This window comes from Nodularia spumigena CCY9414 (genome assembly GCF_000340565.2).
GTDB classification, from domain to species: domain Bacteria; phylum Cyanobacteriota; class Cyanobacteriia; order Cyanobacteriales; family Nostocaceae; genus Nodularia; species Nodularia spumigena.
The window spans coordinates 4,733,956-4,849,298 of the sequence record NZ_CP007203.1 but is presented as its reverse complement, the minus strand read 5'-3'; the positions used below and the strand labels follow the sequence as shown (position 1 = coordinate 4,849,298).

The window sequence follows — 115,343 nt, the reverse complement described above, 5'->3', positions numbered from 1 at the left end:
GAAAGCACTGCGACTATTACAGGCTGCCCCTGTGGTAGCTTATCAGTCAGCAGTGGATAAAGAAAGTATAGCGCGAGCGATCGTTTCCCAATATCTCACCGGGAATCAAATCGAAGTGCTGTTTCACCTCCCCCGCGCCTTGGAACCAGAAACGGCCAATTTGATTTATGACAAAGAAGTTGCACCAATAGCCGAACATTTAGCCGCAGGACGGGATGTAGTGGTGTTGTGTGAGGGTGATCCGTTTTTTTACGGTTCTTTCATGTATGTTTTCACCCGTTTATCTGAACACTACCAAACGGAGGTTGTACCGGGAATTTCTTCACTCATGGCTTGTCCTGTGGCCTTGGGTGTACCCTTCACTTATTACAACGATATTATGACCGTTTTACCTGCCCCCATGCCAGCAGAAGAATTAATCACGCACTTACTAGCAACCGATGCGGCGGCGATAATGAAACTAGGTCGCCACTTTACCAAAGTGCGAGATGTTTTACATCAATTAGGGTTGGCATCACGGGCATTGTATATTGAAAGAGCCACAATGACACAGCAGAGAATTGTACCCCTGGATGAAGTTGATCCCGCTCAAGTACCCTATTTCTCAATGATTATCATCCCAACCAAAAATCGACTATAGGTTTAATAAAATTTTTGTCTCCGATACCCTACCTCTATAGTAATTCTGTACTATTAGACCTCTATAATGACTATATAGGCAAATTAAAAATTTGCTATGATATTAGGCTTGGTTTTATTTGCGGGTCTGAACTATGATCAATTGTCTAGACGCAGCTCGCTACTTTATTGCGAGGGCTTACGAAGACGGTATAGAAGCAGAAATGACCAACATGAAGGTTCAAAAGCTTCTGTACTATTCACAAAGCTTGTATTTAGCAGTATACGATCAGCCATTGTTTGACGAGGAAATTCAAGCATGGCGATACGGTCCTGTTTGTCCTCCGGCTTACAGGTTTTACAGTGAATTTGAAGCGCAGCAGTTACCCATACCTAGTCAGGAATTATTATTACAGATTCCTCAAAATGAGAAAAGGCTGTTAGAGGAAATTTGGGGATATTTTGGTGGTTATCATGCTTATCGACTCAGTGATATGACTCACTTGGAGTTTCCTTGGAAAAAAGCACGCCAGGGTTTACCTCCAAATGCAAGTTCAACGGAACCCATTTTGTTGGAGGATATGAAGGCTTTGGGTTATCAGAAACTTGATTTAATAGAACGGGAGCATCCTGCTTATCAATCTGTAATGTCTCAGGTTTTAGAAGACGCTTGTAATTCAGAATCTGCCAATCGCATTCATAAACGAGAGGTGCGTGACTGGCTTAACTCCCTTCTCGATTGAAAAATCTGATAATTTCCAGCGTTCTTTTAAAAAATTGGCGAAGTTTCATGGTTCTAGTTTTGTTGAACTGATGCAGGACTTACGCAACAATTGCCAAAAATCTTGATTTATCAAACCGCCAAGCCGCCTTGGCGCTAGCCTCTCCCTTTGGGAGAAGAACGCCAAGAAAACGTAGATTATGCGTAAGTCCTATGATGGTAGAAATTATAGAAAATTTGACTGAAGAGCAATATCCTTATAACTCCCGTCAAGAACCTTTACCTTCAAAGATGCAACTAACAGAAGGATGGACATTTCACAAATTAGAACTACGATTTGCTAAAGGAGCTTCCGGACAAATCAGATTAATGTATTTAGTGAACGTAACTACTTGTACAATCAGATTAGTTTGGATTTATAGTCATGAGCAATTTGCTAAACGCCCTGGGGAGAAAGATTTAAAGAGTGTTATCGAAGAAATATTAGAGAGCATAAATAAACGGAGTAATCTGTAGTTTATGTGAACCAAACCACTCAAAACATGAGTAAACGTTATCTAGGTCATAACACCTTGGGATTCGCTAGTCCCCTGCCATGTTGCTACTTATTAAACAATCCGCAAGGATAGTGTATTTAGCATAACAAGCTCAGATAACAAGGTTGAAGCAAACATTACCCTGAAAAGGTGAAATTTAAATGTCTAATTTTGTTCTAGTTCTTGATACCAACAAAAAACCACTTACTCCAATTCATCCAGGAGATGCACGTTTTTTATTAAATCAACAAAAAGCTGCTGTATTTAGAAGATTTCCATTTACCATAATTTTGAAAGAACCTAAATCTGAAGTTCCAACTCAACCGATTGAATTAAAAATAGATCCAGGGAGTAAAACTACAGGTTTTGCGTTAGTTCAAAATAATAAAGTCATCTGGGGTATGGAATTACAACACAGAGGTTTAGCTATTAAAGAAAGCCTAGAAACTCGAAAAGGAGTAAGGCGAGGAAGACGTTCTAGACATACTCGTTATCGTCAAGCTAGATTTCTTAACCGCACTAAACCTCAAGGTTGGTTAGCACCTTCTTTAAGCCATAGAGTTTTAACTATTAACACTTGGGTTAAAAGATTATGTAATTTTGCCCCAATAACTGACATAGTTCAAGAGCTTGCTAGGTTTGACCTACAGCAGCTAGAAAACCCGGAGATATCAGGCTTTGAGTATCAACAGGGAGAGTTACAAGGGTATGAAGTCCGTGAATATCTTTTGAATAAATGGAATAGAAAATGTGCATACTGTACTGCGGAAAATGTCCCTTTACAAGTTGAGCATATTAAACCAAAAGCCAAAGGAGGAACTAATAGAATTTCTAATTTGTGTCTAGCTTGTGAGAAATGCAATATCAAAAAAGGTACTCAAGATATTGAGAAGTTTTTAGCAAAAAAGCCTGAGTTGTTGAAGCAAATTTTATCCCAAGCCAAGCGTCCACTAAAAGATGCGTCTGCTGTAAATTCAACGAGATGGGCTTTATTTAATAAGTTAAAAGAAACTGGATTACCTATAACAACAGGTTCAGGAGGTTTAACTAAGTTTAATAGAACTCGTTTAGGATTGCCTAAAACTCATTGGATTGATGCTGCTTGTGTAGGAAAAGTTGAAACTCTCAAAATACTGACAACAAAAATTTTAACAGTAAAAAGCACGGGGCATAGTTGCAGAAGATTCTGTAGGATCAATAAATTTGGTTTTCCTTGCACTGAGCCTAAAAAAATATTCACTCATGTTTCTACAGGAGATTTTGTTAAGGCTACTTTGCACAAAGATCGTAAAAACATAACTTCTGGAAAGTATGTAAGTCGTGTTAAAACTCCCACAAAAAACGGATGTGAGATTGTTATCAATGGTTTTAGAGTTGAATTTTCAACAATGAAAGATATTACTAAGGTTCATTGTAGTGACGGGTATAGCTACGTTTGACTACGCAAAACTACAATTTTATGAGATTAAATGCAAAGACTGTTAGCGAAATATTATTTTTGTTTATCTGTCTCTATATGTGGTTTCATTTGAAAGGACATCAACTTTTGCAAGATATCTAACAAATGATCACAAAGATTGTACCTGCCGTTGTGGTTCTGGGTCAAAACAGTGTACCAGTAGCCCGAAAAATCATCAATGTCCTGCCAGGGGCGAGATTATACGGTTTGGCAGGACGTACATCTGGTGTTGATGTCACTTTCACTAACTTCGGTGACACAGTGCGCGAGTTGTTCGCAGAGGGAACACCGTTAATTGGTATTTGTGCTGCTGGCATTCTGATTAGAAGCATAGCACCAATGCTTTCTGATAAAAAACAGGAACCACCAGTATTAGCTGTAGCTGAAGATGGAAGTGCTGTGGTTCCGCTTTTGGGTGGACTGAATGGCGTGAATGATTTGGCGCGACGCATTGCTGAGGAACTTGATGTTAAACCTGCAATCACTACAACAGGTGATATCCGTTTCCGCACAGCGTTATTATCTCCTCCTCCTGGATATCATTTAGCCAACCCAGATGATGCGAAGAAATTTATCTCAGATTTATTAGCTGGGGCGCAAGTCAAGCTTGAAGGTTCAGCGCCTTGGTTGAGTAATAGTCAACTACCTATAGACCCCAACGGTCATTTAACCATCCAGGTTACAGAAAGATTAGTAACTCCTGCACCCAACCGTCTGGTTTATCACCCAGCAACTATAGCGATCGCCATCAGTGATACTGTTGATGTAACTTTAGTACAACGGATGTTAGCAGATGCCGAACTTGCCCCCGCATCAGTAGCCGGAATATTTGCACCTATCACCCTAGCCAATAATCCCAACTTTAAAGCCATTGCTAACGCCTTTAAAGTACCTACACGCTTCTTTACTTTAGATAAACTAGAAAACTTGATAACACAAGGTTATAGCCCTGCCCAAGCCATAGCCATCAACGCCACTGGGTCGTCTCCCTTATCCTCCTCATCTTCCCAGCTAGCGATCTCTATTGCCCCCAAACCCATCGACCCCAGCACCATCGGTCAAGCACAGGGACGGTTAGCAATTATTGGCACTGGGCCAGGTGGTTCACAGTGGATGTCTCCAGAAGTAAAAGAAATACTCAAATCTGCAACTGATTTAGTGGGTTACAAAACATACATAAATTTAATTGGTTCTCTAGCTGATGGTAAACAACTGCACGAATCAGACAACCGTGAAGAAATTGCACGGGCAACAATGGCGCTGGATTTGGCAGCACAAGGGCGATATGTAGCCGTAGTATCTTCTGGTGATCCTGGGATATATGCAATGGCTGCGGCTGTATTTGAGGTATGCGATAGCGAAGCGCTCCGTAGGAATCGCAACCCCAAACCGGAATGGGATAGTATAGATATTCATGTTGCACCGGGGATATCAGCTATGCAAGCGGCGGCTGCAAGTATTGGCGCGCCTTTGGGACATGACTTTTGCGCCATTTCCCTGTCTGATATTTTAAAACCTTGGTCAATTATCGAACAACGAATTGCTGCATCTGCTGAAGCTGATTTTGCGATCGCCTTTTATAATCCTGTGTCCAAAGAGCGCACTTGGCAACTAGCAGCAGCGAAAAATATTTTACTGCAACATAGAACACCAGATACCCCAGTAGTATTAGCCAGAAATCTTGGCAGACCAGGGCAGATGGTGAAGGTAATCAAACTGAAGGAATTAACACCAGATTCAGCCGATATGCGGACAGTGATTCTAGTTGGTTCCAGCCAAACCCGAACAATTCAGCGCAGTGATGGAACTGTTGCGGTTTATACGCCACGACGGTACTAGGAATATAGCTTTTGCCAATAGTTTTAGCACACAGCAGATTTGACAAAAGAATTACCAGATGACGAATTGGGTGGCCGCCGAGATACGTGCAAAATGGGACACGTTGTAAAGTTTTGTTAAGAAGTAAACAAAAAACCTGAGATTTACAAGGATTCTAGCCGCTTAAGCAAGCACTAAACTTTCGACCTCATCCAATGACGGTGGCACAGCCTCCATATCAATTAGGTAATCACCAAACCGCTTGACATGAGCCGTAATATAAGGACTCACAACCGCCACATCCTCACGGCTAATCAAATAGCCTTGCTTCTGTAAATCACGCAATATATCAGTTAAATCAACAACATTTTGGAACAAAACAGCATTTGCTACCAAATCTTTATACTTAATTACCTTTTCCTGTTCAATTGGGTCATTCTTCATCACAACTCCAAAGCCACCAAAGAAAAACCACTTCGAGAATTTATGATAAGCTTCCACAATATTTGTCACAGCAGTAATTTGTTTTCTTAGCTGCATATCCGATATGTATTGCAGCAAGAAAACAGTTCTTACTACTTGCCCTAATTCCTGAAAAGCATGATATAACCTGTTTTTACGGCTATAATTTCCTAATTTACGCAATAAAATGGCACTCGATACCTTACCTGTTTGAATTGATAAGACTACCTGTAAAATATCTTGCCAATGAGTTTCTATCCGTTTCCAATCAACAGTTTCAGAGAACAAAGAATCAATATGTTGATAAACAGTCTCTTTATCAGGACGATAAAAATTTAAATCTTTCCAATTACGAATCCGAGGCATTAACTTAATTCCCAGCATATGTGCCAATGCAAACACAGGTGTTGATTGACCGTGGGTATCAGCATGAATTGTATCGGGTTGAATATCGGAAGAGTTTTTTAACAATCCCTCAATGATATGAACAGCTTCCCAAGTACCACAAGAAATAAACTGGCTAAATAAAGCCACATAGGTATCAGAGACATGGTGGTAAGCTATTCCTCCGTAACCCCCATAGCGAATATGATACTCAGAAGGAGGTTTGATACTCAAGCGGATGACGCTCTAACAAATCCAGCAAGCGTTCTTGGTAATCTGACGAGATGCGACTCAGTACCAGGGAAAATAATCTTTGATTTACGACATTTCTTACTCGACGGACTAGTCTATTTAATGTGTTAAATCCTGCAATACCTTAGCCAAATTACGAGGGTGAGATAATAATGCTTCAACCATGAACTCCCGTTTCTTGCTAGGCTTGGCAAAAACAATCAGTCCTAAAAATTCCTTGAAGGTTTCCCACAAGGGTTTTTTAATGTATTGACGGTAGGATAAGGGTTTTAGATTCTAAACAACCTTTTTCTCGAAACGCTTATGTATGCTTGTTTTTGCCGTTTTTGCCAAAAATTATCAAGGCTCTTATTTTGGCTAAGGTATTGGTTTTAATGAACTATTTTCTCAAATTTCTCTGTTTACAACCTAAATCTGATACCAAGCAGTCAAAGCCACAGCTAAAGCATCAGCAGCATCATCTGGCTTGGGAATATAGTCTAAATCCAACTCTCGCGCCACAGCATCTTGCACTTCCGATTTATCGGCATTACCATAACCTGTTAAGGCTTGTTTAATTTGAGCCGGAGTAAATTCCACATACGGAAGCTTATGCTGTGCCAAAGCCAACATCAATACACCCCTAGCCTGTGCCACAAGGATAGTACTTGACATACGATAGAAAAACAATTTTTCCACCGCCACCAAATCAGGCTGCAACTCCGAAATCACGGTGTGTAAATCGTCAAACAAGGTACACAGGCGCTGTCCCATTTCCATTTTGGATGATGTCTGGATGACTCCGAAATCTACCATACTCACCGATGTATCCAAAATTTTAGCCTGATTTTGGCTGCAAGCAATTAACCCAAATCCTAAAATTGCTAGTCCCGGATCTAATCCTAAAATGCGTTTTTCCATTAAATTCAATTTAACTGGCAACTTTGACAACTTGCTGCTAGTCTAAAGTCCTTGATAAATTTAAGGGTTTCACGTTTGGTGTTCATACCAAGTAGTGTAAATTTTCTATTAATCATTTATTTTGTAGCACTGCTCCGAATCAGGTATGTCAATTGGTTTTCTCAGACAAGCCCTCAAAGCCCTGCAACAGCAGTCGCGCGGCCGCACTTCCCATCGTGTTAACCAGTGGTTCAAGTGGTTATCTCCTGGGCTAGCCATCAAACGCTGGTTGCTAATCAGCCTTGGTGGTGTACTGCTGGCAATTTTGGGGTTGGCTATATCGGTGAGGCTAACCCCAATTTTTTGGGCGCTGGAGTTGGTGAGGGGTTTTCTGGGAGTAATTGCTGGCATTTTACCTCACTATATCAGCGGCCCTTTAGTCTTGCTGGGCGGTATACTTTTGCTGCTTTGGGGACAAACTCGCACCGTCGGTTCCATTACTCAGGTGCTAAGACCAGGGGGCGATGAGGATTTAATTGATGTGTTGATGGCACATCGTCGATTGTACCGGGGACCGAAAATAGTCGTAATTGGTGGTGGGACTGGACTTTCTACCTTATTGCGGGGATTAAAAACCTATAGCGCCAATATTACTGCCATTGTGACTGTAGCTGATGATGGTGGGTCTTCTGGACGGCTGCGGCAAGAATTTGGCGTTTTACCACCAGGGGATATTCGTAATTGTGTGGCGGCGCTGGCAGATGAAGAAAAGCTATTAACAGAATTATTTCAATATCGTTTTAAGGCTGGGGACGGTTTGACGGGTCATAGTTTTGGTAATTTGTTTTTAACTGCTATGACCGATATTACTGGGGATTTAGAACAGGCGGTTGCAGCTAGTTCTAAGGTGCTAGCAGTGCGGGGACAGGTTTTACCAGCTACCCTGAGTGATGTTCGCCTCTGGGCAGAATTAGAGGATGGCCGTCGCATTGAGGGTGAGTCTAGTATTCCTAAAGCAGGGGGAAAAATTGTCAAGATTGGCTGTATCCCTGCTAGTCCTCCGGCTTTGCCAGCAGCTATTAAAGCAATTAAGGAAGCTGATTATATTATTGTGGGGCCAGGTAGTTTATATACCAGTCTCATTCCTAATTTACTTGTACCAGAAATTGCCGATGCGATCGCCCAATCTACAGCCCCTCGCATTTACATCTGCAATATCATGACTCAACCAGGCGAAACTCAAGGATATACTGTTGCTGACCACATTAAGGCTATTGATGCAGCTTGCGGAGACAGACAGCTGTTTGATGCAGTGTTAGTACACAAAAAATCTCCTTCTGAGCAATCACTCATGCGCTATGCTCAACAAAATTCCCATCCAGTATTTTTGGATAGGGAAGATGTCACCCTATTAGGGCGGCGAATTGTTCTAGCTAATGTTTTGTATGAAGATGAAACCGGTTGCGTGCGTCATAATCCTCAGAAACTAGCACGAGTTTTGTTGCGATGGTACAGTGGAAATCATCATGGAGGCAAAAAAAATATCCCCTCTTGATTTGTCCATGAATATTTTACTTGCAGATGCACAAGCAACTCTACGCTTGGGCATCACACTTGGTGAAAATCTGACGGCTGGCAGTGTGATTTTATTACAAGGTGATTTAGGTACTGGCAAAACTACCCTGGTACAGGGAATTGGTCAAGGTTTAGGCATCACTGAATCAATTGTGAGTCCTACTTTCACTCTCATTAATGAGTACACCCAAGGACGTTTACCCCTTTACCATTTAGATTTATATCGCCTCGAACCGTCTGAAGTTGTAGCCTTGAACCTAGAGACTTATTGGGAAGGTGTTGAGGTAATGCCGGGAATTGTGGCCATTGAATGGGCAGAACGAATGCCCTACAAGCCAGATAGTTATCTCAGCATGGTGTTAAGTCATGGCGATGACGGCACTCGTCAAGGCAAAATTACACCCTTTAATTGCACTATTCACAAATTCATTCCTAGCATCTAAGGTTTTGTTGACTATGGGTGTGATAGTCATAAAGATAGCTGCGCTGACTGCGTAGCGTCTCGAAGAGAAAAGACGAGAAGAGAAGAGAAGAGACGAGAAGAGAAAAGACGAGAAGAGAAAAGACGAGAGGGATAATTCCACACTCGTTCTATCTACCACTACCACGCTCATCTAGGAAATTCACTAACATTGTTGTCTTCATTATCCAAAAATCAATGAAATAGTCTTCAACCTATTAATTGGTTATGATTGACATCTACGAGCTTTTTGCACTTCGACTAGCTGAGTTACCACTGCGGTTAGCTAGGTTTGGTGTATTCTCGCAGATGATATTGCAGTAGATGAATGCAAATTGGACTCCAAGGGTCCGATAACATTGCTCTTGCAGGTAATATCTAGCAAGCTGCCAGAATGTTTTAATACTTACCTTCAAGGGAAATTATATTCACATGAGAACTAACATAAATCTTTCCACTAGCGGATCATCTTTGTGAATAGGGATGTTAGATGAATTTGAATGACTCAGTAAATACTGGTATTTTTTTCATCTGCTTACACTACGGTTATTCCTATTGCTTCATTGCTTTGATTATCTCGATAAATAGTGATTAAGTTTGTTTGATAAGATGCTGATTTGTCTTGACTTGCTCCGCTTTGCTGGCTAATGTTAAGCTTTTTGGCAAAGTTACGGACGGAAATCCCCAACAATCAGAAATTTCAGAATTAAGTTTTAATACCGTACAAATTAAGTGCATACAAAATTTTTATATGTATCAAACATAGTTTTCACAGAAATTTGCCCGTTTACTTAACCCTACTAATTCTCTACAGTTATTTAGAGAAAAAATCCGGATAGTTAAATACAAAAAAAATTGTAGTTAAAAGTTAGATCTTCAACATTTGCAGATTCATTCGTTTAACTTATGTTCGCGGTTAGTATTTCCAGGGCAGATTCGCGATCTATGCACAAAATGTGATTGATGTAAACTGATGAGTTTAATTTATTTAAATTATTTTGATTAGAAGTTATACTTATGTTTAGATGTATCTATATAGATAGTGATGCGGGAAAGTTCAGCTTAGTATTGATCATATTTTTGTGGTATAGATACAATTTTATGCATGAGAAAATATCACATCATATTTCTATGAAGCGACTACCTTGAGCAAATATAGCCTCTAGAGCCTCTTCTTGATCCATTAGTAACTGACCATGCATCGACCCCATAAAAATCTTAATGCCCGGTGTCGGCTTGTCCAAAAGTAAATCTGGCAAATTCTCTGTCGTTGCCCCAATAAAAAAGCCATAATTAACTAAGCATTTATTGGAGGCGCGTTGCAACTTGTCGTCTAAAGCTTGCTGGGTAGTAGTCAGGGGGCGCGTGTTGGGCATTTCCAAAAAGGAAGTCACACCACCTTTGGCACAGGCACAACTGGCTGTAAACAAGTCTTCCTTGTGTTCTAGCCTGGTTCGCGCAAATGTACCTGCGGATAGATGACACCCGGCAACAAAGTTAACCCTTGTGCGTCAATTTCTCTAGTTGGTGTTGCGGGGGAAATTTCTGCTACTACTTCAACTATTTGGCAATCGCGCGTCAGCACATCCCCCACCATTAATTCACCATCAGGGAGAATAATACTGGCGCGGCGAATCAGTAAACTTTCTGGAAATGACATGAGGTTAACAGGATTTAGAGAGATACTTATACTTTTAGGTTAAACCTGCTTGCCCTCATCGTCATGAATTTTTGCATATCGTTAAGAAAAAGTTGATTTTTAACTGATAAATCCCTCGCGATCGCGGAGCGTGGCGTGAGCCATAGATGCTAACTTCATCCAGCAAATCAGAATTTCCTCGTTAAGATTAAAGAATGTAGTCTCCCCGAACGAGTTAATTACTGCACTTCTGCCTTATTTCAGTAATTTCATGCGAAATCAAGTGTCTGATAACAAATCTAGTCAACAACCCGATAATTCCTGGCTCGCCGAACTAGCCAGAACAGTTGTATTAAGTATTGTGCTAGCCCTAGGCATTCGTACTTTTGTTGCTGAAGCTCGCTGGATTCCTTCTGGCTCTATGGAACCCACACTCAACGGTACTCCAAACCAGTGGGAGGCAGACAAAATCATTGTGGATAAATTGAAGTATAGGTTTTCTGAACCGCAGAGGGGAGATATTGTAGTTTTTTCGCCGACAAAAGCACTACAAGACGAACAATACAACGACGCATTTATTAAACGTATAGTCGCCTTACCTGGAGAAAAAGTAGAACTCAAGGATGGGCGAGTGTATATTAACAATAAACGCCTTGAGGAAGTCAACTATCTCAAATCACAACAGCGCACAGAAATTGATGTTTGCACATCAGGCGCGCAGCAAGCTTACTTGGCCAAACCCGAAACTATACCTCCCAACTCATACTTAGTTTTAGGTGATAACCGCAACAGTAGCTACGATAGCCGATGCTGGGGTGTTGTTCCCCGACAAAATATTATTGGTCGTGCCGTACTTCGCTTTTGGCCTCTAAACAATGTTGGTGGACTTGATCAGCCACCATTGTATCCCTAGATTAATGCCATACCTAGCCAAAATTCTACTCTACCCGATTAAATCACTGGATAGCGTTGAAGTTGAACAAGCACAGGTTCTGTCCAGTGGCGCGCTAGAATATGACCGTGAGTTTGCCATTTTTGACCCACAGGGTAGGTTTGTTAATGGCAAGCGCCATAGTAAAATCCATTTAATTAGATCACAGTTTGACATTTTTAATCGAACTATTTCGCTGCAAACCCCCAAACTAGACTCACCACGAGTCTTTCATCTGGATGAAGAACAGCCAGAAATTGCGGCAAGCCTCAGTGATTTTTTGGGGTTTGCCGTAACATTAAGGCAAAATCCTTTCATGGGCTTTCCCGACGATACCAACTCACCAGGGCCAACAGTAATTAGTACAGCGACTTTAACAGAGGTAGCTTCCTGGTTTCCTGGTTTGAATGTTGATGATATGCGTCGCCGCATCCGTGCGAACATTGAAGTTGGTGGTGTACCAGCATTTTGGGAAGATCAGTTATTTAGTCAACAAGGCGATATAGTCTCCTTGCGAGTGGGAGATGTCAGCTTATTTGGGGTCAACCCTTGTCAGCGTTGTATAGTTCCAACACAAAATCCTGACTCTGGAGAAGCTTACCCAAACTTTCAAAAAATATTTGTGCAGCAGCGACAAGCAACTTTACCAGATTGGGTAGACTCATCGTACTTTAATCATTTCTATCGCTTGAGTGTAAATACACGATTAACACCATCAGAGACTGGAAAAATTTGGCAAATTGGTGACAAAATTGACATCATCACTCCGCCCAAGCCGATTAAATTACCTGAAAACTAACTCATATATTTATCAATAAGTATTAATTTCTACTTAAAATAAAATAGTAACAGCAGAATCTCTGACTATAGGAGGTTGACCGAAAAACGAGACGCAAGCCCCTGACTTTAGGCATGGGGAGAAGGCGGTAAGAACTTTTAAGTTCCGTCAAACGATTGCGTGGCTTTAGCCACAGTGTTAAAATAGATTAGCGAGAAAACAAGTAGGAATAACCTTCAGCGCATTGAAGTATCCTAGTACGGAGCAATCCCGGCAACGGACATATCCGACTCGATTCGGAATAGTTAAAGGGCGAATAATGGCAGGATATGGAGCGTTCATCTTTAAAATATGAAGGACTCAGAAAGTATCCGCGAATGAGAGCAAAAGCTCTTTGAGTGAGTAGAGGGATACTTGAATGTCCCGTTGTCGCCTTTTTCAGGTAGGCAAGAATCCCCTGGCTTTAGACGTGGGGAGGTTCAAAGACTATTCCCAAAGTGAGAGTCTAACCATATAAGAACTCAGGATAAGAAAATCAAGACTTTTTCTATATTAGAGACTACTATTTTTAGTCCAGTAAAAGCATAATAGAAATGTGACTGATTTGTTCGCCCCTTTACAATCCTTGAAAGAAGGACACTGGTTCAAACTGATCTGCGGAGCCAGCTTCCAACATCTGCCGGCCGTCAGAAGTCTAACACTAGCCTATGCATTGGCTGGCGCTGACTGTATAGATGTGGCAGCTGATCCAGCTGTAATCGCAGCAGCTCAGGAAGCCTTAGAAGTAGCCAGGCATTTGGTTAAGGATGCCAAGGCGCGAGGTTATGGCTATCAAGGCAAATTACCTTTTTTGATGGTCAGCCTGAACGATGGCGAAGACCCCCATTTTCGCAAAGCAGAGTTTAACTCTACTGAATGTCCCACAGATTGCCCTAGACCCTGTGAAAGTATTTGTCCAGCCCAAGCGATCGCATTTAACCGGATAGATGACACTTCGGGAGTGGAAACCGAAAAGTGTTATGGCTGTGGACGTTGCATACCAGTTTGCCCATATGGTAAAATTTATACAAAATCATATATGTCCACTGCGACAGCGATCGCACCATTGGTAATGTCAAAGGTTGTAGATGCCATAGAAATTCACACAAAAGTCGGACATTTGGCAAAATTTCAGCAATTATGGCAAACAATTTCACCGTGGGCTGACCAACTCAAGGTATTGGCCATTAGCTGTCCCGATGGTGATGGCATGATTGACTACCTACAAGCAATTACTCAACTAATTACCCCATTGCGTAGCGCCTTAATTTGGCAGACAGACGGCCGTCCTATGAGTGGTGATATTGGAGATGGCACTACTTTAGCAACGGTGAAACTAGGGCAGAAAGTTTTGACAGCAAAGTTACCCGGATATGTGCAGTTAGCAGGTGGCACTAATAGCTACACCATTGTTAAATTAAAGGCAATGGGACTGTTGAAAAGTGTAGAGTACTATCCTCAGCCCCATGTCTCCGGAATCGCTTACGGTAGCTACGCCCGTGTGCTGCTGTCACCAATTCTCGATCAGTTAGAGAATCAGGAGGTGAGTCCAACCAGCGTGAAGGCGAAAGTTCGCCTCGAAGCAGAACCCGAATTACTCTGGCCAGCAGTCAAGCTTGCCCATTCCCTGGTTTCCCAGATCAAGTCACAGCAGGAGCGCTAATCGCGCGTTCGTTATCTCTAAAAACGTCACCATAGAAAGCATGACGATTAAAGAAGACCTTCAAAAGTTATTAGACATTTTACCCCAAGACCTGCGGCAAGTCCTAGAGAGTCATCCCCAACGAGATAGTTTAGTTGAAGTAGTCTTGGATCTGGGTCGTTGCCCAGAGGCCCGCTTTCCTAATCAAGCTGAGTATCTGAGCGAAACACCCGTCACTCAAGCCCAAATTGATGATTGCATTCAGCGAGTCGGAACCTTTAGCGGAGATAATCGAGCCGGAATTGAGCTAACTTTGCATCGTATCAGTGCTATTCGTAACCGTAGCGGTAGGATTATTGGCTTGACTTGTCGCGTAGGTCGGGCAGTCTTCGGCACTATTGGCATGATCCGCGATTTAGTGGAAACTGGTAAATCAATTCTCATGCTGGGACGACCAGGAGTGGGTAAAACTACCGCTTTAAGAGAAATTGCCCGTGTTTTGGCAGATGATTTCCATAAACGTGTGGTAATTATTGACACCTCCAACGAAATCGCCGGGGATGGTGATGTGCCTCACCCGGCTATTGGTCGTGCGAGGCGGATGCAAGTAGCACAACCGGAACTTCAGCATCAGGTGATGATTGAGGCTGTGGAAAACCATATGCCAGAAGTTATCGTGATTGATGAAATTGGGACAGAATTAGAAGCTTTAGCGGCGCGTACGATTGCGGAACGGGGCGTGCAATTGGTAGGTACTGCCCACGGGAACCAAATTGAAAACCTGATTAAAAACCCCACCCTTTCTGATTTAGTTGGGGGTATTCAGGCTGTAACGTTAGGGGATGACGAAGCTAGAAGGCGGGGTAGTCAAAAGACGGTTTTGGAACGCAAAGCTCCTCCGACTTTCGAGATTGCTGTGGAAATGTTAGAACGGCAACGCTGGGTAATACACGAAAGTGTGGCGGATACGGTAGATACTTTGCTCAGAGGTCGTCAGCCTAGCCCACAAACGAGAACTGTTGATGATCAAGGTAAGGTGGCTGTTACACGGCAGTTATCGGTGGTTAACGGTCGCGGTGGGCAAGTTTCCCCAAGAGAGGAATCTTTTCCACCAGCCCGACCGACTAATGGCTGGCGTTCATCAGGACAAATGGTAGCATTGCCACCTTTGTCTTTAGAACGGGAGCGAATGACTGGACGTACTGAGTTTGACCGCTTGCTGGATGAATCCTTTAACTACTCTGAGAGTTTTGATGTCAAAACGAGTAGACACGCAGGGCCAAATGGCGAAGATTTGCCGCTACACATTTATCCCTATGGTGTGAGTCGCCACCAGTTAGAACAGGTGATTGGTGTATTAACTTTGCCTGTGGTCTTGACAAAAGACATTGATACTGCTGATGCAATTTTAGCACTGCGATCGCACGTCAAAAACCAAGCTAAATTACGGCAAATGGCTAAAGCACGTCATGTGCCAATTCACATGATTAAGTCCAGTACAATTCCCCAGATTACCCGTGGTTTGCGGCGGTTGCTGAACATTGAAGATCCGGATATGACTGATGACCCAGAGCTGCAATTGTTTTTACACAGTGGCACTGATGACGAGATGGATGCTCTAGAAGAAGCCAGACTTGCTGTAGAGCAGATTGTAATTCCTAAAGGACAACCAGTGGAATTACTACCCCGTTCTTCGCCAGTACGCAAAATGCAGCATGAGTTGGTAGAACACTATCGACTCAAGTCTGATAGTTTTGGCGAGGAACCAAATCGGCGTTTGCGGATTTATCCTGCTTAATTAGTCATTAGTCATTAGTCATTGGTCATTGGTCATTGGGAAAAAACTTCCCCCCTGCTTCTGACCCTACCGCCAATGACCTTTCAAACTGGACTGACTTTGGCTCGATACAGTAGTTTGTCGCCTTGTAGATAGCCTGTGTAACGTACTCTCACTGTTTCACCTGGTTGTGCGGTTCCTTCTATTAATTGGTGCATTTGGGGATTATATAATACTTCTGCTCCTACTGGTGCGATCGCTTGTATTCCCCATTCCTGTAATAGTCTTTCTAAGGGTTTCTGCACCAAAGGCACAATTTTAATAGCAGCTAACTGGGGATTTTCTTGCGCTTTCTGGGCTGCTGTCGGCCATTGTAATAATAAAGATTCCAGCAATTGTAAACTCGACTGCTGGAATTCTTGTTTTAATATTTCTCGCTGTTGTGCTAATTGCAGTTGCGATCGCTGGTACTCTGTTTTTAACTCTGCAATCTCTTTTTCGCTAGGGAGTGGGGAGTGGGGAGTTACTTCGACTGCGCTCAGTAACCGGGGGAGTGGGGAGTGGGAAGTAGGGAGTGCTGAAAAAGTATCGAGTAATTCATTCAACGAAATCTTGAAAACTTGCGATAACTTCAGCAGCACATCCACCCGCATCTGTTCTAGCTTTCCTTGTCGCAGTCGCAAAATTTGACGTTCTGAGACACCAGCATCACGACTCAACGCTTTAAAACTAGAAATATTTACACGTTGCATCAAATTTTGCAACTTCTGGGTGTCATTAGTCATTAGTCAATCAATTTTAGATTTTAGATTTTAGATTTTGGATTAGACTGCAATCTAAAATCGCTTTCTCCAAAATCCAAAATTCTTTACGGACCACTCCCTCTTTTATTCTTCCAATAAACTTCTCAACATCCAAGCGGTTTTTTCGTGGACTTGCATCCGTTGAGTTAATAAATCGGCGGTGGGTTCGTCGTTGACTGCTTCCAATAGAGGAAAAATAGAACGTGCAGTTCTGACTACTGATTCTTGTCCTTCCACCAGCAAGCCAATCATTTCTTTAGCTTTGGGAACTCCTGGAGTTTCTGGAATTGAACTCAGTTTGACATATTCGCTGTAGGTTCCTGGCGCAGGGTGTCCCAATGCTCTGATTCTTTCGGCTATCAAATCAACGGCTAAGGCGAGTTCTGTATACTGAGTCTCAAACATTAAATGTAAGGTTTGGAACATTGGCCCTGTAACGTTCCAATGAAAGTTATGAGTTTTTAGATACAGTGTATAGGTGTCAGCCAATAGGCGAGATAGCCCCTCGGCAATTTTAGCCCTACTTGCATCGTCAATACCGATATTTACATTTTTGGCTGTTGCTTGAGGTGACATATTTTTCTCCTAATTGGTTATGTGTTTGAGAAATTTAACATCTAACATCTATTATCACGCTAAATGCATCTTGAGGACGCTAAGTGGCGCTTTACGAACTCTGGCGATAATTGTTTCTTTGCCTAAGCGCTGACAAGCTTCATAACGGTGACAACCAGAAAAGCCATAATATTGTCCCTCTACTTCTAAGACATCAATGGGTTCTTGCTGTCCAATAGCTGCAATTGATTCCATTAAGGCTTGTACTTTATTTGGGTCGTTTACACGGGGTAAAGGCCGCTTAATTTGATTTAAGGGAATTTCTTGAACTCTCATAATCAAAAGTTTACTTAACTCGTTTGTTTTGTATCCTTTCTTAAATCATACTCGTTATGAGTTTGTTCTGCAACTAAATTTAAGTAAAAATTGATGAATAGGGAATTGAGATGCGATCGCCTTCACAAAGATTAACTTGACAATTACGCACAAGCATAAATTGAAGCTTAACTGAGAGAGATGTTCTGCGCTTATGTATGATTGAGATAAAACAAACTCAAATATCTGCTCATGACATTACAAGAATTGCAAAAACAAGTCTTGAAATTACCAATGAGTCAACGCTGGCTATTGGTACAAACTTTATTAGAATCAATCCAACAAGAAACTCAACCAGTCTCAAAGAAGGGTAACTTGTCCTGACTGCGTGGTATTGCTAAAGGTACAGACATATCAAGTAATGAAAATATTGTTGCAGATTATGTCAGTTATCTAACTGAGAAATACCAGTGATGCGAGTTTTTATTGAATAGTAATATATTAGCTGGTGGACGCAAAATGACAACAATGAAAGTTGAACTACAATTGTCTTCAGATGATTTACTCAAAGCTGTTGAGCAACTGAGTCAAGCAGATTTAAAGCAGTTTATTTCTCAAGTTATCGCTTTACAAGCACAACGTACTGCTCCCAGTTTGATGCAACAGGAGTCAGAATTGTTATTAAAAATTAATCAGGTAATTTCTGTAGAGATTCAGAACTATTACAACGATTTAATAGCTAAAAGAGATACAGAAACGCTCACTGATGAGGAACATAGAGAGTTATTGAGCTTAACTGAACAGATTGAAAAACAACAAGCACAACGTATTGAATATTTGGTAGAGTTGGCGAATTTACGAGGAATTTCGCTGAATGCATTGATGGAAAGTTTAGGTATTCAGATGCAAGTTTATGTCTGAAAAAAGAGTTACATCCTAGAAGCCAACGTGGAATAACAAGTTTGGATACTTTGGCTTTGTCTTGTCACGGTTGCAATAATATCTATGTCTTTTTATACCCACCACCTGATTCCTTACAAATATACTACTTCACAATAATTCCGTAGCTAAAAGCCTACCTTGAACTGGTTCATACTCATCTTCTAGTAACCATAACTTAGCAGTTTCATAATTATTACTAGAAAATATAACCTTATCACCTTGTTTTGGATCACAAATTTGACAATCTCCCTCACTGTCGCAAAGTAATAAAAGAATATATGGAGGTGATAACATGGGATCAATCCATACTTCTGTAAATTCCCAGTTATTCTTTACTAGGTCTTGTGCGTGGGATGACGTGGTATTGGTTGTCTGCATTGATTTTGTAAAAAAATATTCCTTATTATTATCCATCACACTAAGTAGGTCGGCGGAAATAAAGTTAACTAGCTAGGGTCGTCATTGGTCATTTGTCATTGGTCATTAGTAAGGGTTTGGTCCCTGTTTACGAGTCTTAACATAGTTTGGTTTATTCATGCTTACCTACTTATCATATAATTAATTATTGTTAAGATTTACAAACTACTTGAAACCTCTTCATTATGAACCAATCCAATAATGGTGGAATACTGGAACAGTTTGTCAATACAGTGATGGGCGTAAAAACTGGTAATCAACAACAGTCTCCAAATACATCACTAGCTACTAAACCAGAACTAGATATCAATGCAGTTTTAGTTTATAAACTAGGGACTATCCTGCAAATAGGAGTGATGATTCTTGTGTTGCTGGGAATGGAAAAATTAATCATGTTCATTGATAACAATTCTGATTTTACTAGTTGGTTCAGCACTATGTTGACTGCCTTATTTTTTGCGGTGTTAAGTATCCGTTCCCGAATTTTTTCCCTTTTAGATAATACCCGTTCTCGGACAACTTATGACCAGGTAATCAGACCAAGATGGTCTCCTCCGCCTTTAGCATTTCCCATAGTTTGGATGATAATTGCAGTGTTGCGGGTAATTTCTTCTGTATTAGTTTGGCAAGAAATGAATCACCAATTTTTGGTATTACCTTTAATTCTGTTTGTGGTACATCTGGCTTTAGGGGATACTTGGAATACGATTTTTACCGTAGAACGGAGATTAGGCGCTGCTGTTCCTGTAGTTATTTTAGGCCCTTGGTTATCTGCTCTAGTAGTGACAGCAATTTATTGGCAAACAGTTCCTTTAGCGGGAATGATTTTATCTTTTTCTTGCGTCTGGTTAACTGTAGCTACTGCATTGGTATTTAGAATTTGGCAATTAAATGGATCTGAGCCATTGTATCCTTTAAAACTCGCACCTGTACAGAAATAAATACTCACAATTTACCTGCACAGGAAAGCTAGGAAATATATCTCTAGTCTGTTGAGTTACGGATTAAACATACACGAAAAACGGTAGGGAAGAATTAATTCTCTACCATTTATAGCAACGGACATATTGGTTAGGACATCATAATTATTACTAGAAAATATAACCTTATCACCCTGTTTTGGATCAGAAATTTGACAGTCTCCCTCACTGTCGCAAAGTAATAAAAGAATATATGGAGGTGATAACATCGGATCAATCCATACTTCTGTAAATTCCCAGTTATTCTTTACTAGGTCTGGTGCGTGGGATTACGTGGTATTGGTTGTCTGCATTGATTTTTATCTCGCCTAAAAATCTGTAATTATTTACGCCGTCCTAGTTATGAAGAGTGATTTCCTTACTTAACCATTGATAGAAAGTTTGTATATAGGAGAAATTGCCTTTTATTGTTTCTTTAATAGGAATTTGTTTGGAATGCTCACTTAAGTATTTTTTAGCATTTGCATTCCATTTCTCCCATTCCAATAATTCTTTTGTATCTAGAAAGAGTGAATGATTAATATTAAATTTTGGTTGTCCAAATTTTAATTTTATTGAATTTTCAGTCTTAATGAGAGGCAAACTTCTATGCTGTATATAATTCCGCAATTCCTGGATAAAACTATTTTCAGGATTATTTGTAAACATTTCTCCTTTCTTGCTTTTGATTGCAGAAATTATAGAAGGATTAGACAAAGAATTATTCTTTTCCAATGAATTCTCTGCCGCATAGGTTTGCTCTCTCAAAGAGAACCAAGAAGCTAAATAATTATGTAATAACCGAGCAGTCTGCTTCTTTAATTCCTCAAATCTCTGAGATTGAATCTCACGATATCTTAAATCAAATGCGTTAACATCTTGACTATAAAGTTCTTCAGTGTAGCTGTTAATAGCTTTCTCAAATTCAAGAAAGTTCTGCTCGAAGATATAAAAACTGTAGTTAATCACTTCATCAAAAGTGGTCATATTATACTTATTCTATCTAGAAATGCAAATACTTAGTATATAATATCATAATATTACAATTTTTATAACAGTTCGCTTTAACTCATTTCATTCAAACGAACTCCCAAAATATAGTTATCATCAACAGAAAAACGGTAGCAGAACTAAAACTTACGACTATCATCACTCTTCTATCAATTGTTTCAGTTCATCAATATTTGCAGAAAACTGAAGTTCAGCATTTTCTTCTTCTTGCTTCGCCGCTTGCAAATTTTGATAAATTTCCTCCCGGCGTTCCTCCCTTAAATATTGCTGCAATAACAATTGAATATGTAACTTCTCTTCAGTTGAAAAACATTTTATCGCTTCTACCACATCACTAAACATCATAACTGTCAATACCTGTGATTACTATATTTAACATTTTATCCTTAACCAAAACCCCTCTTCCTCCTCTGGTGCGCCTCTGCGCCTCTGCGTGACACAAAAAAAACGGTAGAGAACCGAAATTCCCCACCGCATCTTAAACTTTTACAAGTTATTAACTACGACTCAACGCCTTGGGGTAATAACTCCCGTGTTTGTTGAGAACTAACTTGGACAATGCCATTTTCATCAACATCAACTAAGGCTGTATCGCCATCCTTGATGCGACCAGACAGAATCTCTTCTGCTAGACTGTCCTCTAACAAGCGCATAATCGCGCGACGTAACGGCCTTGCACCGTAGCTGGGACTGTAACCTTCCTCAATCAGGCGATCTTTGAAGCGATCGGTAACTTCTAAGACGATACCCTTCTCAGTTAGACGACCAAATACTTCCTTGAGCATGATTTCGGCAATTTCTGTCACCTCTGGCTTACTCAACTGACGGAAGACGATAATCTCATCTAGACGGTTGAGGAACTCTGGACGGAAGTATTGCTTCAGTTCTTCGTTCACCAAAGAGCGAATGCGGTTGTATTGAGTTTCGGTAGCATCATCGGCGAATTCAAAGCCGATACCGCCGCCGCCTTTCTCAATGACCTTAGAACCAATGTTAGATGTCAAAATCAACAAGGTGTTCTTGAAGTCTACTGTGCGACCTTTGGCATCGGTTAACCGACCATCTTCCAAAATTTGCAGCAGCATATTGAAGACATCGGGGTGGGCTTTTTCGATTTCGTCGAATAGCACCACTGTATAAGGTCGCCGTCTGACAGCTTCAGTTAATTGACCGCCTTCGTTATATCCAACATAACCAGGAGGCGAACCAATCAGTTTACTAACTGTATGGCGTTCCATATATTCCGACATATCCAGGCGGATCATTGCTTCTTCGGAACCAAAGAAGTAAGATGCCAAGGACTTCGCTAACTCGGTTTTACCTACGCCAGTTGGACCGGAGAAGACAAAACTCGCAATGGGTCGATTGGGATTCTTCAAACCGACACGAGCGCGACGAATTGCTCGTGAAACTGCTTTCACCGCATCTTCTTGACCGATTAAGCGCTGATGCAAGGTGTCTTCCATGTGCAGCAACTTCTCGGATTCCGATTCGGTGAGCTTGTTCACCGGTACGCCTGTCCAGGAAGCGACGATGTGAGCAATGTCCTCTTCACCAACTACAGGTTCTTCACCTTCAGTCCCGGTGGCGCTGGTTTTGCTTTGAGCGATCGCCCGGATTTCACCTTTGATTTCCATTTCGCGATCGCGCAGTTCGCCAGCTTTGTCAAAGTCTTGTCCGCGTACAGCGTCGTCTTTTTCTTTTAAGATCTGACGTAGTTCTTTGTCTAACTCTTTGGCTGCGGGTGGCAATTGGGAGTTCATCAAACGTACCCTAGAACCAGCTTCATCGATTAAATCGATGGCTTTGTCTGGAAGGTAGCGATCGCTGATGTAACGGTCAGATAATTTCGCCGCCGCTACAAGAGCTTCATCGGAGATTTTTAGCTTGTGGTGTTGCTCATAGCGTTCGCGCAACCCGTGCAAGATTTCAATAGTTTCATCAACTGACGGTTCACCTACCATTACTGGCTGGAAGCGTCGCTCAAGGGCTGCATCTCGCTCGATGTGCTTGCGGTACTCATCTAGAGTTGTGGCTCCAATACACTGCAATTCGCCTCTAGCCAAAGCTGGTTTGAGGATATTTGCTGCATCAATGGCTCCTTCCGCCGCACCTGCACCAATTAGGGTGTGTACCTCGTCAATCACTAGAATGACATTACCCGCAGAGCGGATTTCATCCATGATTTTCTTGAGGCGTTCTTCAAATTCACCCCGGTACTTGGTTCCTGCTACTAGCAAGCCAATATCTAGAGTGACTACGCGCTTATCTTCCAGGATATCGGGGATATCTTTGTTGGCAATTCGCGATGCTAAACCTTCAGCGATCGCTGTTTTACCAACCCCTGGTTCACCAATCAATACTGGATTATTTTTAGTCCGGCGACCCAGAATTTGGATCACCCGCTCAATTTCTTTGGCGCGTCCGACAACTGGGTCTAGCTTGTTGTCTACAGCCATTTGGGTCAGGTTCGAGCCAAATTCATCCAAGGTTGGAGTTTTGGTGCGTCCCGATGGCCCAGTGGCTGAAACCTCTGCTGTTTCTCCCAGCATTCGGATGACTTGGGTTCGTACTTTCGATAAATCTACCCCTAGATTTTCTAGCACCCTGGCTGCCACACCTTCCCCTTCCCGGATCAGGCCCAACAGCAGATGCTCGGTGCCAATGTAGTTATGCCCTAATTGGCGCGCTTCTTCCAAGGATAGTTCTAAAACTCGCTTTGCCCGTGGCGTAAACGGAATTTCCACGGCTACAAAGCCCGAACCTCGGCCTATGATTTTTTCTACCTCAATGCGGGCATCTTTAAGATTGACACCCATTGATTTCAACACTTTGGCCGCAACTCCTGTACCTTCCCCAATCAGACCCAAGAGGATCTGTTCGGTTCCGACGAAGTTGTGACCTAAGCGGCGGGCCTCTTCTTGGGCCAGCATGATTACCTTAATGGCTTTTTCTGTGAAGCGTTCAAACATGGCATTTTTCCCATCACCTGCGTCGTGCCGGTATGCTGATTTTAGCACAGGCTCTGCTTTTGGATGCCTGTATAAAGATTATAGGCGACCAGAAAATTTCGCCGCACATGATGGCGTAATTGTTAACTATTTATTACTTTTCCTGTGGCTGCTATACTGAGGCGCTTGAGTCTACCAGTGTTTCTGGGGTTGACTACAATCCAACAGACCACTGTGGTTAAGGATTTATTTAACCAGTTACAAACATTAACTCATAACATAGTTCTTATGCTCTAGTCAAGAATATGGCTAATTGATAATTTTTTTTAAAGTTAAACTTTTTATTAATTAAATATTTTAATCTAGGAATTTTTGCTCATTAATATCAACTTGATGGGGGTTGAGCGATTTTTAGCCCCTACCAAAGACAGTTACAAATCTTAATGAAGACTTACATCAATAGGACTTACGCAAAAAATCTCGCAAAACCTCTTAACTTCCCCTTGTTTTTGTCCTTAAATCGTTTATTATTAGGTGATTTTTCACAAGGCTACACTGTATATAGCAATATTGGTGGCTACTTTTTCAAGATTGACTAGAAGGATATCAAGTTTTAGATGCTTAACCTACAACTTTGACAACATCCTTCTAGTGATTTCTATTGGTTTACCGGACTATAGCCGGACAATATCTTAATTAGTTGAAGAAATCTTTATAGAATTTCCCTTCTTTGATAATACCAAGTGCCTTGATGGTATCATTGACGGCATCCATCATACCGTAATCTTGAATGCGACGCTCTTCATTTTTGAGGATTCTACGTAATGCCATGTAAAAATTTAACTCACCCAAGGCTGAGTCATCACCCTTATCACTTGAGTTAATGATCTGCTGTGCGTAGCTATTAATTTTTTCCTCAACAAATGTAAGTAGCTCTTCCTTTTTCATTGAATTACTCCTGGTTGTTTTTTAAAGCTGATGTTTTTGGGTATGAATATACACCCTTACCACTGTTGAATTACTTAAAATTTTCCTAACAAACCACACAGGGACTGAGGAAAGAGATAAACAACACAAGTAATCTTTTAGGGGGAAGGGAGTAAATACCAGCTATTGAATGTATCATATTTTGAGGTTTAAAACCACAATTAAATTAGACATATCCGCGAATGAACCTCAAACCCTTATAAATCAAGGGTCAAAATCTAATTTTCCAATAAGTCTATTGGGTTTAATTTTTATTGGCAATTCATCTCACCCTGAAAGCTTCCTTGGTAGCGAGAATCATCTTGCAAATCTGAAAGCCACAGCACCAAAGCATCCTCGCCATTATCTTGGTAATAACCCTTGCGCCGTCCCGCTATTTTGAAGCCAAATTTTTGATATAACGATATGGCTGCTAAATTAGAAGCGCGAACTTCGAGGGTAGATCGCTCTAAACCGCGATCGCAAGCAGCCTTAAGTAGAAAATATAGTAAAACCTGTCCCAAGCCTTGACGGTGATATTGGGGATGAATCGCCAAAATTGTAATGTGTGCTTCGTCTAAAATTGCCCAAAAACAACCCATCCCTAGGAGTTTTGCCGGAAAAAGCGGGCAAAACAAACCCAATAATTCACTGTTAGGACTGTCTAACTCTCTTTGGTAGCCCTCCAGAGTCCACAAACCGCCAAAACAGGCTTGATCTAATTCCAGAATTGCACTCAGATCCTCTGAGGTCAGTGATTTAAGTTTTAAGTCTAATGAGGTCACGGTTGGGGGGAGTGGGGAATGGGGAGAAGAGGAACGGTTGTTAAGTAACCGGAAGTTTTAAAGTAATTTCTCACTCCCCCTTGCTCCGGTGCGCCCCTGCTTCTTCTGGGCAATGGGGAGTGGGGAGTGGGGAATGGGAAAAGAGCGCATCGAGACAATGGCGAAATCAAGTTAGACATATAGCCACTGACAAGGCGCTTAGGACATGACAAAATTTCCAAACCAATTCATAGTAGGGGCAAGTTTACTAATATCCTCATTGATATTGAATGATATCTATGAACCCACCCCTACTTTTGACTTTTGACTTTTGACTTTTGCTATATCTCCTGTTCGGTGCGATATTTTCGGTAAACTGAGAATCGGGACACTTTCTTACGCCACGCCCAAAACATTTTAAACTTTGAGCAAGGATAATTTATAAAACTATGGTATCGACTCACCCCACAGAGGTTCAACATACTGGTAGTCAGTATTTACCTCAAAAGCGCAGCCAAAACGCAAATGTTTCGCCCAATCAGGAACTTTTGCCTTTGACCGCCAAAGTTAATAGTCAAGACATCCTGGAAATTGGTGGGTGTGATGTCACAACCCTAGTGGAGCAGTTTGGTTCACCTTTGTATATTTTAGATGAAGAAACGCTGCGTTTAGCTTGTCAGCAATACCGGGACACATTTAAGCAATATTACCAGGGAGAATCTCAGGTATTATACGCCTCAAAAGCCTGGAATTGTTTAGCTATTTGCGCGATCGCCGCATCTGAAGGTTTAGGAATAGATGTAGTTTCAGGTGGCGAACTCTACACAGCCCTGAATGCTGGTGTTACTCCTGACAAACTCTACCTCCACGGTAATAATAAATCTCGTGAAGAACTGGTTTTAGCCATCGAATCTGGTTCTACCATTGTGGCGGATAACTGGCAAGAACTGCGTATTTTAGTGGAGATGGCAGAAGCAGCACCGGGTACATCTGCCATCCGCATCATGTTGCGGTTAACACCAGGGATTGAATGCCATACTCACGAATACATTCGCACCGGACATTTAGATAGTAAATTTGGTTTTGACCCCAATGATTTAGATGAAGTATTTACCTTTGTCAGTAAACAACCTTCCTTAAACTGCGTAGGGTTACACGCTCACATTGGTTCCCAAATTTTTGAACGCCAACCCCATCGCGATTTAGCAGCTGTCATGGTGCAGTGGTTACAGAAAGCGGCAAATTACGGGTTAAATGTCACAGAATTGAATGTTGGTGGTGGTTTAGGAATTAGATACACCGAATCTGATGATCCCCCCAGTATTGAAGAATGGGTTAAGGCCATTTGTGAAGTCGTTCAATCAGCTTGTACAGCCGCAAATCTACCTTTGCCGAAATTACTCTGTGAACCAGGGCGATCGCTCATTGCCACAGCCTGCATCACGGCCTATACTATGGGATCATCGAAAGTTGTACCCGACATTCGTACCTACGTGACAGTTGATGGCGGTATGTCTGATAATCCCCGACCAATTACTTACCAGTCAGTTTATCGCGCAGTAGTTGCCAACAAGGTGTCTGCTCCGCTCACCCAAACAGTGACAATTGCTGGTAAGCATTGTGAATCAGGGGATATTCTGATTAAAAATGCCCAACTGCCAAAAACTGAACCAGGGGACATTCTCGTAATTATGGGAACTGGTGCGTACAATTACAGTATGGCATCTAACTATAATCGCTTACCCCGTCCAGCAGCTGTTGTAGTAGCCAATGGCGAAGCAAATTTAATTTTGCGCCGCGAAAGTTATCAGGACTTGATTCGACAAGACTGTTTACCAGACAGACTAAACGTGCAACAAGTAATCAGTTAGCAGTTAACAGTTAACAGTTAACAGTCAAAAGTCAACAGGCGTATGTGAGCAATTTAAACCCGCCACCAAAGCTCCCACTAATTGGTGTGGTCTTTCACTAGTTATAAAACTGATAACTGTTAACTGTTAACTGATAACTGTTAATGTCTCAAGCGTCAACCTTTGGGGCATGAAATTGACAGCGAAATGACAGAATATTGAGGCAGAACAAAGAGTAATCCAGATGTCATGAGAGATTCACCGAAGCAATGGCTGACAAACCTGGGATGGTCGCAGTCCTTGCTGCTTGGGACTCTGGATATCGTGTTCGTGTTAGCGCTCACCTATATGATCCTAGTTATTATTAGTGAGCGCCGAACACTTTGGATGGTGCGGGGTTTTATTATCTTGATGCTAGCCTCAGCACTCAGTGGCAGAATGGGTCTACCACTGCTAAATTTTGTTCTCGAAAAGTTGGTGATTGGCTGCGCTGTGGCGATGGCAGTTGCTCTCCAGTCAGAGTTTCGCCTATTTTTGGAACAAGTGGGACGTGGTGAATTCCAGCAGTTATTTAAACCATCCAGTTTAACAATCCCTAAGTCTGATAGTGTGATTGATGAAATTGTGGATGCAGTTAAAGAACTTTCCAAAAACAGAATCGGAGCTTTGCTGATTTTGGAAACAACTGGTCCGATTCACGAGCGGGATTTTTCTGTGCCGGGAGTTAAGCTGAATGCTGATGTTTCTAAGGAACTTATACAGACAATTTTTCAGCCAAAAACTTTACTGCACGATGGGGCAACCTTGATCCGTGGCTCGCGCATCGTGTCATCAGGTATAATTTTACCACTGTCGGGACGCACAGCCTCGCGCCAGCTGGGAACACGCCATCGGGCTGCAATGGGAATTACTGAGCGGGTCGAAAATTGTATCTGTGTCGTTGTATCAGAAGAAACGGGTTCTATTTCCTTAGCGGAACGAGGAACTCTCAATAGACCACTGACCATTAGGACACTCAAAGAGTCCTTAGAGGCTCGATTATCGACTACTGTAGATCGGGAAGCTGTTGCTCCTAGTCTGTTAGGTTTGGGTCGTCAGATGGGTCGTAAGGCAATAGGATTAGTTTCACGTTTACTCGGATTACCATCGACCGCTTCTCGCAATAAAAAATGACAGCACAACAAACTGAATTGCAAAATTTACCCTCTGACTTAAAACGAGAACTACTACCAAAGCACGTTGCTGTGATTATGGATGGTAATGGTCGATGGGCTAAACGTCAAGGGCTACCCAGAATTATGGGACATAAGCGAGGAGTGGATGCTCTCAAGGATTTGCTGCGCTGTTGCAAAGATTGGGGTATTCAGGCACTCACGGCTTATGCTTTTTCCACTGAGAACTGGAAAAGACCCCAGGAAGAGGTGGATTTTTTGATGACTTTGTTTCAAAGGGTTCTCCGCCAAGAACTGCGGGAGATGGTCGAGGAGAATGTGCAAATCCAGTTTGTGGGCAATTTGGATGCTCTACCGCGATCGCTACAAGCCGAAATTTCTCGTTCAATGGCAGAAACAAGCCATAATCGTGCCATTCGGTTTACGGTTGCTACTAATTATGGCGGACGGCAGGAAATTTTACAAGCTTGCCGGGCGATCGCTCAAAAAGTCCAGCAAGGTGTCATTCAACCGGATGAAATTGATGAACAGTTATTTGAGCGTCACCTGTACACAGCCGGAATTACTGACCCCGATTTATTAATCCGTACCAGTGGCGAAATGCGGCTTTCCAATTTCCTACTTTGGCAAATGGCTTATGGGGAAATTTATATTACTGATGCTCTTTGGCCAGATTTTGACCGTAACGAATTTCACCGCGCCTTGTGTGCCTACCAGCAACGAGAGCGCAGATTTGGTAAAGTCTAGCACCGCAAGGCGGAAGTCAAAAGTCAAAAGTCAAAAGTCAAAAATTTAAGAATATTAAGCAATTTTTAATTTACTTAATTAAATCACCATAATCTCAGTCAAGTATATGGTGAATCTCTTGCTATTTTACTTAGTTATCTGTAATATCTATGACTAATTGCTAAGATACTAAATCTTGATAGATTAACTGTAGATTAAAATTCGGGAGCATCAGGTCGGTATGTGGCTGGATAATTGTAATCGATGGCAACGCACATCTTTAAAAAGCTTTATTTCGTTGTTTTTGGTAGTAGTGAGCTTGACTAGTGCGTTAGCTTTGCTCGCCGTAGGCATCGCTGGCTGCTCTCCTGGTAATAGTGGTAGCGCTTCCGGAAGAAAAGAACTCACCCTAGTGAGCTACGCCGTCACCCGCGCCGCATATAAAAATATTATTCCTCTATTTGCCAAACACTGGCGAGAAAAAACCGGACAGACCGTCACCTTTGGTCAAAGCTACGGCAGTTCAGGCTCCCAAACCCGTGCGGTGATTAACGGTTTAGAAGCCGACATAGTAGCCCTAGCCCTATCAGCAGACACCTTGCAAATTCAGGATGCTGGACTGATTAAACCAGGCTGGGAGAAAAAGACACCCAACGGCGACGGTATTGTTCACCGTTCAGTGGGCGTAATTGTTACCCGTGAAGGCAACCCCAAAAATATTCAAAGCTGGGATGATTTAGCCCGCGATGATGTCAAGGTAATCACCGCTAACCCCAAAACCTCTGGTGGCGCTCGTTGGAACTACATGGCATTGTGGGGGAAAGTTACCGAAACAGGCGGCACTGAAGAACAAGCCAAAGACTTTGTGACTAAAGTCTACGGCAACGTGCCAGTTTTACCAAGAGATGCCCGTGAAGCCACTGATGCATTCTTCGTCCAAAAACAGGGAGATGCCCTGATTAACTATGAAAACGAAGTCATCTTAGCTAAACAGCAAGGACAGGATTTACCTTACGTAGTCCCCGATATTAATATTTCTATTGATAGCCCCATTGCCATAGTAGATAGCTATGTTGATAAGCAAGGTCATCGCGAAGTAGCAGAAGCCTTTGTGCAGTTTCTCTTTACCCCCGAAGCCCAGCGAGAATTCGCCAAAGTGGGCTTTCGCTCTGTGATTCCGGAAGTAGTCGCGGAATTTTCCGATACTTATCCCCAAATCTCTACCCTGTTCACCATCGAAGACTTTGGCGGCTGGAATCAAGTCAGCCCCAAATTCTTTGCCGATGGCGCAATTTTTGACGATATCCAAACCAATATAGCCAGACGCTAGGATTAAAACAGTGCTAAGTGCTGAGTGGGGAAAGTGGTAAGTTTCTTTACCCCTGCCCCCTGCCCCCCTGCCCCCTGCCCCCTGCCCCCTTTCCTCAACTATGACAGTTTCCCACCCACAGTCTACTTTCCCCCCCGCGCCCAAAAGTTGGTTCAAGGGCTTTTCTTTGCCGTGGGGAGTTACTATTACTTATCTTTCTATTGTCCTACTGCTGCCTGTATCCGCCTTGATGCTGCGGGCTGCAACCCTTTCACCTGCTGAGTTTTGGCGGCTGGCTACCGACCCTGTTGCTCTGTCAACCTACAACATCACCTTTGGTACTGCCTTCTTTGCGGCCGCTATTAATTGCGTGGCTGGCACTGCTACAGCCTGGGTGTTGGTGCGTTACGACTTCCCTTTAAAGCGGGTTTTAGATGCGGTGATTGACTTACCCTTTGCCCTACCCACAGCAGTTGCAGGTATCACCCTCACCACAGTTTACAGCGAGCAAGGCTGGATTGGCTCATTTCTCGCCCCCTTTGGCATTAGGGTTTCTTTCACTCGTTTGGGGATAGCTGTGGCGATGGTATTTATTTCTGTCCCTTTTGTGGTTCGTAGTGTGCAGCCTGTACTGCAAGAGCTAGATTATACCATCGAAGAAGCTGCCTGGTCTTTGGGGGCTTCCCAATGGGAAACTTGTTGGCGGGTGGTGCTACCGCCGCTTATACCTGCTATCCTGACTGGTACAACCCAAGCTTTTGCCCGTGCGGTGGGAGAATATGGCTCAGTGGTTTTGATTGCGGCTAATATTCCCTATAAAGATTTAATTGCCCCCATCCTAGTATTCCAGCGCCTCGAACAAAATGACATGGCTGGAGCTACGGCTATTGGCACGGTATTATTACTGATTTCCCTGGTACTGTTGCTCATGGTCAACTTATTGCAAGCTTGGAGGCAAAGTTATGACGGTTGAATCTAAATCTACCCAGTCTCTCGGCGGTGGAGCAAAGTCCGAAAAGGGTAGAGAATGGGGCAAAATTGCTTTGATTGCGGCGGTAGTCAGCTATTTAGGGCTGGTCTTGGTTCTTCCCACCCTTTATGTATTTATTGGAGCCTTTAGCCGGGGTATAGTCCCGTTTTTCGCTACTCTCATCGACCCCGATTTTACTCAGGCTTTGCGCCTCACGGCTCTGGCTGTAGGAGTAGCTGTGCCGCTAAACGTAATTTTTGGACTATGTGCAGCTTGGGTAATTGCCCGCCGTCGGTTTCGGGGGCGCACTCTGTTACTCAGTATTATTGACTTGCCTTTTTCAATTTCGCCCATTGTGGCGGGTTTAATGCTGGTTTCCCTCTATGGACGCAATGGGCTACTTGACCCTGTACTACAGTCCCTGGACATCAAAGTTATCTTTTCGTTCCCTGCTATTGCTCTGGCGACGATGATGGGGGGAATGCCTTTTGTGGCTCGTGAAGTTATCCCAATATTGGAAGAAGTGGGTACTCAAGAAGAAGAAGCTGCTAAAACTTTGGGGGCTGGAGAATGGCAGATTTTTTGGCGCGTCACATTACCTTCTATTCGCTGGGGACTTTTCTATGGCATTATTCTCACTACTGCTCGTGCTATGGGAGAGTATGGTGCTATTGCTGTGGTTTCGAGTAATTTAATTGGCCGTACTCAGACTCTGACTCTATATGTGGAAGGGGCTTATCGTAATTATGATTCCCAAAGTGCCTTTGCCGCTTCGGTGGTGTTAGCTGGGTTGGCTGGGGCGACTCTGGTGATTAAGGAGCTGTTTGAGCGTCGCATTCGGATGAAAGATGAGCAAGTCCTAAGTTGACAATTTCATAGACAAAACTATACTTATATTGACAAAAATCAATATATATTTTAGGAAAAAATCAACTACTTGATATATAATACGGTGATATCAAGTATTGAATTGAGACTATTGCCGACGCGAAAACCAAGCAATGATGGTGGTAGTCTTTTTCAGAAACTTAATTGGAACACAATCGCGTCTGGCTAAGGCGTGAAAGTCTACTGAGGGATAACTGCTCCCATGCTCCCGTTGAAGTAGAAAGTAAAGTCTAGTTTTGTCTAGGTTTTATATAGCAGGAAGATAGCTAGTAATTAACCACAGATGAACACAGATGATCCCCCCAGGTTCAACACTGCATTCTCATATCGCTTACCGAGTTACCGCAAACCCTCTCCTTGCTAAGGAGAGGGACAGGTTTTGCATAGCAAAACCAGGGTGAGGTTCCGGCTGCTTGAGTTCACTGAGTTGACACTCTCCGACCTAAAGGTGCGGAGATTCTACATTCATAGACTCGCCTTTAGACAGCAGGTTTGCACCAACCGCCCAAGAGGGCAAATCTCCTGTAGCGTAAGTTCCGGTATGCCCTACCGTACTGAGTCCTATCCTCAAAATATTGATTGCGGCGTTGATGTCTCTGTCTTCCACGTATCCACAGTGCGGACAAATATGAGTCCTGGTAGACAGAGATTTCTTTACTTTCTGACCACAGTGAGAACAATTTTGGCTTGTATTGTGGGGTGGTACAGCAACTGTTACTTTCCCATACTTATGACCAAAATATTCTAACCATTGGCGCAAAGTATACCAACCAGCATCACTAATTGATTTAGCTAGATGTCGATTTCTGACTAGCCCTTTCACATTTAAATCTTCATAGGCTACCAAATCATTAGATTGGATGACGGAGTATGCCAATCTCTTGCAATACTCTTTTCGTTGCCTACTTACCCTTAAATGTTTACGGGCATATCTATTTCTAGCTTTGTGGTAATTGTTTGATTGCCATTGCTTGGCTTTTTTCTTAGCTGCACTAAACTTCTTAGATTTCTTGCGGTTAGCACGGTTTAACTGTTTTTCTGACTTACGGTAGAACTGGGGTGAAGGTTCTACATTCCCTTTGTTATCAGCAATGAAGTATTTCAATCCCAAATCAATACCAACAACTTGGTTTGTGGGTTGTTTCTCTACTCTCACATCAACATCAACCGCAAATTGAGCATAGTATCCATCAGCACGGCGTACCAAACGGACACGCTTAATTTGCTTGATATCATAGTGATTAAGGTCATAGGTTCCCTTTAATTTTAGGGTTCCAATACCTTTTTTGTCAGAGAAGGTGATGACTTTGCGAGTATCAGAAAGCTTCCATCCAGTTGATTTATATTCAACTGAACGACAATTTTTCTTAAACTTCGGGAAACCCTTTTTACCCAAAACCTTTTTCTTGCAGTTATCGTAAAACCGAGCTATTGCACTCCAGGAACGTTCAGCCGCAGACTGTCTAGCCATTGAGTTAAGTTCATCAGCAAAGGAAAATTCAGCGGCGAGTACCGCACAATATTTATTTAATGCGTACTTGTCAACTTTTTTGTCTTTGTTGTCTATCCAGTGGCGTAAACACTTGTTCTGGATGAATTGGCTAGTACGAATTGCTTCGTCTATCGCCTGATACTGCTTGTCCTTTCCCTTGACTTTGAACTCGTAAACAATCATGGAATCGACCAATTCACCACACTATTATACTACCACAAAAAGCATAAAGCTGTCCTAGAAGGACGGGGTTTTAAACCCAGTTTTCCGATAAGATTTTTGCTCAATGTTCCCAGTCTCATCAGGTTGAGACAACAAAATCTACAATTAAATTTTTTGGCTGCTTTTGACGGCGGTAATGGTTTGCAATAAGTGATTAGCTGTGTAAGGTTTGGCTAAAAAGGCTTTAATGCCAACATCCTGAGCCGCTTTTACTTTATCAGTTGTGGCTAGTCCACTGACGGCTATTATTTTCACATTTGGGTTAATTTTTCGCAAGGTCTTAATAGTTTTCAACCCATCCATATAAGGCATGACCATATCGGTTAAAACAAGAGATATTTGAGCTTGATGTTCTACATACAAAGCTATGGCTTTAATACCATCACTGGCTGTAATTGCTTGGTAATTATGGTTTTCTAGAGTTGTTTTCGTAATATCCAAAATAGCGGCTTCATCATCTATAACTAAAATCAATTCTCCATTACCTTGGGGCAAACTTTGTTCTACTTCTTCTATGGTTGCTGTAATATCTTGTGCCGGCAAATAAACCTGAAATTGACTGCCTTTTCCTGGTTGGCTCTGTACCTTGACAAAACCACCGTGGCTGTTAATAATTCCCATAACTGTAGAAAGACCCAGCCCAGTGCCTTTACCAGTTTCTTTGGTTGTAAAAAATGGCTCAAATATTCGATCTAATATTTCTGGGGAAATACCCATTCCCGTATCCATAACAGTAATGACGACATAAGAACCAATTTGAGTATCAATGTTCATTCTGGCGTAATTCTCATCTACTAAAAGATTTTCCGCCAAGATTTTTAAATTCCCGCCTTTGGGCATGGCATCACGCGCATTAACACACAAATTCATTAGCACTTGATGTAGTTGTGTAGCATCACCAGATACAGTCCAAAGATGGGGGGGAATTTGGCTAGTAACTTCTATTGACTTGGGAAAAGTTTCTTTAATAATTTGCTGAATTTCTATAATTAAATGCTTTAATTGCAAAAGGGTACGCTCTCCCTCAAGACCACGGGTAAATGACAATACTTGGTTAACTAAACTGGCTCCACGTTTAGCATTGGAAATCAAAATGGGCAACAACCGCCGAGAGCGCTCATCATGCATTTGTGACTCTAACAGTTGTGCTGTCATCATAATTGGAGCTAGAACATTGTTAAGATCATGGGCGATACCGCTTGCTAATGTGCCAATGCTTTCTAATCTTTGCGCTCTGAGAAATTGAGATTCTAGTTGTTTTTTTTGGGTGATATCAGTATTGACAACTAGGATAGATTGTGGTCTATTACCGAAGTTCTGCACTAATGTCCAACGGCTTTCAACAATAATTTCTTTGCCTGATTTGGTTCTTTGATGTAACTCTCCCTCCCAGGAACCATGTTGCATCAGATGCTGAAATGCTTCTTGTAATAGCGGTTGATTGTTTTCATGCCAAAGCTCGTGTGTTTTTTTACCAATTACTTCTGCTTTTTTCCAACCGTATAAATCCTCGGCAGCTTTGTTCCAAAATAAAACAGGGTCGTCTATATCATGGACAAAAATGGCATCGGTGGCAATGTCGAGTAAAGCGGCTTGTTGGCGAATTTTCTGTTCTGTTTGTTTGCGTTCCATTGCGTAACGGATAGAACGCTCTAGCAAGGGTGCAGTTAACTGGCTTTTTTCCAAATAATCTGCTGCACCGGCTTTCATGGCTTCTAGGTCTATTTCTCTGTCTCCCTGACCAGTGAGTAAAATTATGGGAGACGAGCAACCATTGGCTACTGCTTCACGTAATAGTTCTAGTCCGCTATGAATTCCTAAACGATAGTCTACCAGATAAATATCATGATTTTGAGCAGCGATCGCATCCTTTGCTGCTTGATAATTATCTATCCATGACAACTCGCAGCCAGCTACTTGAAATTCGCCAAACCAATCACGAGTCAAGATATAATCATCTTCATCATCATCAACTAACAGAACTCTTATGGGGTCGTTGTTCATTGATTTCTGCCACGCTTTCTAGTGGTAGTTGGACTATTCCAAACCAGTATTTTCCTATACTTTTCATGATTTCAACTAAGGCGGCAAATGTTACGGGCTTAGTGATGAAGGAATTTGCACCTAAATTATAGGCACGGTATATGTCTTTTTTATCCTCTGAGGTTGACAGCACAATCACGGGAATATTCCGCAGTGTAGGATCTGTTTTAATATCTTGCAGCACTTCCAGCCCATTTTTTTTAGGCATATTTAAATCTAATAAAATTAACCCTGGACGTGGAGCTTTACTTTTGTCAGTATATAGACCACGATTATACAGATAATCCAGCAACTCTTCACCATTGCTGACAATATACAAATTGATTGGCAATTGACTTTCTAGCAATGCTTCACGAACTAATATCTGGTCATCATCATCATCATCCGCCATTAATATTGTGACGTTTGTTGGACTACGCTTCACCCTGAATAATCTCCTATAAAATAGTCACGCTCGTCAGACGCATAAATGATTAAATTAGAGAATGCCATTTTACAGTATTGAAGTAATCCCTCTCCAGGGAGAATATAACTAGAAATTGCCATTAATCGGCAACTTGACCATAAATTTTGCTCCTTGTCCTGGTGTACTTTGTACAGTGATGTTCCCATGATGTCGTTCGGCAATTTTCCGACAAATAGCTAAACCCATACCAGTACCCTGATATTCCTGACGACCATGCAAACGTTGAAAAATCTGGAAAATCCGGTCTACATACTGTTGAGCAAAACCAATCCCATTATCTTCAACAGTGATTTGGCAAATTTCGCTTTCGATAGCAACTCCATCTGATTGACTGTGCAAAATTTGACTGTAGAGTTTGACAACAGGCGGTATTTGGGGGCGGTGAAATTTCAGGGCGTTACCCCTTTCCGACTCAGGAGAGGGGTTGGGGGTGAACTTGGTGTATTTAATTAAAACCGTATTCCTAGTTATTGGCTGCTAGATAAATACTAGACAAAGCTAGACATTTACTTCTTACGTCAAAGGGAGCATGGGAGCGGTTATCCCTCGGTAAGCGTTCAAGGTTTAGCCAACCTCGATAAAACTATTGCTGCGTTTAAATCTCTGTCCATTGAATGCCCACAATTTTGGCAATTGTAAACTCTTTCTGAAAGTGGCATATCTTGAATATGTCCACAATTGGAACAGGTTTTGGTCGATGGAAACCAACGGTCAGCAATGATTATTTCACAACCAAACTTCTTAGCTTTGTATTCTAGCTGACGCTTGAATTCATAAAATCCGCAATCAGCAATTACTTGAGCTAATTTATGATTAGATAGCATCCCTGAAACATTCAAATTCTCTACGACTATCTTTGCGTGGTTTTTGCATAAGTAAGTAGTGATTTGGTGAAGGGTATTCTTTCTCAAGTTAGCTATCTTGGCATGGTGTCTAGCTAATGTAATTTTAGCTTTATACCTATTGTTGGAACCCTTGATCTTTCTGGCGAGTTTCCTAGAAAGTCTTTTAAGTTTTCTCAGGTTAGTTTTGTAGTGTTTGGGGTTAGGAAATACTACACCTGTAGAAAGAGTAGCTAATTCTTTTACCCCAATATCCACACCTACAACTTCATACTTTTTAAGGGTTGGTTCATGCTCTTGTTCATAAGCAAAGGCGATAAACCAACTGTCAGCAGTACGAGATATAGTGATTGATTTACAAGTGGTATGCGGTAAACCTTCGTAGGTCTTTATCCATCCAATTGTAGGCAATTTTATCGACTTGCCACCTACAGGTATAGGCTTTCCACCTGCATCAATAGTGAAAGAATCATTGCGTCCTTTCTTCTTAAAGTTAGGGTAATCACTCTTAGCACTGAAGAATCTAGAGAAAGCATCCCCTAAATCATCAAAAGCATATTGAGTTATTTTCTGACAAATACCTTTTTCTTTAATCCAATCAAATTCTGTTTTTACATGGTTATTAAAGAACTTTTTTAGTATATATTTATTGGGCTTAAATCCATCTTTGTAAAGTTGTCTCCAAGTAGCAAGACCCCAGTTATAAGTAAACCTCGCTATTCCTGCGTGTTTACTCATGATTATCTCTTGAGCCTTGGTTAATTTCAACTTTGTTTTGATGGACAAAAGCATTGTTCGACCTTCAACACTGTATTTCTTGTTTGTCCAACTCTGCCATGTCATGTACTGGTTTGTCAATGGCATTCTTGAGATTGGTTTTAATCTCTTTAGAGTAATTTCTTAGCCCGTACAATCTACAAGAAAAGTAATGAATGATAGCCATTAAATCCTCTACTAATTCCTGTTGAGGAGATAATGATTCTTGATTAGCTACAATTATTTCGCAATTAACAGAGTTGGATAACTCCTGTATAAATTCAAAAGCAAAACGACACATTCTATCCTTATGAGCTATGACAATAATTGCGATTTCGCCTTGAAGCATAGACATCATAATTGATAAGAACTTCTTTCTTTTAAAGTTCAAGCCTCCGCCAATTTCCGATACCCATTCGTCAACAGCTAAACCCCTATTTAAACAAAATGTTTCCATAGCGGTGATTTGATTCCTCAATTCCGGTTTCTGTCCATTAGAAGAAACGCGACAATAAACGATATTTTTACGATGTTGCTCTGTGGGTTTTAATCCCTGAATAATCAATAAGTCGTTCTCTGTATAAAACCGATGCCCCGATGGTGTTCTTTTTGCTGGTAATTTTCCAGAATTGTCCCATCTTTGTAGTGTTTTAACAGAAACTCCAATTTTCTCGGCAAATTCATGTGGTTTAAACATAAATACACTTAGATATTTGTCTATAAGTGTATAAGTATGTTTATTTAATTGTCAACTTAGGATAGCTCCCATCAATTCCACTGCATCTTTACCATCCCAATCTTGTAAGTAAACTTTGACTATTTCTTCTTGAGCGGTAGGTAGTTGCTTACCAATGAAATCTGGGTGAATGGGGACTTCGCGATGTCCCCTGTCTACTAAAACGGCTAAACGAATGACTTCTGGTCTACCATACTCAGTAACGGCATTCAAAGCCGCGCGAACTGTCCGACCTTTGAATATTACGTCATCTACGAGGACAACTGTTTTCCCTGTGAGGTCAAAAGGGATTTTGGTTTTGGCTGGAGTTCTTAAGCCAATTTTGTCAAGATCATCGCGATAAAATGTAATATCTAATGCTCCCACTGCGACGTTGACACCTTCGAGTGTCTCAATTTGACGTGCCAATAATTCTGCTAATAGCGCCCCTCTCGTATAAATACCGATGAGTACCAATTGGGATAAATCACGGGACTTTTCCACAATTTGAGAGGCTAGGCGGGTTAAGGTTCGACGCAGGTCTTCTGAGGAAAGAATTTCAACTACTTTGGCAGACATAGTTTAGATGGGGGAATGGTTAGAGAGTCCATGAATCGGGTCTGTACAAGGGAATGGAAAAGTAAAGTAAATATGTCCCAATGTCCCATGCTCTATATTGATCGGTTTAGTATGAATAATAAAGCGATCGCGATCGCTAACCACAATAAAAAAGCATATCTAGTTAGTAATAAAGCAGTTTGAATCGCAGTTGGCGTAATGGGATGAATGGCATCTCCTAGTAGTGGTTTTGGTTTAGGTACTCCGCCATACCAATTTGTTCCTCCCATTTGTACACCCAGAATAGCCGCATAAGCACACTCACTCCAGCCTGAGTTAGGACTGGGATCTTTAACTGCATCTCGGCAACACATTCGCCAAACATATCGGGGTTTACCTGATAACAATGCTAAGGTAATCACCGTTAAGCGACAAGGTAACCAAGTTAAATAGTCTTCAAACCTAGCACTAAACCACCCTAAATAAGTATAGGGCGCTTGTTTATAACCGACCATTGAATCCAGGGTACTACTAGCTTTGTATGCTAAAGCCAGAGGAATTAAACCCACACCCGGTAGACAAGCACCCACAATTGCATAAAAAAGTGGAGCCATAACGCCATCAGTAGCATTTTCTGTCACAGTTTCTAACACAGCTCGCAAAATTTCTGGTTCTGAGAGTTTTTGTGTATCTCGACCGACATAATTACTTAAAATATGACGCGCTGATGCTAAATCTCCGGCTGTTAATGGTTTTAACACAGCTTCCGCAGCTGTGCGGAGACTTTGCAAAGCAAAACAACTAGCTAAAAGAATGCTTTCTAAGACAATTCCCCACAATGGATGCAGTCCTTTAGCAATTTGAATAATTAACCAACCTACACAGCCGCTACCAAATATTAAGGTTATGCCTAAGATAATTCCCGCTATGCGTTGTGTGATAGAACTCTGACAAACTTGAATAGAAAATTTATTCAAGCGAGAAATTACCCAGCCCATAACTTGCACTGGATGAGGCCAACCCCAAGGATCACCAATAAAGTAATCTAATAGTGCAGCAAAAATCAAAACCACAGATGATGTCATTTGTCTTTTATGTGAAAGCGAAAATTTAAAATTCTTAAGTCCCTAGATTGATCTGTGGGTCAATCGGAATCCAAAATCCAAAATCCAAAATCCAAAATTGTATGACTAATGACTAAACAACAAAACTAGCTTCTTCTCCCAGAGAAGCTTGCCAACTACGAGCATCATAATAGAGGTCAGCCAGAGTAATACTGTATAAAGCTTCTTTGAGTTTTTGGTTGAGTCTTTGCCAAAGAGTGAATGTTACCCAATCTTCAGTTTGGGCTGGTGTTGGGGTGTGATGGGGTAAACGAGTAATAGTTTCGCCGACGGCTTCTAAAATTTGACCTATAGAAATTTGTGCCGGCTTTAATGCTAGTTGGTATCCGCCAATGCTACCCCGAATTGATGTTACTAATCCAGCCCGACGCATTTCTATTAGTAACTTTTCCAGGTAAGGGGCGGGGATATCTTGGCGAAGTGCGATCGATCTGACTGATGCGGGGCCATAACCTGGCTGTAAACTTAAATCTAGCAATGCCTTTACACTGTAATGTCCTCTGGTAGTTAGTTTCATGCTGGCAAGTTTTGTTTATTTATCAGTTGTCAGTCGTTTTGTTGTTACCTGTTACCAGTGAATAATTACTAATGGTAATGATTAAAGGATCAGTTTTGCTGATCATCTTGTCTTCTCATTATCAAGCTTACCAAGTATACAAGTTTTGTGCAGGGCTTGAGGAAAGTTCAACAAATATAGTCTAGCAGTGATCACAAATTAGATATAGTTATGAACATTATAGAGAATAGATTGCCTTGACAATATTGATAATTGTGTAACAATTTCACATGAGAGTGTAATATACTTGGCAAAGCTGAGATAAAAACTAAAGGATTCCGTTCCTACTAGCTCAAAGTCAGCTAAACTCAAATCGATTCAACTACTTCAACCATTCATTTTCGACCTAAGTTGATGCCTAAACTGAAAAAAATAGACCCACTACAGGGTGAAGAACTGCTGAAAAAAGTTAAAGAGCTAGAGAGCCTTAGCAAAGAAGATAAAGCCAAGCAGTGCGGCTATTATACCGTTACCAAAAATGGTATAGAGCGTGTGAATATGATGAAATTTTTGAATGCCCTCATTGATGCTGAAGGCATTCAGTTAGACAGTTCACCCAGTGCTAATGGACGTGGCGGGCGCAGTGCTAGCTATAGAATTAGCGTGCAATCAAACGGTAATTTACTCATAGGTTCAGCTTATACAAAACAGATGAATCTCAAACCAGGAGATGAATTTTTCATCACTCTAGGGAAAAAACATATTCGTCTGAAACAGGTAGACGAAGCTGAGAAGGAAGGTATGGAAGCCATAGAGGCTTCAGCGTAAAAAGTTGTCAGTTGTCAGTTGTCAGTTGTCAGTTCTTAATTTTTCCACTGGCCACTGACCATTGGCTAATTACCAATGACCAATTATTTACCCTGAGCGTAGCCGAAGGGCTAATGACCAATGACCAATGACTAATGACTAATGACTAATGACTCAATTCCTGTAGTGCTTTCTGCGTGACAGCCAAGCTGCATATTAATTTAACTTGCTCTCGTTCTATTAAGCCTAAAATGTACTCAGAATTATCTCGTGCTACCACAGGTAACTGGTGCAAACCTCGAAGAGTCATGCGATCTAAAGCTTCAGACAACAGTTCATCTTGCCAAGCATAGATAATTTCAGTGGTACAAATATCAATCAGAGTTTGATTAGCTAAATTACTGGGAATTTCACTGGAAGAAGGCGAGTGATTTTGAGAAAGACGCAAAACACGATTAATGTCTTCTAGAGATAGGATACCAACTAATTGCTCTGCTTCATCAATTACTAAAGCACTACGACAGCGCGAGCTGATCATTTCTAGAGCTGCTTCTAACACTCCCAAGGTTGCGGGCAACTTTTTGGGGCTAATCACCATAGCATCTTCTACCAAAATTTGCTGGACAATTTCCGCCTGTTCGTCTTTCAACTCAGAAAGACCAATTTGTTGCAGATTAGAATTAGAGTTAAAATTTGGCTGAAACTGTTCTGTTATCCAGACACTTAAACCGACTGCTGCCATTAAAGGTAAAACAATGCGGTAGTCACGGGTTAATTCAAATAACATCAAAATAGCTGTTAATGGCGCTCTGACACTGGCCGCTAAAACTGCTGCCATCCCTACCATTGCATAGGCTGGGGGAGCCGCCATCACCTCACCAATTGCCGGAAATAACAGGGTAATGATTTGAGCGTAAGCAGCTCCAAAAGAAGCACCGAGAAACATGGCTGGTGCAAATAAACCACCAACAAAACCACTAGCGGTACTGATTGCGGTCATCAATAATTTCAGCACTAACAATATAATTAATAGATGCAGAGAAAACTCTACATCCTGAAGCATGGCTTCCACAGTTTCGTAACCAATGCCTAAAATTTGGGGAAATTGTAAAGCGACTGCGCCGAGAATTACGCCGCCAATCAAGGGATGAACGGGTTGAGGAATGCTCCCTAATAAGCCAAAACCAGAAACTAACCCAGCAAAGCCAGCTTTTGCTAAACGAATTGTGCTTGTATAAGTCAGAGAAACTAAACTTGCACCTAAACCTAACCCCAGATAAAGCGGTAATTCTAAAAGACTGCGGACTTGGTAAACAGGTAAATCAAAAGCAGGTTGTGCGCCCAAGCCAATTTGAGCAATTAATGCTGCTACGACTGCGGCTAGCAATACCACACTCACGGCAGAAGTAGCAAAAGATGTTGCGCCCATGACTACTTCTAGAGCAAAAAATACTCCAGCAATGGGCGCGTTAAATCCCGCCGCTAACCCAGCCGCCGCACCAGCACCTAAAAGTAACCGTTGTCGCTCTTGAGATACTTTGAGAATTACGGACAACAGCATTCCAAAATTTGCCCCAATTTCTACACTTGGCCCTTCTGTCCCCAAGGAAGCACCACTTCCCAAGGAAACAGATGCAGCTAACATTTTTGTGACTGGTCGTAATTGTTGTTTGAGTTCTGTTCCCTGAGAGGCCGCAATCATCGATGAAAGTCCAGGGCCAAAGTCTTGAGCATACCAACGCATCAATCCCACAATTAACCCACCCAAAATGGGAATACAGGCGAAAGTCCACTCACTCCAAACACCAATTGCACCGATGAATTTTTCTCGCATCAGGTGATCAATTAGCTCAATTAAATAGTGAAATGTGACTACACCCATACCAGTACCACCGCCAATGAGCAGGGCTAAAAATAGTACAACGGTTTCCGGGGATAGTTGAAAACGGTTAATCAGTTGTGTTAAACGAGTAGAAGGTTTAGGAAATATAGGTTGTTCCGTTACCTTCCTCAGTTCGCTCTTAGGCAAGAGAGTCATTCAGGGGTAGGGTAAATGTAAGAAAAAGGTTAAATTTTTAGCTGCTACTTCTCATTGTCAGCGATTCTTTATCCAGCAGACAAGTTAAGTGTAATTTGTTAGTTTGGGAAAGCTTTAGTAAAAAAACATTTGGCTTGTTAAAATTTTGATCATGACAATGGTTAAATAAGAGAGAATTAATTATCAATGGTTAACGATCGCTATTTGGGTGCAGGTGAGGGCTGACTTATTCTCTGTAGAGAAAATATAAAATATGTGAACTGAATGGATACACCAGAGGCCAGCAGTAAACATCAGCCATCTTCACCCAAATCTAGCTATACTCATGTAGCGACCATTGAGCCATGCTTCGTAGAAATACAATTACAGCCGTGATTCATGGCTGATGTCAGATCACACTGTGAGGTCGTCTACTAAGTATTTCTCCAAAAAGCAATATAGCTATTCTGATAGAGCGAGTAAATGGACTAAGCGGACGAGGTAGATGAATATACACACCTTTGATAATGATTATCTTGCTTGCCCAATTTGTCAAAGAAATGCCAAGCAAAGACTAGCCGAGTCACATATTGGCTTGTTTAGCTGTCCGTATTGTCAGCAAAGACTAGTAGTCTGTCGCAGTGGCCATTATGTCCGCGACCCCTTTATGCTTAAACAAATAATGCTGTGTTCGGCTCTACGTCGTCAAAGTAGTCCTTTAGCTAGAATTATACGAGATTTTATTCTAATCAAGCGTCCGATATTAAGTTTGGCTGTGGGTCTGGCTATTTTCTTGAGTATTATGACTGTGACGCAGCAAAATACCAGATACGATCAGCAATTTCCGACTACGGAAAATATTCAAGAAAAGGAATAATGGGGATAAGGGCAAAAATTAATTTTCTTTGGTGATTAATATCCAGTCTTCAGCTCGATCAATCACTTTCATTGATCCGAGTTGGAGTTCTTGGCTCACATCTGTAGGGATTAAAAAGTAGGGTTGTCCAGTATAGTGCCAATAATATTGCAGTTCGGTGACAGAAGCGGGAATAATGGTGCGATCGCTATAAAAATCTAATGAGGGTCTATGGTAAGAATAAGATGTATAAATCTTGTTCACTGTCGGATCTAGCTGCTTGATCATCGCCGCTACTGGTTTGACTGGATAAGCGTCCGCTAATTCCCAAACCCAATAGTTTGATTTCATTAATAGCAGTAGTGAAATATAACTTCCCCACAACAAAATTTTCAAGAATTGCCCATTGCCTCGTTCTGCTAAAATAGCGGCTAAAGTCATAGTCAAAGCTACGGCGGCAAAAATTAGCTGTAAGTCGGTTTTATGTACTGTGCCGCTACTGAAGTAAATGCTACCAGCAGAAGCTACTACAGCTAGTATTGATAAACCAGCTACCCAAACCCGTGGATAGGATGATCCGATGGGTTGATTTTCTATTTCTGCTAACTGAGCGCCAAAAGCTAAGGCTAAACTAGGGTAAATGGGGAATAAGTACCAAGGTAGTTTTATACTCATGAAGGAAATAATCAGTAAATAGACGAGACTCCATACCAGTAAGAGTTTCGCCCAGCTAAGGTTAAGATTTTCCCAGATTAAGCGCAGGGTTTGGGGTAAAAAAATTAACCAAGGCCATGTCCATTTGAGAATTTCGATCACATAGTACCAAGGTGGTGCAGTGTTTTTGGCAATTGTCTCGATGGGGCTGAGGGATTGATTGATAAGGCCAAGTTGAGCAAAACTGTCACCGTAGTGCAGGAGTTGGGCGCTATACCAACCAGCTACAGGTAAAATACCGATGAAGATACCTATCCAGAAATAGTGACTGGTGAGCAATCTGGGTGTATCCCAAAGTAGAAAGACAATGGCGATCGCACTAAATAATATACCTAATAACCCCTGAGTTAAACAAATTAACCCTAGTCCGATGCCCACACCAAGACAGTAACGTAAATCCCGGCGCGATCGCAACAAGCACAAGATCATCACCATGAAAAAGCTCACCACTGCGCCATCTAATATCGCCAATCTACCATGACGCACCACCGGCAGCATTGTCAGATAAATCAAGGCGCTATAAATCGCTGCCCAACGTTGACGAAATATCTCTCGACCAATACCATATAGCAATGGTACGGAAAAAGCTGTTAAAATTGCACTAGGTAAGCGGGCTGTCCATTCATTCACGCCTCCTAAAGAATAAGCCCCAGCAATCAGCCAATGTATCAAAGGTGGTTTGTTATGATAAGGTTCACCGCCTAAAGTTGGGTAAAGCCATCGCAGAGAACCTGCTGGAGCAGTCCAAATTTCCCTAGCAACCTGTGCCACCGTCGCTTCATCCGCATCTCGCAAGGGTAAGCCTCCCAGATTGATAGTAAACAGTAAGACTGCGGCGCACAGTAATACCATTAGCCATACCCAATCAATCCATTTATTCACCGCGCGATGCTGTCTTTCTAGATGGCCCCAAATAAATCTTCCTTCTTGCATATTCTATGATCATCATTTTACTTGCTGGTTTGATTGCATAGAGACCTGAGCGAATCTCTAATTTTGTCACCCAGTAACAATATCTATTCTTAAGAATTCCTAAGTTCTAAGGTTAACTCAATTTTCTCTCGACAACGATAATTTTTAGATAAATTTAGGCGAGTTTTGTTCAATTTATTTAACAATTATTAGTTGATAAAAATGATACAAATAGTAGCAATCATCATATGCTAGCTACCTGTTGGGGAACGTGTCAATGAGTTTACCTTTTATTTTAGATATAACTATTGGTTTAATTTTTATTTACTTAATTTTTAGCTTGTTAGCTTCCGAAATTCAGGAAATGATTACGACGATTTTACAATGGCGTGCAGTTCACCTAAAAAAATCCATAGAAATTCTTGTGGCTGGTGATGCAGCCAATTCAGATAATGATAGTGTGTTAGACCTGGTAAATAAATTGTACAACCATCCCTTGATTAAAAGTGTCAACCAGGAATCAAAAGGTTTTTTAACGAATTTACCTCGCCAGTTTGTTTGGTTCTTATCATCTCTTCCTGTGAAATTTTCCCTATCTGGAGAAAAAAGAACTAAAAGTATTTTTGGATATACACAAAAAGATGACAATAGCAAGTCAAATAGTATAAAACATAGTGCGCCATCTTATATTCCTGCGGATATTTTTGCTACAACTCTCATGGAAACATTAGGGATACCAGCACTAGTTGATAAATTAACTGAATCAAGGCTGATGAATTTTCAAGATGAGCAGTTACATGAGATGCGAAATATCTTGTTAAAGTTTCATCACCAGGTAAATAATATAGATGACCACATAACTCAATTTTCAGTGAGTATCTACGATGAATTTACAGAAATAGTTGAGAAAAGCTTTGCCAAAATTATTGCTGATTTCCAAAAAGATAAAGCTGACTTGGTTAATAGCATGAATCGCATGGCGCAAAGTTTAGATAGATACATAGAGATTTTTCAAGAAGATATGCCAGAAGACTTTTTTGCTGGCAAAACCTTACAAAAGCTGAGATTTCTCCGAGAAGATATTTTTAACAACATTGAACAAACTATTGCGCTCAAATGTTTGCGACCTAATATTAATGAAGTCCTCCAGTTAATCAATATAGGTAGTGATATTCACCAAGAATTATTCAATGAATTTAAAGACCCAAATAGTGAAGCATATAAAACATTTCAATATTTCAGTGAACAACTGCAAGTATTCACAAAAACACTGCCGCCATCGGTCATAAATAATATGGCTAATTTAGCAAAGCGTGCTGAAACAAAAGCTAAAAATACAGAAGAAGGAATTTATATATTACAACAAGAGATAGAGCAGACTTTTGATAAATCAATGGAGCGAGCTTGCGGTGTCTACAGACGAAATGCCAAAGGAGTGTCGCTGTTAATTGGCTTTAGCCTGGCAGTGCTTGCCAATGTTGATGCATTTCATATTGTGAGCAGATTATCAAAAGATTCTTCTGTACGCATTGCTATTGTTAATAATGCTGGGCAAATTGTGCAGAAAAATAGTATGGATTCATCGGAAAATTTAGCTAATTTAAAAAAACAAACTGAAGAAGTTTTAGCAGATGTCGCTTTACCAATTGGTTGGAGTGCTATTAATTTAGAACAGCAAATTGATTGGCATCCCAGTCAAAAGTATCATTTTTCTATGGGGAAATTTTTCATGATGATTTGCGGCTGGTTTGTCAGTGGTGTGGCGATTTCTATGGGTGCGCCGTTTTGGTTTGATTTGTTGGGTAAAGTTGTAAATGTGCGGAATACAGGTAAAGCACCGACATCTTCTGCTAAAAAATAAAAATTATGCGTAATTCCCAGTGTTTTCCTTGGCGAAGAATTTCAATTTGTTTGATAAATTCTCGGAAATAAAACCTTCTTTCTGCTTCTGATAAGTCGAACCAAAATTGGGGAATTGAAACAGCTTGAGCGACAGAACGCAAGTTGACTGGGGGAAGTGTGGCTAGTTTGGCTTGGAGTTGAGAAATTTCTGTGCGGAGTTTGTAGGCTCTTAATTTCGCGGTTTCATCGTCCAAAATTCCGGTTTTGACTAAAGCGGGTAATTGCTGGAGTATTTCTTGCTGACGTGCGATCGCTTGCCCTAAACTGTTCTTAATGCTATCCAACTGGGGAAAATCCATTCCGGCTACAGCCAGGGGTAAATCACGACAAATCATTTTAATGGTATGTTCTAATACATCCTGGTAGGGAATAGCCCGACATTTAGGATTTTGAGGACAGCTAATAGGGCGTAAATAAAGATACTCTTTATCTTGGTGGCGCTGGGTGACGCGGGTGACAGTTGTATGTGACTGACACTGACTACAAATCACCAACCCAGCTAAAGAACGGGGTGCGCTAGCAGTTCGAGAGGGTAAACGACTGTTACGGCGTAAAATTCGGTCAATTTGAGCCGCTTCTTCTCTGGAAATTATGGGAAGATGGGTATCAGAGATAATTTGATCATGGTGATAAGCGGTATCACCTCGATAAACGGGATTAGTTAGCCAGCGTCTTCCGGTAGTGACAGAGATTTTTTTAGCATATTTTTTCGCCAAGTAACGCACTGCGCCTCGCAGGGAACCATAAAGTAAGAAGTGTTCAAAAAAATCTTTAACTACTGGTGAGGTACTGCGATCAATAGTATATTTGTCTTTACTACGACGATAGCCATAGGGAGCTTTACCGGGAGGAGGTGAGGCTTGTAGACGGTTGTAGGCGTGTGCTTGGCGGATGCTGCGGCTATGGTACTGACGTTGGATTTCCTGGAGTAATTTCCACAAGTCAGAGGCTATATGGGAATTTTCCGAAGTGTAGGGTTGTTCGGTGGCTATGATGATTATGCCTAATGCTTCAAGTTCATGCAAGCGATCGCTCACTTGCTCCAAACTCTCGCCCAATTCTTCTAAACGATGAATAAGCAGATAATTTGCTGGTTCAGATTTACAGTCTGTGATTAATTTTTGTAACTGCGTTCTTTTACCCAAATCTTGATAAACTCGATCCACCTCCCATCCCCAATCATTAACATCAACAGAAGCTTCTAATAAGGGATTACTGTAAGAATATGCAATAATTTTCATTACCCAAATTCCACATCACTGCTGACTTAGTTCAATAATATTCCCATCCGGGTCTTGAGTGAAGAGAGCGGCGCGACCAGAAGCACTCATTTGAATGGGATAATTGTGATCGAGTAACTCTTGTTTAGCAACATCCAAATCAGCAACCGAAAAAGCGATATGAGGATTACGTCCCCATTTTGCATCAGGGTTATCTGTAGGGACAGTAGATGCAACTATCAAGTGAATTTGATAATTACCCACTTGATACCATGCACCAGCATACTTCAAAGAACGGTCTATTTTAGACAATCCCAATACTTTCCCATAAAAATTTGCGGATTTTTCTAAGTCAGTCACGAGTATCGCCGTATGGAGAGACTGAATAATCTGCATTGTATAGCTGCTCAGTAGGTTAATTTAATTAAATAGCATTTCCTAGTCTACTATCAACCATATTATCTGTGTAGCCTACGGCAAGCCGCTAACGCGTCTATATCTGTGGTCGAATAATTCTTGTAGTACCTATTGATTAGGCAATAGCTATAAAATGCTCAAGATATATAGACGTAAAAAATCTAATATCTAGATATCACATTTACCTAATTATATTTCATAACTTTAAAAAAAGTAACTTTAAACTCAGGCATTTTCACCTCTTAATCCTACCTTGCGATAGAGTTACACCCCAGAAAATTGAGTTGAATAGAAAGTATTATGTCTCGCTAACAAACTGACTAGAGATAACCCGTTGTTATTTGTTTAATCAATGAGTTGCAGCGACATTTCAGCTAGCAGCTAAGTAGGTAAGCATGAATAAACCAAACTATGTTAAGACTCGTAAACAGGGACCAAACCCTTACTAATGACCAATGACAAATGACCAATGACGACCCTAGCTAGTTAACTTTATTTCCGCCGACCTACTTAGTATTTCATGAAGATTTCACATACCAGAGGTAAAAATGAATATAGAAAACGTCAACAGAGCAAGAATGACCGAGCGTTACTGCGCTTTGAGCATCGGTGTTATTTATTTGCTATTAGGTTTAGCTGGATTTATCCCAGCTTTAGTTTCATTACCAGGAACAAGCGCACCTTATATCCCGGCTGATGTAGCTCCTAACGCTTATGCTGCGGGATTTGGTTTGATATTTGGAGTAATTCCCACTAATTTCTTGCATAACCTGGTACGTTGTGCTGTGGGATTTTGGGGAATTGCTTCCTACAACAATGCTAACAGCGCTCGCATCTTCAATCGTGTTTTTGCAGTTGTTTATGCCGTACTAGCAATTATGGGATTTTTACCCTTTGCTAAGTCATTTTTTGGCTTAATGCCTATTTTTGGAAATAATGTTTGGCTGAATGCTCTAGCCGCCATTGCTGCTGGATATTACGGTATTGTCATGCCAGCAAAAATTATGGGTGTGAATGTATCCCAAAATGTCTAAAGGAAAATAAGTAAAAATACGGGAAAATGAATTGATCATTTATCCGGTTGAATGCTCCAGAATGGTTATAGGGCTTCTGGAGCGTTTTTCTGGGGAATAATTGGGAACATAGAAATCAACGATTTATCTGTTTGTAAGTATTTCCGCAAATGCGCTGATATTTTGATATGTGGTCTTCATAAATCCCGCATAAATACGGTTACGCTAATTTGTCCTTCTGAGTAAAACTGCATTTATCGAGTTTATTAGGGTTCATTTTATGAACGACCCTGCAAATACTGTGATTCGAGTTAATTGGAACCGAGCCAAAGAAATTTCTCTTGAGTGGGAGCGAGCCTCACTCACTGAAATCAGTGCTTATTGTGGGGAAATTTTGCAAGAAATCGGATGTTCTAATGCTGAAATTCCTATTAACTTACAGACTCGTGAACAGCGCTAAATTTTATCGGCGGCTTTGCATATTTTGCTTTTGGGGAGGTACAAAATGTCTAAAGTATTCATTGAAAATGCCTTGAATGAACCAGAATGGGAAGAAGAAACTGCTTTTCCGGCAACAGATAAAGAATTGTTGTTTTTAACCCAAAAACTTGCAGAATTGGAGATTCCCATCAAGGTTTTCTTGCAAGCTGTATCTATAGCTGCTTATGACTGTTTCTCAGCTTTTCGCTACGCTGATCAATATTTGAGCCTTGCTCAGAATCAGCACAAACATTAAGATTTAATTTTGTTAAGGGCTTGATATGATTTTGAATAGCATCGCTTTACCCTTCTACGCTAACTGTCAGAAGGGCTTGTTTTTTGGCAACCATGACAAATTTAAACCACAGGTAGAAGAAAATACTGACAATATTCAGTAATGTGAGGCTAGTGACTCGAAGATCAGGAAAATACCAGTGGTTCCAATTAAAGATAATAATCCTATAGGACTTACGCAATAACTCTCTGCAACCCTCTTTCCTTCGTGTCCTTCGCGTTCTTTGTGGTTCGTTTTTTCATGATTTTGCGTAAGTCCTGTCCTACACAAATCACGCCTTATGTAACTTATGGACTGATTACAGCCAATGTTTTGGCTTTTCTTTATGAAGCCAGTCTTCCTCCCCAAGCATTAAATGAGTTCTTTCATCTGGCGGCTGTAATTCCCCAAGAACTCACCTTAAGTTTTTCTGGAATCTCTGTCAATCAGGCTGTACCAAAATGGGCAACTTTGATTACTGCACAATTTTTGCATGGGGGTTTCTTACATCTAGGGGGCAATATGCTGTTTCTCTGGGTGTTTGGGAATAATATTGAAGAAAAGTTAGGACGTGCTAAATATTTACTGTTTTATTTATCTTGCGGTGTTTTGGCATCTTTGGCACAATGGTTCTTCGCTCAAGATTCTACCATTCCTTCTTTAGGAGCAAGTGGTGCGATCGCTGGCGTGATGGGAGCATATATTCTGCGGTTTCCCCAAGTGGAAATTCTCGGTGTCGTACCTTTAGGATTTTTCTTCCCCTCTTTCCGCGTTCCCGCATACTTCTTTTTGGGATTTTGGTTTATCCAACAAGCTTTTTACGGAATAGCCAGTCTAGAAGCACCCACAAATATTGGTATGGAAAGCGGCGGTATTGCCTATTGGGCCCATGCAGCAGGTTTTGTATTTGGGGCAGTTCTTGGACCTCTGCTGGGTTTATTTAACGACAAATCCCATGAAGAATCTCTATCTGGGTAGAGTTTGCAAGTAAATGAAGTATAAACATAAATGATACAAATCGTGTAGTGCGGGCATACTTCGACTACCCTCAGTACAAGTCTTGCCCGCTACGCATATACCTTATTTAGGAGAAATTCCCTGTAATTTACGAGTTGATAGGCAGTAAGTAACCAAGAAGCTGGTTTCATGGGAGAAGAGGAAATAAAGTTAACCACGCTCAATAAGTGCAAAGTAGTTTCAATTTTTGCATAACTTAAGATATCTATCATCCTTCAAGGATTTTCCTCAGTTTTTGTTTGATTTCTGTATGTGTTTTTACACCTTCAAACGCGTAGCGATTGTAACCATTACCCTTAATAATTTCTTCCAGATAGCGAATTCTTGCATCAGAGGTTGGGTGAGTGCGGAGGTAAACGGGAATCTTTTGTCCTTTTTCCTGCTGTTTCATAGTGACAAAGAAGTTGCGTAAACCATCAGCCGCATAACCAGCAGCAGATAAGACACGAGTACCAATAATATCGGACTGAGCTTCGTTTTCACGGCTATAGTCCAAGATTGCTAAAGTAGAAATGAGATTGCCAAAAGGAATAATCTGTCCTACATTGGCCACTAAATTGGTATTAGTTATCCTTTGAAATCCGTGAGATAATACTGCGTGACCAATTTCATGTCCTAATAGTCCTGCCAATTCCGCTTCTGAATTAGCAGCCATAATTGCCCCAGTGTTGACAAATACCTTACCACCAGGTAAAGCAAAGGCATTAATACTATCATCTTTGACAACATTAAATTCATATTCAAAATCTTTTCGCCCCATCAAGTTGGCAATATCATTACCCAGACGGCTAACATATTCCACAATAGTCGGGTCTTCTATTAAAGTTAGTCGTTGCTTATAAGCAGCCGCAACTTGCGCCCCCATCCCAGATTCACCTTGAAGCATTAAAGGAGCGAGTCGTACAGCTTGGTTAGTTGCATCACCAGTCAAAACACCAATTGTTGCACCAAGAATTCCCTGCAAAATTATTTGTTCATTGAGCTTGCTACGAAAGCGTTGAAAATTCTTATCAGCAATATTGGCAAAGTCAGCTGCTTCTGGACTGTTGGGATAAACAATAGCAAATTGACGGGCAGTAATAGAAGCTTCTAAATATTGTTCAGCTTCTTCCTGTGCTTTGATTAAAGCTTTATTTAGTTCTACAGATTCAGGAAAAGTTGCTACTCCCTTCTCTAGGATAGGAATTACATCTTTTTCGTTACCGTACTTTTTAGAAGCTTCAGCGTAAAGTGCATAAGCAGGAACAAATTCCGGCTGTTTTTCTAGGAGCATTTTGAGGGGGACGAAGATTTTACTGGTGAGTCCCTGTTGCATTCCTTCAGTGGCATTACGCCAATATACTCGACCAGCACCAGAAAGTTGTTCTGGGTCAGTAATCGGTTTATCAATACTACTGACTGAAGCTTTTTCATTGGCAAAAGGGGGTTTAACTTGGCGGTAAAGTTTTTCTGCTGCGGCAATATTTTCTGCTAGGTAAAGTTCGTCTGCTTGAGCCAAAATTTCCAAGCGGTTGGCAGTTTTAGGATTTTGGGCGGAAGAAATTATTGGTAGTAATAGGTTGAGGCTGAGAAATAGAAATGTTCCACAACCTACCCATAACAATTTGCGGATTTTTTTCACTGAGAACTCCTTGGATGTTTACTAATTTGAAAAATAGGAAAAATGTGATCAAATCAATTCCTGAGCAAATATGGCTTGCGTCACGCTACGCTATCAGATAAGATATATGCTCTTTAAAATGGCAAGCCGGGAATTTTGCGAATAATGTCAGGAATGGGATTTTTAAAACCAGGAATAACGGTTTTAACTATGTCCAGGATGTTAGACACTTTAGCCGCATGGGCAGCAAATTCACTAAAGCCTGTAAAACCAACATCAAAGATACAACCTTCTAATAAATTGGCATCTACTCCAGAATTAAGGCATTGTGATCTAGCATTTTCTAGTTGTGTAGGAGATAGCATATCTAGGGTAAGGTAGGCATCAGGAAAGGCTTTATCTGTAAAGGTTGCTGTTGATTTACCTTGTGGATAATCAAATAAAGATTCTTGCTGACTAACTCGCCAATTGTTACCAAAGTCTTTATTTAATTGGTCAAAGTACATTTTCTCTAATTGACCAAGGGGTAAACGAATAGGTGATATACGCCCAATCAATTGTTTAAGGTCTCCATAGGTTGATTTGGAAGGTAAGATATTGCCATTGCGGAAGCGTAGGTCATCATTGGCTTTACCGTTAACATTTCCCAATAAACCTACCATTTGATTAGCTTGAGATTCAAAGACAGAGGGGAAAACATCCATGTATTTAAACTGTCCACGGCTATAAATTGTGACTGTAACTTTCTCACCCGTAGGCCATTCGACTACATAGTTACTGTCATTTTGTTGACGTATAATACCGCCTCCTCGTAAGGATAGGGAATTACCTTCTACAACTGTTGGTTTGCCATTAATTCGTAAGGGTGTATTGGTGTTTGAGTCGGGAAAGTCTTTGGAATAAAAAGCAACACGATTTCTGCCAATTTTCATGGCGACTGCACTGTTGAGGGAGAGAGATTTATTGACAGGAGATTGACGAGTTTGGACTTCAAAAACTCCATCGGTTGATTTGGCCAGGACAAATTCGCCGACTGTTTGGAAGCTGTATCTATGTCCGTCGAAGGTGATGAGGTGAGGGTCGCCGTAACTTGTGCCTTTTACTTCTTTCCCTCTTCTTTGTTCTGGCTCTTTGGCTGATGGTTCTGGTTCTTTAGCAATTGGCTGTGGTTGTTTTTGATTGTTGATACATGGACTATTTCGCAGTTTATTGATTCTGTTTATTAAGTCTTCCTTCCATAAATCTAGTTCACGCAACATAGACAACATTGCTTCTGGACTAGGTTTTTTTCCTTGTACAATAATTGGACCAATATCACTATCCTTATTGTTGTATAACTCTTTATTTATAATCCAATAAATTTGGTCAGCAGCTGATTGACGTTCTCGGCTAATTGCATTAATAGCACTTTCCGTGAACATAAGATTTTCTACCTGGGTTGTAATTTCATTGTTAACTGCGTTTATTCTTGATTGATACTTTTGATAAATACGGTATTGGGCTGGACTCAGAGAAGTGTTACCTAATTGATCTGCTAGACACGTTAGGCTAACAGTATCATATAATTTAATTCCTAGCCATACATAGGGATTTCTAGCAAGTATAGTGCCAATTGTTCCTGTAATTTTTTGTTCAACCGCAAACTGAAGTAAAGGATTATCTGTATAACCAGGAACAGTATTACCAATATATTTAAACGTAGGAATAATATCACCCCAATCAGGAATTTTGTCACAAGCCTTACTAATTAATGCTTGATATTTTTGGTATATTGATGGTTCTGAAGTCCAATCTATTGTGCGAAGGCGTTGAGTTTCCTTTAGATAATCTTTATAGCCAGCACCAGGAACATTTTCGTGTAATTCACGCAGTTGCGCTTCCGCATTAACTAATCTAGTAGATATATCTTCTAGTTGATTTGTGATTCTAGTATAATCGTAATTATGGAAAGCAAGTTTTGCTTCTAAATTTTTATATTTTTCTTGAGTTTTTTCTAAAAGATTTAATGATTTATTCAAACTTTTGTACTGAGCATTAACTTCTTGACAATCTTCTTCTTTTACTGGTTTTTCCTGTTGATTATTACCTGTACCAGACTGACGATTCTGTTGACGAACACGAGGAATTTGTGCAATTTCTGAAAACCCATCTAATTGCAAGTTATAAATTTGCTCATCTCTCCCTCCTCTATTCTCCTCAACCTTAGTTATAGAGTTAGTATTTAATGGTGATAAAGCGGCATTTGCTTTACTACTATCATTTAAGAAAGCATAGCTAGTAGGTGAATTTACATTAATCAATCCACATAATAAGATTGAAATAATCTTTCTCAACCATGTTTCGTTTATCGTAGTTACAAAAGTAGTAAAAGCAATTATTAAAAAGCGAATAAAACGCATAAATTACACCATTTTTATTAATAAAAATTGAATGATTATTGCTGTATTAAGGATAAAGATCTAGGTTTTGACAAACTATAGCTTTGGTACTAATTGCTTCAAACTTCCTTGTCTTCAGATTAGCACGCCAAGCTTTTTGAATTTGCCTTAAATCTTGGGAATTTTGAAGTTTAGCGATCACAATTATTCCCGGATCACCAACACCATATAGTATTAAAAACACGCTCAAATTGAATATTATTTTGCTTTTCATTTATTGCCTCTATGATCATTATATTTACAGGTTGATTTTAGTTTCTATGTTTAAATTCTTCGGATTCTTCAAAAAACGAAAAAGTTTTATTGGATTTTAAACATCGCTGCATTTCTTTACTATTTGTATTTCCGCCACCTCTGTCAATTTCAATGCTAGAAAGTCCCATAAAATCACCATAATGAATTGCATCTGATGTCAATTGCATTAAATAAAATGGTTCTGGTGACTGACCTTTTTTCTTAACAGATTCCAGTTTATAAAAACTTAGGTATTTGGGGTCACGAATGACAGAAGCAACTGTTCTACCATAGCGACTCATACCTTCATAACAAATACGATTTCCTTTGATAGCAATTTGAATGCCAATTGAGCCACGAAAATAAAATCCGGGTTTTAGTGGTTGAGAAGAACCAGTATCAAAAAGACGACAAACAATTAAATTTCCTTCTTTTAACGGGTTAGATTCGCTATGTCTAATAACTTTATCAGTGTTATCTGTTTTTATCAATTTACCACTTCTATAGTAACGGTCTTGTTGAATTTGCAGTAAATTTATATCATTACAGTTGACGATAACTTCACTTTCTAGCAATTTTCTTTTTGCTAGATTTTCTTCAGACTCTATATACTCTCCTACAAAATCTGCTGGTGTAATTAATCTGAGATATTTATATTTGCTATTTCCTAATTTTGTAACTCTTCCTAAATCAACATAGGAAAATATAGCTTGGGAATTAAATTGACTTTCATTGACGAAATCTGCTCGTGCAAAAGGACTAGCATTAGCTACATTTATGGAAGTAGCAAAGGTAAGACCTGTAATTAGATATTGTAATAAAAGAGATATTTTTTGCATTGAATTACTCATATTTTTATAACTTATGTTAGTGATTAACAACTTCAAAACTTGATTTTAAATACAATAGCTTTCTTCCAATTTTATCTTTATACTGTTTAATATTATTTTAATGTCATGCCAATTGGGTATTTTATTATTTTAATTAATTATGGTCTCAAACTCCGATATGAACCATGAATTTGCTGAATAATTGGAACTGCTATAGGGGTATGACTAGGAAAGTATAAGCTAGAAATTACCATCGTTTCATTAGTATGATGAATTAAAGTTTCAATTTCATACCTACCATCGGTTTTACTATCGTATGCACGCCATATTCTATACGCTTCTCTTCCGCCGATGGTCGTATATCCTTTTCTCATAATCTTTGGCGCGAGAGGATGATTAGAAGTTTTAGTAGATTCTCGAATCATTTGATAAAAAGGAACTGAAACAGGATAGATTGTTGTATAAACCAATTTAATAATTTCGCTATTCCATTGACTAGAAACATATATTTTCTTGTCATAAATTTCAATTGGTTTTACATTCCTCGGTTCTTTTCCTAGCTCATATACATTGACATACCAACCTTTTGGATAACGTATTGAATATTCATTTGGCATTAAAAAAGTATCAAAATGGGTAATTTAGATCCTGTTACTGAACTAGCTTATTTATGTGGATTGGGTAATGTTTATTATAACATGAGTCAATATTCTCATTGTTTCAAATGTTATCAAAAAGGCTTAGAAATAGCTACGGAAATAGGTGATGAACCCATGAAAGCTCAACTAATGAACAACTTGGGCAGCGTGTATTTAATGCAGAGTAATCATAGTACTGCCATTCAATTTTATGAACAAGGTTTAACAATTGCTCAGAAAATTGGCGATCGCAATCTGCAAAATATTGTGAATACAGGGTTAGGTCTAGCGTATATATATTTAGGACAATATAATAAAGCTCTAGCCTGCTATGAGAACGAATTGGTAAATGTGAGAGAAATTGGTACTCCTGAACAAGAATCTATAGTGTTAACCAATTTAGGACTTGTTTATATTTGTCTGGAAGATTATTTACAAGCACTAAATTACAATAGACAGGGTTTAGAAATTGCCCAAAAAATTGGCTACAAAACTCAAGAAGCCTGGGGAATGTGTAATATAGGCAAAACTTTGATGCGGATGAATCAGTATCAAGAAACAGAGGGGTATTTACAATCAGCCTTAAAAATTTTCAGAGAAATGGAATGTCGTCGAGCAGCATCGGAAGTCTTGGAAACTCTGTCAGAATTGTATCAAAGGATGAATCTTCTCATTTTGTCTTCTCAGTGCTACGAAGAAGCTGTAGCCATTACTCAAGAATTAGGTACTCCTTTGATCAATCCCACCAGCAAAAACAGGTTCTTGCGTCTCTCTTATGGTGATTGATGATTGATTATAACAAAACCCTTATGGGGCAACGGTTATAAAGAATCATGCCATGATTTTGAATGAAATTCATACGGAATAAGGATTTTAAACCCACATTCAGCAGGTATGTTTGAAATTTTTGGAATTATCTATAATCCAATGATCACAAGCTTTTCAGCCAATGAAGCTCAGTTCTATATTACAGCGATCGCTGCTCCACCTAACGGCAAATCAAGCTTATTGATAATATTCTCAATAAATTAATTGGTTTGAGATTAAATTCTTTGAACACCTCCATAGATCACAAAAAACGTTAAATGCCTATCTTAATAGGGTTTTAGCTGTTTTATGAAATTATTTTTTTGAGAAAACAACCTGCTCTTAAGAATATTTTGAGTATATTTACTCATACTGAATGTGGGTTTAAAGATTTTGAAGCTGGTTTTCCAGAAAAAGTACCGAAGAACCCAAAAACCTAGCCCTAAAGAAGTTGTAATGTTTTTGTGTACCTATTTAAATTAAATGCAGGGTATTTTTTTGATTTTTTGGCATCCTTGGCAACACAGGCTATATTGCAATTAATCGATAATTAGGAAAAACACCTGTGTTTCCCCTCTATGATGAAAACCCGATCAGAATCACCCCGTATTTCACTTATGGGTTGATTGGTTTAAATATTGTAGTCTTTCTCCATGAAGTGAGTCTATCAAGTGAACAATTAGAGCAATTCTTTGGGATTTATGCGGTCATACCACGAGAGTTAACCACTAACTTTGCCCTAGAGTGGACTACTTTATTTACATCACAATTTTTACACGGTGGTTGGTGGCATCTGATCTCAAATATGGTGTTTCTCTGGGTCTTTGGTAATAATATTGAAGACCGGATGGGTCATTTCAAGTATTTGATTTTTTATCTAGCCTGCGGTGCTTTAGCTGGTTTGTGTCAGTGGTTTATTAGTATGGATTCCACTATACCTTCTTTAGGAGCTAGTGGTGCGATCGCTGGGATTCTGGGTGCATACGTTATTCGTTTCCCCCAATCGAAAATTTTCACCTTATTATTTTTGGGTTTTTTCGTCACCACAATCAGGATTCCAGCAATGATTCTGATAGGGCTGTTCGTGATCCAAAATGTGATATCCGGTCTTCTCAGCCTGGAAGCAGCTGCTAATATGACTGTGGAATCAGGCGGAGTTGCTTACTGGGCGCACATCGGCGGCTTTGCTTTTGGGCTAATTCTGGCTCCATTATTCGGGTTATTTCGGCGCGATTAATTGGGGATTTTGAATTTTTTGAGATGTGAACGTGAACCAGGGGACTGGTAGCGCACAGATGAGGGGGATAAGGCATAATTGCGCCTACTCCCTCATCTTTGTTATGGGAGCTTTTATTTTTTGTTCGTATTAGCTAGACAACTTCTGAAAGAACTCCGGCTTCTTCCTCTGGTGAGAAAGCTTGAGATGGGGAAACGATAATATCAGCACCGTTGACAATAACTCCCAACAAACCGAGTTCAGATTCAACTAATTGATCAATAGCTTCTCCTAACATATTTTCTTGTGTATGGTTGGGACGTGCTACTAAGACTATGCCATCGCTATAGGGTTGAATTAACAAAGCATCGTTGGATGAACTGAGGGGATTAGTATCTAAAATTACTAAATCAAAACGTTCCCTAACATCCTCCATGAGCCGTTTGATTTCGCTTGATTCGAGGATAGCAGAAGATTGACTTACAGGCCCAGGGCTGGGAATAATGTATAAATTTTCTACTTCAGGAACTAAGCGGATACATTCATTCAACCTGGCATAATAGCGCAGGGGTTCAACGGAGACATCGGTATCGGGGCTAACATTTAGGGATGAAGCATGAGAGGGCGATCGCAAATCTGTTTCGATAATCAAAGTTCTTTTACCAGCAAGGGCGGAGGCTATACCTAAGTTATAAGCAGTCACCGTCTTACCTTCTTGGCTGCTAGTGCTGGTAATCAACAGCATTTTGAACTTTTTACCACCAATCCGACGCAAATTGCTACGAACCTTTTCATAAAACTCCAAATAGGGAGAATCCGGCGAAAGTATTACAGGTAAGGCTGCTTCATCCAAATCATCCACAGGCATTAACGGCAATTCTCCCAGATTGGTGATTTCCCGTTGTCTGAGGCTGTCGCGGATATCCTCCTTGGTTTTGAAAGTGCCGTCGAGGGAACCCAACAAAAATATTACGCCACCGCCAACTAGCAATCCCAAGAAACTACCAACACCCAAAGTCAGAGGCACATTCTGAGGTTGACTGCTATCGCTGACAACGTTAGGTAATCTGGCAACTGTTAAGCTACTAACCGTTTCTGCTTCTGCGGTTTTAGAGTCGGTCAGCTTTGCCTGCATTTGGTCATAAATCGCTTTTTTCAGGGCTACTTCCTGTTGTAAACGCGATCGCTCTAGTTGCTTGTTGGGTATTTGAGAATAATCTTGCCGTAATCGTTCTTCTTCTCGAATTTGTTGAGCTAATTGCTGTTGGAGTGTTTCTCGTTGGGTTTCCAAACCCACCATCTGATTTGCTAGCTGTTGTCGAGCTGGATCTAAGTTGCTTTGGGCGCGGATACCCGAAACATCCCCTGGTAAGGGGGCTGCGGTACCGCCACCTCCTACCACCTCAGCAGCGCGTTGTTGCAGCAATTCTTCAATAGATTGTTTCTGACGCGCCAACTGAATCATTGTTGGGTTTTCTGGTCGTAAATCTTTACTGAGTAAAGTTATTTGAGATTCTACTTGATAAATTTGCGATCGCAAGTTAGAAAGAATCGGATCAGCACTCAAAGCCGAAGAAACATAGGCTTGTCCCACATTTAAACCTAACTTGTCTTGCAAACTGCCAATTTGGGCATCAATTCCGGCAATAGTTAGTTGAATTAACCGTTGCTGATTTTGGCTATTAGTTACCGCACCCAGCAAACTACCATTCTCAGCCGCCAATATTGCCGGACGTTCTCGGCGGTCGTACTGTTCAAGCTTCTGTTCTGCTGTTTGCAAATCTGATTTCGCCTGGGGTATGCGCTCATTAATTTTTTCAATAATTGCTTTTAATCGCCCAGTATTAATATCACCGCTCAGGCCAATCATCGCTCCCATTAATTCCTGCAATATCTGCCGCGCTTGCTTGGGGTCAGTATCCTGATATCTCAACTCAATAATGGTCGATAGAAGTTCACCCGTCCTACTTCTTTCCGGTAGAGTCAGGGCGACATTTGTCTGAATGGTTTCTGGTTTGACATTCACTTTCGTGGATACAGTTTGCAGAATTTGGTCTGATAGCAAAACTTGCTTACTCAGTTCTTGTCCTTGTTGTTGAATTTCCGTACCAGTTGCGGAGAACGAAACTGGCGGACGAGTATAGGCAAGCGCACCGTCTGCGATGTAGCTCGGTTGTGGTTCTGGCAGTATCGCCACCACAGTTGCTCCAGCGACAACTAAAGCAAAACTGGCTAATCCAATCCACTTATATTTATCAAAAGCAATAATATAACGCTTAACAATTGGTGAAGTCATGGCAAAGGCATATATAAACAGATTCGAGTTTAGTCAATTGTCAAAATTTATGAGTTATTATTCATTATTCCTGATGGAATGGCCATCAGATCCATAGATCAGCAATACTACCTTCTTGATCCATCGAATAAGTCAAAGAAGCGAATAAAGCTGCGAGCGTCGAAGAAAGGTCGGGTAATAGTACTAAACAGATTAGTAATTCGACCAATCAAATTCCGCCCCACAACAATCACATCATTATCTTGAAGTGGCACATTTTGTGAAGCATCACCAGCCAGGGCTTTTCTCGCATCTAGTTTCTGAGTCACAGCTTTACCTTGTTCGGCATCGAAACGAATCAAGGCAATGTCGCGGATGTTAGCACGATCTAGATTGATTCCTGCCAAAATATCAACAAAATTACTACCATTAGGCAGCGCTTGAGTGACAATTCCTGATGCCGTGTAGTTTAAAACCCGGACGCGAATTTGTGGTACAGCCAGGGTTGAACGAGCTACTAAATTGCGATCGTAACCATCATCAGTACCGACCTCTTGACGTGGGATAATGATCGCATCGCCATCTTGTAAACGTAAACTCGGCAGTGACCCGTCATTTTGCAATACTGCATACAAGTCAACAGTTTGTGAAATCACAGAACCATCCATCAATCTCCGACGGACTTTCACTTGCCGTAGGTCGGCGCTCATTGTAGAACCACCGGCGATGAACAGAGCATCAGCAACACGGGGTGTTGAAGAATTAACAGGATAAATCCCTGGTCGAAACACTTCACCACTAATGGTTACCTGAACTGGTCGTGGTCTTGCCAATGACACCACCAAATTCGGTTCCACCAAAATGTCTCTTAAACTCAAGCGAATTTTTTCTTGTGCCTCTTTCAAACTCAACCCTTCTACAGAAACTGTTCCTACTTGCGGAACCACTATATTGCCTTCTGGATCTACTTGGGCTTGAAAACTTGAATCTGGACGCTGCCCTGTTAAAGATAAAACTATTACAGGATTAATCACAAAACGATCCAGCGACACCCGAATTTTTTCTTGTGCTTCTTCTAAGGTTAAACCTTGTAGCGACACCGTGCCGATTAGTGGCACGATAATGTTGCCTTCTGGATTGATTGAGGATTGAAAACTCAAATTAGGGAAACGCTGAACTGCAACGCTAATCGTATCTCCCGTCCCTAAGCGATAGGGGCCAGGCGGGCGCTGAAACACAACACTAATTAAATCTCCAGGACCCAAAAGATAGGCGTTGAGTGGGGAAGACATTTCGTCATTCAAACCCTCAGCACCAGATGGAGGTGAAGGAGGTTGTAACAGTTGTGGGACCTCAACACCACCAAATGCAGGTGTTCGCCTAGTGTCGCCCTCGGAAGAAGGAGGTTGTAACAGTTGTGGGACCTCAACACCACCAGATGCCGGTGTTCGCCTAGTGTTGCCTTCGGAAGAAGGAGGTTGTAACAATTGTTGGACATCAACACCACCAGATGGGAGGGTGGGTAATTGCCCTGTGGATTTATCCGGATTTGATAACGTTTGGGCAACACCAGGTTGAACAGCAGTTGTCAATAAAATACTTACTTGAAAACTTAGAAAATATAGGGTGCTGAAAGATACACGCATATCACAAATCAAATTATGGTAAATCTGAAATCAAAGTAAGTCCCACCTATTGATGATTTTACTCTGAAAGTACTTTAAACCTGTAACAGTATAGTGCCACTTATAACTTTGTCATTGATGTTGCTGCACAAATCAACGCACTCGTGATTTTTTCTAAAAAGGACTTGTCATCAATGTAGCTTGTACTGTTTCACCAATAGACTGAGCTAAAGCCCAAGTAGTTTCCACCTGGCCTAAGGGTTCCATAGGAATGAGTATGCTTACGCTAACCCAAGGAACGCGACTTTTCTGCCATTGTGCCACTTGATCTGCCACAAACCAGCGAAAAGGTGATGGATGTCCACCATTTGGCGTGGCATACCATTGCAAGACCGCAAAAGTTTCCCGTGGGGTGGAAACGCGAAAGAACCTTGCTTCTACCTTCGTTTCAGTATTTGCTGCCGATTTTGGGAGTCCCTTGACTGTAAATTCGGCAGAGCGCTGTTGAGCTATATCCCATGTTGTCCAACGAATTTTTCCCCAGCTATTAATATCAGTCCATTCTACCTCTGGTTGATCCATTGGACCGTTTTGTGGATGCAACAGTAATATTGCCTGGTTTTGAGTGTCTTGTTGTTTAAGAATCTGCAATGACCATTTATTTGTACCCACGAATTGTTCGGCTTGTTGAACAGTTTGCCAACCAGGAAGGGTTATCCCGGTTTTACGTATCTCCCTCAATGCTGTCAGGTTGGGAACAGGTGGTGGTTGTTTCCATTGCCAGCGTCCTTTGAGATATCCGGGAGATCCTCCAATTACCAATAGCAGTAGTAATAACAAAAGTACTGCTACATGAGTTGCCTGCTTTTCTTTGAAAAACTTAGATAAGGGATTCATCAGTAAAAGTTGCCATATTTACGCAAAATTTTACTTGAAAAATGAGCCAAAAATTTGCTCGGCAAATTTCTGGGTGCAGTAGGGGGAGCAGACAGGAAATTTTGGACAGTCTTTCCCCTTTGTTTGTCTATTTATCCCGCATTTTCTGCTTCTGGCTCAATTTCTGAAGCGGTGGAGAAATAATTATTCATCCAATTCAGCAAAGGGACTAATAATAGGAGCATACCAGCAGAGTAAAGGTCTCCACCCCAACTGTCATGTAACCATTTAAAAGCTGCCTCGCGACCGGTGCCGTGAAAGAAACTGAGTGCAGTGTTACGAATGATGTTGGCAATAACGCTAATGACTAAGGCCAAAGATAAAAACCAAGTAGTTGTGCGGCGTGAAGATAGTGCATCAGTCCAATACAGCAGCATTAAGCTGACGTATAAAGTAGTAAATAACATTTTTAGCCCGGCACAATAAGGGGCAACTTCGACGATTCTTCCATTTACGTATATGTTGATTTCATCAACTATTACTTGCATTCCCATTTGATTCAGGATAAAGCCTGCTGTACCGGCAATGAAGCTTTGGAGAGGTAAGGTATAGGGAACGAGGAGGTAGGGTAAGGCGGTTGGGGTGGCTAAAAATATCAGCAGCAAAGCAAATGCTTGGAGTCGAAAGCCTGGTATGCCTTTGAACCAGAAGCACAATCCTGCCAATATTGTAGGTAGGGAGATATTAACCCACTCTGGAATACCGCTCAGATAAAATACTCCCCCTATTGAGAGCAAAATAGCACCTAAAGGATGGGCTTTATCTGGCAGACGATACCACTTTTTCCGGTTTAACCACATCAGGTAAGCAGCAAATGGCAGACCAATAATACCGTGGCTAAAGTATTCGTGTTCGATACTAATGCTTTTGTTGAGCCAACCATCCAGCCAGTGCAGCAAGATAGGCGCATATAGTAGCAGCAAAAGTCCGAAAATTGCTATGTTGAGCAATTGTCCTGTGTTTCTTTGTTTTAGCTGTTGCTGAAGTGCCATGATTTCAAACAATTTAAAATTAACAACTCACAATCCACAAATTTATCCGACGAACTGAGCCAGTTTTTTGGCGTTTGATTCCTCAAGTACGATTTTAAAGAGTGTAAATTAAATACATAATAGCTTCTGTGTTTGATCACCGAGAATAGATGTAATAGCTGCTACAACTTCTTTGATTTGGTTACTGTTCAAACCTGGGTACATGGGTAAGGACAGTATTTGATGAGCGAGTTTTTCTGCTTGGGGAAAGTCTCCTGGTTGATAGCCTAAGTCGCTGAAGGCTGGTTGCAGATGGCAAGGAATGGGGTAGTGAATGCCTGTTTGAATTCCCACTGCGGTGAGTTGGTCTTGGATTTGCTGCCGTTCTAGGACACAAGTATGATCAACTTTGATTACATAAAGATGATAAACGTGTCCGGTGCTGCTTTGGTTTTGCATCGGAATAATGCCAGCAGATGCTAGGGGGGCTAATTCAAGATCATACTGCCGTGCAGTAGTCAAGCGATCGCCATTCCATTGCGGCAAATGTGGTAGTTTTTCTAATAACACTGCTGCTTGCAATGTATCCAAACGACTGTTAGTCCCTGATTCTACATGAAAATACTTTTGAGATGCCCCATAATTTCGCAAGCGCTTCATCTTCTGAGCGACATCTGAATCTCGCGTTAGCAGCATCCCTCCATCCCCAAATGCTCCTAAATTTTTGCTCGGATAGAAACTAAAGGCCGCAGCTATGCCCACCGAACCAGCGCGATATCCTTCTCTTTCGGCTAAATGTGCTTGGGCTGCATCTTCAAAAATTAGCAGTTTATAAGTATCGGCCAAGTCTAATAGCTGTTGCGGTGATACCATCTGTCCATAGAGATGGACGGGGATAATCGCCTTTGTCTGTGGTGTAATTGCTTTGGCGGCGGCTGACAAGTCGATTAAAGCTGTTTGCGGATCACAGTCTACCAGAACAGGCGTTGCCCCCGCACGTAAAACTCCAATCAATGTGGCCACAAAGGTGTTAGCTGGTAAGATCACTTGATCACCAGCACCAATATTACACGCTTGTAAACCGAGGGCGATCGCATCTGTTCCTGATGCAACACCTATACCATATTCTGTGCCAGATGCGGCTGCAAAAGCTGCTTCAAAATCTGACAGGGCTTGCCCTAAAATAAAATCTCCCTGTGCCAATACAGCCTGTATTGCCTGTTGCAATTGATGTTGAATCGGCTGGTGTTGTAAATTCAAGTCTACAAAAGGAATTTTACAATTCATATTTATCTTACCTATCCTCAAAAATAAATATCAAATTTTTGCCTATTAATACAAGTCTTTACTGATGAAATCATAGTAATGTCTGAATAAACTATTTATTTGGTTAAGAAATTTAATTGCATAAAGTAATTTATTTTTGTTATACATATGCAAATTTTGTATAAAAAATTACTTTTTAATATTTTTTTGGGTAAACTATACTTAAAATGCTGAGATTAAAAAATAAATGTAAAATTTCATACATAACTATGCGGTTAAACACTAACTCTCAGAGGCGTTGAAAATGTAGCAATACTAGATTAATTGGTCAATATTCTCCTGCTGCTGTTTCGGAAAACTCTTTGTACTGTCTTTACCATTAAAGATGGTTACTTCCTCAGAAATAATCAGTGATAATCAGTGATGAATTTAGTCTGGCAACGATTTACTTTATCTTATTTACCTCTCAAAAAATATTTGGCTACGAGCTACTTACACCGTTTTTTGGTGGGGATATTGCACTCTTGGCGGCAAAGTAGCATCTTGATGCAGTGGGGAGATGTCATAGCTGTTGCTTTACTCAGCCTGGTGTATGCTCTTGCTCCTTTTGTATCGAGTAGCCTAGTAGGAGTATTGTTAGTAGCTTGTGTAGGTTTTTGGCTACTGTTGACTTTATCCGACGAATCTGCATCAACAACTACGCCGTTATTTACCCCCATTCATCTGCTGGTGTTACTTTACTGGGCAATTGCGGTAGTCTCTACAGCATTGTCACCAGTCAAACAGGCGGCGTTTAAAGATTTGGTAGTATTGACACTTTATCTATTGCTGTTTGCTCTTTGTGCGAGGGTATTGCGATCGCCTCGCTTACGTTCTTGGATCATTACCCTGTATTTGCACGTATCTTTAATCGTTAGTATATACGGTTTGCGGCAATGGTTTTTTGGTGCTAGAGCATTGGCAACTTGGGTAGACCCACAATCTCCTCTGGCTAATACCACAAGGGTTTATAGTTATTTGGGTAATCCGAATTTATTGGCTGGATATCTTGTACCAGCAGTAGTTTTCAGCTTAGTGGCCATTTTTGCGTGGGCTAGCTGGATCAAGAAGGCTTTAGCGTTAACGATGTTTGTTGCTAATGGTGCTTGTTTGGTGCTGACTTTTAGTCGTGGTGGCTGGATTGCTCTAGTAGTGGGTTTATTGACTGCGATCGCCTTGCTAGTGTATTGGTGGACTGTGCAAATGCCGCCTTTTTGGCGTACTTGGTCACTGCCAATGATTTTGGGAGGTATGATTAGCTTACTGTTCCTAGCAATCATATTTGTCGAGCCAGTCCGCATCAGAGTTTTGAGTATTTTCGCAGACCGCCAAGATAGCAGTAATAATTTTCGCAGAAATGTTTGGGATGCTGTCTTCGAGATGATTCGCGATTTCCCAATTATTGGAATTGGCCCTGGTCACAATTCTTTTAATAAAATCTACCCCCTCTACCAACGTCCTCGTTATACGGCTTTAAGTGCTTATTCGGTTTTTTTAGAGGTGGCTGTAGAAACTGGTTTGGTGGGTTTAGCCTGTTTTCTCTGGCTGATAATTGTCACATTCAATAGCGCATTTCTACAAGTGCGACGATTGCGACAATCTAGAAGTGTAGAGGGATTTTGGTTAATTGGAGCATTCGCCACTGTAGCGGGGATGCTGGCTCACGGGACTGTAGATACTATTTGGTTTCGTCCTGAAGTCAATAGTCTGTGGTGGTTAATGGTGGCTTTAATTGCTAGCTACTGGACACCCATAGCTCAAGACCACACTCAAAATCTCAATTCATCTCACGGAGAACCTACAGCAAATTAAAGATTAACAATAAATAGCAGAATTCAGGAGCCAGAATCCCGCATGGACTGTAGCTCCTGAAGTCATTCTGCTATATAAAACCTAGACAAAACTAGACTTTACTTTCTACTTCAACGGGAGCATGGGAGCAGTTATCCCTCAGTAGACTTTCACGCCTTAGCCAGACGCGATTGTGTTCCAATTAAGTTTCTGAAAAAGACTACCACCATCATTGCTTGGTTTTCGCGTCGGCAATAGTCTCAATTCAATACTTGATATCACCGTATTATATATCAAGTAGTTGATTTTTTCCTAAAATATATATTGATTTTTGTCAATATAAGTATAGTTTTGTCTATGAAATTGTCAACTTAGGACTTGCTCAATTCTATTAACTCAGGGTGGGGGGCTGATTGTGACTTGTGAGTTTTTCTCAAAACTAATTCTGAATAGCTTAGTCTCTGTAGGTTGTACTTCCAGGAGTAGTTGGCTCGCGATAAGCAGTAGGTTCCTCGCCACGTTTTCTACCAGCTAAACCAGCTAAACCAAATAGACCAATTAATCCTAACCAACCCCAATCAAAATCTCGGCGTTCGTAAACTGTAGTTCTTGGTGTAGTTTCGACTCTGGGGTCAGTAACTTGGGCATTTACAGGTAGAGTTAAGGGCAACATTGCCATACTCAAGGTGAGAAAGCCAGCACCAACTGCTTTGGTAAAATTACGTGTCATGGTGAAAATATCTCATCCCTTCCAACGATACTCTCTACTGTATCGAGTCCCATAACTAACCAAATCAATCTGCGGCTATAAACTAGGTGTTCTCTAAACTCACACTGAAGATATACTCAGGCTTAATAATTTTTCATCGCCCTTTGCATATCACGTTGATCTTGCCGACGTTTCAGAGATTCCCGTTTGTCATGGAGTTTTTTACCTTTACCAAGGGCTATACTCACTTTTACCCACCCTCGTTTGAGGTACATTTTTAAAGGTACGAGTGTTAAACCCTCCTGTTCTACCTTACCAATTAACTTCCGAATTTCTTGGCGATGTAACAACAGTTTGCGCGTGCGACGCGGTTCATGATTAAAATATTGACCACTAGCGTTGTAAGGAGAGATATGGACGTTGATCAGCCATGCTTCGCCATTGCGAATCAAAGCATAACCATCTTGGAGATTAACTCTACCGGCGCGAATCGATTTGACTTCTGTTCCTGTCAACTCAACTCCAGCTTCAAAGGTTTCCAGGATTTCATACAAATAACGGGCTTGACGGTTGTCACTAATAACTTTGTAACTTTGGCTCTTTTCGCTCATTTAAAAAATTTTGTGTGCTTAAAATGTGCTGCAAAAATCTTTGGACTAGCTGGGAAATTTATGGGAAGACATTAGACCTCTGTAGATGTGATATCAATATGAGCGTTATCCGATATTCTTTTAATTTAGCTTTTCTCAATTCTCAATTAAAAGCTTCCCAACGCAAAAGTGGCAGAAAAATTATGGCGAATTAAATATTAATTTACACTATAGTGAGTATTCTCTGTATATCATGGGTTTATTGTTAAGTTTTAAAAAGCTATATGTAGTTTTTCAGCATTTACCAGCAAATTGCGTTAAAATTTGTAAACACTTACTCAGGATTTAAGATTTTCTTTATAAATCAACCCTCAGACAGTCATGAGCTGGTAATCCTGTCATAGTATGAAACATAGGAACACTATTTCTGCCTGTGTTCACTGATTAGCTCGTATGAGTAAATTTCTGAGTAAAAAAATGCTAGGGGTGTATTGTCCATGCCCTTGACTATTCTTGTTGTGGATGACGACCTGGGCACTCGTCTGTCTATTAGTGATTATCTTGAACTGTCTGGCTACTCCGTGGTCACGGCGAATGATGGTCAAGAGGCTTTGGCGATGGTAGATAATTACCATCCTGATTTAATCGTTACTGATATTATTATGCCACGAATGAACGGCTATGAACTGGTACGTCGGGTACGGCAACAACCAGCATTCCGGTTATTACCTGTAATTTTATTAACAGCACGCACAAAGACCCAGGAAAGAATTCTGGGCTACCAGTCGGGATGTGATTTGTACTTACCTAAGCCTTTTGAACTAGAGGAATTAGCAGCAGCAATTCGTAATCTTCTAGAGCGATCGCAAATTATTCAATCTGAATACCGCTTGTCTCATAAAGAGAATTTGGGCAGTTTCGTACCCTCAAAAGAGGTGGAAATCCCAAATTCTCTATCCACTCATATTCAGCAATCCCATCTGTTAGCATCCTTGACACCCAGAGAACAAGAAGTTTTAGAACTGTTGACTCATGGTTTTTCTAATGCTGATATGGGACATCAACTGCACTTGAGTCCGAGAACAGTAGAAAAGTATGTAAGCAGTTTATTAAGAAAAACTGCCACGAGCAACCGAGCAGAACTAGTGCGTTTTGCCATGAAGCATGGCTTAGTGGAATAGAGTTTAGGCTCTGAGTTGCTGGCTAGTAACGTGTTGGAGTAGACCTTCACAAGCGTCTACAAGTAAATCTATTACCTGATTAAAACCTTCTACTCCACCGTAGTAGGGGTCAGGAACTTCCTTCAGGGTGTGCCGAGAACAAAAACTACACATCAGGTAAACTTTATGATGATACTGCCCAGTGGGATCAAGAGCGAGTATATTATCATAATTCTCTTGATCCATTGCCAAGATCATATCAAAGTCCTGAAAGTCTAATTTTTGCAATTGCCGAGCTTGACCAAGCAGTTTAATTCCCAACTTTGCAGTAGCAGCATTACTCATGCGTCGGTCGGGTGGGCTACCTATGTGATAACTAGATGTACCAGCAGATTCACAGAGAATGCCATCGCTCAAGCCAGCCTGGTCTACGAGATGATTCATAATATTTTCTGCCGATGGCGATCGGCAAATGTTCCCCAGACAGACAAACAGCAACTTGTAAGGCATAAATATTTTACTGAGTATCGATCAAAGGTCAAAGGTCATTAGTCATTAGTCATCAGACTGATGACTAATGACTAATGACTAATGACTAAAATCCAGGTAGTTCCAGACCACTGGTCAAGTCTTCCATCCGTTCCCGCATTGTTGTAGTGGACTTGTTGTAGGCATCTTTCATTGCCACTGTCACGAGGTCAGAAAGTAATTCTGCGCCTTGTTCTAGCGCTTCTGGGGAAATTTCCACCCGCTTGGGTTCTTGGTTCCCACTGACAATTACCTTCACCAGTCCACCGCCGGACTCTCCTTGGATCTCCATTTGCTCCAATTCTTCTTGAAGCTGTTTAGCACCTTCTTGAACTTGCTGCGCCTTTTTGAAAGCGTCCGCGAGTTCTCTCATTTTGCCCAAACCAAAACCGAATCCCTGGCCTTTTCCTGTCATAACTGATTGTGCGCGTGTGCGTTGAATAACAAATCAAATTCAATTATAGATGCGGTCGGTAGTTTGCCTGTTTTATTACCAATAATTAACGCTGGGGATGGGGAGTGGGGATTGGGTATCGGGGACTGGGGAATGTGGGATATAAGGCTACCTCTTCCCCCCAGCACCCAGCACCCTGCCCCCCTGCCTCTTCCTCCTACCTTAACCAGCCGCCTGAAACTCACCGATCATTTTGACTTCTGGCTGTAAGCAAATAGACCAATGTTCTTTTACTTGCTGCTGGATATGACGAATGAGAGCGAAAATATCGCTGGCTTTGGCTCCGCCACGATTGACGATAAAATTAGCGTGTAATAATGCTACTTGCGCTCCGCCAATTTGGTAGCCTTTTAAACCTGTTTGTTCAATTAGCCACCCCGCCGCATAAGGTGTAGGATTGCGGAACACGCTGCCACAGCTAGGGAAATTGTAGGGCTGGGTAGTTAGTCGATGTTGTTTGTGTTGCTTGGTTACTGCCAAAACTAATGCTGGCTCAGTACCTGGTTGGAGTTGAAAGGTGGCTTGGGTAACAATGCGTTGGCAACGTCTGTCTGTAGGAGATTCGCTATTTTGCAGTGATGAACTCCGATAGCTGTAACCTATCTGGGCGGGGGTCAAAGTTTCCAATGTACCATCCGGTGAAAGTACCTCGGCGCTAACTAACATATCTGCGATACAGCTATTATGCGCGCCAGCATTCATGACTACAGCACCCCCAACAGTTCCTGGGATACCAACAGCCCACTCTAACCCTTGCCAACCTAATTTTGCGGCTTGCCATGCCAGATTGGGAATTGATTCTCCCGCCGCTACGGTTAATTGACCTGTGTGGGGATCAAAGTAACTATGGCGCAGGTGACGAGTAGAAATGACTAAGCCCGGTAATCCGCGATCGCTTACTAACAGGTTAGAACCAGCACCTAATGTTGTTACAGGTAATCCATGTTCTTGTGCATATTCAACGCTGGCTTGTAGTGCTTCTAAATTCCGAGGAGCAAAGTACCATTGGGCTGCTCCCCCAACTCGATAAGAAGTAAATGCAGATAAGGAAGCTTGTGACTTAATAGCACAATCTGTCCCTTTTAAGTAAATTATTTTACTATCCCTTGAATCTTCTGTTTCCTGCTTCTGTGTAGTTGAAGCAAAAATTGTGCAGACATTTCCATCTGCCTGGGAGATTTTCATCTTTACGTAAATTTGTGAAATTTTTACATTTAACTGCCGTAAAAATACAGCAATAGTATCAATCGATAGAATCGTTGCTAGAGGGAAACTGCACTTTTTTCCACATCTAGGATGTGGCTGTAGCAGGTTCACAAAGTGTAGTAATAACTTCAGGAATCACCTGATTTAAATTCCCCGCACCTAGAAATAGTGCTAGATCTCCGGGGCGCAGCGTTTGCAGCAAGAACTCACTCATTAAGGGCAGATTTGGTTGATAAAGCACTTGTGGGTGTAGTTTGGCTATTTCTGCTGCCAGTTGTTCACCGCTAATTTGCCCTAAATTGGGTTCGCCGGCACTGTAAATATCTGTCAGCACAACTAAATCAGCATGAGTAAATGACTCGGCAAATTCTGCCAAAAAGGTGAATGTGCGACTATAGCGATGGGGCTGGAAAATAGCCACCACTCTTTGTTCTGGCCTAGCTTGGAGGCGTGCAGCAGCAAGAGTAACGCGGATTTCACTGGGGTGGTGGGCATAGTCATCAATGAAGGTAATACCGCCAACTTCTCCCCGAAACTCAAAGCGTCGTCTTGCACCTTCAAAAGTAGCAATGCCTTTGGCAATTGTGCCAAATTCTAAACCCAAGGCGCGACCAACAGCTACAGCCGACAGAGCATTGCTGAGATTATGCCGACTGAGTAACCGCAATTTCAATACTCCCAAGGCTTTGCCTTTTTCCCAAACTAGGGCTGTAGTACCATCAGCGCGATAGTCAATATTAGTGGCGGTATAATCGGCATCTGTTTCTGGGTTGAGGCTGTAAGTAATTGTTGGTTTGAAGCGATCGCCTCCGGAGTTGCGTAGCAAATCGCGCACTTGGTAACAATCAATACAACTAATGAGTGTCTTACAACTATCGGCAAATTTTTGGAAAATATTAACTACTTCTTCTAATGTTTCGTAGTGGTCAGGATGATCAAGTTCAATATTAGTAATAATGCCAATTTCTGGGGCGTGTTTCACCAGAGAACCATCAGATTCATCGGCCTCAGCTACCAGATATTGGCTTTGCCCTAATCGCGCATTTCCTTCCCAAGCATCAACTTCACCACCGACAATAATTGTGGGGTCTAAACCAGCTTCTAACAGCATATAGCCAATCATGCTACTTGTGGTAGTTTTACCGTGGGTGCCGGCAACTGCGATGCTATGGTAATCTGAAATCAAGGCAGCTAGTACATCTGAACGATGTAAAATTGGACATCCTAATTCCAGTGCTGCTTTGTATTCCAAATTGTTGGCATTAATTGCTGTTGAACAAACAACTTGAGGCAGTGTTGACTTGCTAGCAGTAGGGAATATTTCTTCTGAGTTTAATAATACTCTATTAGCTGATTCACTAGAGCGAAAGAATTCGAGATTACTGGCCTCTTGTCTACCAAAAATATGTGTTCCGATAGATTCCAAATTGCGCGTAATATGACTAGGACGAAGATCAGAACCTGATACTGGCATTTGACGCTTTGCTAGAACGTATGCTAGGGCAGACATACCTATGCCACCAATTCCAATGAAATGGAATGGTCTGCCACTAAAATCTACATAATTACTCATTGATTAGTCCTCTTACACCACACCATAATCACAAATGACACGCGTATCATAACAGGAATTTGATTTTTACCGTAACTGCCCTTGCATCTTGTTTATACCTGATATTTGGATTATTTTCCTCTGTTGTTTTGCGGATTGAGAATGATTTTACCTTGGTTGGAGGTTTTTCCTATTTCTGAACTGTTATAAAGACTATTCTCAATAGTTTATGCTGCATCGGGACAGAAAAACTTGTAGTTTGAAATACATCTTTCTAAAATCCTTACTTGTGTTGGCTACAGTCATACATTGGTAGTGAAACTGCTGGAAAATTGCATCAAGTTCAGGGGCAAATTGGGCATCATAGTATATTTGTATTAAAATCTGGGTGAATTGAATAAAGTTTAGGCATGACTGAATGCGGCATATAGGAATCTTTGGTGGCACGTTTGATCCAATTCATTGGGGACACTTACTCGTAGCCCAAACAGCTTTGTCTCAAGTACCCCTGGAAAAGGTAATTTGGGTGCCATCACTAAACCCTCCTCATAAAAAAGCAGTTATGTTTGAACATCGCGGGGAAATGCTGAAATTAGCAACAAGCGAAAACCCAGCATTTACTGTCTCCCTAATAGAGGCAAAACGATCCGGAACTTCTTATGCCATCAATACCTTGATGGACTTATCTAGTTGTTATGCAAATACTCACTGGTACTCGATTGTGGGTTTGGATACATTTAAAACCTTACCCCGTTGGTACCGTGGACAGGAACTAGCACAAATGTGTGATTGGTTAATCGCACCCCGACTGCTAGGTGGTGAGACAATAGCTCAAAGTGAGCTAATCTGCAAGCAAGTGGAGCAACAATTCAGAGAGCAGTTGCTTACTATTGACTGGCAATTATTGAATATACCTTTAGTAGGAATTTCGTCAAGTCTAGTTCGGAAATTTTGCCGCGATCGCCAGTCAATTCGCTATTTAGTCCCAGAATCAGTCAGATCGTACATCACGACTCACAGCCTTTACTCAGATAAATCTGAATAAAATATGTGTTTTTTTTATTGATCAAACAGTTTATGGTTATTAATACCCCCCCCTTTGCGATATGATTGGGTTCAAAGATATCAATTTATAGGCATAAATACAGAGGGTAAGACACTGTGATTAGAGTCGCAATCAACGGTTTTGGGCGTATTGGACGTAACTTTGCACGCTGCTGGGTAGGCAGAGAAAATAGCAACATTGACCTGATAGCTATTAACGACACATCAGACCCTAGAACCAATGCACACCTCCTAAAGTATGACTCAATGCTTGGGAAGTTAAGGAATGCTGACATTACCGCCGATGATAATTCGATCATCATTAACGGTAAGACCATCAAATGCGTATCGGATCGCAACCCCGAAAACTTGCCCTGGAAAGAGTGGGAAATTGACCTGATTATCGAAGCAACAGGTGTATTTACCAGTCGGGATGGCGCACAGAAGCATATAAATGCTGGAGCCAAAAAGGTTCTAATCACCGCTCCTGGTAAAAACGAGGATGGGACTTTTGTGATGGGCGTGAATCATCACGACTATGACCACAACCAGCACCACGTCATTAGTAACGCCAGCTGTACTACCAACTGCTTGGCTCCCATCGCCAAAGTGTTGAACGATAAATTTGGGATCATCAAAGGCACGATGACCACCACCCACAGCTACACTGGTGACCAGCGTTTACTAGATGCTTCTCACCGGGATTTGCGACGGGCGAGAGCAGCAGCTATTAACATTGTTCCCACCTCCACTGGTGCGGCAAAAGCAGTAGCTCTGGTAATCCCAGACCTCAAAGGTAAGCTGAATGGTGTGGCTTTACGCGTACCTACTCCCAACGTCTCAATGGTAGATTTCGTAGCTCAGGTTGAGAAGCGTACGATTACTGAAGAAGTTAATCAAGCGCTCAAAGAAGCCTCAGAAGGTTCACTCAAAGGCATTTTGGACTACAGCGAACTACAATTGGTATCTTCGGATTATCAAGGTACTGATGCTTCTTCAATTATCGATTCCAGCTTGACCATAGTCATGGGTAATGACTTGGTGAAAGTTATGGCTTGGTATGACAATGAGTGGGGTTACAGCCAACGAGTTCTAGATTTGGCAGAACTTGTAGCCGCAAAGTGGGCTTAGTCCTTGGTCATTAGTCATTAGTCATTGGTCATTAGTCATCGGTGATGAATTTAATGTCAATGAGTGAAATGTTGAAATCCCTGGTCCAGAGTTAAAACTTGGTCGGGGAATTTTTTATCTTGGTCGTGCAGTATTACTTGGGAACCTGTTGTAATAGTTCCAACTATTGCGGCGCTTTCACCGAGTTTTGATACTAAAGTATGGGCGAGAAGTTCTGGTAAGCACAGCACTAATTCAAAGTCTTCACCACCATAAAGGGCATATTCCAAAGCTTTTTCTGGGGTTAGCCAGTGGTTGAAACTTGCTGGTAAGGGGATTTTTTTAGCTTCTAGGACAGCCCCAACACCACTGGTGTGGCAAATTTGTAAAATCGCATCTGCCAAGCCGTCGCTGCTGTCCATGCCGGCGATGGGGGGATGGGACGATGGGGGGTAGGATGGGAGAATTTCCCAGAGTATGGGTAAAACATCTAATCTGGGTTGCGGACGCTGGTGGGCTGCGATGAGTGTCCTTTGTTCGGCATCGGTGAGGTTTTGTCTTAATTCGGGATGCAAGAGCAATTGTAAGCCTGCGTGGGATGCTCCATGAACACCTGTAACAGCGATCGCATCACCCACTTGAGCCGCAGAACGTCGGATAATCCTCCGGGGATCAACTTGTCCAAAGGCTGTGATAGAGATAGTATTTACAGGCGATCGCACGATGTCACCCCCCACAATTACGGTATTGTATTTCTGGAGGCATTCTGTCATGCCCTGGTATAGTCTTTCCACCCAACTCACCATAATTTCTCCAGGTAGTCCCAAACCGACGGTGATTCCTAGAGGATCAGCCCCCATTGCGGCTAAATCGGATAAATTAGCAGCCACAGCCCGCCAACCAGCATCTTCTGGGGATGTGGTGACATTGCTAAAATGCACGCCATCAACGAGGACATCTGTGGTAACTACTAAAGATTTATCTGGTGCAGTTACAAGTACTGCCGCATCATCGCCAATCATTCCTGGGGGACAGAAACGCTGCAATTTTTTTAAAATACCTTGTTCGCCAATATCTTTAATTTTAGTCATTGGTCAATCAATTTTAGATTTTAGATTTTAGATTTTAGATTTTGGAAAAAAAAGAGGAGCGTAATTCACAACTCCTCAAACTTTCATATTTACTCAGGACTCAGAACTAAGAAATCTTTTAGGCTGCTTGGGGCTGAACTAAATTTTCTATTCCCTGAATTACGGTTGCGGATTCAATTTTGTCACCTTCTTTGAGCTTATCCAAAATTTCTTTGCCTTCGGTGAGATAACCAAAAACGGCATAGCGCCCGTCTAACAAGTTTCTTCCCGCCGGAGTGAGTTCTGGCTCAAACAAAAAGAAGAAAAATTGCGAGGAACCGCCATTGGCTTCCGTTTCGGGGCGAGCCATCGCCAATGCGCCAAAGGAAGAAAAAGGCAAAACTGGCATATCCAGATAACGCCCAGCTTCTTCGAGAGTAATGCCATAGGTGGGTTGGTCGTCGCCTTCAACCAAAATTTCTAAAGGAACGGCACGGTATTTGTCAGTTTTGGGATCTATGAAACCTACTTCTTTTCCCGGTGGGTCTCCAGTTTGGAGGACGTAAGATTCTTCAGAACGGGTAAATTCTAAGCCGTCATAAAAACCTCGCTGGACTAAATCGACAAAGTTACCGGCTGTGACAGGGGCGCTATAACCATCGACCACCATAGTCAGGTGGCCTTTGTTGGTCTTCATTGCCACTGTGGCGCGACCTTTGAGTTGAGGGAGGTTATTGTACTCAGAAGGCACTTCAAAGGGGAATTCAGTCACCATTGACTCTTCTAACTGGGTGACTATATCCAGCAGTTTGTTTCTACCTTCAAGAATTTGTTCTTTGTCTTTAACTTTTACCGATTCTTGCAGTGAATCTACGCCGGATTTCAACTCAGCAATCCAAGCTTCGGCTTGGGGTTGGCGTTCTGTGGGAACGCTTGCTAGGATTTGGTTAGGTTGATCGAGAATGCGTGAGGCTGTTTTCAGATCGCTAGACATAGCACCCCAGCGTCGATTTGCCCGTAGTTGGGTAGCGATATCTTCTAAACTGGCTTGCAATCGCCGTACTGGTTTATTCTCTATGGGGAGTGCATACCTTAATAAAGCCTTGCCTTCAGTAATGGCATTTCCAGATGGCAGGGCGGCGTTACTAGGAGGAGTCCAGGTAGCTGTATTTATGCCTAAAAATATTGTTACTAACAATATTGTGGTTAGGCTGTTCTTCAGCCAGGATTTTAATATGTTAAACATGATGGAATAACTCAATTGCAACATGAAATTGTTGACTAGGCTTCACCCATCAATCATCTTCCCACAGTACGAGTGCTGAGTAATCGCTTAATTAAGGATGAGGGATGATAAAAAAACTAAAATTGCCTGCCAGAACCCAGTCTGGAGTCTCTAGTCCCCAATCAATTGATTAATTACTTGGCGATTAATGACTAATTACGACCCTTGAAGGGTACAATAAATGCCGATTGTCTTCCCAAATTTAAAAGCTTCATGATATCTAGTAACGACTTTCGACCCGGTGTGTCAATTGTATTAGACGGGAATGTATGGCGAGTGGTCGAATTCCTCCACGTTAAGCCAGGCAAAGGCTCTGCTTTTGTACGGACTAAACTCAAAAGCGTCCAAAGTGGCAGTGTTGTAGAAAAAACGTTCCGAGCTGGGGAAACAGTACCTCAAGCGAATCTGGAAAAAAGCACGATGCAGCATACCTATAAAGAGGGCGATGAGCTTGTCTTTATGGATATGGAAACCTACGAAGAAGGCAGATTAACTGTGGCGCAAATTGGCGATCGCGTCAAATACCTCAAAGAAGGTATGGAAGTTAATGTGATTCGTTGGGGTGAGCAAGTGCTAGAAGTGGAACTACCCAACTCTGTGGTTTTGGAAATTGTCCAAACAGATCCGGGTATCAAAGGTGATACGGCTACAGGTGGAACTAAACCAGCTACTCTGGAAACAGGCGCAATTGTCATGGTTCCGTTGTTTGTTGCTCAAGGCGAACGTATCAAAATTGATACTCGTGAAGATAAATATCTCGGCAGGGAATAAGTTGACTCTGTTCCCAGAAGCAATGTTGATTTGAGTCCCTATTTTTAGGGATTAAATCCCTGCCAAACTTAAAATTTTGATTTATGGTTAGGTCGAGGTAATAAAAACTGTGCCATTGGAATTTAATGAAATCCGCCAACTGCTGGCAACTATCGCCCAAACAGATATTGCTGAAGTAACGCTCAAAAGCGATGACTTTGAACTAACGGTACGTAAATCGAGTCGGGATCAACTTACCGCACCTCCTAATCAGATCGTGGAGGTGGGAACAAGTCGCGTTGTGGAGAGTGCTGTAACTGCTTCTAGTGTGCAGGTGTCAGCAAATCCCCCTTCAACCATTGATAAGAGATTAGTAGAAGTGCCTTCGCCGATGGTGGGAACCTATTACAGCGCTCCTGCACCAGGTGAAGCACCTTTTGTGAAAGTGGGCGATCGCGTCCGCAGTGGTCAAACAGTCTGTATCATTGAAGCTATGAAGCTGATGAATGAAATTGAGGCTGAGGTATCCGGGCAAGTCATGGAAATTCTTTTACAAAATGGCGAACCCGTGGAATATGGCCAGGCTTTGATGCGAATTAACCCCGATTAGGTTTAATCTATATATCAAGATGGGTAATTGGTAAAATTTTTCGGTTCTGGCGGGCAACACAGACTTCCCTGGCAAATGTTTTTCAACACCCGAAGGTAATGTGGCAAGCCCAAATCCTTAGCCGCCGCAGTGTAGGGTTTTGCGCTTACTACCGGGTAGAAGATCACATGAAAATGAAATTGTATCATCGGGTGTGCGATGGGCTACGCCCCGCCGGAGGCGATCGATCGCCTGGCCGCAAGGCTAGAAAAACCAGCTTGCAGCTTTCGCGTCCTGAATGGCAAAAGCTGAATCAGTTGTCAGTTATCAGTGAACAGTAATCAGTACCTAGACTGATAACTGATAACTGATAACTGTTAACTAAACTAAAGCGGATAATTTTGCTCAAAGCTTTCACGAGTCAATGGCTGTTGTAATTCCACTCCTTCGCCACCTAACACATCCAACTGCTCCCCGTCTACCTCAATGTATACTTTAGCGTTTGGATCTAATGTTGTAGCAGTATAAACAACTTGTCCGATGCGACCAATCATCGAAGCACTACCGCCACCCGTGGTAAAATCCTCAGATAAATTAACGTGAACCTCATTATTTTCCCTCTTCAGCCCCAGCAACTTGGTTCCTGGGGGGATGGTTGTAGAATCTGTCCCTTCTGTTGGTCCTGCTAATAAAGTTTGGAATGCTTGTTCTAAAACTTGGTTGGGTTGTGTCGCTGCTATTTGAATTGGCTGGGAAACCAAATCGAAGCCTGTAGCGGTTGATTTTAGCCAATAAACACGAGGCGTTTGCTCTTGTGTTTGCTGGTTAGTTGGTGGCTTGTTGGGCTGGGTAATGGTATGAGATGGGTTGGGTGTAGGAGACTGGTTGGAAGCAAGCCAAGCTACACCACCACCCACCGCTAGAACTGCGGCTGAGACTGCTGCAATTACACCTGAAGAAATACGTTTAGATCCTTGTTGGTTGTTCATATTTAAAACCTTATTGACTGAGGACTGAGTTCATGTGGTTCAGAGGAGCAACCTGGTTAAAGACGATATCGATGCGTGGGGAGTTTCTTCAAATCTAAAGATGCGTTGATTTATGAAAATTCTTGACTGGATATTTTGCCTATTTTCATACATTTCTGGGGTTTGAGATGAAGATCCTCTTGCTTAGGCTATTTCAGCAATTTGTCATCTTCCAACCCATAGTAACTTTATTTCATCTTTAATTTTAGGTTGACAGTTCTAGTCCGTCACCTGAACCTTAATGTAAATATAATCGTTTATTGAAATACGGATACTAACAGGGACTACAAGAAGATATTTCAGATTCTGCATTCTCACTATTGGTGAAATTCAATCTCCACAGGGATGACGTATCTAAACTTCTGTGTACTTATCCTGAATTCGGGAATCGGTTCCTTTAATATATTAATCAAAGTCCCAATGGCTATTTCCTGAAATTTGCAGGTAAATACTTACACAAATTTATACTTAATCTTTTTCAAGTTCTTCTTAAATGATCAAGTATAGATATTGAAATAATTTCAAATTCTGTGTTGTGTTGATTGAGGTCAAACCAAGCTACCAATTAACCAATTATATTATATTAATAATTAATCCCTCATTTGTGGTTGCTATGATTGTCACTGCTTCGACCCACAAGATTACTTGGGAACTGTTGCCTGAAGATTTCATTTTAGATGATGAACCTGTGGATAATGTCAATCAACCATCCTTAGCAGCTGCACTGACTGAAAGTCTACAACTGGCAGGAAAACTCCCAGAAAATGCCCTCGCTACGACCAATTATGGCATCTGTGCCACAGTGAATGACAAAATTGTGGTAAAAGCACCTGATTGGGCTTACGTGCCACGAATTACTGTACTTAGAGAGCAAGTCAAGCGCAGCTATACCCCTCATAAACAGGGGGAAATTCCCGTTGTGGTGATGGAATTTCTCTCAGATACTGATGGTAGTGAATATTCTAATAAACTGACTTATCCTCCGGGGAAATGGTTTTTTTACGAACAAGTTTTACAAGTTCCCAATTACCTGATTTTTGAACCTGACAACGGTGTTTTAGAAGTGCATCGTTTACATGAGTCTGGAAAATATCAATTACGTTCTTCTGATGAAAATAACCGTTATTGGTTGGAGGAAATGGAATTATTTATTGGTGTGTGGTCAGGAAAACGAGAAAATCGTCAAGGTTACTGGTTGAGGTGGTGGGATAAAGAGGGTAATTTATTATTGTGGGGTTTTGAGTTGGTGGAGCAAGAAAGGCGAGAAAAGGAAGCTGCTTTGCAACGTTTACAAGAGTTAGAAAAACGATTGCGGTATGCTGGAATTGAAAATTCAATCTTATGATTCAGAAAAGTGTTGTGCTGCTGATAAAGCTTCTTGCTTAATTTGTGAACTATAGCAATCCTATCTTTTTTTCTCCCTCTGTGATCTATGGAAAAACGAACCGCCAAGTCGCCAAGGTCGCCAAGGGAAGAGGGTTTAATAGGCTTTTTGCATTAGTTGCATCCATTTTTAATAATTTGGGAAGTAATTAAGCCTAAGTAATTTTAGTGCTAAATTTTAACTGACGGCAAAATCTGTATACTTTCTTCTTGTTGGTGAGTGAAAGGCTAATACAATATCTTGTTTGGGTACACCTAAATCTAAGAAGTCTTGAGCAATTCTTCTCTCAGTTCCATTATGTTGTATCCAAATTTTCCCATCTTTAATATCAATATGTAACATAATCCCGTAAATGCGCTTTTCTCCATCCCAACCTACAGTCATTAATTGATAATGGTTATTTTCTCTATCAATAACTAACTGTATTTCTACATCTCCATAAGAGGGTTTATATTGACTGTATTCTTTGAGGATGTTTTCAATGTAATTACGATATTTTTCTAATTTATCCATTGAGATATTGCAATCCTCATCTGATTTGCAAATACTGAGAGGGTCAGATCCCCGACTTCTTGAAGAAGTCGGGGATCTTTGTTGGTGGTGCAAAAGATGTATGTTATGCTTCTAGCGCTGTTTTAATCCACTGTTGGAGTGTGTTGACTACTTCCTCAATGGCTATTTCTTGAGTTTCACGGGTGGCGCGTTTTACTACTTCTACTTTGCCATTGTTAATAGCTCGACCTGTAACTATTCTGTAAGGTATCCCAATTAAATCGGCATCTTTGAATTTTACCCCAGCGCGTTCGTCTCGGTCATCAAGTAATGTTTCTACACCTGCTTTATTCAGTTGAGTGTAAAGTTTTTGGGCGATTTCGACTTGTTGAGCATCTTTGATGTTGGGAATTGTGACGATCGCATGATAAGGTGCGATCGCTACTGGCCAAATAATCCCATCTTTATCATAAGATTGCTCTACAGCCGATTGTGCCAACCTGGAAACACCCACCCCATAACAACCCATGAATAGAGGATTTTCTTCCCCTTGTTCGTTTGTATACGTTGCGCTCATGGCTTGGGAGTATTTTGTCCCCAATTGGAAAATATGCCCGACTTCAATTCCTCTGGCTGTTTGTAAGGTTTGTTCGGGGTCATGAACCGCGCGATCGCCTGGTCTAGCCTTGCGTATATCTACTACTAATTCAGGTAATTTAAACTGCTCATCCCAATTAGCCCCAACAACGTGATAGCCAGTTTCATTCGCACCTGTAACGAAGTTTTTTAACTCAACGGCTGTTTTATCTACCAACCGGACAAACTGAGAATGAAACTGTTTATTAGCAGTAATATATTCATCTTCAATATCAGGCGCAATATAACCTAAAGGTAAAGATTTAGCCGCCCATGTTTGCTGCATTTCGGCATTGGGTACATCTAAAGCAATAATAGCTTTAGCACCGTAATTAGGAGCTAATTTGGTCAATTCATTTTGTAACTTGACTTCATTAACTTCTTGATCACCCCGAATATTCACCAATACCAAAACCGTCATGCTATTATCATAAACGGTTTGGTAAAGGACATTTTTGACAATTTGCGTAGGAGAACATTTGAGAAAATTACAAACTTTTTCTATAGTTTCTGTTCCTGGTGTTTCCCGTTTTTCATAACTTGTAAACGGCGAAACTTCCGCATCACTTGCTAAAGAAACGGCTTTTTCGACGTTAGCAGCATATTTACCATCTTCAGTGTAGAGAACTTCATCTTCTCCCGCATCCGCCAACACCATAAATTCTGTAGAACCAGAACCGCCAATAGCACCAGAATCAGCTTCTACAGCCCGGAATGCTAAACCAGAACGGCGTAACATATTGCTATAGGCTTGATACATATCTTGGTAGGTTTCCTTGAGGCTAACTTCATCCACATGGAAAGAATAGCCGTCTTTCATGATAAATTCTCTTCCCCGCATCAAGCCAAAACGGGGGCGAATTTCATCGCGGAATTTGGTTTGAATTTGATATAAATGTAACGGTAGTTGCCGATAAGAGCGAATCATATCACGAGCAACAGTCGTGATGACTTCCTCATGAGTCGGTCCTAATCCTAATTGTTGCTCACGACGGTCAATGAGGGAAAACATAATTCCCTCGGCTTTGGTGTAGGTGTCCCAGCGTCCCGACTCCTTCCACAATTCCGCCGGTTGTAATTGGGGTAAGAGACATTCTTGTGCGTTTGTGGCGTTCATTTCTTCCCGGACAATTTGGGAAACTTTTTGTAATACTCGCCACATCAAAGGCAGATACGCATAAATACCGCTACCGATGCGACGAATGTAACCCGCCCGGAGTAATAGTTTATGACTGGGAATCTCCGCATCAGCCGGATCATCCCTGAGTGTGACGAATAACATTTGTGACAGTCGCATCTTTATTTTCCCTTTCCAGAATTATTAAAATTGGTTAAGTCTATAATTTTCCATCAATCAGGAGCAAATTACCTTGTCAGATATAATTTATCAAGCACAAGCACCCCTAGAATTTATTCCTCCAGCCTTCAATCCCTTGGTTCTGAAAGGCTTTCATCTGTTGCTACCGAGTTGGATTAATTGGCAAACAGCTATTACCCAAATTGAAGCAGATAATGTAGAGGTGTTGGTGGATCTTTATCGCCAGTTTCAAGAGGGTAAAGTCCGCTTTTTGTTGGCATTTCGCCATCCTAAAACAGATGATCCCTTTTGTTTGACCTATTTGTTTTCTCAACTCGTGCCAAAAGTAGCACGAAAGCAGAACACAGCGCTACACTTGCCAATTCATGCTCATTTTATCTATGATCGGGGTATTCCTCTCTGGGCGGGTTCCTATGTCGGTTGGATTGCTTCGCGTTTGGGTGGGACTTCCATTCAACGGGGTAAGGCTGACTGGACGGGGTTACGTTCGGCGCGTGATTTGTTTGCTAACGGTCAATTTCCGATGGCTGCTGCGCCAGAAGGTGCTACTAATGGTCTGTCGGAATTTCTCAGTCCTTTGGAACCGGGTATCGCCCAATTAGGCTTTTGGTGTGCGGAAGATTTGCAAAAGCAGGAACGCTCGGAACAAGTTTTAATTGTACCAGTTGGGATTAAATATGATTATGTGGCTGCTCCTTGGAGTGCGATCGCCAATTTATTAAGCGAATTAGAAGCGTCTAGCGGCTTGATGGTGCATTCGGGACAGCAAAATGAGGTGAGCTGTCTGGAGTCACTTTATCCCAGGTTGTTGACCTTAGCAGAACACTTGCTTTCGTTGATGGAACAGTTTTACACCAGATTTTATCATCAAACGTTGCCGGATGCTAAAACTATAGAAGCAGAAACAACTGACCGGAATGCAGCTTTAGTCATCCGGTTACAAGCTTTATTAGATACAGCTTTACGCATATCCGAGGAATATTTTAACTTACTATCTAAAGGACAGTTAAGCGATCGCTGTCGGCGGGTAGAACAAGCTGGTTGGAATTATATATTTAGAGAAGAGTTTAAGGATATCAAAGCATTGAGGTTTGTAATTGAATTACTACCACCCTTGGCTCGTGGATGAATGTGTTCAACTTGAAAAGGAACGTCTTTCACTCCACAGTAGGCACATTGTCTATCCCATTTTTCTAGTAAGTATTCTCTGGTTTCATAACCAGCAAGAGTACCTTGCTGATACTCCTTACCTTGAATATCAGGATTAGCCATTAACTGCATATCAAAACGTACAAGTTCCTGACTGATAACAACAAAATGGGCGATTTTACTTAGCTTTTTAACCCAAGTTTTAATGTTCTCAATTCGACTTTGCAAACTTGGTGCTAACCAGCCTAAAGAGCGTGTCTTATTCAAAAACCTCGGCTTTCTGTAACGAGTTTTTCTACCACGTCTAGAACGTCTTAACTGTCGCCTAGAGGTTAAAGCATCTCGAATTACAAAACCTCTATGTTTTAATTCAGCAGCAAATACAACCTCACCAGTAGCATCGTTGATTAACGCTATTCCTGTATGCTTTGCCCCTGGATCAATCTTTAATCTTAGAGGTGATACCGAAAAATCTGGGCGAGATTCTTTTAAGATAATTGTGAAAGGAAACCGTCTAAAAACTGCTGCTTTACCATTTCTTAATAGTTGTCTAGCTTGGGCTGAATGAATTGGATTTAATGGTTGTTTGTCGGTGTCAATTACAAATACTTTGGACATAAAGTCCCTCCTTGCGGGTAATGTTAGCCTCGTCAATGTTTTAAGAGCTTTTTAGATTTGCAACACTGTTTCAGTGACTTTAAAACTGTTTAATTGCAAATGACAGAGCAGGGAACTGGCTTCGCATTCCAGGGTGTCGTGACTCAAAAAACGTAGTCAGTTAAGACTTAGACTGGTCAGTACAGCTTGTAATTTCTTACAAGCTCAGTCCCTTTAGGGCTGAGTTACTGACCTCACAACTTAATCTAGTTCCCCGCCCTTGCTCTCTTGCAAAAGATAGGTGTAGCGACCTTAGTATTGCGGGTCGCTACAGATAGGGATACAGCAAAATCGCAATATCTGCTTTTTTTACGGAAACCCTGATTAAATTGGTTCAAATATCCCGTCCTCAATCATTAATTCAAGAGTTTGTTTGTCCAGAAGAGATTCAATTACCCATCCGTTGCCTTCATATCTTCCGTGACGGTAGCACTGTTGCCTAATTTTTTCTCGCTCTGCTTGCTGTCGTTTACTCCATTGTTTTGGGTCTAAATTAAGTTTCAAAACTTTACTGTTGACCTCCATAGTAATAAAAAGATTAAGTGCCTGGATACATTCGTCTAAAGTTTCTTCTGTTACCAAAATTGAGTTTTCTGGTTCTATTTCGTCAATTTCCCAAGCTAGCCACTCTTCACATAACTCGAATATTCCTTCTTGATAATAATTAGAGTTTTCTAGTTGGGAAGGAATTTTGCGTTTTGAGTCTAGCTGAATTACTTCAGCTAAAGGTTTTTTCTTTGCCATTGATGATACCCTTTGATGTTTGATGTTTACCTAACTGTGTGAGAATGCCCCCACCAAGCTGGCGCGGTGTAGCGGCGAGAGGATGTCAATTGTTTTTATAGTCTAATAGATTGTCACCACCTCACTCCCTCAAAAGTGGTGAGCATTGGTTGGGGGTTTCTAAGTAAGTCCTATGATTCATCCCCCAGTAAAGCTTCGAGTTTACTCAGGAGGGTTTCTAGTTTCTTTTGCTTGGCAGGTTGTTCCCAGAGTTTACGCTTGTTAATGCTCTGGGTGACGTTTTTGAGACGCTCTGGTATTTGGTTGGGTGATTTTGCGGATGGGGGTTGAGCCGATTGGGTGTTAGCAGCGATTTGTGCTTTGATTTCATTTAAAGACCAGTTGTGTGCGATCGCTTGGTCTAAGAGTTGTGTACAGAGAGCATTATCTTTAATCCGTGCCAAGGCTTGTGCTTTGGTATACTCCAGTTTGCCCTCTCGCAGTGCTGTTAAAATCTCCAGCGGCAGATTGAGTAAAGGTAGGCGCTTGGTGGTGAAGGACAGCCAATTCATCATTCCCAAGCTTTCAAACACCTCTTGTACCTTTTTTACTTTCTCTTCATCTGGGTTAGGAGAAACGTTTCTCCTAGATTCTTTTTCCTCAGTGATGCCGGAGTCAGAAGAAACATTTTCCCTAGCTTCATCCTTTAGTTGTGACTCCTCAGTTAAGGAAACGGAAGTATCCGCATCTTGTGAAACGTTTTTCGTAGATTCTGTTTCTTCAGTGATGCTAGAGTCAGGAGAAATATTTTCCCTAGCTTCATCCTTTGGTTCCGTTTCCTTAGTTTCCTCAGTTAAGGAAACGGAAGTATTCGCGTCTTGTGAAACGTTTTTCCGAGATTTCTTAAGTGTGGTTGTTCCTGAGTTGGGAGAAATGTTTTTCCCAGATGCGGTAGCATCTATTATTTCCGAGTTAGGAGAAACATCGCTACCAGGTTCTGTCTCGTTATTTAGAAGAGATTTAGGAGAAACATCGCTACCAGATTCCGTCTCATCGGTTGTTTCGGAGTTAGGAGAAACGTTTCTCCTAGATTGTGTTTCTTCAGTTATTTCTGAGTGAGTCAAAAAATTACTAGAAGATTCTGAAGTTGTTTCTCCGTTTTCGGTAGGTGAAACAGAATCACTCAGGTCAGTCGAAACATGACCAGGAGATTCCGTCTCATCAGTCGTTTCTGAGTGAGTCGAAACGTTTCTCCTAGATTGCTCTTCAGAGTCTTTTAACGGCTTTTCACCTTTGCTACTGGCATTTTTCATCCGGTACAGCAGGGATTTGACCGCTTCCACATCCGACTCTAAGCGAATAGCCAAAAGATGCAAGATGCCTTCCGTTTCTTCAACTGGGTTGAGGTCTTGTCGTTGCAGGTTTTCAATCAAGGCTAACTGAAAAGCCTGGTCATCGGATAACTCACGTACAACCACTGGCACTTCTTCCAGTCCTGCTTCTGTGGCTGCGCGATAACGGCGTTCTCCTGCTACTAATTCGTATTTCCCGGCTGTTTTCCCTCCTGTCAGTGGACGCACCAAGAGGGGATGGAGGATGCCGTGCTGTTTAACTGATGCAATTAATTCTGTTAATGCTTGGGGGTCAAAGTAGCGTCTGGGTTGCTGTGGAGGCAGGTGAATGTCTTGGAGTTTGACTTTGCTTTCAGCAGCGGGTGGAGTGTCAGCTTCCACTGGGGATAACCAAGGGGCTGGGGGTGGAGTGGTAATTTGACCAGCAAAGGGTTTTTCGGTGCGTTTGCGTACCATTGTAGGGAATGTGGTTGGATTGGGGACAGAAATGGGAATGCTGCAATAAATGGGGTGAAATGAGCAGTGATACTGAAACTTCCGCTAAGAACTTAATGAGCCACTTTCAATAGTGCGATAGCGAACGCGAGTGCGTCCCGGAGGGAACTAGCGCTGCTGGAAGTAGATAGCGAAGCGCGATCTAGGAATCGCTAGGAATAAAACTGTACCAATTGAAGTCTCGGAAATTTAGAAGCCTCAAAGCCTTATTCCGCTTTGAGTCCTTTTGTGACTCGACATCTGAAGCGGTACGGTAATTATATGGTGAATCTGCATAATATTCCTCAGCCGTTGGAGGTGGCAATCTCTTTACCTCCTGAAATTTTTCAAATCTAGATATAGCAAGGGTTACAGCCTTAGCGCAAGTTTCTATACGATTGCTCATTTCCCCCCATTACCAGGACTTTGAGCGATGAAAACAGGTTTAGGTTTATATAGCGGACTCCAGAGCAGAAGCAATTTCTTTAAGGATAGCAACAGCAGGATGTTTGGGGTCAAATACTGCTAGAGGCGCACGTTCTTCTGTGGCATCGACAAAAGCGGTAGCTCTGGGGATGGGTGGGAAGATTCGACCCCATGCTGAAAGTTGTGCTTGGATGGCTGCTAATGCTCGTTTATCGGCTGAGTTTTGTTGAGCATAGCGGGTGGGAACAAAGCCTGCGATTTGTAATTTGCGGTTGGGTTTGTTTTTAACTTGAGTGATGGTTTGCAAAAGTTCGTCTGTTCCCTCGAAGGCTTTGAGATGGGTTTCGATGGGGACGAGGACGTGGGTGGCGGCGACTAGGGAGATATAAGAAAGTAATCCTAAGCTGGGGGGACAGTCAATAAGGATGAAGTCGTAGGCATCTAGAACTGGTTCTAGAGATTCTTTGAGGCGCAAGTCGCGCATGGAGGCACTGACTAGCTGCATTTCAGCTCCACTCAGGAGTCGGTTAGCTGGTGCTATGTCCATGCCATGAATGCCGGAATGAATTGGTAATGGCTGTTCGTCAATAATGGCATCAGCTACGGTTTTTTGTAATTGAGATGGGACTAAGCCCATGAATTTGGTTAAGGAGGCTTGGGGGTCGATGTCGATGAGAAGGACACGATGTTTTTGTTGGGCTAGGTGGTAGCCCAGGTTTTGGGTGAGTGTTGATTTGGCGACACCACCTGCTTGGTTAAAGAGGGCTATGATGCGACACTGTTCTTGAGGATTTGACACTGGCTTTCGTTCCTAAAGGTAGGATGGCTTGAGTGAATTGGCTCGTTTTTATTATCCAGTTTATAAAATATGGTACACAGTTTAAAAGCACACTACTTCCTTGAGTGCTTTTAGGGGTTTAATGTCCTAATTTGTGAGGTATAAAATGCCCTGCTAGTAACGAAATAATAAGACTTTTAGGCGATAGAGAACATAATGTTTTAGGTTGAATTATGGACACAAGTTTCAATTGTGAGTCATAATCTGACCAAGAGTTTTTTTAAGTTGATGCAAGGGTTCCACAAGAAAATATTTTTTGATCCACCACTAATTCTGAACTTTGGTCATTAGATATGCCTCTACTTGGTAATGTCTCTGTTTTTCCCGCCTTAATTACTACTCGCTAAGCAGTTACAAATTAATTTATAATTGGTTATTACTCCCGGTTCGCCCATTTTTGCGAGAGATAGAAGAATTCTACTCAGGAGTAAAAGATTGACCACTAAGCTGAGTATAAATAGTAGGGGGAAACCCAAGTAAAACAAGAATACGCTGCTGCAAAGAGGAAAGAGTAGTTAAATGAGTGTAGACTTCGTTGTTAACCTCAATTAATATCAATGTGATTTCTTTAAATGCAGCAAGAAGCATTTCAGCAGTAGGACGTGCCGTTTTGCGCTGAGGATTACCAGCATAAAGTCCAGCCAATTTTTCTTGATTTTTGTCAAGATGGCGACGAACCTGAAACTCTAAAAGAGTCAAAACTCGCAAACCAATTGAAAGTAGTCGGATCAAACCAGTAATATGGTCTTCACGTTGTAAATAAATTGGAGTTAAAGAAAGAGGAAAGCCTTTAAGTCGAGCAAATCCTCGTTCTGTCAAATACTCATCTCTATAAGCACGAACTGCTTGTTTCAAACTCAGGTTAGCTTCAGTTTCATTAGTGACATAAACTCGCCAGCCTAACAGTTGAACTTGTTGTTTAACCGCATCTTCATTAATTTTAAAATCCAAATTAAAGGAAACTTCTTCTACTATTTGAGATTGACGTTCTCCATATTGTCTTTTAACTTTTTCAACTCGCTGAGTTTGAATATCAATTTCAAATAATCCTCCAGTCCGATAACGCTTGAGAATCTCAGCTACAGATAACTCCCACTCTGGAAATTATGTCAGCTTTTTCTTGCCGCGTTTGGGGATTTTTAGTTGTTCAAGAGCATGAACGGTTTTCTGTATGCGTTCACGTAGATATTTTTCCTCTGTCTGGGCAATGGCATAAGAACGGACTACTAATTGTCGCTCTTCCCAAGATATTTCTTGCTCGTTAATCTTTTCTTTTTGGAGCAATTTTAGTTCAAATCCTTCAGCAATCTCTCTCGTTTTTCCATCTGCATAATCATAATTGATAGTTGTCAATTCTTGTTTTTCATCCCAAACTGGTTGCAGATATTCTCTTAATTTTTCTGTCGGTGTTTGCTTGGCATTTAAAGGACATAGATAAAAATCTCCCCCTGATACAATATGGGTTCTTGTCCCCATTGATGCCATTTTACAGTCCCCAATATACAGTAATCCTGACTGTTTTAGCGTCGAACGGACTCTCTCAATTGCTGGGATATATAAAGGGTCATCTGCTTTTTCTCCCGATAATATTTCCGTTGCTATTGGCATTCCTAATGGGTCTAATGTTGATAGCATGATTTTGACTTGTGCCAAATCTGGACGATGGTCTTTGCTATGACCCCACTGAAATAGCCCTTCAGTATTCACCCCGCAATAACTTGAAGCTGTTGTACTATCCAGTCGTACCCGTTCTGGTTTGATATCATACACTTGCAACAAATTACTTCCTAGTTCTTCTTCAAACGCATACCAGTTCTCGTCACAGTTAAGGTAACGCAATACTGCTTCTAATCGGTCATCGGTTAGGTCAAGTTCGTTTAAGCTTTCACCAATCAATTTTTTCAATGTTTCTAACCGTTTACCAGCCCAGGCTTGAACTTGATTTAAACGGTGGTCTGCTTGCGATAAGATATGTGTTAACCAGATCACTGCTACATTCCCCAAGCTTTGTCCTCGCCAATTTCCATGGGTGGGGAAGTTTTTATCTATTAGCTTTTGTACACCCATCCGTTCTATCTGTGTGAGTAGTACGGGTATGTCATCTACTCGTTCGTTTGTAATTATGGATTCAGTTGCCATAACGTCGAACATATACTTACCTAGCTTATTTTGTATAACCTGTCTCTGATTATACTTTTATCTGCACATTTTTCCTAACTCCCTAAAAAATGGGCGAACCGGGAGTTATTATCTTCATTTATGAAAAATTAGAGGTTTACAAAGCCAACTTTCCGCAGTCAATTTTTTCTAAAATACTTCCCTTTTTCATGTAAGGCTTTAACTCCTCAGTTACATACACTTCCCTAACTATTCCTTCCACTACAGAGAAATTTTTAGTAATTTCTTCAAATTCATGAAGAAACTTTTCACTATCTGTAGGAACTTCCTGGAAGCGTAAAATTGTTGAATGAATAGATATTGGCGTATCTAAGTCATAATCTCTATTATCACCTTTTAAGATATTCAAAGCTTCCTTTCGTATTTCATATATCTCTCCTCCAGGATTGTATATCGGGAAGAATGCAGCAGACCTTAATAATACTGGAGAATCAATAAATATTTTAATTGGTTTGTGCTGGACTATGTTTTCTATTCTCATTTTTAACAGTTTCAAGATATCAGGATCTAAGCATTTTTTAATTTTATTCAGCGTTTTTTTAAAGTTAATAACTGTTACGATTGTAATGTGTGTTTGGGTATATGGATATATATAAGCACCTTCTAGTTCTTGCAATTTCTCATACATTTCCTCATAAATTTCCCTGATTTCTGTAGGCAGAGGCCAAGCACAAGCAATATTAACTCCGTAAACATCCCTATCAATTTCTCCACCAACTAATTCATCCTTCATAAATCCATATTCTTGTATTTCTTTACGGAATAAGGCTCTTGTTTCTTCAGAAAACTTTTGTAACATATTAGGACTCCTATTTGGTTATTTATAGCTGGTGTGGTGTGTCCATACCAAACTCAGTAGTTATCTATCCTGCTTTTCCCACTATCTCTACGTGAATTAACTCATACATTAAATCCGGTTACTATACTAATCTTCAAGCAATACTGTTCGGTTAAGGGGAGATAGAGGGTAAAGTCAAAGAAATTTTGTTCGCGTATAGATTACGAGAACAACAAAAGCTAAAAAAGTTGCTTATACCTAACAAAAGGCACGTATAAAAAACTTAATTGTCAATTGATGAGAATATCCTTAAACCGTGGAACTATAAATTGAGAATGAAAAATTTAAAGCATCAAAATGGATATATTCAACTTGCCTGTTTAACAATTTGAAAAGATAGTTGTTGTCGAGGAGTACCATGATTTCGATGACTTCGTTTTTTACTCTTAAACTTTGAGCGGGCTTTTTTGACTACTCTGGGATTACTTCTATGTTGTCGTAAAGGAATTTCCAAATCTGAGATTTCGGCAATTAACCAACTGTAATATGTGTTGATATCCAGTTGATTATTTATCTGACGCTGAAACTCAGGAATCGCCCGACGAATCACTCGGAGACTGCCAACAAAACTTAACCTTAATGGAGAAATATTCTTCAAAGTAGCACTTTGAAACATTAAACAACGGAGGCAATAATGTGCCAACAACCAACCATAAATTTCTTGGACTACTTCACGAGGATTCTTAGAACGGATATGTGTTTTTCGACCATTCAGATGGATTTTCAACTCATCTAAAGTATTCTCTGCCTCCCAACGTTGATGATATTCTTGCGCTAACATCAAAGCCGGAAATTTAGCAGTATCCATTAAATTTGTAGTTCACGGGCAGAGAGAAATCTAACTGCAAATACTGAACAATACACATATTTCCGAAGATTACTCTTATCTTTAGCTTATCTTCTGTTTTTTCATACAGAATACTAAGCATAATATTACTAAATATTACTAATTATTACTAAAATATCAATGAAGCTTATGAAATATTCAATAATCCCGTTAAAATCGCACAATTTGCTTATATTTCAACAGATTTATTCAGAAAATTTACGGAACATTTACTAAGTATTAACCAAATATTTACTGATATTAACCCAATATTTAATACATTAATAATCAACGAATCTTTCTACAATCAAGTCTATAAAACAATTATCTACTAAGTGTTGACTAAATACATTCATGCTTGATAGATTACTTACGTGAAAGTTCCTGACATCATTGGGTCAATTAAATACGTGCTAAGGAGTAATATATGAGCCAAAGTCGGACTACAGTAAACTTCGTTACTTCCGAGACTGTTTCTCAAACCTTCTACGATGTAGTCATAGTCGGAGCGGGAGTAGCTGGAGCCATTGTTGCCAAACAACTTAGTGAGCAAGGAAAGCGGGTTTTAATCCTGGAAGCGGGAACTGGTTATGGTTTAACCCTTGAGGGCTTTCAAGGTCACGTTGATACCTTCTATGGCGCAGTAGACAAGAACGCCAACTCCCCTTATCCCGTAAACCGTAATGCCCTTAGCCCCACTGATGGAGCTAATCATTATTTTGAAGAAAAAGGACCATTACCTCTTAGCGGTTCTTATACAAGGGTATTGGGCGGAACTACCATGCACTGGGAAGGGAAAACCATCCGAATGCTACCCGAAGATTTTGAATTAAAAACTAGGTATGGCAAAGGTCTTGACTGGCCAATTAAGTATGAAGACCTGATGCCCTACTACCGCCAAGCGGAGTATGAAATGGGGGTTTCTGGAGACGTAGAAGGACAAAAACGTCTAGGTGTTCCCTTTAAAGAGGGCTATGTGTTCCCTATGTTGGAGCTTCCTCCTTCTTACTTGGATCAGAAAGTTAGTGAGGGACTGAAAGGATCTACCGTCGAACTAGAAGGCGAGACCATTAAATTACAACTCAGTACCTTTCCTCAAGGTCGCAATAGTATCCCTAATCCCAAGTATAATGAGTACGGGCATAAAGCTGATATTCGCTTCGTTCCTGATGGAATTGCTAGTGTTAAGCCTCTAGAGTATGGGGAACGCTGCCAAGGTAACGCGAACTGTGTCCCTATCTGTCCAGTGCAAGCGAAGTATGATGCCCGCAAAACCTTAAATACCATAGCTTTTCCTGATCGAGTAGATTTACTTGCCCAGGCTGTAGCCTATAAAGTGGAAGTTAATCCCGATAACGGTCGTGTCACCGCTATTCACTACAAGCACTATCAGGATAAAAACTCTCCTGATCATATCGTTGGTATAGCTCAAGGCACTTTATTTGTCTTAGCTGCCCATGCAGTCGAAAATGCCAAGCTGATGCTTGCTTCCAATTTGAAGAGTAGCAATGATCTAATGGGACGCAACCTCATGGATCATCCTTTCCTCTTAGCTTGGGCTTTGATGCCGGAAGTAACTGGGACAATGCGAGGACCCCTAGTGACATCAGGAATCGGAACTTTCCGTAAAGGTAAGTTTCGTCACAACCAATGCACATTTGCAATGGATATCCATAATGATGGTTGGGGATGGTCAGGAACAGGCGCTACTGACATAGTGCGAAATGCTGTGGAAAAGGGGAATCTGTATGGTTCTCAACTGCGTCAAGAACTGATTAGCAAGATATCACGGCAGTTACTATTAGCCTTCATGTGCGAATTACCCGCCGATTACAATAACCGAGTCACAATTGATCCTCAATATAAGGATCAACTGGGTAATTATCGTCCTGTCATTCATTTTGATGTACCTGATTATTGCAAAAAAACCTTTGCTTACGCCCGAAATCTCTCCAAGAAGATTTTCAAGGATTTAGGTGCGGAAGATCATACCCATTACGATGACACAGACCCTGCCTATTTTGAGTATGAAGGTGAAGGCTACTGGTTCCGGGGAGGAAATCACTTTTCAGGAACTCACGTCATGGGAACGACTAAAGACAACTCGGTTGTTGATAAATATATGCGTTCTTGGGATCATCGGAATCTTTACATGGTTGGAGCAGGAAGTATGCCCTCCATTGGTAGTTCCAATACTACATTAGACATCTCCGAAAACTATCAAACCCTTGCAGTTACGATATTTTTGGTGAGCGATCGCTAACTGCAAATATCCTGAGATTCTACGGTAGAATAGGTGTTAGAAATGCGTGTTGTTGGTAATTAGCCAAAAGTAGGATCTCTTTGAGGTAATTTTATTATAAATAATTTCAAGTTTTTATAGTTACAAAATAAATGTGCCAATGCGTAATCTAACGAGTCCACAAATAGTCATAATTATCTGCTCGTATTTAGAGGAATTTAATCTAAATCTTTCTTGAGCTACTCTAAATATCTTCACTAAACGAATTAAATGTTCTACAAATATGCGCTCTGATGCCAGTTCTTTATTTTGAATTTTTTGTTCAGAACTTAATTCTTTTTTTCTAGGCTTTTTTTCAGGTGTTTTAATTGATTTCTCTCCTTGGTAAGCTTTGTCACCGGAAAATTTTTGTTTCTCTTCAAACCCATTTTTATTTTCCCGAAATAAATTTATGTCACTTTTTCGTCCTGGCTCACCAGCTACTACATCAACAATATCTCTACCATTAGGCAGAACAATTAATTGACTTTTTCTAGTGTGCATTTTCTTCTTACCTGAGTAATATTTTTCCTGCTGTTGATACTCTGAAGGTCTTTCTATGGGCTGTTCATAGCTATCTACGATTAGTTCAAAGTCTGTTAAAACTTCTTTAACAATTTCATAGTCACTGGAGTTTTTTTTACCTGTTCTACTAAACTTGGTGGTAATAATTCTCCCAATAATGGCAACCAATAGTTAAACGTATCATTTGCAGTTGTTTCACTCACGCCAAATTGAATACCCAATAGTTGAAATGTGGTTAAATGTCGTAAATATGTTAGGGTGAGAATTATTTGCTCCGATGGTGATAATTTTGGTCTGCGACCACCTCCACCCAGAATAATTCTCACTTTTCTATCTTCAAGCAATTCTCGTTTATGATTGTGCAGTTTAATGGCTTTGTCTAAAAGTTCCTGCAACTGTTCATATTTCAGCCCTACTAAACGCTGTGCTTCCTGGGGATTATTTTGGATATAATCGAATATACTGCTCATAATGCTTTACTAAAAATAGCATTTTATACTCTTATACCATAATTTTATTCTTTTTCGGAGATGTCTATTGAGTATAGCCGCTCTCACTTATATGGCTACTGAGGAGATGCTTAGGGACTTAGCTCTTACATCTAAGCCTGTAAATCTCTAGGATTTAAAACAACAAGGCGCACTGAATTATACAACTTTTGAAAATATTGTCAGCAGAGGTATTTGATGATTGATAGTTTAGAGTTGATTACAACGGTTGAAGACCTGCATTACTATCTCATTCAGGGCTTGATGATAGAACACGCGACTCTTCCCCCTTATCTCACTGCCCTTTACTCCCTGAAACCAGGCTCAAATTTGGAAGCTTTTCACTTTATTCGCACCGTCGCTGTAGAGGAAATGCTCCATCTCACTTTAGTAGCCAATGTGTTTAATGCGGTGGGAGGAAATATCACAGGAGTTTTGACTAATCCTGACTTTGTTCCCACATACCCGACTCACTTACCTACGGGAGAAGTTGACTTTGAAGTTAATGTTGGCAAGTTTTCCAAAGAAACAGTAGAGACATTTTGTAACATTGAACGTTCTCATCATGTAAGTGAAAAAAAAGCATTAGTAGAATCTCGCACTCAACAAACAAGAAGACACAGTTTTTTAAAACTTGCTGGTAAAAAGGATAACTTAAGCTACGACACCATTGGATTATTCTATACAGAAGTGATTCGGGGCTTAAAGGCACTTGATAAGAAGTATAAGGATGAAGGGAAGAATCTCTTCATTGGTGATCCCAGAAAGCAAATTACCCCTGAGTATTACTATGATGGTGCGGGAGATATCGTCAAGGTGACGGATCTTGATTCTGCTATCAAGGCATTGTATATCATTCAAACTCAAGGTGAAGGGTCTGGAACTACAACTATCTATGATTCTGAAAAAGAACTTTCTCATTACTTCCGTTTCCAGCAACTCCTGAAGGGTCGCTACTATAAGATAGACAAGGAAGATCCAACGAAATCAGATCAGCCTGATCAGCCTACAGGTGAAACCTTGACTGTAGATTGGGACGCTGTTTATCCCGTGATGGATAATCTGACGTTGAGTAAACTCAGAAGTTATTGTGACGCAGATTCAGAATTATATGCTCACGCACTGGAGTTCCAGCAAGCTTATAGCAGATTCCTTGCAGAGATTGAACATTCCTTTAATGGTCATCCTGAGCAGTTGCTTCCTGCGGTGGGCAGTATGTTCCGACTCAAGGAATTGGCTACTAGTCTGATTCGTAACCCTATTCCGGGACTGGATGGTGTTCATGCAGGTCCAATTTATAAGTTTGAGTAAAAAGCAAAAATTGAGACTCAAAAACCTAGAAATAAAAACCTAGAAACTTTGTGGAGGTAAATAACTAGTGAGTATTAAGACACCTGAATTCATGGGGTATTTCCTGGATTTCTCAGCAGAGGTAACAGGATTTTCTCGGTTTGATCTGGAAGGAACTGGACAAGCTGACCTTTACTTTGACACCGTTCTGAAGGTGGTTGGTGAAGACATATTTGGGGAATTGCTAACTATCTTTCATGATCTTGATAAGAGAGCAAAAAAGAAATATGATCCCGTAATTTTAAGCGAGGGACTACGCTCTCAAATTTTGGAATCTTCAAAACGTGGACCTGTTGCTCGCAACATCATTAAACTATGGTACACGGCTAATTGGTATGAACTTCCCGAAGCATGGGAGGCCTGGTATGGTGCAGGTAAAGAAAATAGCCATTTTATTCCCAGTCCTCAATCCTATCCCGAAGGACTTGTCTGGCGGGCTGTTGGGGTTAATCCTCCTGGCGCGAAAGCACCTGGTTATGGGACTTGGAGTGAGCCTCCTTCAGTTAGTTTGAGTTAATGACAATTTGATGATCTGGTGAACAATTTTAATGGAGATACAAGATGAATATTAAACTTTGGTTTCGTGGACTTTCTGCTTTTGTACTGACAATTGTTCTGAGTTTAACGCTTTTTAGTTTACCTGCTAATGCCTTTGTTGCCACTAATAGCCGTCTTGCTCTTGCTCATTTAATTGAGACAAATGAATGTAATAGTTGTGATTTGTCGGGAGTGGATTTATCCGGTAAAGATTTGTATGGTAGCGCTCTCTTGAAAGCAAATCTGACAGGGGCTAATTTGTCAAATACCTTGCTGAATGAAGCCAAGCTAGATGACGCAAATCTGACAGGAGCGAATCTATCGGGTTCCAGCCTTTTAGGAATCAGGTTAAACAAAGCCAATTTAACTAACGCCAATCTCACAAAGGCCCAATTGGCTAATGCAGAGATGGCAGGGGTAAACTTGTCGGGGGCTAATCTAACAGGAGCTATTGTCGAATATGCGATCGCCTCTGGTGCAAATTTGTCTAATGCGATCGCCAAGGAAGCAAATTTCAACAACGCATTTTTATCTACCTCTAATTTATCAAGTGCTGATTTTTCTGATGCTGTCATGAGAAATGTCAGATTATCGGGGGCTACTCTGACACAGACTAAATTCATTGATGCCGATTTGTTTCGTGCCAGAATGCCTAATGATACCGTATATAACGGCAATGTCGCTCAGTTTGGGGCTATTCAATAGGTTCATATTTAACATATCGTCAGCAGAGGGATAGTTAGGAAACTCTCTCGCGTATAGCAATCCTATTTGATGATCAAACCAGAGCATAGATGGTATCACCGTAAATCTATCTGGCTAAGGTTTTGAGGATACTCATCTGAGTAGATAACTTATCCTATTTGCTCACAACTCAAATAGGATTGCTATATACTCCTGCAACATTACACAAAAATGGTTAATTCCTAAGTAAAGAAACAAATTGTTCAGAATAAAAAGAACAGAGGAATTCTCGTGATACAAAGCTCCGAAAAAATCAAACAACAAGTCCAGATTCTTGCGAATTTTCCCAGCGGAATAAAATCCCTTAGTCAACAAATTAGTCGTTTATTGATTTCCCTATAAAAATGATTTGGCAGGGGCTTTAGTTATGGGTCGTTTTGCGGACGGAACTCCCGTGACTAAATCAGATATTCCCACCTATGCTGTTACCCCAACTAATAACTTTAATTATGATGAGGATACAGCAGCCACAAAATGTCCATTTCATGCCCATATTCGCAAAACAAACCCCCGTGGTGATACAGGACGGGTTGAATCTGCTTCTGAATTTGATGAAGCTTTAAGGATAGAAAGAGATCATCGCATTGCCCGTCGGTCAGTGAGTTATGGAGAACATGATCCCACTGGAAAACCAACAGAGGGTTCAGGATTATTGTTTCTTTGTTTCCAAGCAGATATTGAAAATCAATTCAATTTTATGCAGTCGAGATGGGCAAATCCTGATCGTTTTGTTGACGTTGGAGTAGGACTTGATCCTATAATTGGTCAGCCCGGAAAACCCAAGGGTGATCCAAGAAATGTAGTATCAAAATGGCCAACAAAATGGGGTGAAAAGGAAACAAAGGAGTATCATTTTGAGCTATGGGTGAAAATGAAGGGTGGAGAATATTTCTTCGCTCCTAGTATTAGTTTTCTGACGAGTTTAGCTTAGAGATTTCTCTAGTTAATTAAGACTATTATTGCCAACAGTTCATTTATTAAATTGCCAAAAATCATGATGCAAATTCAAGACACAGCCGAAAGAAAAAGACTGGTTGAAGATAGTAATCGGGAAAAGCACTGGAAACAGTGGGGCCCTTATTTAAGCGATCGCCAATGGGGAACAGTACGAGAAGATTATAGTGCTGACGGTAACGCTTGGGACTATTTTTCCCATGATCAAGCCCGTTCCCGTACCTATCGCTGGGGAGAGGATGGGATTATGGGGATTTCTGATAATCACCAACGTCTTTGTTTTGCGATCGCCCTCTGGAATGGCAAAGATCCCATCCTCAAAGAAAGGCTATTTGGATTAACAAATAGTGAAGGCAATCACGGGGAAGATGTCAAAGAGTATTACTTCTATTTGGATAGTACCCCCACCCACTCTTACATGAAAGGGCTGTACAAATATCCCCATAATGCCTTTCCCTATGAACAATTAGTCAAAGAAAATGGTCGTCGCAAAGCCCAAGATGCTCGCGCCTTTGAATTTGAGTTGATGGACACAGGGATATTTGACGATAACCGCTATTTTGATGTTTTCGTCGAATATGCCAAAAATTCTCCCGAAGATATCTTAATTCAAATCACAGTTGTTAATCATGGGACAGAAGCTAAAGAGTTACATCTAGCACCGACCCTTTGGTTTCGCAACACTTGGTCTTGGGGAGACACAGAGGAAGGTAAACCCTCTCTAGAAAGCGTTAACTCTAGTGGAGATTTTAAAGTAGTTAAAGCTCAATTTACCGACCTCAAATCAGCGCAACCGGAAGTCAAGAAATGGCTTTATTGCGAAACCCCCGATGCCATGCTGTATACGGAAAACGAAACCAATAAAGAAAAGTTTGGATGGGGAAAAAATACCTCTTACGTCAAAGATGGCATTAACGATTATATTGTTAATGGTAAAACTGGTGCAGTAAATCATCAACAAGGAACCAAAGTTTCACCCCATTATCGCTTAAATCTTGCCCCTGGGGAAACCAAAATCGTCCGACTCCGCCTCAGTGATCTTGATGACTTAGCCACACCATTTGGTAGTGAATTTGGTTCAGTATTTGCACAACGCAAAAGTGAAGCGGATCAATTCTATCAAGCAGTCACCCCCAGTGAAGAATTACCAGTTGAAATGCGTAACGTCCAACGACAAGCCTTTGCAGGGATGTTATGGAGTAAGCAATTTTTCCACTATGTTGTGCAAGATTGGATCAATGGAGACCCAGGCGCACCACCACCAACGCAACGCAAAAACTCTGGCAGAAACAGTGAGTGGACTCACCTGTTTAACGAAGATATCATCTCCATGCCTGACAAATGGGAATATCCTTGGTTTGCTGCTTGGGACTTGGCATTTCACACCATCCCTCTAGCCTTAATTGACCCAGAATTTGCTAAAAAGCAATTATATCTCTTCACCAGAGAATGGTTTATGCACCCTAACGGTCAAATACCAGCCTATGAGTGGAACTTTAGCGACGTAAATCCTCCAGTTCATGCCTGGGCAGCTTGGCGGGTTTATAAAATAGAAGAGAAAATGTATGGCAAGGCAGACGGAGGATTCCTCGAACAACTATTTCAGAAATTGTCCCTCTACTTTACTTGGTGGATAAACCGCAAAGATGTAGATGGAAACAATCTGTTTGGAGGAGGTTTCCTGGGGCTAGATAATATTGGGGTTTTTGATCGCAGTAGTTTGAAAATTGCTGGTGCTAGTATTGAGCAATCAGATGGTACTAGTTGGATGGGAATGTTTTGTCTCAACTTGTTGAAGATGGCAACAGAGTTAGCCAAAACCCATACAAATTCCAAAGTTTATGACGATATGGCATCCAAATACTTCCAGCACTTTTTGCTAATTGCCGAAGCTATGAACAAACTGGGAGGAAGTGCAGTTGATGTTTGGGATGACAACGATGGCTTTTTCTATGACATTTTGAAACTTCCTGCGAATGCCATAGAGGGAGGAAATGATCCCTTTTCTTTCTCAATGAAAGTCCGTTCTATGGTAGGACTTATTCCTTTGTTTGCAGTGGAAGCAATCGATCAGGAAACACTAGACAAATATTCGACTTCTGACTTCAAAAAAAGGGCTGACTGGTTTTTCAAGAACCGTAAAGATTTGACCGAAAACCAGAATATTTACTTCGACAACACAACCAGTAATTTCATGGAAGGAGGATTAGCTTTATCCCTAGTCAACCCAGCAAGACTCAAATTAATTCTCAAAAGAATGCTCGATGAATCTGAGTTTTTAGGAGACTATGGCATTCGAGCTTTATCTAAATCTCACGAGCCACCCCATCCTTATCTCTTGCCCTTTAAAATCAGAATGGAAGATGGCAGTTTCGAGCAACCTTTAGTAGAATACGAACCAGGAGAATCAAGATTTGGTCTATTTGGTGGCAATTCTAATTGGCGTGGTCCGATTTGGATGCCTGTGAATTTCTTGATTATTGAATCACTCCAAAAATTTCATCGTTATTTAGGAGATGATTTCAAAGTAGAATATCCTACTGGTTCCGGAAAGATGATGAATCTCTGGGAAGTATCTACAGAACTTTCTCAAAGGTTGATCAATATTTTCTTGCCCAAAACAGAAGGTCAAAGTGAGCGACCTGTTTATGGAAGCACTAAAAAGTTTCAAGATGACCCCAACTGGAATCAATACATTCTCTTCTATGAATATTTTCATGGAGATAATGGTGCGGGAATTGGGGCTAGTCATCAAACAGGTTGGACAGGAGTAGTAGCAAAACTAATCCAACAACATGGAGCTTATACTGCCCAAGGAAAAAGCCCTGAGTAATACAATGGAGGGCGGGGAAACCCCGCCCCTACAGGCTTGGCGATGAAAAACCGTACTTCCTAGCAGCAAAAATTGCTGTAAATAGAGTTTGCTGAAAAATGGGGTGGAGGTTCTCAAGCTTCTGCCCCTAATTGGTATTGAGCCGAGATAGGGGTAAAAACCTGCAAGATGGTCTGTAAACGCTTACTGTGTCTAGCTTTCAAAGATTTCAGGTGGAAGATTAATAGGGGGTCAAGCCGGGATAAGGGTAAAATGTTGAGGGGGCGACAAAGAAGTTAAAGAGGCTGCTGTATAAGCATCATAGCCATCACCCCCTGCTGATAAAATGCCTGCTTATTGCGAACGGCAGCCATCATTTCCAAGACCAAATCCTGACACCCATTCAGCGAAATTATCCAATTGTATCCGTATAAGCCTATCCAGAAAGCACTATGTCTTTTTCTGTTTCTGTTCAAATCACTTGGACGACAGACATAAGATTGTTGTCTAGAAAATTGAGTTTTTTGACCTTGTAACCATGCAGAAGTCATTGCTATAGCAATTAATAAAATCAGACGGACAAGCCTATCAGGAGAAGCTTGAGAACCTTCTAGATTATAGCCACCAGTTTTACAGTCTTTAAACATAGCCTCAATCCCAAAACGTTGACCATATATTTTGACAGTCGTTGATACATCTGTCAGATTAGTTGATAAATACCAAGGCAATACTGCTCGGTTAAGGAAAATGGGGAGTAAAATCAAGAGAAAAGTGTTCGCGGATTATTTACGAGAACAATTAAAGGAAGGGAGACTTACTTTTTCTTTTTGAGGCTATCGTACAAATCAACCCAGTTTTGTCGGAGAGAATCAATGCATGATTGTAAGTAATCAACTTGGGTTCTCCTAGCTACTTGCATGACTGCATCAACGTGAGCCGGACTTCCAGCCTTGCCTAAATGCTTGTATTTACTCAATTTATCGGGTTGTGCTGTGGGAAAAATTGGGTGAGCAGCGTGTAACTTGTAGTACCAATAAACCCTTTGTTTACCCCGTGCTTGGTAACGGGAAACACAGCAACCAGATGGTGCTATTTCTCCACCAGCCTGAATTTGTTGAATCATGATTTGTAACGTCGCAATAGTTTGTTGCAGTAGTTCTGCTCTGGAAATCAGATCATCTTCTTTCGTCTTCATAATGAATTGAGAGGGGATTAAGGCTCTCAAGGTGAAAGTAATCAAAAAAATCGTGTTCTCGAAATACTATCGAGAACACGATATCATTTAATATATTATGAAGTGACAACTAAAATTTCACTCTTCCCTTCTGTTTTTAGTATATGTCACTGGTAAACTTTCAGGTACAAACAGCCTGTTTTGACCCTAAACAACTTCTATTGGCGTTGTCACAGGTAATTCCAGCACCAATACTGTTCGGTTAAGGGGAGATAGAGGGTAAAGTCAAAGAAATTTTGTTCGCGTATAGATTACGAGAACAACAAAAGCTAAAAAAGTTGCTTATACCTAACAAAAGGCACGTATAAAAAACTTAATTGTCAATTGATGAGAATATCCTTAAACCGTGGAACTATAAATTGAGAATGAAAAATTTAAAGCATCAAAATGGATATATTCAACTTGCCTGTTTAACAATTTGAAAAGATAGTTGTTGTCGAGGAGTACCATGATTTCCAATACTGTTCGGTTAAGCAAATTCGTGAGCCAAAAACCCTTGTAGAGACGTTCCCTGGAACATCTGTACATCCCTTAACTGAAAGGTATTGGGATTCATATTTGATTTTTGAACAGATAAATAATAATACAGTAGGGTGTGTTAGCGACAGCGTAACGCACCGAAAGCTTTGGGGAAGGTGCGTTACGGCTTACGCCTAACACACCCTACCTGTACTTAGATTGTTTCATAAATCAAATCGGATTCCTATAGATCCCCGACTTCTTAGAGAAGTCGGGGATCTGGGTATTACGTTTTTTAAGTTTGAGCTACTTATCAATCGGCTATCTGCTATATAAAACCTAGACAAAACTAGACTTTACTTTCTACTTCAACGGGAGCATGGGAGCAGTTATCCCTCAGTAGACTTTCACGCCTTAGCCAGACGCGATTGTGTTCCAATTAAGTTTCTGAAAAAGACTACCACCATCATTGCTTGGTTTTCGCGTCGGCAATAGTCTCAATTCAATACTTGATATCACCGTATTATATATCAAGTAGTTGATTTTTTCCTAAAATATATATTGATTTTTGTCAATATAAGTATAGTTTTGTCTATGAAATTGTCAACTTAGGACTTGCTCTACCTTTATTGTGACTCAAAAATTCCTAAAGCAGTGCTGAGGTAACATTTTGTAGCATTATTAGACTTTTGGCGGGACAGATTTCTGATATTCTAACCGTAGTTGTGGAACATCAACCCGTTCACCCTCATAAAACAGAACACGGCTGACTTCTTGCAAACCCAATTCTGTAAACTGGGCTAATTCGGAATCAGACAAAGGCCAGGGAGGTCCATCAGGTTCTAATTCTGTGTCTCGAAACCGATTTATCACTAATAAAGTTCCTGTTGCGGCGACCACAGAAGCCACTGATGCAATCACAGTAGAACGGATATTTAAAGGTAACGCTTGGATATTCCGAATTTCCACAACTAAATCAAAAGCTTGATGCCATTGTGCAGGTAAATTTAACAAATCTGCAACTACATAATTCACAGAAGAATCAGGAAATCGTTGCTGACACCAATCAATAGCCGTAGGCGAAATATCAAAAGCAGTAACTTGAAAACCCCTGTCTGCTAAAGCTTCTGCATCATCTCCCAAACCACAGCCAATCACCAGCGCCGAAAGTCCCTCACCTTGAGTATGATTAATAGTCAACCAATCTTGTAAATAAGGATGAACAGTTAACTTCGCCCAAGGAATTTGAGTCACATCACCCTGAGACTGACTATATAAAACATCAAACCATGCAGTAGGATTAGCCTCTTGTATAGCTTGGTTCGCTAACTCCTTCACCCGTTGCTGTAAACCTTCTGGCTGTTTCTCAAACATCTCTAACTCTCTGCGCCTCTGCGCCTCTGCGTGAAATAATTAATTTTAAAACCCCCCCAGAAAATCCGAGGGAGTCTTGAAGCTATTCAATTTTTCTAGACAACTATACAGGATTAGGTTGAGTTTTATTTTGCAGTAACTGAATAATCGCTGCTTTTTCTAAAATTCCCACCAGTACACCATTGTCACGAATCACAGAAATCGTAGATAACTTTTGTTGTTCGAGTAACTGTACTACTTCCAACAGGGGTTGATCTGATTTAACTGTGGTAGATTCTTCAATGGACTTCATCACGGCGCTGACTGGGGTTTCTGTCCACTGTGTTGTGGGAACAGTCCGCAAATCATTAAGATTGATTGCGCCGATTAATTTTCCATCTTCATCAGTGACTAAGAATGTTTTCCAATCTTGATTGTTAAAAATTCGTTGGTCAGCAAACTCTCTGAGGCTGGCATTGGCAGATACAATGGGGCTATTGTCTGTAACAGCATCTGCTGCGGTCAAACCTGTGAATTGTTGCTGTACTCTGGCAAATTGGGCTGTTTTACCAGCATTTTGCAACAAGAAGAAACCGATTAACAAGTTCCAAGAGTTAGCGAAGCTACCAAATAATAGTAGGGGAATTAAACCAGAGGCGATCGCTACCCAACCAAATATTTGTCCTACGCGACTGGCGAAAGTTACACCTTTGTAGGGGTTGCCTGTAATCTTCCACACAGCAGCCTTGAGGATATTACCACCATCTAAAGGTAAGCCAGGAATCAAGTTAAATAACGCTAATGCCAAGTTAACAGAAGCCAGAACACCAAGGATAGCTGCGGTTGCACCTGTGGCTGCCGTAGTTACACCAATGACTGTGAATACACCACAGAGGACGAGGCTAACTAAGGGACCTGCGATCGCCACCCAAAATGCTTCCCCTGGGGTTTCCGATTCTTTTTCTAAACTAGCCAAGCCACCAAATATAAATAAGGTGATGGATTTTACATCAATTCCTTGGCGAATTGCGACAAAACTATGTCCTAATTCATGGGCGACGACAGAAGCAAACAATAGCAACGCTGTCATCAATCCCAGTGTTAAAGCTAATCCCCCAGATAACAAGGGAAATTGTGCCGTCAGTCCACTGCTATAACTCCAGGCTACCAAGCCCAGAACTAGAAACCATGACGGATGGATATAGAAGGGAATCCCGAAGAGATTACCAACGCGAATTGTGCCATTCATGCCGTACACCTTTGAATACATATATAAGAGATTCGCTTGCGCTGTTCTCTATGAATTTATTGTAACGTAATGTTAAAAAACTTGAACCTTGGTCATAGTTGTGGTATCCGTCCTTTTTAGGGCGGTTGTTGAAAATAAATTTCCAACTTTTCCGAAATGCGGCGATCGCAATAGGTAGAGATAGGTATGTTCAAACAACGCTAATTAATCAAGGTTGAAAAAGTGTGTGCTTTCCCAGCCTGAATAACTTGTAATTGTTAGCAGCAAATTTGAACATTCAATTTTCTCGATAGTGTCAAATAGGCTCTAGCTACCAGATGGTACTTTTATCTTTGAGATCAGAGCATATCGGGATGGTCAACAGTATCTACTTTTATTAAATTTATCAAGGAACTTCACATCATGCGTCCAGAACGTCCAGAACCTTCAGATTGCAAAGAACTTGGCCCGGAAAACAATAAACAACGGCAAACATCATCTCGCAAAATCCGCCAAGAGGCAGCACAAATTGCCTTTAACAGAGGGATTTCAGACCATGTTTGTAATGGTGAAGAACAGGATTATTTGGGTGCTGATGGGACTCCTAACTATATTGCTAACTTCTCCAAAGGTTTGCCACACAATCAACTAGGCGAAGTAGATCCCAAAGCCTACAAATCCCTACTCAAAGCACTTGAAAGTGGCAAACCACAAGACTTTGAGGCTATTATTCTGGGCAAAGGTCGCAAATTGACCAATCCTCAAGCCGGACTAGGTTTTGATCTACAAGGCCCTGACGGTCATGCAATTACTATCCCTCCTGCACCCCGCATTGATTCGCCACTAAACTCAGGGGAAATGGCTGAAATTTACTGGATGGCGTTGCTGCGGGATATCAACTTCACCGACTTTAACAATAATGCCTTGGTGCAAGAAGCAGCAGCAGACTTATCAAAATTATCCGATTTTGATGGGCCAAAAGTTGGCGCAAGTGTCACCCCAGAGACCCTTTTTCGAGGTAATTATGCTGGTGATTTAGTTGGCCCTTACATTTCCCAGTTTTTGCTCAAGGATATTCCCTACGGTTCCCTGACTATTTCCCAAAGACAGAAAACTGTACAACCAGATATCAATTATTTGACTGATTACGACGAGTGGCTAAATGTGCAGAACGGTGGTTTGGCAGGTGCAGATAAATTCGATCCTACACCCCGCTATATTCGCAACATCCGAGATATTGGTCAGTATGTCCACGTCGATGCTCTCTACGAAGCTTACCTGAATGCTTGTTTAATTCTGTTAGACGACATTAAAGCTCCATTAGATGAAGGTAACCCCTACAATAACTCAAAGACTCAAATCGGGTTCGGTACCTTGGGTGGCCCACACATCCTGAGTTTGGTGACGGAAGTCGCAACCAGGGCGCTAAAAGCTGTGTGGTTCCAAAAGTGGTATGTGCATCGCCGCATACGTCCAGAAGCCTTTGGTGGACTACTTCATAACCATCTCACCGGAAAGGCGAAATATCCTATTGATCAGGAGATTTTTGGCTCCAGTGCCTTGGAAAAAGTCTACAGCCTGTGTGGTACTTATTTGCTACCAATGGCATTCCCCGAAGGTTCTCCTACCCATCCCGCCTATGGTGCTGGACACGCTACTGTCGCTGGTGCTTGTGTGACAATTCTCAAAGCATGGTTCGATGAATCTTGGAAGATTCCCCACCCAGTGGTTCCCAATGATGACGGTACTGAGCTAATAGCATACACTGGTGCTGATGCCGAAAAACTGACTGTAGGTGGTGAATTGAACAAAGTAGCTGCTAACATTTCACTTGGTCGTGATGGTGCTGGTGTTCACTGGCGCACAGACTATACTGAATCTGTAAAACTAGGTGAGCAAATAGCCATTGGACTTTTGCAAGAACAATCACTTACCTATAATGAGGAACATTGCTTCTCTTTAACTAAGTTCGATAACACAAAAGTGAAAATTTCTCGTGACTGAGTGAAACCGAATAGTTATTAGTTTCTCATCTTCAATAACTCATCCTTACCCTCGACTGAATCCGGGGGTATTTTTGGGAATTTATTCTACCGAGTTTCTGGGGTTTTTTGCAGGCGGATCAATGTATTGTAAACTTCTCGTTTTAAGTTATTGTTATTTTGTAGTTCTACAGTAATTTTGTTAAACAAATCAATACTCAGTCCATTATTTTCAACTATTTTTTTAGAGTCTTCACAGTAAGTCACGGCTATATTTTGAACCTTCCGTGGTAGACCGTTCATACTGTTGCTATCATTACAAATAATTTTGGGTATCTCTCCACCGCCAATCAGTTTTTTAATCTCATCAAAAGCCTGTTGACGGGGTGTTTCCATTGCCAAAACCGCTTGAGCGTAGCTGGTAATGTCAGTATTGTTAACTGAATTGTTAACCGCAGGTGTTTGAGCATCGGCGTGGGGGCTAAAGGTGAGACTACTGGTAACTAAACTTGCAGTGGTAAGAATGCCGAAAAATAGACTCCGGGAAGATATATGTTGCAAACTAGTTTGAAAAAATAAATTAGTGATTCTGATCATAAAATGGATGGCACAGAAGTATAGTTGGGATATGTTAATTGTTTTGAATTATTTTAGGCGAGAGAAGTTCCAGCGAACTGTTTATCAATTAAATTTTTATATTTAATGTCCGCCACGTTGACATACTTGACAAAGTTCTATTACTTTAGTCTGAAGTGTTTGAGCTTCAGTGGCTCCTTGCTTGAGACTTACTTCTAACTCTAATAGTAGTGGTAAGCAGGAGATTAATTGCTGTACAGAAAGTGATTTCACTTCTTGCTGCAAAAAGTAAATACGTTTGGGATTGTTAATTTCGGCTAATTTAGCGATCGCTTGGGGATTGCGTTCCCCAGTTTCCATAGCAATTTTAACCAATAACCAGGTACGAAATTGACCTATGAGAGTAGCAACTATCTTTAATCCCGGTTCGGCAGCATTGATGAGATCAGCCAAAATAGTTAAGGCTTTAGCTGTCTCTCCCATTCTAATTGCTGCTGCCAATTGTAAACTATTTTGAGTAGTATTTCTAACTAATTGCGTAATGGTCTCTACGTCTAAAGGCTTACCTCTATCCGATGTATAAAGTCGTAGTTTTTCCATTTCATTATACAGGAGTCGTGTGTCATTGCCCACAGCTTCTGCTAAAATTTCCGCAGTCCGGTTCGTTAGTTTTACGCCCACAGTTTGAGCAACTTGATTCACAGACTGTACCAGCAAATCTATTTTCCAGGGTGGGATGAGGGGAAATTCTCGAAATTCATCGGCAGATTTTTTCAGTAATTTGGTAGATTTCAGGCGTTCATCTGGTTTGTTGCGGGTGGTGAGTAATAACCAGGAGTTTTCGGGAATGACTGAGAGGGTGCGCGTGAGTTCTGCTAAAATATTTTCTGGGCAATGCTGACACAGGGTAGTATTGATGAGCCACACCAACCGTCCACCAGCGCCAAAGGGTGGTGTCATGACTTCATTTAAACCCGCAATTGCTGCGTCGGGTTGGTCTGGGGATAAAGATGTATAGTTAAAACTTGTCCAGAGAGGATCGAGAATGCGATCGCGCAATATTGTCACTGCTTTTTCGATAGCAAAATCATCCTCACCCCAGTATACATAAATTGGCATAGATTAACCTCATAGCAGATGCGGGTACAAGTAAACTTCCAAAAGATATTATCCTAGAATTACACCGACATTAATATTAACAGTCAGATTTATGAATAGCTCACAAACAGTGCAACAATTGCAGGCAAAATGGATAACACCAGAAAATTTTCGCCCTTATGGACAGGTAATTTCTGCAAGTGAAGATGGTAAAACTTTTGATGGGGAAGATGCTCAATTAAACCTAGAAAATGGCACACCGCGATTTTATATTATGAGATTAGAAAAGCGGGGGCGGAAGTTTGATAAAATTACCCGTCATTTGCAATGTACTCAATGTTTAGGTTCTTTAGAAGGTAAGGATTGGTTAATTGCAGTTTGTCCTCCTCATAATGATTTGAATCAACCAGTATTAGCAGAAATTGCTGCTTTCCGCATCCCAGGAAATTGCTTTATTAAATTAAATGAGGGTACTTGGCACGCTGGACCATATTTTGAGCATGAAGTGGTAGACTTTTATAATTTAGAACTTGCTGATACGAATGTAGTCGATCATTCTACTCATGATTTTCTCCAGAGTCATCAATTAGAATTTGAGATGTTAACTTAATTTAAACAGGACTTACGCAACAATTGCCAAAAATCTTGATTTATCTAACCGCCTTCGCGCAGCGTATGCCCCCAGGGCTGTAGAACGCCAAGAAAACGTAAATTATGCGTAAGTCCTATAGAAGTTGTTTTCCCTGAATTAGCATCAGGATTAATTACTGTTAAACTCCTTAAAGCGTATCTACTAAAACTTTTGCATCTGGTTGGGGTTGGGAAAATAGCCATGTTCCTCCACTTAGTCAAGTCCAACCTTTTTCCCATTTTTTCAGGTCTTGGAGGTGGTTTGGTTGTAGGTAGGTTTCGATGTTTGACAAATCCATTTTTTAAACGCAAAGGTACGCTGAGGTAAACGCAAAGGTACGCTGAGGGTTTTAGGTTTCTAGTTGGATTTGAATTTTTAATCTTTTGGAAAGGGAGATTTTATACACCTCTCCTTGGTTCATTTCTTCTGGGGTTTGCATTTGGCTTAAGGCGGTGACGACTTCATCTGAGTTGGCGGTGAGGATGACTACTGAGCGATCGCACGCTATGGGAAAATCATGCCATGTGCCATATAATAATAGTCCATGTCCTGCGGGAAAGCGGAAGGCTTGGATTTGATTGATGTTTGGTAAGTTTTCCCCAGTTCGCCTTTCTATATTATTCATCCATCCATTTATAAATTTCTTCACCTGTAGTTAGCCAGGTATGAGGTTGATTTTTAATATGAAGTAAGCATTGTTTTAAATATTTTAACCGCAGTGGTTGACCAACAATAAAAGGTGAAATGTTCTACATTCATCACTACCCAAACAGCAACTCTGGCATGATTAGGTAATTTTAAAACCGGACGTTGGGTAATTGCTTGATAAGATGGGGCAACATTGGTTTTAAATTTTGGTTGATTCAAGATAAAATATAAATTCTTTGGGTGTGGTCAGGTAGTATCTAACTTTGATATTTTAGAGCTAAATGGCAATTCTACCCGAAAATTATGCCAAATTAAGATGGAAATGAGCAGAATAAATCATTATAGCAAAAACCGCGTTCATACAGATAAGTTAAATAGTATGAAAGACTAAAGGCAAACATGGCAAAAATCACAGGAATCATAGTGCTAAATTCCAGTTTGCGTTGATTGAATACTTGCCATAAAGACATTAAAATAGTTAAAGGCCAAAAAATAGTCGT

Annotated in this window: 100 protein-coding genes and 11 pseudogenes (2 of these 111 only partly in view); 46 read left to right on the top strand and 65 right to left on the bottom strand. The window is 41.1% G+C overall.

What is annotated here, in order from left to right:
• From NSP_RS21165 to cobJ, 5 genes are all read left to right on the top strand, one after another.
• Positions 1-640, top strand: partial view of a precorrin-2 C(20)-methyltransferase gene (locus NSP_RS21165; RefSeq protein ID WP_006198387.1) — the 3' portion only. It extends 65 nt beyond the left edge of the window; the window shows 640 of its 705 coding nt (coding positions 66-705); the start codon falls outside the window, past its left edge; the stop codon is at positions 638-640.
• A gap of 133 nt (positions 641-773) precedes the next feature.
• The gene (locus NSP_RS21160) at positions 774-1,361 is read left to right on the top strand and encodes a Panacea domain-containing protein (protein WP_006198386.1); all 588 of its coding nucleotides are present in this window, start codon (positions 774-776) and stop codon (positions 1,359-1,361) included.
• A 191-nt stretch (positions 1,362-1,552) separates the two neighbouring features.
• Complete coding sequence (locus NSP_RS21155) at positions 1,553-1,855, top strand: hypothetical protein (RefSeq protein ID WP_006198385.1); 303 nt, start codon at positions 1,553-1,555, stop codon at positions 1,853-1,855.
• 181 nt (positions 1,856-2,036) lie between these two features.
• Positions 2,037-3,314: an RNA-guided endonuclease IscB gene (gene iscB / locus NSP_RS21150; protein WP_006194169.1), complete on the top strand. Its 1,278-nt coding sequence runs from the start codon at positions 2,037-2,039 to the stop codon at positions 3,312-3,314.
• A 125-nt stretch (positions 3,315-3,439) separates the two neighbouring features.
• A complete protein-coding gene (cobJ, locus tag NSP_RS21145) occupies positions 3,440-5,173 on the top strand; it encodes a precorrin-3B C(17)-methyltransferase (RefSeq protein WP_006198384.1) in 1,734 nt (577 codons plus the stop codon).
• 162 nt (positions 5,174-5,335) lie between these two features.
• Here cobJ and NSP_RS21140 read toward each other — a convergent pair.
• Together NSP_RS21140 and ruvC are read right to left on the bottom strand one after the other, a co-directional pair.
• Positions 5,336-6,214 (bottom strand): annotated as a pseudogene (locus NSP_RS21140) (transposase); the annotation flags it as partial.
• A gap of 444 nt (positions 6,215-6,658) precedes the next feature.
• Positions 6,659-7,150 carry a crossover junction endodeoxyribonuclease RuvC gene (ruvC, locus tag NSP_RS21135; RefSeq protein ID WP_006198382.1) on the bottom strand — a complete coding sequence of 164 codons (492 nt, stop codon included), beginning with the start codon at positions 7,148-7,150 and terminating at the stop codon, positions 6,659-6,661.
• Positions 7,151-7,295: 145 nt separating this feature from the next.
• On the opposite strand from ruvC, the gene NSP_RS21130 reads away from it, so the two are divergent.
• Together NSP_RS21130 and NSP_RS21125 are read left to right on the top strand one after the other, a co-directional pair.
• Positions 7,296-8,684, top strand: a complete 1,389-nt coding sequence (locus NSP_RS21130; RefSeq protein WP_006198381.1) for a gluconeogenesis factor YvcK family protein — start codon at positions 7,296-7,298, stop codon at positions 8,682-8,684.
• Positions 8,685-8,691: 7 nt separating this feature from the next.
• Positions 8,692-9,147, top strand: coding sequence for a bifunctional alanine racemase/tRNA (adenosine(37)-N6)-threonylcarbamoyltransferase complex ATPase subunit type 1 TsaE (locus NSP_RS21125; RefSeq protein WP_006198380.1), 456 nt, complete (start codon positions 8,692-8,694; stop codon positions 9,145-9,147).
• Positions 9,148-10,288: 1,141 nt separating this feature from the next.
• Here NSP_RS21125 and NSP_RS21120 read toward each other — a convergent pair.
• Positions 10,289-10,824: pseudogene (locus NSP_RS21120) on the bottom strand (amidohydrolase family protein); the annotation flags it as partial.
• 250 nt (positions 10,825-11,074) lie between these two features.
• Between NSP_RS21120 and lepB the strand changes: the two are divergent.
• From lepB to NSP_RS21100, 4 genes are all read left to right on the top strand, one after another.
• Complete coding sequence (lepB, locus tag NSP_RS21115; RefSeq protein WP_006198376.1) at positions 11,075-11,716, top strand: signal peptidase I; 642 nt, start codon at positions 11,075-11,077, stop codon at positions 11,714-11,716.
• A 4-nt stretch (positions 11,717-11,720) separates the two neighbouring features.
• Positions 11,721-12,533 carry an MOSC domain-containing protein gene (locus tag NSP_RS21110; RefSeq protein WP_006198375.1) on the top strand — a complete coding sequence of 271 codons (813 nt, stop codon included), beginning with the start codon at positions 11,721-11,723 and terminating at the stop codon, positions 12,531-12,533.
• A gap of 574 nt (positions 12,534-13,107) precedes the next feature.
• A complete protein-coding gene (gene ldpA, locus NSP_RS21105; RefSeq protein ID WP_006198374.1) occupies positions 13,108-14,214 on the top strand; it encodes a circadian clock protein LdpA in 1,107 nt (368 codons plus the stop codon).
• A 40-nt stretch (positions 14,215-14,254) separates the two neighbouring features.
• Complete coding sequence (locus tag NSP_RS21100; protein ID WP_006198373.1) at positions 14,255-15,991, top strand: R3H domain-containing nucleic acid-binding protein; 1,737 nt, start codon at positions 14,255-14,257, stop codon at positions 15,989-15,991.
• 83 nt (positions 15,992-16,074) lie between these two features.
• Here NSP_RS21100 and grpE read toward each other — a convergent pair whose 3' ends face one another.
• The 3 genes from grpE to NSP_RS21085 form a co-directional block, all read right to left on the bottom strand.
• Positions 16,075-16,755 (bottom strand): nucleotide exchange factor GrpE, encoded by a 681-nt coding sequence (grpE, locus tag NSP_RS21095; protein ID WP_006198372.1) that lies wholly within the window; start codon positions 16,753-16,755, stop codon positions 16,075-16,077.
• Between the two features lie 102 nt (positions 16,756-16,857).
• Positions 16,858-17,349, bottom strand: coding sequence for a Dps family protein (locus tag NSP_RS21090; RefSeq protein WP_006198371.1), 492 nt, complete (start codon positions 17,347-17,349; stop codon positions 16,858-16,860).
• Between the two features lie 54 nt (positions 17,350-17,403).
• Entirely contained in the window at positions 17,404-17,667 is a 264-nt protein-coding gene (locus tag NSP_RS21085; protein WP_042202874.1) for a ParB N-terminal domain-containing protein, read from the bottom strand.
• A 228-nt stretch (positions 17,668-17,895) separates the two neighbouring features.
• Here NSP_RS21085 and NSP_RS27280 point away from each other — a divergent pair, with 228 nt between their 5' ends.
• Both NSP_RS27280 and NSP_RS21080 read left to right on the top strand, forming a co-directional pair.
• A complete protein-coding gene (locus NSP_RS27280) occupies positions 17,896-18,027 on the top strand; it encodes a hypothetical protein (protein WP_006198460.1) in 132 nt (43 codons plus the stop codon).
• Positions 18,028-18,129: 102 nt separating this feature from the next.
• Positions 18,130-18,564 carry an STAS/SEC14 domain-containing protein gene (locus NSP_RS21080; RefSeq protein ID WP_231859504.1) on the top strand — a complete coding sequence of 145 codons (435 nt, stop codon included), beginning with the start codon at positions 18,130-18,132 and terminating at the stop codon, positions 18,562-18,564.
• A 129-nt stretch (positions 18,565-18,693) separates the two neighbouring features.
• Here the strand turns inward: NSP_RS21080 and NSP_RS21075 are convergent, their stop codons facing one another.
• Positions 18,694-18,963, bottom strand: a complete 270-nt coding sequence (locus NSP_RS21075) for a hypothetical protein (protein ID WP_006198458.1) — start codon at positions 18,961-18,963, stop codon at positions 18,694-18,696.
• A gap of 224 nt (positions 18,964-19,187) precedes the next feature.
• Between NSP_RS21075 and NSP_RS21070 the strand changes: the two genes are divergently transcribed.
• A complete protein-coding gene (locus NSP_RS21070) occupies positions 19,188-19,943 on the top strand; it encodes a TspO/MBR family protein (protein WP_006198457.1) in 756 nt (251 codons plus the stop codon).
• Positions 19,944-20,080: 137 nt separating this feature from the next.
• Here NSP_RS21070 and NSP_RS27100 read toward each other — a convergent pair.
• From NSP_RS27100 to rimI, 6 genes and pseudogenes are all read right to left on the bottom strand, one after another.
• Positions 20,081-20,275: pseudogene (locus NSP_RS27100) on the bottom strand (hypothetical protein); the annotation flags it as partial.
• A gap of 43 nt (positions 20,276-20,318) precedes the next feature.
• Entirely contained in the window at positions 20,319-20,948 is a 630-nt protein-coding gene (locus tag NSP_RS21065; protein ID WP_006198456.1) for a hypothetical protein, read from the bottom strand.
• Positions 20,949-21,110: 162 nt separating this feature from the next.
• Positions 21,111-21,317, bottom strand: coding sequence for a hypothetical protein (locus tag NSP_RS21060; protein WP_173403314.1), 207 nt, complete (start codon positions 21,315-21,317; stop codon positions 21,111-21,113).
• A 155-nt stretch (positions 21,318-21,472) separates the two neighbouring features.
• A complete protein-coding gene (locus NSP_RS21055; protein ID WP_006198453.1) occupies positions 21,473-23,944 on the bottom strand; it encodes an ATP-dependent Clp protease ATP-binding subunit in 2,472 nt (823 codons plus the stop codon).
• Between the two features lie 675 nt (positions 23,945-24,619).
• Positions 24,620-24,871 (bottom strand): hypothetical protein, encoded by a 252-nt coding sequence (locus tag NSP_RS21050; protein ID WP_006198452.1) that lies wholly within the window; start codon positions 24,869-24,871, stop codon positions 24,620-24,622.
• A 290-nt stretch (positions 24,872-25,161) separates the two neighbouring features.
• The gene (rimI, locus tag NSP_RS21045) at positions 25,162-25,674 is read right to left on the bottom strand and encodes a ribosomal protein S18-alanine N-acetyltransferase (RefSeq protein WP_006198451.1); all 513 of its coding nucleotides are present in this window, start codon (positions 25,672-25,674) and stop codon (positions 25,162-25,164) included.
• 428 nt (positions 25,675-26,102) lie between these two features.
• Between rimI and lysA the strand changes: the two genes are divergently transcribed.
• The 6 genes from lysA (at position 26,103) to cysW (ending at position 32,548) form a co-directional block, all read left to right on the top strand.
• Positions 26,103-27,524, top strand: a complete 1,422-nt coding sequence (gene lysA / locus NSP_RS21040) for a diaminopimelate decarboxylase (RefSeq protein ID WP_006198450.1) — start codon at positions 26,103-26,105, stop codon at positions 27,522-27,524.
• Between the two features lie 228 nt (positions 27,525-27,752).
• Positions 27,753-28,676, top strand: coding sequence for a diadenylate cyclase CdaA (gene cdaA / locus NSP_RS21035; protein WP_042202890.1), 924 nt, complete (start codon positions 27,753-27,755; stop codon positions 28,674-28,676).
• Positions 28,673-29,422: an isoprenyl transferase gene (locus NSP_RS21030; protein ID WP_006198448.1), complete on the top strand. Its 750-nt coding sequence runs from the start codon at positions 28,673-28,675 to the stop codon at positions 29,420-29,422. The genes cdaA and NSP_RS21030 overlap by 4 nt, the downstream gene beginning before the upstream one ends.
• 220 nt (positions 29,423-29,642) lie before the next feature.
• Positions 29,643-30,731: a sulfate ABC transporter substrate-binding protein gene (locus NSP_RS21025; RefSeq protein WP_006198447.1), complete on the top strand. Its 1,089-nt coding sequence runs from the start codon at positions 29,643-29,645 to the stop codon at positions 30,729-30,731.
• A 100-nt stretch (positions 30,732-30,831) separates the two neighbouring features.
• Entirely contained in the window at positions 30,832-31,683 is an 852-nt protein-coding gene (gene cysT, locus NSP_RS21020; protein ID WP_006198446.1) for a sulfate ABC transporter permease subunit CysT, read from the top strand.
• A complete protein-coding gene (cysW, locus tag NSP_RS21015) occupies positions 31,673-32,548 on the top strand; it encodes a sulfate ABC transporter permease subunit CysW (RefSeq protein ID WP_006198445.1) in 876 nt (291 codons plus the stop codon). The genes cysT and cysW overlap by 11 nt, the downstream gene beginning before the upstream one ends.
• A gap of 462 nt (positions 32,549-33,010) precedes the next feature.
• Here cysW and NSP_RS21010 read toward each other — a convergent pair whose 3' ends face one another.
• The 9 genes and pseudogenes from NSP_RS21010 to NSP_RS20970 form a co-directional block, all read right to left on the bottom strand.
• Entirely contained in the window at positions 33,011-34,243 is a 1,233-nt protein-coding gene (locus NSP_RS21010; protein WP_006198444.1) for an RNA-guided endonuclease InsQ/TnpB family protein, read from the bottom strand.
• A 144-nt stretch (positions 34,244-34,387) separates the two neighbouring features.
• Entirely contained in the window at positions 34,388-36,286 is a 1,899-nt protein-coding gene (locus tag NSP_RS21005) for a hybrid sensor histidine kinase/response regulator (RefSeq protein ID WP_006198443.1), read from the bottom strand.
• Positions 36,252-36,716 (bottom strand): response regulator, encoded by a 465-nt coding sequence (locus NSP_RS21000; protein WP_006198442.1) that lies wholly within the window; start codon positions 36,714-36,716, stop codon positions 36,252-36,254. Before NSP_RS21000 ends, NSP_RS21005 begins: the two co-directional genes overlap by 35 nt.
• 141 nt (positions 36,717-36,857) lie before the next feature.
• A pseudogene (locus NSP_RS20995) lies at positions 36,858-37,193 on the bottom strand (sensor histidine kinase); the annotation flags it as partial.
• A gap of 155 nt (positions 37,194-37,348) precedes the next feature.
• Positions 37,349-38,425, bottom strand: a complete 1,077-nt coding sequence (locus NSP_RS20990) for an RNA-guided endonuclease InsQ/TnpB family protein (RefSeq protein WP_017804394.1) — start codon at positions 38,423-38,425, stop codon at positions 37,349-37,351.
• A gap of 10 nt (positions 38,426-38,435) precedes the next feature.
• Positions 38,436-39,086, bottom strand: a complete 651-nt coding sequence (locus NSP_RS20985) for an IS607 family transposase (protein WP_006198562.1) — start codon at positions 39,084-39,086, stop codon at positions 38,436-38,438.
• 51 nt (positions 39,087-39,137) lie between these two features.
• Positions 39,138-39,683, bottom strand: coding sequence for a bifunctional pyr operon transcriptional regulator/uracil phosphoribosyltransferase PyrR (gene pyrR, locus NSP_RS20980; RefSeq protein WP_006198561.1), 546 nt, complete (start codon positions 39,681-39,683; stop codon positions 39,138-39,140).
• Positions 39,684-39,775: 92 nt separating this feature from the next.
• Positions 39,776-40,747 (bottom strand): adenosylcobinamide-phosphate synthase CbiB, encoded by a 972-nt coding sequence (gene cbiB / locus NSP_RS20975; protein WP_006198560.1) that lies wholly within the window; start codon positions 40,745-40,747, stop codon positions 39,776-39,778.
• 112 nt (positions 40,748-40,859) lie between these two features.
• A complete protein-coding gene (locus NSP_RS20970) occupies positions 40,860-41,303 on the bottom strand; it encodes an Rrf2 family transcriptional regulator (protein ID WP_006198559.1) in 444 nt (147 codons plus the stop codon).
• A gap of 393 nt (positions 41,304-41,696) precedes the next feature.
• Here NSP_RS20970 and NSP_RS20965 point away from each other — a divergent pair, with 393 nt between their 5' ends.
• Positions 41,697-42,110 (top strand): AbrB family transcriptional regulator, encoded by a 414-nt coding sequence (locus NSP_RS20965; protein ID WP_006198558.1) that lies wholly within the window; start codon positions 41,697-41,699, stop codon positions 42,108-42,110.
• A gap of 145 nt (positions 42,111-42,255) precedes the next feature.
• On the opposite strand, the gene NSP_RS20960 is transcribed toward NSP_RS20965, so the two are convergent.
• Positions 42,256-44,127, bottom strand: a complete 1,872-nt coding sequence (locus tag NSP_RS20960; RefSeq protein WP_044482787.1) for a chloride channel protein — start codon at positions 44,125-44,127, stop codon at positions 42,256-42,258.
• A gap of 484 nt (positions 44,128-44,611) precedes the next feature.
• On the opposite strand from NSP_RS20960, the gene NSP_RS20955 reads away from it, so the two are divergent.
• Positions 44,612-44,983 (top strand): hypothetical protein, encoded by a 372-nt coding sequence (locus NSP_RS20955; RefSeq protein WP_017804391.1) that lies wholly within the window; start codon positions 44,612-44,614, stop codon positions 44,981-44,983.
• 18 nt (positions 44,984-45,001) lie between these two features.
• Here NSP_RS20955 and NSP_RS20950 read toward each other — a convergent pair whose 3' ends face one another.
• Positions 45,002-46,609, bottom strand: coding sequence for an ArnT family glycosyltransferase (locus tag NSP_RS20950; protein WP_006198554.1), 1,608 nt, complete (start codon positions 46,607-46,609; stop codon positions 45,002-45,004).
• 256 nt (positions 46,610-46,865) lie between these two features.
• On the opposite strand from NSP_RS20950, the gene NSP_RS20945 reads away from it, so the two are divergent.
• Positions 46,866-48,449 carry a hypothetical protein gene (locus NSP_RS20945; protein ID WP_006198553.1) on the top strand — a complete coding sequence of 528 codons (1,584 nt, stop codon included), beginning with the start codon at positions 46,866-46,868 and terminating at the stop codon, positions 48,447-48,449.
• Here NSP_RS20945 and NSP_RS20940 read toward each other — a convergent pair.
• Positions 48,439-49,731: a recombinase family protein gene (locus NSP_RS20940; RefSeq protein WP_006198552.1), complete on the bottom strand. Its 1,293-nt coding sequence runs from the start codon at positions 49,729-49,731 to the stop codon at positions 48,439-48,441. The two genes, NSP_RS20945 and NSP_RS20940, sit on opposite strands and share 11 nt — an antisense overlap.
• A 15-nt stretch (positions 49,732-49,746) precedes the next feature.
• On the bottom strand, positions 49,747-50,106 hold the full coding sequence (locus NSP_RS20935; RefSeq protein ID WP_006198551.1) for a VOC family protein: 360 nt from the start codon (positions 50,104-50,106) through the stop codon (positions 49,747-49,749).
• Positions 50,107-50,681: 575 nt separating this feature from the next.
• Here NSP_RS20935 and NSP_RS20930 point away from each other — a divergent pair.
• The 4 genes from NSP_RS20930 to NSP_RS20915 all read left to right on the top strand — a co-directional run bounded on the left by NSP_RS20930 (position 50,682) and on the right by NSP_RS20915 (position 52,872).
• Positions 50,682-51,161 carry a DUF4383 domain-containing protein gene (locus NSP_RS20930; protein ID WP_042202919.1) on the top strand — a complete coding sequence of 160 codons (480 nt, stop codon included), beginning with the start codon at positions 50,682-50,684 and terminating at the stop codon, positions 51,159-51,161.
• A gap of 259 nt (positions 51,162-51,420) precedes the next feature.
• Positions 51,421-51,600 carry a hypothetical protein gene (locus NSP_RS20925; protein WP_006198549.1) on the top strand — a complete coding sequence of 60 codons (180 nt, stop codon included), beginning with the start codon at positions 51,421-51,423 and terminating at the stop codon, positions 51,598-51,600.
• Positions 51,601-51,645: 45 nt separating this feature from the next.
• Complete coding sequence (locus tag NSP_RS20920) at positions 51,646-51,876, top strand: hypothetical protein (protein ID WP_006198548.1); 231 nt, start codon at positions 51,646-51,648, stop codon at positions 51,874-51,876.
• A 279-nt stretch (positions 51,877-52,155) separates the two neighbouring features.
• Entirely contained in the window at positions 52,156-52,872 is a 717-nt protein-coding gene (locus NSP_RS20915; RefSeq protein WP_006198547.1) for a rhomboid family intramembrane serine protease, read from the top strand.
• A 247-nt stretch (positions 52,873-53,119) separates the two neighbouring features.
• Here the strand turns inward: NSP_RS20915 and NSP_RS20910 are convergent, their stop codons facing one another.
• The 5 genes from NSP_RS20910 to NSP_RS20890 form a co-directional block, all read right to left on the bottom strand.
• Positions 53,120-54,532, bottom strand: coding sequence for a M48 family metalloprotease (locus NSP_RS20910; protein WP_006198545.1), 1,413 nt, complete (start codon positions 54,530-54,532; stop codon positions 53,120-53,122).
• A 113-nt stretch (positions 54,533-54,645) separates the two neighbouring features.
• Positions 54,646-56,811, bottom strand: a complete 2,166-nt coding sequence (locus tag NSP_RS20905) for a VWD domain-containing protein (protein WP_231859502.1) — start codon at positions 56,809-56,811, stop codon at positions 54,646-54,648.
• 145 nt (positions 56,812-56,956) lie between these two features.
• Positions 56,957-57,163, bottom strand: a complete 207-nt coding sequence (locus tag NSP_RS20900; RefSeq protein ID WP_006198543.1) for a hypothetical protein — start codon at positions 57,161-57,163, stop codon at positions 56,957-56,959.
• A gap of 37 nt (positions 57,164-57,200) precedes the next feature.
• Positions 57,201-58,034, bottom strand: a complete 834-nt coding sequence (locus NSP_RS20895) for a hypothetical protein (RefSeq protein ID WP_144360582.1) — start codon at positions 58,032-58,034, stop codon at positions 57,201-57,203.
• A gap of 137 nt (positions 58,035-58,171) precedes the next feature.
• On the bottom strand, positions 58,172-58,630 hold the full coding sequence (locus tag NSP_RS20890) for a hypothetical protein (protein WP_006198964.1): 459 nt from the start codon (positions 58,628-58,630) through the stop codon (positions 58,172-58,174).
• 15 nt (positions 58,631-58,645) lie between these two features.
• Here NSP_RS20890 and NSP_RS20885 point away from each other — a divergent pair, with 15 nt between their 5' ends.
• Both NSP_RS20885 and NSP_RS20880 read left to right on the top strand, forming a co-directional pair.
• The gene (locus NSP_RS20885) at positions 58,646-59,437 is read left to right on the top strand and encodes a tetratricopeptide repeat protein (RefSeq protein ID WP_006198963.1); all 792 of its coding nucleotides are present in this window, start codon (positions 58,646-58,648) and stop codon (positions 59,435-59,437) included.
• Positions 59,438-60,023: 586 nt separating this feature from the next.
• Entirely contained in the window at positions 60,024-60,695 is a 672-nt protein-coding gene (locus NSP_RS20880; protein WP_006198962.1) for a rhomboid family intramembrane serine protease, read from the top strand.
• Positions 60,696-60,828: 133 nt separating this feature from the next.
• Here NSP_RS20880 and NSP_RS20875 read toward each other — a convergent pair whose 3' ends face one another.
• The 5 genes from NSP_RS20875 to NSP_RS20855 all read right to left on the bottom strand — a co-directional run bounded on the left by NSP_RS20875 (position 60,829) and on the right by NSP_RS20855 (position 67,768).
• Complete coding sequence (locus tag NSP_RS20875) at positions 60,829-62,970, bottom strand: GumC family protein (protein ID WP_006198961.1); 2,142 nt, start codon at positions 62,968-62,970, stop codon at positions 60,829-60,831.
• A 107-nt stretch (positions 62,971-63,077) separates the two neighbouring features.
• On the bottom strand, positions 63,078-64,595 hold the full coding sequence (locus tag NSP_RS20870; protein WP_006198960.1) for a polysaccharide biosynthesis/export family protein: 1,518 nt from the start codon (positions 64,593-64,595) through the stop codon (positions 63,078-63,080).
• Between the two features lie 153 nt (positions 64,596-64,748).
• Positions 64,749-65,471, bottom strand: a complete 723-nt coding sequence (locus NSP_RS20865; protein WP_006198959.1) for a cyanoexosortase B system-associated protein — start codon at positions 65,469-65,471, stop codon at positions 64,749-64,751.
• 131 nt (positions 65,472-65,602) lie between these two features.
• Positions 65,603-66,502 (bottom strand): cyanoexosortase B, encoded by a 900-nt coding sequence (crtB, locus tag NSP_RS20860; RefSeq protein WP_006198958.1) that lies wholly within the window; start codon positions 66,500-66,502, stop codon positions 65,603-65,605.
• Positions 66,503-66,610: 108 nt separating this feature from the next.
• Positions 66,611-67,768, bottom strand: a complete 1,158-nt coding sequence (locus NSP_RS20855) for a DegT/DnrJ/EryC1/StrS family aminotransferase (RefSeq protein WP_006198957.1) — start codon at positions 67,766-67,768, stop codon at positions 66,611-66,613.
• Between the two features lie 402 nt (positions 67,769-68,170).
• Here NSP_RS20855 and NSP_RS20850 point away from each other — a divergent pair, with 402 nt between their 5' ends.
• Positions 68,171-69,598: an IctB family putative bicarbonate transporter gene (locus NSP_RS20850; protein ID WP_006197164.1), complete on the top strand. Its 1,428-nt coding sequence runs from the start codon at positions 68,171-68,173 to the stop codon at positions 69,596-69,598.
• Between the two features lie 433 nt (positions 69,599-70,031).
• On the opposite strand, the gene NSP_RS20845 is transcribed toward NSP_RS20850, so the two are convergent.
• Together NSP_RS20845 and smpB are read right to left on the bottom strand one after the other, a co-directional pair.
• The gene (locus NSP_RS20845) at positions 70,032-70,307 is read right to left on the bottom strand and encodes a WGxxGxxG family protein (protein ID WP_006197163.1); all 276 of its coding nucleotides are present in this window, start codon (positions 70,305-70,307) and stop codon (positions 70,032-70,034) included.
• A 122-nt stretch (positions 70,308-70,429) separates the two neighbouring features.
• On the bottom strand, positions 70,430-70,897 hold the full coding sequence (gene smpB, locus NSP_RS20840; RefSeq protein ID WP_006197162.1) for an SsrA-binding protein SmpB: 468 nt from the start codon (positions 70,895-70,897) through the stop codon (positions 70,430-70,432).
• Positions 70,898-71,373: 476 nt separating this feature from the next.
• Between smpB and NSP_RS20835 the strand changes: the two genes are divergently transcribed.
• A complete protein-coding gene (locus NSP_RS20835; protein ID WP_006197161.1) occupies positions 71,374-72,057 on the top strand; it encodes a response regulator transcription factor in 684 nt (227 codons plus the stop codon).
• 3 nt (positions 72,058-72,060) lie between these two features.
• On the opposite strand, the gene NSP_RS20830 is transcribed toward NSP_RS20835, so the two are convergent.
• The 4 genes from NSP_RS20830 to murC all read right to left on the bottom strand — a co-directional run bounded on the left by NSP_RS20830 (position 72,061) and on the right by murC (position 75,797).
• Positions 72,061-72,546, bottom strand: a complete 486-nt coding sequence (locus tag NSP_RS20830) for a low molecular weight protein-tyrosine-phosphatase (RefSeq protein ID WP_173403313.1) — start codon at positions 72,544-72,546, stop codon at positions 72,061-72,063.
• Positions 72,547-72,631: 85 nt separating this feature from the next.
• The gene (locus tag NSP_RS20825; protein WP_006197159.1) at positions 72,632-72,979 is read right to left on the bottom strand and encodes a YbaB/EbfC family nucleoid-associated protein; all 348 of its coding nucleotides are present in this window, start codon (positions 72,977-72,979) and stop codon (positions 72,632-72,634) included.
• A 201-nt stretch (positions 72,980-73,180) separates the two neighbouring features.
• Positions 73,181-74,203 (bottom strand): UDP-N-acetylmuramate dehydrogenase, encoded by a 1,023-nt coding sequence (murB, locus tag NSP_RS20820; protein ID WP_006197158.1) that lies wholly within the window; start codon positions 74,201-74,203, stop codon positions 73,181-73,183.
• Between the two features lie 106 nt (positions 74,204-74,309).
• Complete coding sequence (murC, locus tag NSP_RS20815) at positions 74,310-75,797, bottom strand: UDP-N-acetylmuramate--L-alanine ligase (RefSeq protein WP_006197157.1); 1,488 nt, start codon at positions 75,795-75,797, stop codon at positions 74,310-74,312.
• 397 nt (positions 75,798-76,194) lie between these two features.
• On the opposite strand from murC, the gene nadD reads away from it, so the two are divergent.
• Together nadD and NSP_RS20805 are read left to right on the top strand one after the other, a co-directional pair.
• Entirely contained in the window at positions 76,195-76,821 is a 627-nt protein-coding gene (gene nadD, locus NSP_RS20810) for a nicotinate (nicotinamide) nucleotide adenylyltransferase (protein ID WP_006197156.1), read from the top strand.
• 116 nt (positions 76,822-76,937) lie between these two features.
• A complete protein-coding gene (locus tag NSP_RS20805; RefSeq protein WP_006197155.1) occupies positions 76,938-77,951 on the top strand; it encodes a type I glyceraldehyde-3-phosphate dehydrogenase in 1,014 nt (337 codons plus the stop codon).
• A 56-nt stretch (positions 77,952-78,007) separates the two neighbouring features.
• Here NSP_RS20805 and thiL read toward each other — a convergent pair whose 3' ends face one another.
• Together thiL and NSP_RS20795 are read right to left on the bottom strand one after the other, a co-directional pair.
• The gene (gene thiL / locus NSP_RS20800) at positions 78,008-79,021 is read right to left on the bottom strand and encodes a thiamine-phosphate kinase (RefSeq protein WP_006197154.1); all 1,014 of its coding nucleotides are present in this window, start codon (positions 79,019-79,021) and stop codon (positions 78,008-78,010) included.
• A 118-nt stretch (positions 79,022-79,139) separates the two neighbouring features.
• Complete coding sequence (locus tag NSP_RS20795) at positions 79,140-80,246, bottom strand: peptidylprolyl isomerase (protein WP_231859501.1); 1,107 nt, start codon at positions 80,244-80,246, stop codon at positions 79,140-79,142.
• Positions 80,247-80,498: 252 nt separating this feature from the next.
• On the opposite strand from NSP_RS20795, the gene efp reads away from it, so the two are divergent.
• From efp to NSP_RS20780, 3 genes and pseudogenes are all read left to right on the top strand, one after another.
• Positions 80,499-81,056 carry an elongation factor P gene (gene efp / locus NSP_RS20790; RefSeq protein WP_006197152.1) on the top strand — a complete coding sequence of 186 codons (558 nt, stop codon included), beginning with the start codon at positions 80,499-80,501 and terminating at the stop codon, positions 81,054-81,056.
• 109 nt (positions 81,057-81,165) lie between these two features.
• Positions 81,166-81,645, top strand: coding sequence for an acetyl-CoA carboxylase biotin carboxyl carrier protein (accB, locus tag NSP_RS20785; RefSeq protein WP_006197151.1), 480 nt, complete (start codon positions 81,166-81,168; stop codon positions 81,643-81,645).
• Positions 81,639-81,936 (top strand): annotated as a pseudogene (locus tag NSP_RS20780) (transcriptional regulator); the annotation flags it as partial. The gene accB and the pseudogene NSP_RS20780, both read left to right, overlap by 7 nt.
• A gap of 74 nt (positions 81,937-82,010) precedes the next feature.
• Here the strand turns inward: NSP_RS20780 and NSP_RS20775 are convergent.
• The gene (locus tag NSP_RS20775) at positions 82,011-82,613 is read right to left on the bottom strand and encodes a GerMN domain-containing protein (RefSeq protein WP_006197149.1); all 603 of its coding nucleotides are present in this window, start codon (positions 82,611-82,613) and stop codon (positions 82,011-82,013) included.
• Positions 82,614-83,265: 652 nt separating this feature from the next.
• Between NSP_RS20775 and NSP_RS20770 the strand changes: the two genes are divergently transcribed.
• On the top strand, positions 83,266-83,997 hold the full coding sequence (locus tag NSP_RS20770) for a Uma2 family endonuclease (RefSeq protein ID WP_173403312.1): 732 nt from the start codon (positions 83,266-83,268) through the stop codon (positions 83,995-83,997).
• A gap of 216 nt (positions 83,998-84,213) precedes the next feature.
• Here the strand turns inward: NSP_RS20770 and NSP_RS20765 are convergent, their stop codons facing one another.
• Entirely contained in the window at positions 84,214-84,549 is a 336-nt protein-coding gene (locus NSP_RS20765) for a XisI protein (protein WP_006197147.1), read from the bottom strand.
• Positions 84,550-84,652: 103 nt separating this feature from the next.
• The gene (gene proS / locus NSP_RS20760; protein WP_006197146.1) at positions 84,653-86,461 is read right to left on the bottom strand and encodes a proline--tRNA ligase; all 1,809 of its coding nucleotides are present in this window, start codon (positions 86,459-86,461) and stop codon (positions 84,653-84,655) included.
• Positions 86,462-86,534: 73 nt separating this feature from the next.
• Here proS and NSP_RS20755 point away from each other — a divergent pair.
• Positions 86,535-87,578: pseudogene (locus NSP_RS20755) on the top strand (glycerol acyltransferase); the annotation flags it as partial.
• Here NSP_RS20755 and iscB (NSP_RS20750) read toward each other — a convergent pair.
• The 7 genes and pseudogenes from iscB (NSP_RS20750) to NSP_RS20710 form a co-directional block, all read right to left on the bottom strand.
• A pseudogene (gene iscB / locus NSP_RS20750) lies at positions 87,569-88,249 on the bottom strand (RNA-guided endonuclease IscB); the annotation flags it as partial. The pseudogenes NSP_RS20755 and iscB (NSP_RS20750) overlap by 10 nt on opposite strands.
• Before the next feature lie 363 nt (positions 88,250-88,612).
• Complete coding sequence (locus NSP_RS20745) at positions 88,613-89,032, bottom strand: hypothetical protein (RefSeq protein ID WP_006197143.1); 420 nt, start codon at positions 89,030-89,032, stop codon at positions 88,613-88,615.
• A gap of 170 nt (positions 89,033-89,202) precedes the next feature.
• On the bottom strand, positions 89,203-90,819 hold the full coding sequence (locus tag NSP_RS20740) for a ParB/RepB/Spo0J family partition protein (RefSeq protein ID WP_006197142.1): 1,617 nt from the start codon (positions 90,817-90,819) through the stop codon (positions 89,203-89,205).
• A 469-nt stretch (positions 90,820-91,288) separates the two neighbouring features.
• Positions 91,289-92,062, bottom strand: coding sequence for a ParA family protein (locus tag NSP_RS20730; protein ID WP_006197140.1), 774 nt, complete (start codon positions 92,060-92,062; stop codon positions 91,289-91,291).
• A 456-nt stretch (positions 92,063-92,518) separates the two neighbouring features.
• Positions 92,519-94,240, bottom strand: a pseudogene (locus NSP_RS27570) (IS1634 family transposase).
• Between the two features lie 136 nt (positions 94,241-94,376).
• Positions 94,377-95,078 (bottom strand): hypothetical protein, encoded by a 702-nt coding sequence (locus NSP_RS20715; protein ID WP_006197137.1) that lies wholly within the window; start codon positions 95,076-95,078, stop codon positions 94,377-94,379.
• Between the two features lie 346 nt (positions 95,079-95,424).
• A pseudogene (locus NSP_RS20710) lies at positions 95,425-95,919 on the bottom strand (IS4 family transposase); the annotation flags it as partial.
• 451 nt (positions 95,920-96,370) lie between these two features.
• Between NSP_RS20710 and NSP_RS20705 the strand changes: the two are divergent.
• Entirely contained in the window at positions 96,371-98,206 is a 1,836-nt protein-coding gene (locus NSP_RS20705) for a GMC family oxidoreductase (protein WP_006197135.1), read from the top strand.
• 120 nt (positions 98,207-98,326) lie between these two features.
• On the opposite strand, the gene NSP_RS25695 is transcribed toward NSP_RS20705, so the two are convergent.
• Together NSP_RS25695 and NSP_RS27095 are read right to left on the bottom strand one after the other, a co-directional pair.
• On the bottom strand, positions 98,327-98,917 hold the full coding sequence (locus tag NSP_RS25695) for an HARBI1 family protein (RefSeq protein WP_173403274.1): 591 nt from the start codon (positions 98,915-98,917) through the stop codon (positions 98,327-98,329).
• A complete protein-coding gene (locus tag NSP_RS27095; RefSeq protein ID WP_006194781.1) occupies positions 98,824-99,219 on the bottom strand; it encodes a helix-turn-helix domain-containing protein in 396 nt (131 codons plus the stop codon). Before NSP_RS27095 ends, NSP_RS25695 begins: the two co-directional genes overlap by 94 nt.
• Before the next feature lie 216 nt (positions 99,220-99,435).
• Between NSP_RS27095 and NSP_RS20690 the strand changes: the two genes are divergently transcribed.
• The 5 genes from NSP_RS20690 to NSP_RS20670 all read left to right on the top strand — a co-directional run bounded on the left by NSP_RS20690 (position 99,436) and on the right by NSP_RS20670 (position 105,655).
• Entirely contained in the window at positions 99,436-100,548 is a 1,113-nt protein-coding gene (locus NSP_RS20690; RefSeq protein ID WP_006197134.1) for a ferritin-like domain-containing protein, read from the top strand.
• Positions 100,549-100,615: 67 nt separating this feature from the next.
• Positions 100,616-101,104: a hypothetical protein gene (locus NSP_RS20685; RefSeq protein ID WP_231859500.1), complete on the top strand. Its 489-nt coding sequence runs from the start codon at positions 100,616-100,618 to the stop codon at positions 101,102-101,104.
• A gap of 44 nt (positions 101,105-101,148) precedes the next feature.
• Entirely contained in the window at positions 101,149-101,829 is a 681-nt protein-coding gene (locus NSP_RS20680; RefSeq protein ID WP_006197132.1) for a pentapeptide repeat-containing protein, read from the top strand.
• A gap of 406 nt (positions 101,830-102,235) precedes the next feature.
• On the top strand, positions 102,236-102,799 hold the full coding sequence (locus NSP_RS20675) for a Dyp-type peroxidase (RefSeq protein ID WP_017804387.1): 564 nt from the start codon (positions 102,236-102,238) through the stop codon (positions 102,797-102,799).
• A 63-nt stretch (positions 102,800-102,862) separates the two neighbouring features.
• Complete coding sequence (locus NSP_RS20670) at positions 102,863-105,655, top strand: MGH1-like glycoside hydrolase domain-containing protein (RefSeq protein ID WP_006197130.1); 2,793 nt, start codon at positions 102,863-102,865, stop codon at positions 105,653-105,655.
• Positions 105,656-105,930: 275 nt separating this feature from the next.
• Here the strand turns inward: NSP_RS20670 and NSP_RS20665 are convergent, their stop codons facing one another.
• From NSP_RS20665 to NSP_RS20650, 4 genes are all read right to left on the bottom strand, one after another.
• Entirely contained in the window at positions 105,931-106,398 is a 468-nt protein-coding gene (locus tag NSP_RS20665) for a hypothetical protein (protein ID WP_006197129.1), read from the bottom strand.
• Between the two features lie 50 nt (positions 106,399-106,448).
• Positions 106,449-106,829, bottom strand: coding sequence for a hypothetical protein (locus NSP_RS20660; RefSeq protein ID WP_006197128.1), 381 nt, complete (start codon positions 106,827-106,829; stop codon positions 106,449-106,451).
• A 1,179-nt stretch (positions 106,830-108,008) separates the two neighbouring features.
• Positions 108,009-108,701 carry a class I SAM-dependent methyltransferase gene (locus tag NSP_RS20655; RefSeq protein WP_006195168.1) on the bottom strand — a complete coding sequence of 231 codons (693 nt, stop codon included), beginning with the start codon at positions 108,699-108,701 and terminating at the stop codon, positions 108,009-108,011.
• 103 nt (positions 108,702-108,804) lie between these two features.
• Complete coding sequence (locus NSP_RS20650; RefSeq protein ID WP_006195170.1) at positions 108,805-109,929, bottom strand: site-2 protease family protein; 1,125 nt, start codon at positions 109,927-109,929, stop codon at positions 108,805-108,807.
• A gap of 402 nt (positions 109,930-110,331) precedes the next feature.
• On the opposite strand from NSP_RS20650, the gene NSP_RS20645 reads away from it, so the two are divergent.
• Entirely contained in the window at positions 110,332-111,912 is a 1,581-nt protein-coding gene (locus NSP_RS20645; protein WP_006195172.1) for a vanadium-dependent haloperoxidase, read from the top strand.
• Positions 111,913-111,998: 86 nt separating this feature from the next.
• Here NSP_RS20645 and NSP_RS20640 read toward each other — a convergent pair whose 3' ends face one another.
• On the bottom strand, positions 111,999-112,487 hold the full coding sequence (locus NSP_RS20640) for a DUF4168 domain-containing protein (RefSeq protein ID WP_006195174.1): 489 nt from the start codon (positions 112,485-112,487) through the stop codon (positions 111,999-112,001).
• Positions 112,488-112,589: 102 nt separating this feature from the next.
• The gene (holA, locus tag NSP_RS20635; RefSeq protein WP_006195175.1) at positions 112,590-113,585 is read right to left on the bottom strand and encodes a DNA polymerase III subunit delta; all 996 of its coding nucleotides are present in this window, start codon (positions 113,583-113,585) and stop codon (positions 112,590-112,592) included.
• Between the two features lie 91 nt (positions 113,586-113,676).
• On the opposite strand from holA, the gene NSP_RS20630 reads away from it, so the two are divergent.
• Entirely contained in the window at positions 113,677-114,174 is a 498-nt protein-coding gene (locus NSP_RS20630; protein WP_006195180.1) for an ureidoglycolate lyase, read from the top strand.
• Positions 114,175-114,544: 370 nt separating this feature from the next.
• Here the strand turns inward: NSP_RS20630 and NSP_RS20625 are convergent.
• From NSP_RS20625 to NSP_RS20620, 3 genes and pseudogenes are all read right to left on the bottom strand, one after another.
• A pseudogene (locus NSP_RS20625) lies at positions 114,545-114,796 on the bottom strand (hypothetical protein); the annotation flags it as partial.
• Between the two features lie 16 nt (positions 114,797-114,812).
• A pseudogene (locus NSP_RS27565) lies at positions 114,813-114,941 on the bottom strand (polysaccharide deacetylase family protein); the annotation flags it as partial.
• 213 nt (positions 114,942-115,154) lie between these two features.
• Positions 115,155-115,343: the 3' portion of a hypothetical protein gene (locus NSP_RS20620; protein ID WP_006195182.1), read on the bottom strand. It continues 141 nt past the right edge of the window; only the last 189 of its 330 coding nucleotides appear in the window; its start codon lies beyond the right edge, outside the window — the gene reads right to left on this strand; its stop codon occupies positions 115,155-115,157.

Coding starts and splice junctions, on each gene's coding strand:
- NSP_RS21160 (WP_006198386.1), top strand. CDS start 774: ATGATCAATTGTCTAGACGCAGCTCGCTACTTTATTGCGAGGGCTTAC.
- NSP_RS21155 (WP_006198385.1), top strand. CDS start 1,553: ATGATGGTAGAAATTATAGAAAATTTGACTGAAGAGCAATATCCTTAT.
- iscB (WP_006194169.1), top strand. CDS start 2,037: ATGTCTAATTTTGTTCTAGTTCTTGATACCAACAAAAAACCACTTACT.
- cobJ (WP_006198384.1), top strand. CDS start 3,440: ATGATCACAAAGATTGTACCTGCCGTTGTGGTTCTGGGTCAAAACAGT.
- ruvC (WP_006198382.1), bottom strand. CDS start 7,150: ATGGAAAAACGCATTTTAGGATTAGATCCGGGACTAGCAATTTTAGGA.
- NSP_RS21130 (WP_006198381.1), top strand. CDS start 7,296: ATGTCAATTGGTTTTCTCAGACAAGCCCTCAAAGCCCTGCAACAGCAG.
- NSP_RS21125 (WP_006198380.1), top strand. CDS start 8,692: ATGAATATTTTACTTGCAGATGCACAAGCAACTCTACGCTTGGGCATC.
- lepB (WP_006198376.1), top strand. CDS start 11,075: ATGCGAAATCAAGTGTCTGATAACAAATCTAGTCAACAACCCGATAAT.
- NSP_RS21110 (WP_006198375.1), top strand. CDS start 11,721: ATGCCATACCTAGCCAAAATTCTACTCTACCCGATTAAATCACTGGAT.
- NSP_RS21100 (WP_006198373.1), top strand. CDS start 14,255: ATGACGATTAAAGAAGACCTTCAAAAGTTATTAGACATTTTACCCCAA.
- grpE (WP_006198372.1), bottom strand. CDS start 16,755: ATGACTAATGACACCCAGAAGTTGCAAAATTTGATGCAACGTGTAAAT.
- NSP_RS21090 (WP_006198371.1), bottom strand. CDS start 17,349: ATGTCACCTCAAGCAACAGCCAAAAATGTAAATATCGGTATTGACGAT.
- NSP_RS27280 (WP_006198460.1), top strand. CDS start 17,896: ATGACATTACAAGAATTGCAAAAACAAGTCTTGAAATTACCAATGAGT.
- NSP_RS21075 (WP_006198458.1), bottom strand. CDS start 18,963: ATGCAGACAACCAATACCACGTCATCCCACGCACAAGACCTAGTAAAG.
- NSP_RS21070 (WP_006198457.1), top strand. CDS start 19,188: ATGAACCAATCCAATAATGGTGGAATACTGGAACAGTTTGTCAATACA.
- NSP_RS21065 (WP_006198456.1), bottom strand. CDS start 20,948: ATGACCACTTTTGATGAAGTGATTAACTACAGTTTTTATATCTTCGAG.
- NSP_RS21060 (WP_173403314.1), bottom strand. CDS start 21,317: ATGATGTTTAGTGATGTGGTAGAAGCGATAAAATGTTTTTCAACTGAA.
- NSP_RS21055 (WP_006198453.1), bottom strand. CDS start 23,944: ATGTTTGAACGCTTCACAGAAAAAGCCATTAAGGTAATCATGCTGGCC.
- NSP_RS21050 (WP_006198452.1), bottom strand. CDS start 24,871: ATGAAAAAGGAAGAGCTACTTACATTTGTTGAGGAAAAAATTAATAGC.
- lysA (WP_006198450.1), top strand. CDS start 26,103: ATGGTATCGACTCACCCCACAGAGGTTCAACATACTGGTAGTCAGTAT.
- cdaA (WP_042202890.1), top strand. CDS start 27,753: ATGAGAGATTCACCGAAGCAATGGCTGACAAACCTGGGATGGTCGCAG.
- NSP_RS21030 (WP_006198448.1), top strand. CDS start 28,673: ATGACAGCACAACAAACTGAATTGCAAAATTTACCCTCTGACTTAAAA.
- NSP_RS21025 (WP_006198447.1), top strand. CDS start 29,643: ATGTGGCTGGATAATTGTAATCGATGGCAACGCACATCTTTAAAAAGC.
- cysT (WP_006198446.1), top strand. CDS start 30,832: ATGACAGTTTCCCACCCACAGTCTACTTTCCCCCCCGCGCCCAAAAGT.
- cysW (WP_006198445.1), top strand. CDS start 31,673: ATGACGGTTGAATCTAAATCTACCCAGTCTCTCGGCGGTGGAGCAAAG.
- NSP_RS21010 (WP_006198444.1), bottom strand. CDS start 34,243: ATGATTGTTTACGAGTTCAAAGTCAAGGGAAAGGACAAGCAGTATCAG.
- NSP_RS21005 (WP_006198443.1), bottom strand. CDS start 36,286: ATGAACAACGACCCCATAAGAGTTCTGTTAGTTGATGATGATGAAGAT.
- NSP_RS21000 (WP_006198442.1), bottom strand. CDS start 36,716: ATGGCGGATGATGATGATGATGACCAGATATTAGTTCGTGAAGCATTG.
- NSP_RS20990 (WP_017804394.1), bottom strand. CDS start 38,425: ATGCTTTTGTCCATCAAAACAAAGTTGAAATTAACCAAGGCTCAAGAG.
- NSP_RS20985 (WP_006198562.1), bottom strand. CDS start 39,086: ATGTTTAAACCACATGAATTTGCCGAGAAAATTGGAGTTTCTGTTAAA.
- pyrR (WP_006198561.1), bottom strand. CDS start 39,683: ATGTCTGCCAAAGTAGTTGAAATTCTTTCCTCAGAAGACCTGCGTCGA.
- cbiB (WP_006198560.1), bottom strand. CDS start 40,747: ATGACATCATCTGTGGTTTTGATTTTTGCTGCACTATTAGATTACTTT.
- NSP_RS20970 (WP_006198559.1), bottom strand. CDS start 41,303: ATGAAACTAACTACCAGAGGACATTACAGTGTAAAGGCATTGCTAGAT.
- NSP_RS20965 (WP_006198558.1), top strand. CDS start 41,697: ATGCCTAAACTGAAAAAAATAGACCCACTACAGGGTGAAGAACTGCTG.
- NSP_RS20960 (WP_044482787.1), bottom strand. CDS start 44,127: ATGACTCTCTTGCCTAAGAGCGAACTGAGGAAGGTAACGGAACAACCT.
- NSP_RS20955 (WP_017804391.1), top strand. CDS start 44,612: ATGAATATACACACCTTTGATAATGATTATCTTGCTTGCCCAATTTGT.
- NSP_RS20950 (WP_006198554.1), bottom strand. CDS start 46,609: ATGCAAGAAGGAAGATTTATTTGGGGCCATCTAGAAAGACAGCATCGC.
- NSP_RS20945 (WP_006198553.1), top strand. CDS start 46,866: ATGAGTTTACCTTTTATTTTAGATATAACTATTGGTTTAATTTTTATT.
- NSP_RS20940 (WP_006198552.1), bottom strand. CDS start 49,731: ATGAAAATTATTGCATATTCTTACAGTAATCCCTTATTAGAAGCTTCT.
- NSP_RS20935 (WP_006198551.1), bottom strand. CDS start 50,106: ATGCAGATTATTCAGTCTCTCCATACGGCGATACTCGTGACTGACTTA.
- NSP_RS20925 (WP_006198549.1), top strand. CDS start 51,421: ATGAACGACCCTGCAAATACTGTGATTCGAGTTAATTGGAACCGAGCC.
- NSP_RS20920 (WP_006198548.1), top strand. CDS start 51,646: ATGTCTAAAGTATTCATTGAAAATGCCTTGAATGAACCAGAATGGGAA.
- NSP_RS20915 (WP_006198547.1), top strand. CDS start 52,156: ATGATTTTGCGTAAGTCCTGTCCTACACAAATCACGCCTTATGTAACT.
- NSP_RS20900 (WP_006198543.1), bottom strand. CDS start 57,163: ATGAAAAGCAAAATAATATTCAATTTGAGCGTGTTTTTAATACTATAT.
- NSP_RS20895 (WP_144360582.1), bottom strand. CDS start 58,034: ATGAGTAATTCAATGCAAAAAATATCTCTTTTATTACAATATCTAATT.
- NSP_RS20890 (WP_006198964.1), bottom strand. CDS start 58,630: ATGCCAAATGAATATTCAATACGTTATCCAAAAGGTTGGTATGTCAAT.
- NSP_RS20885 (WP_006198963.1), top strand. CDS start 58,646: ATGGGTAATTTAGATCCTGTTACTGAACTAGCTTATTTATGTGGATTG.
- NSP_RS20875 (WP_006198961.1), bottom strand. CDS start 62,970: ATGACTTCACCAATTGTTAAGCGTTATATTATTGCTTTTGATAAATAT.
- NSP_RS20870 (WP_006198960.1), bottom strand. CDS start 64,595: ATGCGTGTATCTTTCAGCACCCTATATTTTCTAAGTTTTCAAGTAAGT.
- NSP_RS20865 (WP_006198959.1), bottom strand. CDS start 65,471: ATGAATCCCTTATCTAAGTTTTTCAAAGAAAAGCAGGCAACTCATGTA.
- crtB (WP_006198958.1), bottom strand. CDS start 66,502: ATGGCACTTCAGCAACAGCTAAAACAAAGAAACACAGGACAATTGCTC.
- NSP_RS20855 (WP_006198957.1), bottom strand. CDS start 67,768: ATGAATTGTAAAATTCCTTTTGTAGACTTGAATTTACAACACCAGCCG.
- NSP_RS20850 (WP_006197164.1), top strand. CDS start 68,171: ATGAATTTAGTCTGGCAACGATTTACTTTATCTTATTTACCTCTCAAA.
- NSP_RS20845 (WP_006197163.1), bottom strand. CDS start 70,307: ATGACACGTAATTTTACCAAAGCAGTTGGTGCTGGCTTTCTCACCTTG.
- smpB (WP_006197162.1), bottom strand. CDS start 70,897: ATGAGCGAAAAGAGCCAAAGTTACAAAGTTATTAGTGACAACCGTCAA.
- NSP_RS20835 (WP_006197161.1), top strand. CDS start 71,374: ATGCCCTTGACTATTCTTGTTGTGGATGACGACCTGGGCACTCGTCTG.
- NSP_RS20830 (WP_173403313.1), bottom strand. CDS start 72,546: ATGCCTTACAAGTTGCTGTTTGTCTGTCTGGGGAACATTTGCCGATCG.
- NSP_RS20825 (WP_006197159.1), bottom strand. CDS start 72,979: ATGACAGGAAAAGGCCAGGGATTCGGTTTTGGTTTGGGCAAAATGAGA.
- murB (WP_006197158.1), bottom strand. CDS start 74,203: ATGAAAATCTCCCAGGCAGATGGAAATGTCTGCACAATTTTTGCTTCA.
- murC (WP_006197157.1), bottom strand. CDS start 75,797: ATGAGTAATTATGTAGATTTTAGTGGCAGACCATTCCATTTCATTGGA.
- nadD (WP_006197156.1), top strand. CDS start 76,195: ATGCGGCATATAGGAATCTTTGGTGGCACGTTTGATCCAATTCATTGG.
- thiL (WP_006197154.1), bottom strand. CDS start 79,021: ATGACTAAAATTAAAGATATTGGCGAACAAGGTATTTTAAAAAAATTG.
- NSP_RS20795 (WP_231859501.1), bottom strand. CDS start 80,246: ATGTTTAACATATTAAAATCCTGGCTGAAGAACAGCCTAACCACAATA.
- efp (WP_006197152.1), top strand. CDS start 80,499: ATGATATCTAGTAACGACTTTCGACCCGGTGTGTCAATTGTATTAGAC.
- NSP_RS20775 (WP_006197149.1), bottom strand. CDS start 82,613: ATGAACAACCAACAAGGATCTAAACGTATTTCTTCAGGTGTAATTGCA.
- NSP_RS20770 (WP_173403312.1), top strand. CDS start 83,266: ATGATTGTCACTGCTTCGACCCACAAGATTACTTGGGAACTGTTGCCT.
- NSP_RS20765 (WP_006197147.1), bottom strand. CDS start 84,549: ATGGATAAATTAGAAAAATATCGTAATTACATTGAAAACATCCTCAAA.
- proS (WP_006197146.1), bottom strand. CDS start 86,461: ATGCGACTGTCACAAATGTTATTCGTCACACTCAGGGATGATCCGGCT.
- NSP_RS20745 (WP_006197143.1), bottom strand. CDS start 89,032: ATGGCAAAGAAAAAACCTTTAGCTGAAGTAATTCAGCTAGACTCAAAA.
- NSP_RS20740 (WP_006197142.1), bottom strand. CDS start 90,819: ATGGTACGCAAACGCACCGAAAAACCCTTTGCTGGTCAAATTACCACT.
- NSP_RS20715 (WP_006197137.1), bottom strand. CDS start 95,078: ATGTTACAAAAGTTTTCTGAAGAAACAAGAGCCTTATTCCGTAAAGAA.
- NSP_RS20705 (WP_006197135.1), top strand. CDS start 96,371: ATGAGCCAAAGTCGGACTACAGTAAACTTCGTTACTTCCGAGACTGTT.
- NSP_RS27095 (WP_006194781.1), bottom strand. CDS start 99,219: ATGAGCAGTATATTCGATTATATCCAAAATAATCCCCAGGAAGCACAG.
- NSP_RS20690 (WP_006197134.1), top strand. CDS start 99,436: ATGATTGATAGTTTAGAGTTGATTACAACGGTTGAAGACCTGCATTAC.
- NSP_RS20680 (WP_006197132.1), top strand. CDS start 101,149: ATGAATATTAAACTTTGGTTTCGTGGACTTTCTGCTTTTGTACTGACA.
- NSP_RS20675 (WP_017804387.1), top strand. CDS start 102,236: ATGGGTCGTTTTGCGGACGGAACTCCCGTGACTAAATCAGATATTCCC.
- NSP_RS20670 (WP_006197130.1), top strand. CDS start 102,863: ATGATGCAAATTCAAGACACAGCCGAAAGAAAAAGACTGGTTGAAGAT.
- NSP_RS20660 (WP_006197128.1), bottom strand. CDS start 106,829: ATGAAGACGAAAGAAGATGATCTGATTTCCAGAGCAGAACTACTGCAA.
- NSP_RS20655 (WP_006195168.1), bottom strand. CDS start 108,701: ATGTTTGAGAAACAGCCAGAAGGTTTACAGCAACGGGTGAAGGAGTTA.
- NSP_RS20650 (WP_006195170.1), bottom strand. CDS start 109,929: ATGAATGGCACAATTCGCGTTGGTAATCTCTTCGGGATTCCCTTCTAT.
- NSP_RS20645 (WP_006195172.1), top strand. CDS start 110,332: ATGCGTCCAGAACGTCCAGAACCTTCAGATTGCAAAGAACTTGGCCCG.
- NSP_RS20640 (WP_006195174.1), bottom strand. CDS start 112,487: ATGATCAGAATCACTAATTTATTTTTTCAAACTAGTTTGCAACATATA.
- holA (WP_006195175.1), bottom strand. CDS start 113,585: ATGCCAATTTATGTATACTGGGGTGAGGATGATTTTGCTATCGAAAAA.
- NSP_RS20630 (WP_006195180.1), top strand. CDS start 113,677: ATGAATAGCTCACAAACAGTGCAACAATTGCAGGCAAAATGGATAACA.